Source organism: Streptomyces sp. NBC_01352 (assembly GCF_036237295.1).
Classification (GTDB): Bacteria; Actinomycetota; Actinomycetes; order Streptomycetales; family Streptomycetaceae; genus Streptomyces; species Streptomyces plumbiresistens.
This window is the reverse complement of the sequence record NZ_CP108354.1, coordinates 1,137,577-1,252,919: the sequence shown is the minus strand read 5'-3', so window position 1 is coordinate 1,252,919 and position 115,343 is coordinate 1,137,577. Positions and strand designations below refer to the sequence as shown.

Genomic DNA, 115,343 nt, shown 5'->3' with positions numbered 1-115,343 from the left:
GAGGTCCCGGAGTACGAGGCGGACGCCCAGTGCAACGTCCGCGGCCTCACGGACCTCGGCGAGTACGCCGTGCGCGGCATGATGAAACGCAAGATGATGCTGGAGATCGACCACATGAGCGTCAAGGCCACCGGCCGGGTGCTCGACATCTTCGAGGCCGCCTCGTATCCCGGCGTGCTCTCCTCGCACAGCTGGATGGACCTCAACTGGACCGAGCGGGTCTACGCGCTCGGCGGCTTCGTCGCCCAGTACATGCACGGTTCCGAGGAGTTCAGCGCGGAGGCGAAGCGCACGGACGCGCTGCGTGAGAAGTACGGCGTGGGATACGGCTACGGCACCGACTTCAACGGTATCGGCGACCATCCCGCCCCGCGCGGCGCGGACGCCGCCGACAAGGTCACGTACCCGTTCAAGAGCGTCGACGGCGGCTCCGTCATCGACAAGCAGACCACCGGTCAACGCACCTGGGACCTGAACACCGACGGGGCCGCCCACGTCGGCCTCGTCCCGGACTGGATCGAGGACATCCGCCGCGTCGGCGGCCAGGACGTGGTCGACGACCTCTTCGGCGGGGCGGAGTCCTACCTCGACACCTGGGGAGGGTCCGAGCAGCACCAGGCCGGGGTCAACCTCGCCAAGGGCGCCGCGGCCACGGCCAGTTCGGCGGAGTCGAACCCGGTCACCAGCTACGCGCCCGGCCGGGCCGTGGACGGCGACGACGACACCCGCTGGGCCAGCGACTGGAGCGACGACCAGTGGCTGCGGATCGACCTGGGCGCCACCCACCGCGTCGGACGCGTCACGCTCGACTGGGAACGCGCGTACGGGAAGTCGTACCGCGTCGAACTCTCCACCGACGGTGTGAGCTGGCGGACCGCCTGGTCCACGACCGCCGGTGACGGCGGTCTGGACACGGCCCGGTTCGCCGGCACACCCGCCCGCTACGTCCGTGTCCTGGGCCTCGACCGCGGCACCGACTGGGGATACTCGCTCCACGAGGTGGGCGTCCACAGCAGCTGACGGCCGACCTCGCCCGGCAAGAGCCCGGCAAGAGCACGAGAGCACGAGAGCACGAGGACAGGACGCGCATATGGCTCGGATGCCGTTGGTGGAACGGCGCCGACAGCTCACGGAAGCGGCGATCAGGGCGATGGCCCGGGACGGCGTCGCCAAGACGACGACCCGGTCCATCGCCGCCGAGGCGGACGTGTCCCTGAGCGTCTTCCACTACTGCTTCGACTCCAAGCAGGCCCTGATCGAGTCCGTGATCACCACCATCACCGACCACTACGTGACCCTGGTGAAGGAGGCCCTGCGCCCCAGAGCCACGCTCGAAGAGACCGTCCGGGCCGGCTTCCAGGCGTACTGGGACCACGTCCGCGCCCATCCCGACGAACACATGCTCACCTACGAGCTCACCCAGTACGCCCTGCGCCAACCCGGCTTCGAGCACCTGGCGCGACGCCAGTACGAGCTGTACGCCGACGCCTACACCGAGCTCATCGACCAGCTCCGCCAGGACATGCGCCTCCGACTCCGCGTCCCCGTCCCGGTACTGGCCCGCTACCTGGCCGCCATGACCGACGGCCTGACCCTCAACTACCTGGTACTCGGCGACGCGACCACCTGGACCGACATCCTCGACACGGTCACCGCCCACATCGCCGGACTGGTCGACGCCGACAGCACCTCGACGCCCCGGCCGGACGTCCTTCACTGAGGGGCGCCAGGTCCGTTTCCGGCGCAGGATGGGATGAGGAAACGACCATCTCGGGGGACTCTCCGACGGGAGGCCACCATGACGGCGTCGCAGAGCGGGGAAACCACCCGGGCGGGAGAAGGCAGGCCCCTGTGGGCCGGGATCGCCGGGATCCTGGCCGGCGCACTGATGATCGCCGGCCATGTCCTGACCTGGCGGACGCCGGACACCCAGGACGACGACGCGATCCGGGAGATCGTCACCTTCTACTCCAAGGACAGCAATCAGGCACTGTCCGTGACCTCCGCCCTGCTGCTGCTCGCGGCCGGGCTGGCGTTCCTGTGCTTCCTGCCGGTCCTGGTACGCGCCGCCGGCAGGCGCTCCACCTTCGCGCTCGCCGGCGGGATCGTTTTCGTCGTGCTCCTCATGATCTCGGCGATCGCCGGTAACGCCTACGGAATCACCGCGAGCAACGTCGACGTCTTCCGGGTCGTACCCGAGACGGCCCTGATCGCGATCCTGCTGCTGGAGGTGGCGTACGGGGGTCTCATCGCGGCGATGGTGGGCGCGGCCGTGCTGCTACTCGCCATCTGGCGCACCACCCGCGGCACGGAAGACATCAAGGTGCTGCCCTCGTGGCTGACCTGGGCCGCACTCGTCGTGGGTGTGCTGTGCCTGGCCGGGCCCTTCAGCGCCTGGCTGACGTCCATGCTGCTGGCACTGTGGCTGGTGGCGGCCGGCCTCGTGGTGATGCTGAAGCGAGCGTGAGGCCGGGCGAGGGCCGGTTCAGCGCAGGTCGAGCCGCATCAGGACGCGGGGGTGTCCGGCCAGCACCGACGTGGTGTCGGCGGCGTGGGTGAACCCGGCGCGTTCGAAGTTCTTCCGCAGTCCGGCGTACGCCATCGTCAGGTCGACCCTGGCGTCGCCGTTGTCGAGGGGGTACGCCTCGATCGCCGGTGCGCCGTGGGCGCGGGCGAACTCGACCGCGCCGGCGATCAGGGCGTGGGAGATCCCCTTCTTCCGGTGACCGGGGCGCACGCGGATGCACCACAGCGACCAGACCGGCAGGTCGTCGACGTGCGGGATCTTGCGGTTGCGCGCGAAGGAGGTGTCCGAGCGCGGTGCCACGGCGGCCCAGCCGACCGGCTCGTCGCCGTCGTAGGCGAGCACCCCCGGAGGGGGGCCCGTACGGCACAACTCGGCGACGTACTCACCGCGGGCCGGTCCGCGAAGCTCGTTGTTGAGCCTGGAGGGGATCCGGTAGCTCAGGCACCAGCAGACGTTGGCTCCGGGTGACTTCGGGCCGAGCAGGGTGCGGACGTCTTCGAACACCGAAGCCGGGCGAACGTCGATGGTCATACCACCACGATCTCAGGCCGGCGCGAAGGGGCGCAGTTCGTCCGCGCCTTCCCGCACCACGCCGTAGCTGTGCTCCGGCACCTCGTTCCAGACTCCGGGCAGGTCGCCCAGGGGCTCGGACACGACGAGACGTGTCTCCTCGGACAGCTCCTTGAGGTACGACACGTCGGGGTGCAGGGCACGTATGGAGTCGACGCGGCTGCTGTAGTACAGCGAGCGGGCGTCGCCCTCGCTGGCGTAGCGGAACGCCCAGACACTCTCGCCGTCGGTGGTCGCGATGGTCATCTGCAGCGGGGCGGCTATGCCGTGTGCGTGACCCGTGCGCTCGACCAGCCCGGCCATCCGGGCGACCGCCCCCGGAGGGTCGTCCTCGAGTCCCATGGTGAGCGCCAGGAAGAACATCACCTCGGAATCCGTGGACCCCTCGATGGCGGCGAACAGCGAGGGGTCCACGGCCAGGCAGAGGTCCCTGCGCATGGCGGGGAAGCCGGCGATGGCTCCGTTGTGCATCCACATCCAGCGGCCGTGCCGGAAGGGGTGGCTGTTGGTCTGCTGCACTGCCGTGCCCGTCGACGCGCGGATGTGGGCGAAGAAGAGCGAGGACCTGACGTGCCCGGCGATCTCCCGCAGATTGCGGTTGTTCCACGCCGGTCCGGTCTCGCGGAAGACGGCCGGGCTGCCGAGGTCCGCGTCCTGCGCGTACCAGCCGATACCGAAGCCGTCCCCGTTGGTCGTCTCCACGCCCATCCGGGAGTGCAGGCTTTGGTCGATGAGTGAGTGCGTGGGCTTGTACAGGATGGTTTCGAGGAGTTGCGGAGTCCCTGAGTAGACGAGCCACCGGCACATGGCGATCACCTCCGAGGCAGGTCGAGACGCGAGAGGACCGGGGCGGACACAGGGACCGGGCGCCACGACAGCTCCGGCCGCAGCGCTGCCGACGCCCTCCCGACCGACGTCGCGCCGGGACGGGCCCATGGGTACCACGGTCGCTCCTGAACGCGTTGATCGCATACGGACGCGTGCGAGCACCGTCTCCACCCCTGGGTGTGGGTGGAGACGAGCGTGCGCCGGCTCAGGACGAGCGCAGGGGAATGGTGTCGAGCAGTTCGGCGGCCATCCCGCGGGCGGGCGCCGCGGTCCGGTCGGCGATGCGGTGGAAGGTGTCGTGCGCGGGCTGCGCCGGCCAGTCGGCGGGGAGGTGCCGGGCGGGCAGGCGTGGGTCGGTGCGGATGATGTCGAGCCACTCGCTGATCAGACGCAGCCGGTTGCCGACCGGGTCGCCGGAGCCGGTGTCGAGCCAGGCGGTCCAGTGCTTGTCGAAGTCGGCGTACCGGGCGGCGACGCTGTCCAGGTCCCAGGTGTCGCGGATCATCAGGCCGACGTCGGTCGCGTCGTCGGCCGTGGCGTGGAAGATCTTGACGTGGGCGGCGAGGCCGAGTTCGGCGACGATGCCGGAGACGTCGACGTCACCGGGTGCGATCCACAGGCCGCTGTACAGCGCGCCGAAGCCCGACCAGGTGAGCCGGGAGCGCAGGTCGTGACGCTGGCGCTGCCAGGACTCGGGGAGGGAGAAGCCGAGGAGGGTCCAGGAGCCGTCCCAGTCGTCGTTGACGGCGCCGGTGTCCCACAGGCGCTTGCTTCCGTCCCGGAGGATCTCGGCGGCCTGCGGGGTGAGGCCGAAGTACATGCGACGTCCCTCGCGCTGGCGTTGCAGCAGACCGCGGTTGACCATACGGGAGAGGGTGGAGCGCACGGCCTGCTCGCCGACTCCGGCCCGGGCGAGGACGTCGATGATGCTGCCCGAGTACACGCACAGCGGCCCCTCGTCCAGAACGTGGTTGCCGAAGAAGGCGAGCATGAGCGACTGGGGGCGCAGCTGCGGTCCGCTGGGGGCGTCGACGGCGGTCTGCCGGAGTTCTTCGTGCACGTCGACCAGGGTACGGTCGCCCGCCGGAGCCCCCGCGGGCGACCGGGCGTCAGCCGCGGACGCGGTCGGCGGGGTGGGCGAGGTCATAGGGACGCGGGTAGGACGCGGGGCGGTAGTGCCCGTAGCGGGCGGGCGTGCTGGGGTCGGCCTCGGTGGCGCGGGCGTTGAGGGCGTCGGGGTCGGCGGCCTTCCAACGGCCGCTGGCGATGCGGTCCTCAAGGGTGTGCAGGGCGGCGATCTGCTCGCCGGGGCTGAAGGTGCAGTGGCCCGCGTTCTCGACGTAGGACTGCCGCAGCAGGGGAGCGGCGCCCGCGGCGGCGACCGCCCGGCGCAGGGCGCTTTCGGCCTGGACGGGGATGAGTCCGTCGCCGGTGGTGTGGATGTCCAACTGGGGTTTGGTCAGTCGGCCGGTGAAGGAGCTCGTACGGGCCATCTTCTCGGCCGCTCCCCGGTCGGCCTTGACGCGGGGTGCCTTGTTCAGCGCGGTGAGGTCGTCGCGCAGGGACAGGCCGGCCTTGGAGTAGAGCTCCGTGACCTCCTTGTGGAGCGGGGAGCGGTGGAGCATCGCCGTGTAGTCGACGCCGGTGTTCCACGACATGTTGCCGCCCACGCGGCCTTCCGCCTCCTGCCGCCAGGAGAACGCGGGGTAGAGGATCAGGCCCATGATCCCTTGGTACTGGTTGGCCTCCTGGGTGTCCCAGTCGGTGGGTGCCGGGCGGGGCTGGGCGGGGTTGTTCCAGCCGGGGATGTTGTGGAGCGCGGCGGCCAGTGCGATACGGGCCCGGCCGGTGCTGGTGGACTGTGCGCCGGTCACGGCCGCGGACAGGGTGTTCGCCGCCGCGGCGGCCTCGCTCTGGCTGCCGAGTCCCGTCAGCGGGATGCCGGAGTCGGGCGCGAGCAGGGTCCTCAGGGCGAACACCGGGTCGAGGGTGCTGTTCCAGTTCGCGACGCCGCCCTGCACCAGGCCGCACATGGAGAGGGATCCGTTGATGCGCTGCGGGTGGCGTTCGGCGATGGCGGTGGTGACGAGCCCGCCGTAGGAGGTGCCCCAGGCGATGGTCTCGCGGGCCGGGCCGAACCGGCCGGTGAAGGCGTCGAGGGTGGCGAGCTGGTCGGGCACCGCGTCCGTGACCGCCCAGCCGGTGGTGGCGTACGAGGAGCCGACGAGCGCGTAACCGGCGTTCAGCAGCAGGGACTTGGTGGCGTCGTCCGGGGCGTTCTGGGCGGGGTTGGGCGACCCGGCCGGGCGGTAGCCGTGGCTGTACAGCAGGACGGTGCCGTTCCAGCGCGCGGGTATGTCCATCAGGTAGGCGGCGCCGGACGGCAGCGTGCCCTCGACGTGAGCGGTGGAGTCGGCGGCGCGGGCGGCCGGGGAGATGGGGCCGCACAGGAGCAGAGCGGCCAGGACGACCAGGGTGCGGGTTCTGGTGCGGGTTTTCACGGGCGTGGCTCCCTTTCGGGTGGGCGGGCCGTGGGCGCCATCGGGTGCCCGCTCGGCGGGTTTCCCGGTGGCAGTGGGGAGGGGGCGAAGCTGTCGCAACCTCGCTTGTCCGGAGTGCTGACAGCGCGAAGGTAGGTGTGTAGATTGCCGCCGTCAAGAAAGTGCACAACATTCAGTGCTGAGTCGTGGTCGAGCAGCCGTGGCCCGTTCGCCGTTCAGCTGCCTCACTCATCGTCCGCACACCTCGTGACCAGGGCAGTTCATGCCACTCACGCCATCCACCCGTTTGCCTTCCGTCAGGAGGAGCCCATGCAAAGGCGCATTCTCGGGCTTGCCGCAGTACTGATCACCATCGTCGGCGCAGCCGGCTGCGGGTCCTCGGACTCGGGATCGAGCGGGCCGTCGGCCTCGAGCGGGGACAAGACCGCCACGGTGAAGGTCGGCATCATCCCCATCGTCGACGTGGCGCCGCTCTATCTGGGACAGAAGAAGGGCTTCTTCGACAGCCGCGGCATCAAGCTGGAGATGGTGAGCGCCCAGGGCGGCGCGGCCATCATCCCCGGCGTGGTGAGCGGCCAGTTCCAGTTCGGGTTCAGCAACACCACGTCGCTGATGATCGCCCAGGTCAAGGGAGTTCCGGTCAAGTCCGTGGCCAACGGCGCGGCCTCCAACGGCAAGGTCGGTGGCGACGTCACCGGAGTGGCCGTGAAGCAGGACAGCTCGATCAAGTCGGCCAAGGACCTCGCCGGGCGCACGGTCGCGGTGAACACCCTGCAGAACATCGGGGACACGACGGTGCGCGAGTCGGTCCGTCAGGCCGGCGGCGACCCGTCGAAGGTCAAGTTCGTCGAGATCCCGTTCGACCAGATGCCGGCCGCGCTGGACGGCGGGCGGGTGGACGCCGCCTGGATGGGCGAGCCCGCGATGACCATCGCCAAGGGCCAGGGTGCCCGCGTGGTGGCCTCGCCGTTCGCCGAGACGGACCCCAAGCTCACCGTGGCGACGTACTTCACCTCGACCCAGGTGCAGCAGCAGAACCCCGACCTGGTGAAGAAGTTCACCGAGGCCATGGCCGAGTCGCTGCAGTACGCCTCCGACCACCCGGACGAGGCGCGTCAGATCCTCGCCACCTACACCAAGATCAGCGGCGATGTGCAGCAGAAGCTCACGCTGCCCAGCTGGCCGGCGAGCGTCGACATGGCCTCCCTGCAGAAGCTGGCCTCCCTGAGTGAGAAGGACGGCCTCTTCGGCGACAAGAAGCCCGATCTGGACGCCCTGTTCAAGTGAGCCACCACGACCTCACCCCTGTGATGGCGCCCGCTGCCGGGCCGGCCATCGGTTCCGGCAGCGCCTCCGGCCGGCGCCGCCCGTTTCCCACCGCTGCCCTGCGCGGCCTGGCCGGACTGGCCGGCCTGGTCGCCGTACTCGAGGTACTGCCGCACGTCGGACTGGTGTCCGCCGATTACCTGCCCCCGGCCTCGGAAACCGGTCGTGCCCTGTGGCAGTTGCTCGCCGAGGACCCGTTCTGGACCGCGCTCGGCGACACTCTGACGGGCTGGGCGCTGGGCCTGGCCATCGCGGTCGGGGCGGGCGTGGTGGCCGGGGTGGCCATCGGCTCCGTGCCCCTGCTGCGTGCCGCGACCGCCTCCACCATCGAGTTCCTGCGGCCGATCCCGTCCGTGGCCCTGATCCCCGTCGCGGTGCTCATGTACGGGACGGACCTGCGGTCGAAGCTGCTTCTGGTGGTGTACGCCTCCTTCTGGCAGGTGCTCGTCCAGGTGCTGGCAGGCATGCAGGACGTCGACCCGGTCGCCGACGACACGGCCCGGAGCTACCGGCTGGGCAGGTGGGGGCGGGTACGGCACGTCATGTGGCCGACCGCGCTGCCTTACGTGATGACGGGCGTACGGCTGGCTGCCACGGTGGCTCTCGTCCTCGCCGTCACCGCCGAACTGGTCATCGGCTCCCCGGGGTTGGGGCGCGAGCTCGCCGTCGCGCAGTCCTCCGGCGCCGTACCGCAGGTCTACGCCCTGGTGCTGGTCACGGGGCTGCTCGGGGTCGCCATCAACCTCATCGCACGGGCGGTGGAACGCCGGGCGCTGCACTGGCACCAGTCGAACCGCAGGAGAGGGGCCGAGGGATGACCGTCCACACCGTGATCCGGCGCGCCCTGCTCGCCGGCGGCCTGCCCGGAGCCCTGTTCGCCCTGTGGTGGTTCACCAGCGCCGGCAGCACCGACTTCTATCTCCCGCCGCTCTCCACCACCCTCGGAAAGTTCGGCGAGGTCTGGACACCCGAGCGGCTCCGGTCGGACGTCCTGCCCAGCCTGCTCCGGCTCACCGCCGGCTACCTCCTCGCCGTGGTCGCCGGAGTGGGACTCGGGCTGGTGGTGGGCATGGGCAGGGTCGTACGGGACGTACTGGAGCCGGTCCTGGAACTCTTCCGTGCCATCCCGCCACCCGTACTCGTACCGGTGATCATGCTGTTCGCCGGCATCGGCGACACCATGAAGGTGATCGTCATCGTCAGCGGCTGCATGTGGCCGATCCTGCTCAACACCGTCGAGGGCGTCCGCGCCGTCGACGAGGTGCTCAGCGACACCTGCCGGTCCTACGGCATCACGGGACCGACGCGCCTGTGGCACCTGGTGCTCAGGTCGGCGAGCCCGCAGATCGTCACGGGCATGCGGCAGGCACTGTCGATCGGGATCATCCTGATGGTCATCAGCGAGATGTTCGCCTCCAGCAACGGACTGGGGTTCACCATCGTCCAGTTCCAACGCTCCTTCGCCATCCCCGAGATGTGGAGCGGCGTCCTGCTGCTCGGCCTGCTCGGCTTCCTCCTCTCCCTGCTCTTCCGATTCGCCGAGAACCGCGCCCTGGCCTGGTACCACGGCCTGCGCCGCGCACAGCGCAACCCCTGACAAGGAGACGTCGATGCTCGACGTACAGGACCTGCAGAAGATCTACACCGGCCGCCACCGCAACGTCGAGGCGCTGCGCAACCTCACCTTTCACATAGCCGCGGGCGAACTGGTGTGTCTGGTCGGTCCGTCGGGCTGCGGCAAGACCACCCTGCTCAAGTGCATGGCGGGACTGCTCACTCCCACCAGTGGCGAAGTGCGCCTGGACGGCCGCCCGGTCGACGGGCCGCCGCCCGGTATGGCGGTCGTCTTCCAGGAGTACGGCCGCTCCCTGTTCGCCTGGATGAACGTACGGGACAACGTCGCCCTGCCGCTGCGCCGCAAGAAGCTCGGAAAGGCACGTGAGCGCGAGCTGGTCGACCACGCCTTGGAAGTGGTCGGTCTCGCCGACGCCCACCAGGCGTACCCGTGGCAGCTGTCCGGAGGGATGCAGCAGCGCGTCGCCATCGCCCGCGCCGTCGCGTACGAGCCCAAGGTGCTGCTCATGGACGAGCCCTTCGCGGCGGTCGACGCGCAGACCCGCGCCGACCTGGAGGACCTCATCCGGCGCCTGTGGCGCGAACTGGGCGTCACCGTCCTGTTCGTCACCCACGACATCGACGAGGCGGTCTACCTCGGACAGCGCACCCTCATCCTGTCCACGTCCCCGACCGTCGTGCAGGAGGACCTCACCATCGACCTCCCCGACGAACGCGACCAGTTGCACACCCGCTCCAGCCCCCGCTTCGCCGAACTCCGCGCCCACGTCTACGAACAGATCCAGCGAGCCAAGAGGCACAGCGGCGACGTGAACGGGACGCAGGTCGCGGACCGGATGCCGCAGGCGGCCGAGACGAAGGCGCAGACCGAAGTGGTCGGTTCCGAGTAGGTCGTCGGCGGCTGCCGCTCGCACGGCCGAAATCGGCCGGGTGAGCGGCAGCCGCCGCTCACCCGGCGCGTGGCCTGCCCGGGTTCCGCCGGGCGTGGTGAGGCTGCCGGTCAGCGGCGCAGCTTCACCTTGTTGATCGCGGCGACACCGAAGGCCGCGAGTGCGATCTGGATGATCCACTCGACCCAGTCGACGCCCTCGGTGTCGGCGACGTCGAGGCCGGACGCGATGCCGGTTCCGATGAACGCCGCGATGATGCCGATCCCGATCGTCCAGAGGATGCCTATCCGCTGACGGCCGGGGACGACGAGTCGGCCGAGAACACCGATCACGATACCGATGACAATTGCGCTGATGACGCCTGAGATCTCCATGAGCGGTCCGTCACCCCTCACTCGTTGGTGACGGACGAGTGCCCCATCGGGAAAACATCAGTCCGTGCTGACGTTCCGGCTGTCCCCCGGTCAGGCAGGGGGCTGTTTCCAGGACAGAGCCGGGGGACCGCCGGAGCGAGATACGGCAGCGACGTCCATAGCGTTCCGGTGCATGAGGACTTGCCGCGTCGGCCGTCCGGTGAGGAGCCGCACCCCATCGAGTACCCCGACCTGTTCGCCGCCTCCTACATCGTCGCCGGCCAGTGGGATCTCACGAAGGTCGAGCCGCTGGCCGACGACAAGCTGCGGATCGTCGTGGCCCAGGTCGACGACAACGCCTATCCCGGCGAGAACAAGATCACGTCCGCGCTGGAGAAGGAGGGCGCCGAAGTCAGCCGCGCCGTCTGGGACGGAGGGGCCACCGCCGCGCAGTTCGCCACCGACGTGGCGGCCATGGCCGCCAAGGGCACATCCATCAACTACGCGGCATTGAAGAAGGGCACCGTCGTGCCTGCCGGCGAGACCGACAACTCCATCAGCAACCACCTGAGCACCTGGACGATCGCCTACAACATCGAGGGCATCCGCGAGTGGATCTTCCAGCAGCATAGGTGAGCCGCATGCAAGGCATCTCCACGCATGATCCCGATGCGTGTGTGATCACCGCGCGTCATTGAAATACTCCGGCCGTGGATACGAGTGCGAGGACAGACGGGCTCCGGCCGGTTCGACCGGATCGGGCGGCGCCTGCGATCGGAGCGGGCCGTCCCGTGGAATGGGCGCTGCGGTCGGCGGAACCGGCGGATGTCGAGGCGATCGCGGAGCTCCGGGCGACGGTGATGCGCCCGGACCTGGAGCGATTGGGACGGTTCGACGAGCATCGAGTCCGACAGCGGCTGCGGGACTCCTTCGCCCCGAGGCACACGTCGGTCATCGTGGCCGACGGCGCCTTCGCGGGCTGTGTCGCGGTGCGTCCGGCTGAGGACGGGCGGTGGCTGGAGCACTTCTATCTCGCTCCGGATCTGCAGGGCCGCGGGGTCGGTTCGGCCGTCCTGCGGTACCTGCTGGGCCGGGCCGATGCCGACGGCGCGCTCGTCCGCCTGAACGTCCTGCGGGGCAGCGCCGCCCGGCGACTGTACGAGCGGCACGGGTTCACCGTGGAGGCTCAGGACCCGATCGACGTGTACATGGTGCGACGGCCGGACGAGGGCGCCCTCGGCACGTGAGGCCCTGGGCACGCCCGGATCCTCGAAGTCGTCGGCCGGGTCCCGGACGATGCCGATCCGGCGCATCACTGCCCGGGAACGTCGGTTGCCGACGGTCGTGGCAACCGCCACCCGATGTCCACCCCCGTGAACGGCATGTCCTCGTCCACCTCGTCCAGGCCGACGCGGCCGACGAACTCACCGCTCTCCCGTGCTGCGAGGCCCACCACCCGAACCTCGGCGTTCATCGCCGACCAAGGTCCGAGGCGATCAGGGTGTCGATCGGTGATGTCGAATCCCGCGGTGCTCGCCCATGCCCGCCGCGCCGCGCCGATCTTCTTTCCGGCCCGGGACGGCGTGCGGCTCTGTCGTGGTCAAGGAGTCGCGCAGCAGGTCCCGCAGGGTGAGCGCAGCCGGTAGCGGGGCAGCAGGCAGCGCCACATGTACGGTCCGGCGCAGGGCCGGGTCGGTGAGGCGGCACAGGACGAGTTCGTCGGGGACCGCCCAGGCGGCCAGCGAGGGGACCAGTGCCACCCCGAGTCCGGCAGCCGCGTAGCCGAACTTCGCGGACCACTCCGCGATCCGGATGATCTTCCTGGGGGTGAAGCCCGCCCGCGAGCAGGCGTCGGCGAGCATCGTGGGACGGTCGCCGTACGCGTTCTGGAGCCAGGGCTCGTCGCGCAGTTCCCACAGGTCGACCGTCCTGGCGTCGGCGAGGCGGTGCTCGCGGGGGAGAGCGACGAGGAGCTCGTCCTCGCACAGCATCGTCGTCGTGACACCGTCGGCCGGCGGCAGACCGGACGGGTAGTCGCTGACGACGGCGAGATCCAGCGCTCCGTCCGTGAGGCGCTCCACCAGCGTGTGGGTCGGGCCCTCGACCGCGACGACCTCGACATCCGGCCGGGCGTCCCGGAGGGCCCGCAGTGCGGTGGGCACCAGCGAGATGTTGGCGGTGGCGAACGCGCCCATGTGCAGCAGCCCGCCGTGCCCCGCGTGCAGCACGGCGAGCTCCCGTTCCGCCCGCGACAGCCGGTCGAGCACCTCCATGGCGTGCCGGTGCAGCGTACGGCCGGCGGGGTTCAGCCGTACGCCCCGAGGAAGCCGTTCCAACAGCGGTCCGCCCGCCTGCTGTTCAAGCGTGGCGATCCGTCGGGACACCGCGGACTGCGTGTAGTTGAGCCGGACCGCTGCTTTCGTGAACGATCCGGTCTCGGCAACGGCCACGAGCAGCCGCAGTGCGTCGATCTCGAACACGTTCCTCCCTCCCTCAAGGTCCTCATCCGGCCACCACCATCGTGCCCGACACATTCCTCAAGCGCATAGATCCCATGCAATCCAGTCGCTGGTGGAATGCCTTGCCTCACCCTAACGTCGTTCACGCGGCGGAGCCTCGGAGGGGGAGCGAGCTCCGCCGCACCCAATGGCCGATGAGACCCGAGGGGCCAAGTGTGTTGTTGTGCGGGGGAGTTGGGATGGGGCGGGACCGGTGAACCGGGGGCCTGCGCTCACGTTGCCGGCGATGCTGGCCGATCTGGAGGACCTCGTGCTGTGCGAGTCCTTCTCAGCGGACCATGCGGCGCTGGCGCGGAGCGCCGAGGTGGTCGGTGCCCTCGGGACGAGGCTGTTGGGGGCCCCGCCGGAGACGATCGTGATCGACGGTGTGACCCATCTGCGGTGGAGCTTCGGCACTCCGCGGGTCCTGCTGATGGGGCACCACGACACGGTGTGGCCCATGGGCTCGCTCCAGAAGCACCCTTGGTCGGTTGCCGGCGGGATCGCCCGCGGCCCCGGGGTCCTGGACATGAAGGCCGGCCTGGTGCAGTTGTTCCACGCGCTGGCCTCCCTGCCCTCCCCGGACGGAGTGTGCGTACTGGTCAACGGGGACGAGGAAGTCGGCTCCGCGACCTCCCGGCCGCTGATCGAGGAATCCGTGCGGGGATGCGCGGCCGCCTTCGTGCTGGAGGCGTCCGCGGACGAGGGGGGTGCCCTCAAGACTGCCCGCAAGGGCACTTCGCGATACGAGGTCGTGGTGCACGGCCGAGCCGCGCACGCCGGTCTGGAACCGCACAAGGGAGTCAACGCCGCGGTCGAGGCCGCTCACCAGGTGCTGGCCGTCGTCGGCCTCGGGGACTCGACGGGCGCCGTCGGTGTCGCCCCTTCAGCTCTGGGCTTCGCGACCGTCACGCCCACCCTGCTGTCGGCCGGCAGCGCGCGCAACACGGTGCCCGCGCTGGCGCGGGTGTCGGTGGACGTGCGAGCGCCGACCAAGGCGGCACAGGACCGTATCGACGAGCTCATGCGAGGGCTCACTGCCCGGACGCCCGGAGCCCGGCTGGAAGTGCTGGGCGGCAGGCAACGGCCGCCCATGGAACCGGAGTCCTCCGCCGGACTGTTCGCCCTCGCCTCCCGGCTCGCCGCGGAACTGGACCAGGAACCGCTGCGGGGGAGCGCCGTCGGCGGTGCCTCGGACGGCAACTACACCGCGGCGGCGGGCTGTCCGACGCTGGACGGCCTGGGCGCCGTGGGCGGTGGCGCGCACGCGGACACCGAGTACGTCGAGGTCGCGCAGATGATCCCCCGCACCCGGCTGCTCGCCCACCTCATTGATCACACGACCGGCTGAAGCGGCCTTGACGAGTGCCGCCCCGAAACGAAACCGAGGCTTCTGTATGAGCGTGCCGGCTTCCCCATCCTCTGAAGTCGCCCGACTGGCGTCCCGTAAGGGCTTCGGCCGGCTCGAACACACCTTCACGCCAAGGAGGGAGGTCAACGTGCAGGAGAAGTACCGGGGACTGTTCATCGCCGCGTCTGTGACCGGCATCGCCTGCCTTGCGACCGGAGGCGTCCTGCTGTGGGTCTTCGTGACCTGGGCGCTGGGTACGTACCCCTTGCTCTTCAGCGCACTGGCCATCGGTGCCCTGTTGAACAGCCCGAACTTCCGGAAGAGACTCGGCGACCGACGCCTGCACCTTTTCGAGGAGGGGCTGCTCGTGGAGAGGGGCGGCGGGCGGCTGTTCGCGGTCCGATGGGACCAGGCGATCCATTATCAGGTAACCGTGCAGGAAGTGATCAACTACAAAGGGACGAAGACCCCTTTCAACACCGTGCACAACTCCACCCTGGTGGCGCCCGACGGCACCAAGGTGGAGATCACGAGCTCCTTCGCCGGCTTCGGGACCTGGCTGCCCCTGATCTCCGAGGCCATCGCCCGCGCCCAAGCCCAGAAGGTGTGGGACGCGGTCCGGGAGGGGCGGCGGGTGGACTACGGCCCGTTCGGCCTGGGCGCCACCGGTATCTCCACCGAACGCCAAGGGACCCTGCCCTGGTCGGCCGTCGAGTCGATCGACGTCCGCGAGGGCTTCGTGGTCGTGCGCCGGCACGGTCAGCCCAAAGCCTGGGCGGTTGTCGAGGTCAAGAAGGTGCCGAATCTCCTCCTCTTCCTGACCATCGCCTCGAACCTCTACGGGTGACGCGAGTGCACGTGGCGGCGGGCGCATGCACAGCCGCATGTGCCCCGCACGCGGCCGGGACCGCGTGCGGGGCACCGGGTCAGCTGAACGGGTCCAGTGTGAGGTAGGCCTGCCGGGGGTTGCCGTCGTGGACGAGGGACTCGTGATGGCCGACGTCGTCGAAGGCGAAGGCGTATGCCTTTCCGTCCGCCATCTGCGCATGGATGAGCCGCGCGTAGTGATTGGTGACGGCGTCCTGGTAGAAGGCGGCCGCCGAGGCGTCGGGCTGGTTGGGGTTGGCCAGCAGCGTGGAGCGGTTGAAGCCTGCGCACAGGGTGCGCGAGATCGGCCCGCGCACCGCGTCGTTGGGCGCGTCGAGGAGCCGGTGGCAGCCGAAGATGCTGTTCGCGTCCGGCTTCTGGAAGCTGGTGACGACGGCGCCGGAACCGTTCGTGAAGTTCATGACGTTGCCGGAGACCCGGCCGTAGTACTTGGTGTTCGGCTGGTCGGCGAACGGCGTGACCGTCAGTGTCGTCGACGCGTACTTCTGCCAGACGCGGTTGACGTAGTCGTCCATCACGGAGGCGGACAGGGCCCCGGTCTCCAGCCCGTACCCGGGTGCAAGCGCACGTAGTGGCGTCCCGTCGGACCGGGTCTGGATCAGGTTCCCCCAGCCGCCCGACTGCCCGCGCAGGCCGTTGAGGACCGCGTTGTATCCGCCCGCCTTGAGATGACCGGTGTTGACGGTGCTCCCGTCGGCGCGCTGCACACCGACCGCGTACGGCGCGGAGAACATGTCCACCTGGGTGCTGTTGAGCCACAGCCCGGCGTCGTTGAGCGTGTACTCCGACCAGTTGAACAGGATGTTCCGGTTGGGGTCGCTCGGGTTCTGCACGGCGGGCTGCACCAGGCCGCCGGTGGTCAGCTTGAAGACGAGCTTCTGCCCGTAGGAGAAGTAGATCCGACCGGAGAACTTGGGTATCTGGATCGTCATCGACTGTCCTGCGGCCGGTCCGGGGATGGCTGCGTCCGGTGCCGGTGTGGGCGGGTTGCCGCCGGCGGGCCAGGGGTGGAACGTGCCGCCCGCGTCGGCCCAGCCCTGCTGGCCGGTCGAGAGCAGGGTGCCGAGGTTGTAGATGTAGACCGGTTCGCCACGGCCGGAGCTGTTGGTGATCTTCAGAGGGATCGTGGCGGGCACCGCCTGCGCGGGCGACGGCGCCGCGAAGGCAAGCAGCGCGCCCAGCAGGGCGGCTACCGCGGCCAGGGCTGCGAGTGGGTGTTTTGTGGGTTTGTGGAGCACTCTCGACCTCCGTGCGAGTGGGGGGAATCGAGCAGAAGCGGCTTGGTCCGTACCTATTGAGAGCGCTCTCAGGGTGGCGCTGGGATGAGGACATGTCAATGCGTAGGGCGTGGAGGCGTGTTGCCCCCGTTCAGCCGCGCCCGGTGTCGTCCGGACGGCGGATCCGAGGCGGGGCGGCGCACGGCACAGTGGAACTGTGAACGCAGACGACAGGAACATCCTGGCCCGGGGACGCGTGGCGACCAGGCTTCCAGCCCAGAACCTTGAGCGGGCGCGGCGCTTCTATGCCGAGCAGCTCGGTCTGGAGCCCGTCGACGAACGGCCCGGTGGGCTGCTGTACCGGTGCGGAGGCACGGACTTCGCCTTGTTCAAGTCGGCGGGAGCCTCGCCCGGCACCTTCACCCAGATGGGATGGGAGGTCGACGACATCGAGACCGTCGTGTCCGAACTCAGGGAGCGGGGCGTGGTGTTCGAAGAGGTCGACCTGCCCGGGCTCCGAACGAAGGACGGAATCGCCGACATCGACGGGAACTACCCGAGCAAGGGAGCCCGGGGTGAACGGGCCGCCTGGTTCCGTGACAGCGAGGGCAACATGCTGGGCATCGGTGAACCGGTCGTCTGAGCAGAGCGCTGCGGTGGCGTACAACTCCCGTGTGCCCGGCATCCGCTGGCCGCGTCGGTCGGCACCGGTGTCCGAGGTCAGGTCCCCCAGGTGATGAGCCGGAGACCAGCGCGTGCTCCAGGGTTGCCTGCTCGCAGGTCGTGTCCGGCGGCGCATGTAGGCGGGCATGCGCCGAAGCATGTCCGAGAGCTGCGCCAGCGTTTGCCGGCCGGGTACGGATTCTTGCTGCGGTCGGTGTCGAAGACCTCCCGCAGCACCGGGGTCAGGGGTTCGGCGTCGGCGAATTTTCGTTCAGCGGTGCCCATCCGCACGGTGGCCTCCGGGATGCACGGAGCAGCCACAGGGCGCAGCGATATCGCGGCGCTCCTTGCCTCTACCGCGCCGGAGTGGACCACGGCGGCTGTCCATGTGGACGAATACGATCAGGCCCTGGAAGCCGCGCATCAGGTCGGCTTCCCCCTGTTCTGCAAACCGGCCTCACCACCTGGACCTGATCCGTACCGGACAGCGCCGCCCTCGACTCGCCCGTCGCGGGCGGCTTCCTGCTACTGGGGCAATGCTGCGACTGCCGCGGCACTGCGCCGGGCGGTCAGGAAGAGGCCTGCCGCGACGACGGCCGAGGCCAGGCCGAGCAGGCCGACGGCGGCGGCCAGGGTGCCGAGGGCGGACTCGGCCGCGATCAGCACCAGGGGGCAGATGAACTGGCCGATGAAGAAAGACGCGGTCCACAGGCCGGTGCCACGGCCGCGGTCGGCGAAGTCCAGCCTGGACATGGCGATGGTGAGCAGGGAAGGCAGCAGGAGACCGGTGCCGAGACAGTTGAGTACGGCGCCGACGATCAGCAGCGGCGCGCTGTTGGCGAGCCACATCACCGCGAACCCGGCCGCGCACAGGGCGAAGACGTGTGGCAGCCGGGGCGCCGGTGCCCCGCGCAGCTTGGCGAAGGTGATCGCGCCGGCCACGGTGGCGGCGCTGGCGATGGCTGTGGCCAGCCCGATCGCGCTGGTCGCCGTCACGCCGAGGTCGTCCAGCAGATAGGACATCTCCACCGGGACGGTGTAGAAGACGAGGGCCCCGAACACGGTGAGTCCGCAGATTCCGGCCAGCTGCCGGAAGGGGAACGAGCGCTTCGGGGCGCCCGCGGTGTCCGTGCTCTCCCCGTCCTCGGCGGCGGCACCGGTGGCCGCGGTCGGCCTCGGCAGCCCGATGGCCATGAGCGGGGCGATGAGCAGGCTGACGGCGTAGATCCAGAACGGGGTCCGCCAGCCGGCCGACCCCGCGGCACCGCCGATGACGAAGAACGCGGTCGCGGAGGCGGAGGCGCACATGGTCTGGAGGGCGAGGTAGCGGTCCCGTACCCGACCGCTGTAGTAGTCGCCGATCAGTGTGGTGCAGCAGGTCATGATGGCGGCCTCGGCGACACCGACCAGGGCACGGCTGGCCACGATGGCGCCCAGCGACTCCAGCCACAGCGGGGCGGTTCCGAAGATCGCGTACAGCACGGTCGCGGCGATCAGCAGGCGCTTGCGGCCGAGCCGGTCGACGATGACGCCCGCGAAGGGTGCCAGCAGGCCCAGCGCCAGGGCCGGGACGGTGAGGGCCATCGGGACCAGGGCGCCTGCGCCGGGCACGTCGGCGAAGTGGTCCTGCATCTTGGGCAGCACGGGGGCGATCAGGACGGCCCCGAGGATCGGCAGACAGCTGCCGGCCATGAGGAGAGCGACGCGCAGCCGGTGCGCGGCACCGGACGTCGGAAGGATCGCACCGGACGGCGGCACTGGTTCCGCGTAAGCGGGCGGGGACGATGGCGATGGCGATGGCACGGAAGCGGGCATGCGGGAACTCCATGTGGCGAGGGGAGGGACGACACGCCATCGGGACACGGAGCCCCGGGGAGAGGAGCGTGCGGAGGATCTGGCGTTGACTATGAGTGAGCGGCCAGGCCCTGCCTAGCCTCTGTCCGATCGATCTCCCGGATCGCGATCATCCTTGCCGTGGATGCTCTCGGCGACCCGGGCCGCTGTCTCCCGCAGCCAGATGTGCGCCGCGTCATGCGTGTGCACCGGGTGCCACCACAGGGCTTCCCGGAGCGGCACGGCGTCGTAGGGCGGTTCCACGACCCGGACGGGAACGAGTCCGTCCAGCCGGTCGGCGAGATGCCCCTGGATCAGGGCGACGCGGCGGGTGCCCGCGACCAGGAGGGGCATCAACTGGAAGCTGTCGACGGAGACTTCGACGCGCGGCTCGATACCGAGCATGGCGATCTGACGGGCGGCGGGTGCGTCGTATGTGCGCTGGTACGTCACCCACGGCAGCCGGGCCAGGTCGTCGAGGGTGAGCTGCTCGCCGACCTCGGGGTTGTCGTCGGCGACGAGGTACACCCAGCGGTCCCGGTAGAGCTCCACGGCGGGAAAGTCGCCGATGATGCCGTGCGGCAGCAGCAGCCCGTCGGCGGTGCTCAGCAGCGCCCCGGTGTTCTCGGTGATGTCCGTCGGGGGCTGCTTGAAGCGCAGCCTGATCCCCGGTGCCTCGGTGTGGACGACGCGGGCGAGTTCGGCGCCGAAGACGGCCACCGCGTAGTCGGAGGCGAGCAGGGTGAACTCGTGCTCCTCATGGGCGGGGTCGAACACCGCCTGGCTGGTGAAGACGCGTTCGAGCAGGTCGCAGGCGGTGGCGGTGCGGTCGAGGAGGGCCAGGCCGAGGGCGGTCAGTTCGTAGCGTCCGCCGACCCTGGAGAGCAGGTCGTCGTCGAAGTGGCGGCGTAGCCGGGCCAGGGCGGCGCTCATGGCGGGCTGGCTGAGCCCGATCCGCCGGCCCGCCCTGGTGACGTTGCGCTCCTCCAGGAGGGCACGCAGGGCGACGACGAGGTTGAGGTCCAGGCTGGCCAGGTTCACGCGAGATCCCTGTACGGAGTAGGAGATTGCGCCTGGGTATTCGCCGCCTGGATGTCCGGCATCCAGAGAATCGATTTCCCTGATCGCAGGGTACGGGCCAGATTAGTGGCACCGCAATCGGGAGGACATCTCCGTGAAATCCGCAGCCACGTCGGCGCCCCTCTTCGCCGGCCCCTTCGCCATCGGCACTCTCTCCGCTCCGGGCGGGGCCGCGTTCCCCGGCCTCGTGGTGCCGGACGGCCGCGTGCTCGACCTGCGTACGGCACTGGGCGAACCCGCGCTGACCGCCCTCGCTCTCCTGGAGCGCTGGGACGAGGAACTGCCTCGCCTGCGGCGCCTCGCGGACGAGCCGGCCGATGACTGGCTGCCGCTGGACGACCTCTTCGTGCACGCGCCCGTCCAGCCCCGGCAGATCTTCCAGTCCGGCGCCAACTACCGGCAGCACGTGATCGACCTGGAGGTCGCGCACCGATCCCCGGACGACCCGCGCACCGTCGAGGAGGCCCGCGCCGAGATCGCGGCGATCATGGACAGGCGGGCCGCCGAGGACCTCCCGTACGTCTTCATCGGCCTGCCGACCACGATCACCGGCCCCTACGACGACGTCGTACTGCCCTCCTGGGCCAAGAAGCCCGACTGGGAGCTGGAGCTGGCCGCGGTGATCTCCCGCCCCGCCCACCGGGTCGCGGTGGAGGAGGCCCTGGAGTACGTCGCGGGTTACACCATCGCCAACGACCTCACCGACCGGGCCACCGTCTTCCGCCGGGACATGCCCGCCATCGGCACCGACTGGCTGCGCTGCAAGAACGCTCCTGGCTTCACCCCGCTCGGCCCCTGGATCGTCCCGGCCGGGTCCGTCGCCGACCCGTCCGACCTGCGGGTCACCCTGAAGCTCAACGGCGAGACGATGCAGGACGAGTCCACCAAGGACATGATCTTCGGCGTGGCCCGGATGGTCTCGTACATTTCCCGGACCGCCCAACTCCTGCCCGGCGACCTGGTGTTGACCGGCAGCCCGGCCGGGAACGGCATGCACTGGGGTCGGCTGCTGCGCGACGGCGACGTGATGGACGGATCCGTCACGGGGCTCGGCGCCCAGCGCACCCGCTGCGTCGCGGAGGACGCGTCGTGATCGACCGCACGACTGTGCCTGACGCGAAAGACGCCGAGGGCGCGATCGCCGAGGCCGCCAAGAGGTACTCGAACTGGGGTCGTTGGGGTGAGAACGACGTCCTCGGCACCCTCAACTTCCTGGACGCCGAAAAGCGCCGCGAGGGCGCGGCCCTCGTCCGCGAAGGCGTCAGCTTCTCGCTCTCCCAGCGTTTCGACATGAACGGCCCGCAGAAGGGCTGGCGGCGGCGTACGAATCCGGTACACACCATGCTCGACACCGGCACCGACGCCGCCCTGGGCAACCAGGGTTTCCCGCACGGCCTCGGCGGCGCCGACGACGTGATCGCGATGCCGCTGCAGTGCTCCACCCAGTGGGACGGCCTCGGCCACATCTTCGACCACGGCAAGGCATGGAACGGGCGGGCCGCCGAGAAGGTCGTCACCTCCGACGGCGACCTCGTCACCGGCATCGAGCACATGGCGCCGTACGTGGCCGGGCGGGGCGTCCTCCTCGATGTGGGCCTGGTCGTCGGCCGGAACGGCGAACTGTCCGACGGCTTCGCCATCACCGAGGAGCACCTGACCGCCACCGCCGAGGCGCACGGCGTCACCGTCGGCCGCGGCGACCTCGTCCTCGTCCGCACCGGACGCCTGGCCCGCGCCAAGCGCGACGGCTGGGGCGAGTACGCGGGCGGGCCCTCGCCCGGGCTGAGTTTCACCACCGCCGGCTGGCTGCACGGCAGCGAGATCGCCGGGATCGCCACCGACACCTGGGGTTTCGAGGTTCGGCCCAATGAGTTCGACCACGCCTTCCAGCCGCTGCACCAGGTCGCCATCCCCAACATGGGCCTGCTCATAGGCGAGATGTGGGATCTCGACGCCCTGGCCGAGCACTGCGCGGCCGACGGGCGGTACGAGTTCTGGCTCACCGCCGCTCCGCTGCCCATCACCGGAGCCGTCGGCTCCCCCGTGAACCCGATCGCCGTCAAGTAACGCCCCGGACCGGCCGAGTGGGCCGCCCCGACAGCCACACCCGTCCGGCTCGCACCACCACCCCTGCCGCTCGAAGTCGCGCGGCCGCACCGCAGGGAGACCCCATGACCGACCCCCGCCCCCGCACCGTCCTCGTCATCGGCGGCGGTGCCTCCGGCAACGCCGTGACCGTGCTGCTGCGGCGAGCGGGCATCACCGTGGACCTGATCGAGGCCAAGTCCGACTGGAACGTCCTCGGCTCCGGCATCACCCTCCAGGGCAACGCGCTGCGCGTGCTGCGCGAGCTGGGAGTGTGGGACAAGGTCCAGGAGAGCGGCTACGCCTTCGACTCCGTGGGCCTGGCCACGCCCGAGGGCCACGTGTTCCACGTCCAGCAGGATATCCGTACCGGCGGCGAGGACCTGCCCGCGACCATCGGCATGCAGCGGCCCCGGCTCCAGGAGATCCTGTGCGCGGCGGTCCGGGCGAGCGGTGCGACGGTCCGCCTCGGCACCACCGCCGACGAGCTGGTCCAGGACGAGACGGGCGTCACCGCCCGCTTCGGCGACGGCACCGAGGGCCGCTACGACCTCGTCATCGCGGCCGACGGTCTCAACTCCCTGACCCGCGCGATGATCGGCATCGGCGAGAAGCCCGAGCCGACCGGCATGGCCATCTGGCGCGTCGCGGCACCCCGCCCGGCGGACGTGGAACGCACGGACCTGGCCTTCGGCGGGCCCTGCTACATCGCCGGCTACTGCCCCACCAGCGAGAACACCATCTACGCCTATCTCGTCGAGGCCAACCGCGACCGCGCCTCCATCGACCCGGCCTCGTACGCGGACGAGATGCGGCGCCTGGCAGCCCCGTACGGCGGCGCCTGGCCCGAGATCGCCGCGAGCATCACCGACCCGGCCAAGGTCAACTACACCTGGTTCGACCGGCTGCTCGTCGAGGGTTCCTGGCACCGCGGCCGGGTCGTGCTGGTCGGTGACGCCGCCCATGCCTGCCCGCCCACCCTCGCGCAGGGCGCGGCCATGTCGATCGAGGACGCCTCCGTACTGGCCGAGCTGCTGAGCGCGCAGGAGTCGTGGGATTCCCTCGACTCCCTCGACGACCTGCTGACCCGCTACCACGAGCGCCGCATCGACCGTGTCCGCATGGTCGTCGAGGCCTCGGTGCAGCTCGGCCAGTGGCAGCTGGACGGCGTCCGCGACGCCGACGTGCCCGGCCTGATCGGCCGCACGATGTCCGCCCTGAAGGAGACCCCGTGACGACCCCGGACTCCCTGGACTCCCTGGCCATCCCCACCATCGACGTCCACGCGCACGTCCTGCTTCCGCAGGTCGAGGAGGCCGTCGCCGGACACCCCGGGCTGTCCGCCGCCCGCAGTCTCGACGCCCGCCGCAACGGCCCCGAGGCGCTCGCCGTCAGCGGCCCGATGGTCCGCGACCGCATCCCTCGACTGACCGACGTCAAGGCCCGGCTCACCGCCATGGACGCCTCCGGCGTCGACGTCCAACTGGTCTCGCCGTCCCCGTCGCACTACCACTACTGGGCCGACGAGGACCTGGCCCGCACGGTGTGGGAGCTGGCCAACTCCGGCACCGCCGCGCACGTCGCCCAGGCCCCCGAACGGCTCCTCGGCCTCGGTCTGGTGCCGCTCCAGCATCCGTCGCTGGCCGTGGAGGCACTGGACCACGCCCTCGCGCAGGGGCTGCGGGGCGTGGAGATCTCCTCGCACGCGCCCGGCCTGGAGTTGTCGGACCCGGCTTACGCACCCTTCTGGACGCGCGCCGAGGAGACCGGCGCCGTGCTCTTCCTGCACCCCTTCGGCTGCACGCTCGACGAGCGCCTGGACCGCTGGTACCTGTCCAACACGGTCGGCCAGCCCACCGAGAACGCCGTCGCGCTCTCCCACGTCATCTTCTCCGGCGTCCTGGACCGCCACCCCGGACTGAAGGTGATCGCCGCCCACGGCGGCGGCTACCTGCCCACCCACATCGGCCGCTCCGACCACGCCTGGCGGACCAGACCGGACACGCGGGGCTGCGCGTCCGAGCCGAGCAGCTACCTCAAGCGGCTGTACTTCGACTCGCTCGTCCACGACCCGCACGTCCTGCGCGAGCTGATCCGGGTGGCCGGCCCCGACCGGGTCCTGCTCGGCTCGGACTTCCCCTTCGACATGGGCACCGAGGACCCGGTCGGCGCGCTGCGCGCCGCCACGGACCTGCCCGACCCCCACTTCCACGCCGTACGCGGCGGCAACGCGGCAGCGCTGCTGCGCCTCTCCCGAGGAGCCACGACATGACCAACGACCTGCCCAACCGCCTGCTCACCCACCTGCGCCACGTCGATCTCGCCGTGCCCGACTACGACAAGCAACTCGACTTCTACGCCGGAGTGTGGGGCCTGACCAAGGTCGCCGAGGACTCGGGCGTCTCCTTCCTGGCCGCCGAGGGCAGCCCCGAGCAGTACGTCGTACGGCTCCGCAAGGCCGAGGAGAAGCGGCTCGACCTCGTGTCCTACGGCGCCGCGTCGGCCGCCGACGTGGACACGCTCGCCGGGCAACTCCTCGCGGACGGCGTGCGGTTGATCTCGCAGCCGGGCAAGGTCGACACCCCCGGCGGGGGCTACGGCTTCCGCTTCTTCGACGTCGACGGCCGCACCATCGAGGTCTCGGCGGAGGTCGAGGCCCGGCGGCACCGGCGTATCGAGGAGAAGGAGGCCATCCCGGTCCGCCTCTCGCACGTCGTCCTCAACTCACCCGACCTGGACGCCACCCGCGCCTGGTACGAGCGCCACCTCGGCTTCCGGCTGTCCGACACGCTCAGCTCGCCGCACATGGGCGAGGTCATGCACTTCATGCGGATCAGCAACCAGCACCACTCGATGGCCCTCTCCAAGGGGCCGCACACCTCCCTGCACCACGTCTCGTTCGAGATGCGCGGCCTGGACGAGTACATGCGCGGCTCGGGGCGCGTGATGCGCTCCGGTGCCCGCAAGGTCTGGGGGCCGGGCCGCCACATGGCGGGCGACAACACCTTCACGTACTTCCTCGACCCGCACGGCAACACCGTCGAGTACACAACGGAGTTGGAGGAGCTCGACGAGGACACCTGGCATCCGCACGTCTACGACTTCTCCCGGCCCGAAGTCACCGACCAGTGGGGCACGGCGAACCCGATGAACGAACTGGTCGCCAAGGAGTCCTTCAACGACGTCGACCGCGGTGTCTTCGTCGCCCCGCCGGTCTGATCCCTCTCGGCTCCGGGGGCGCGGAACGGCCCATGCCCTGGCTCCTCCCGCGCCCCCGGTCCACTCCCACCGCAGGCCCCCGGACCTCAGGAATGCCATGCGCTTCGCCACGTACGAACACCACGGCCGCCGCAGCGTCGCCATCGTCGAGGACGACGGTACCCTCCACCCCTTCCCCGGCAGCGCCTCGCTGCTCGACCTGCTCCGGGCGGGCCCCGCGGCGCTGCGCGAGGCGGGCGACGCCGCGTCGGCCGTGCCGGGCGGCCCGCAGGTCTCTCAGGTGTGGCTGCTGCCGCCTCTCCAGCCGCCGTCCATGCGGGACTTCGTCACCTTCGAGGAACACGTCGAGGGCGTACGACGCAGCATCGACAACGAGGCCGGGGTCCCCGACGCCTGGTACGACGCGCCGACCTTCTACTTCACCAATCCGTACGCCGTCATCGGCGCGCACGACGACGTGCCCGTGCCGCCCGGCTCCTCGGTCCTGGACTTCGAACTCGAAGTCGCCGCCGTCATCGGCCGCGAGGGCCGCGACCTGACGCCCGAACGGGCCCGCGACCACATCATCGGCTACACGATCTTCAACGACTGGTCCGCCCGCGACCTTCAATCCGCGGAGATGAAGGTGGGGTTGGGCCCCTGCAAGGGCAAGGACACCGCCGCCACCCTCGGCCCGTACCTGGTCACCGCCGACGAGCTGGAGCCGTACCGGGACACGGACGGTTTCCTGCGGCTGGCGCTGACCGCCTCGGTGAACGGCGAGGTGGTCGGCAAGGACCTGCTGTCCAACATGAGCTGGACCTTCGAGGAGATGGTCGCCTACGCCTCGCGCGGCACATACGTCCGTCCCGGCGATGTGCTCGGCTCCGGCACCTGCGGCAACGGCGGCTGCCTGGCCGAGCTGTGGGGCGTACGCGGCCGCCAGGATCCGCCACCGCTGAAGCCCGGCGACACCGTCACCCTCTCCGTCGAGGGCATCGGCACCGTCTCCAACACCGTCGTGCCCGGCGCCGGACCGGTACCGGTTCCCCGGGCCCGCAGGCGTCCGCGGCTGCGCCCGTGAACGGCGTGGCCGTGAACAGGCTGGACGGCAAGGTCGTGATCGTCACCGGAGCCGCGCGCGGGCAGGGCGCGGCCGAGGCCGAGGCGCTGACCCGGGCGGGGGCGGTGGTCGTCGCCACCGATGTGACTCAGGCTCCGGGCTGTCTGCGCCTGGACGTCACCGACGCGAAGGAGTGGGCGGCGCTCGCCGAAGGGCTGCGCCGCCAGTACGGAGAGGTCCACGGCCTGGTCAACAACGCCGGCATCACCTGGCGCGCGCGGCTCCACGAGGTCACGCCCGAGGACTTCGCCCGCGTCCAGGCGGTCAACGTCACCGGCCCACTCCTCGGCATCCAGCACCTTGCGCCGTTGATGCCGCCGGGCTCGTCGATCGTCAATGTCGGCTCCTCCGCCGGGCTCACCGGGCACTACCCGGTCGCGTACACGGCCAGCAAGTGGGCGCTGCGCGGCCTGTCGAAGGCGGCCTGTGTCGAGCTGGGCCCGCGGGGCATCCGCGTGAACACCGTCCATCCCGGCTTCATCGAGACCGAGATGACCGCCTCGGCCGCGCCCGCCTTCCGCGAGGCGAACATCCGCGAGACGCCGCTGGCCCGCACCGGCACCGTCGACGAGGTCACCCCGCTGGTGGTCTTCCTCCTCTCCGACGACGCCTCCTTCGTCACCGGCGCCGAGATCCCCGTCGACGGCGGCTTCACCGCACACGGCGGCGCCAAGTCCATCTCCGACGCCCTGCGGCCGGCCTCCGACTGATCCTCCGACTGAATCCGACTGAACCTCCGGCTGAACGGACCCATACGTGAACAAGGTCAGCGCGAGCGCCGCCGCGGCGGTTGCCGACATCCCCGACGGGGCCTCGCTGGCAGTCGGCGGCTTCGGCCTGTCCGGCAAGACCGCCCCCGGCGTCACGGCCGAGGCCATCACGGCGGTCACTGCCGCGAAGCTGCACACCGCCACCCGAGTCACGCCGCCTGCTGATCATTAACTCTCGGGTAATGCGCAGGACGACTTTTGTTTCCCTGTAGGTAATCAACAGCGTGCAATGCGCTGAAAAACGTATTCGGAATTCGCTCATCTATTTCCGGAGGCGGCACAACCAGCCGTAAAAACGACCCGTCTAAGTCGGGGGAATCAACGACGCGCGAATGCTCTGGGGGGCCTGCCGCCAATGAATTGCTCGACCGTGCACACGGCCGAATTACACAGTGGCTGTGCCCACTGGAACGCACAGCGACGAGCGGACAGGGGCCGGGTGTGAGACCGACAACCCGTCCGGAGCTCGAGACCTCTGCCGACGGCAGTGGCGGCGACCGGCCTCCCTTACCCGCTCCTCATCTGCCCGATCCGCCGTCCGGCCGGGCGCACGACCGCCCCGGGCTGTTACGTCTGCCTCGCCCGGCCAGACCGAGGCAGGCCGCCGCCCTGCTCGCGGCGCTGGTCACCGTCACCGCGTTCTGCGCCGCCGACGCCATCGCCCGCAGCTACCCCTTCGGCCCCCGCACCAGGAGCGTCAACGACCTCGGCAACCAGTACGTGCCGTTCCACGCACACCTGTGGGATCTGCTCCATGGAAGGGCCGACGGCGGTCTCCTCGTCAACTGGCAGTCCGGATTCGGCGCGAGTTTCCTCCCCGACCTCGGTACGTACCTCACCAGCCCCTTCGCCCTGCTCGTGGCGGTGTTTCCGCGGGACGAGATCGACCTCGCGGTGTATGTGATCACCGTGCTGAAGGTCGCGTCCGCCGGCGCCGCCATGGCCTGGCTGCTGCTGAGCCTGCGGCCCGGCCGCTGGTGGGCGGCGGGACTGCTGGGCGCGTCCTACGCCCTGTGCGGCTGGACCGTGGCGAGCGCCGTGTACAACGTGATGTGGCTCGACGGCCTCATCGCCCTGCCGCTGCTGTGCCTGGTCGGCGAATGGATCCTGAGCGGACGGCGCCCGGTTCTCGGGGTCGTGGTCGTGGCGGCGGTCTGGATCGCCAACTTCTACACGGCGTACATGGCCACCCTCGCCGCCGGCCTCGTCCTGCTCCTGCGGCTGTGGGTCTCAGGACTCCCGCGGCGTCAGAGGCTCGGCGCGGCGGGCCGGGCAGGGCTGACCGTCGCCCTGGGCATGGGCCTGGCCGCACCGCTGGTGGCGGTCGTGTACTTCGGCACCACACACGCCTCCCCCGGCAGATTCAAGGACTTCACGCCGGTGGCGACGGAGGACCTGCTGGCCCGCCTGCTGCCGACCACGTACAGCTTCGGTTCCCCGGCCCTCTACGTGGGCACCACGGCGCTGCTGCTCGCCCTCGCCCTGCCCTTCCACCGGGCAGCTCCCCGGGAGGTGCGCACCGGGTGGACCCTGCTGGTGATCGGGGTGACGCTGTCGATGCAGTGGGGCCCGACCCAACTGCTGTGGCACGCCTTCGCCGCACCGCAGGGCAGTTCGTACCGCCAGGCCTTCGTGCTGTGCGCGCTGCTCGTGATGGCGGCCTGGCACTCGCTGTCGTACGGCCCGCCCGACCGGCGCGCGCTGTGCGCGGCGGGCGCGCTGCTCGCACTGATCGCCGCCCTCGCGAGCCGAAGCGACCTGGTGCGCCCGCTGGCCTGGCCGGTGCTGCTCGTGGCCGCCGTGGGCGCACTCGCCGGGCTGGCCCTGCTCGCCCGCACGGACGGCAGGCGTCCCGCCGGCAACGGGCGCCCGACCGCGCCGGCCGTGTTCGCCGTGGTGCTGCTCCTCGGCACGCAACTCGGCGAGGCCACCGCCACCTCCGCCGTGGCCACCCGGATGCGGCTCGGACACATGGACGACTACGCGCCGTGGGGGGACCGGCGGCAGCAGCAGGCGGAGGCGATCGCGAAGACCGACGGCTGGCCCGAGTACCGTACCGATCCCGGCCGGGAGCAGACCGTCGGCAACGACCCGCTGCTGGTGGGCGGCCAGGGCGCCCAGTACTACAGCAGCCACACCTCCGACGTGCTCTTCCGTACGCTCACCGCTCTCGGAGGCGGCTGGACCTCGGGGGGACGCAGTCTGCAGAGCCTGGACAACGCCGTCACGGACGTGATCTTCTCCGTCGGCGCGCGGGTGCACTCCCCGCCGGACCCGCATCAGAGCTGGTTCCCGCAGGACGGCGGTCAGGTGACCGTGTCCCGGCAAGCCGTACCGCCCCTGGTCACGGTGCGACCGTCCGGGCCCTCCGCACGCACGAACGTTTCTGCCTTCGGGGCGTCGCCGTACCGCAACCAGGAACTGCTGCTGGGCACCCGTGTCTACACCGTCCCTCGTCTCACGGCGCGGACCGGTGCCGGAAAGCGGACGATCACGGCCCAGTGCCCGGCGGACAGCGAGGTGTACCTGTGGGCGCCGCGGTTCGCGGGCACCGCACGGCTCACCGGCGACTCCGCGCGCGGCCTGACCGGGCGGTTCAGGTCCGACCCCGTCGCCAAGCTGGCCGCCATGCAGCGGCTCGGCACGGTCCCGCCGTCCGGCCGCCTGCGCATCGAGCTGTCCCCCGAGCGGACGGGCACCGTCCCGGACGGCGCGGTCGGCTGCCTGGACACCGCACGGCTGCGCACCGCCGTCGGGCGCCTCGAGGCCACCGGCGCCACCGAGGTGACGGTCTCCGGCGGCACGATCCGGGCGGAACTCCCCGCCGGGAGCACGGGAACCGCCGTCGTCGCGGCCCCCCGGACCGCCGGTTGGCGGTGTGCCGCGGGTGACGCGTCGCCCGTACCCGCGGGGGAGTACTACGGACTGATCGCCGTGCCTCTCGACGGCACCTCGACCCACGTCACCTGTACGTTCCGCCCGCCCGGTCTGCGGCTGGGCGCGGTTGTCGGGGGCGTCTCGTTGCTGGCCCTGGTCCTGCTCGGCGTCAGTGCGCGCAGATCATGGGCGGGTTCCAGGAGGCCGCGGGTATCGGCTAGGGCTTGGCCCTGACCAGTCCCGCGTCGTACGCCATGATCACGGCCTGGATACGGTCCCGGGCCCCGATCTTGGCGAGGACCCGGCCGACGTGCTTCTTCACCGTGGACTCGGTGAGCACGAGCCGTTCGGCGATCTCGGCGTTCGTCCAGCCCTGGCCGATGGCGACCAGTACCTCGTGTTCGCGGTCGCTGAGCGTGTGCAGCCGGGGGTCCGGGGACGGGGGAGCGTCGGTCGGGGCGAGTACCTGGTGGGCGTAGGCGTCCAGCAGCCGCCGGGTCAGGCTCGGCGCCACGACGGCGTCGCCGGTGGCCACCGCGTTGATGCCCGCGACGAGTTCCTCCGGGCGGGCGTCCTTGAGCAGGAATCCGCTGGCACCGGCCCGCAGGCCCTCGTACGCGTACTCGTCGAGGTCGAAGGTGGTCACGATGAGCACGCGGGTACGGCCCCCGCCGGCGACGATCCGGCGGGTCGCCTCGATGCCGTCCATGCCGGGCATGCGTACGTCCATCAGGACCACGTCGGGGCGCAGTTCCGCGGCGAGGCGGACGGCTTCGGACCCGTGCTCGGCCTCGCCGACCGGAGTCATGCCGGGGGTGCCCTGCAGCAGCATGCGGAAGCCGAGGCGTTGCAACGGCTGGTCGTCGGCGATCAGCACCGTGGTCATGACAGATGTTCTCCTGATGCCGACGGGGCGGGTGCGGCGGGCACGTCGAGGACCACGTCCACGATCCAGCCGCCCACGGTGTCGCGTGGGCCGATGGTGACGGCACCGCCGTACATGGCGGCCCGCTGGCGGATGCCGACCAGGCCGTGCCCGGGTTCGCCGGTCCCGGTGCTCGGCTCCGTTCGCCCGCCCGCCCCGGGCGGTGCTCCCGTGTCGGCGACCCGGATCCGCACTTCCCGGGTGTCGGCGGCCACGGTGACCTCGGCGGCGGACCCCGTACCGGCGTGCTTGATCGTGTTGGTGAGCGCCTCTTGGATGATGCGGTACACCGTGAGCTGTACGCCGTTGCCCAGAGCGTCGAGATCCCCCATGGTCCGGTAGGTCACCGTCAGTCCGGCCGCGCGGACCCGGCCCAGCAGTGCGTCGAGGTCACGGATGCCCGGCTGGGGGCTGAGCAGCCGTACGTTCTCCTGCTGCTCCGCACGGAGAACGCCCAGCATGCGGCGCAGTTCGCCCATGGCCTGCCGCCCGGTGTCGCCGATGATCCGCAGGGCTTCGGCGGAGTGCTCGTTCCTGTTGGCGGCGAGGGTGGCGGCGCCGTCGGCGAGTCCGACCATGACGGAGAGGTTGTGGCCGACGATGTCGTGCATCTCGCGTGCGACCCGGGAGCGTTCGGCGGCGGCGGTGAGCCGGACGCGTTGGTCGCGCTCGATCTCCAGCCGCGCGGCCCGGTCCTCCAGCGTGGCCAGATACATCCGGCGGATACGGAGTGTGAGTCCGATGGCGACGGCCGCGGTCGCCGTTCCCATCAGGAAGAAGATGCCGGGCAGTGGACGCTCGACGGGCACCAGGAAGCAGACGGCCAGCACCAGTTCGACGAGAGTCACCGCCGCGGCCCAGCCCAGTATCCGCAGCGAACCGTGCAGGGCGAGACTGTACAGGGCGACAAGAATGCTGATGCTGGACTGCTGCCAGATCCCCAGCGACCACTGGGCGAGGGACACCAGCGCGATTGCGAAGAACGTGAAGGCCGGGGCCCTGCGACGCCACCACAGCGGCACGATCGCTGCGGTGGCGAATCCGAGGACGACGGCGATCGGCAGGTCGCTGCGGTTGCCGGTGTCCCCGAAGGGGCCGTCGCCGCGGCCGCCGGAGAACACGTCGGGCAGGCTGACGAGGGCGATGGCCAGCACGACCACGGTGTCGAGCAGCCACGGATGCCGCCGGTCCAGCCGCTGCTGGCGGCTCTGCCCGCGCAGCAGACGGCCCAGGAGCGGGTGCGCCCAGGCGGCGTCGAGCCCAGAGGGCGCAGGGAGTGCGGTTCCCCGGGCCGTGTCCGCGCCGGCTGCCGACGGTTCCGGATTCATGGCACCCATTGTCATCGGTTCGCTGGTCAGGCGTCGGTTCGGACCAGCCGGTATGCCGCTCCGGCGAGCGTCAGTGCCACCCAGCCGGCGAACACCGCGAGCCCGGCTCCTGGCGTAAGGGCGTCCGAGGACTCGTGCAGGGCGTACATGGCGGACCCCGCGTTGCCGGGGAGGTAGGGGGAGATCGTGTCCTCCCACGAGTTGGGCAGCAGGCTGGTCAGGCCGGACAGGATGAGCAGGACGCCGACCAGGATCGCGATGCCGCCCGCGGTGGACCGGACCAGGATTCCCAGGGCCACGCCGAACACGCCGACCAGGCCGAGGTAGAGGCCGGCGCCGACCAGGCTGCGCAGTACTCCGTCGTCGCCCAGGGACAGCGCGATCTTCTCGCCGTCCAGGCCCAGACTGCCCAGCTGGAACGCGGCCAGCGCGCCGATCGTGGCGAGGACGAACGCGGTCGTCCCGAACACGGCGCTCTTCGACCACAGGACCGGCAGCCGTCGTGGCACCGCGGCCAGCGTGGAGCGGATCATGCCGGTGCTGTACTCGCCGGCGGAGATGAGCACGCCGAGCACCCCGATGGCCAGCGACGCGAAGGTCGAACCGGTCAGGGCCACGCTGATCGCGTCACTGGGGCCGCCGGAACCAGGGCCGGGCGGCCCGTCGTTCGTGGCGTCGGGGCTGTAGGTGGCGGAGGCGATCGCCCCGATGGCGATCAGCAGGAGCAGGGCGACGCCCAGGGTGATCCAACTGGAGCGCAGCGACCAGAACTTGGCCCACTCCGAGCGCAGCACCCGGCGGCCGGTCACTGTGCGGACCGACACCGTGGGAAGGGTCGTGACGGTCATCAGGCGGCCTCTCGGGCGGTGGCGGCGGGGGCGCTGTGGTACTCCACGGCGTCGCTGGTGAGTTCCATGAACGCCTTCTCCAAGGAGACGGACTGCGGGGTGAGTTCGTACAGCGGCACCCCGTGCTGAGCGGCGATCGCCCCGATCTCACGGGCGTCACGCCCGGAGACCAGCAGTTCCTCGGCCGAGGAGGAGCTGATCGTGACATCCGGGCCGGCCAGCAGCGAGCGCAGCTTCTGGGCCTCGGTGGTGGCGACCTTCACACCGCCGCCGCCCGCCTCCCGTACGAAGTCGTCGACCGTCGTGTCCGCGAGCAGCCGCCCCCGCCCGATGATCACCAGATGGTCGGCGATCAGCGCGGTCTCGCTCATCAGGTGCGAGGAGAGCATCACCGCGCGGCCCTCGTCGGCCAGCCCGGACAGCAGATGGCGCACCCACAGCACGCCCTCCGGGTCGAGGCCGTTGACCGGTTCGTCGAGCATGACGACCGCGGGGTCGCCGAGCAGGGCCGCCGCGATGCCGAGCCGCTGGCCCATGCCGAGCGAGAAGGCGCCCACCCGCTTGCCGGCCACACTGCCGAGACCGGCCAGCTCGATGACCTCGTCCACCCGGCGGCGGGAGATGCCGTGGGTGTGCGCGAGCGCCATAAGGTGACCGACCGCGGTGCGCCCGGGGTGGACGGACTTGGCCTCCAGCAGGGCGCCGATCTCGTGCAACGGCGCGGCGTGCTGGGCGTAGCGACGCCCGTTGACGGTCACCGAGCCTCCGGTGGGGGAGTCCAGGCCGATGATCATGCGCATGGTCGTGGACTTGCCCGCGCCGTTGGGGCCCAGGAAGCCGGTCACCTCACCGGGCTTGACGGTGAAGCTCAGGTGGTCGACCACCGTCTTGTCCCCGTACCGCTTCGTCAGCTCACGCGCTTCGATCATGGGAGTGGGCCTTCCTCGCCTCGAACTCGGCCACGGGCACACCGCGGCACCTGTGTTCGACGCTATGAGGGCATCCCCTCCCGGCTCTGGGACCACGGGAGACTCTTCGGCGGTCCACTGGTACCGCGGTACCAGTCCGAGGCGCCTAGAGCAGGTCGCGTGGCACCGTCTCGTTCCAGGTGCGGGAGAACACCCGGCGGTCGCCCTCGTAGCCGTCCAGGGTGGCGTCCACGAAGAAGTCCCGCTCGTCGCAGCTGAGCCGGGTGTGCGTGACCACGCGGATGTCCCAGTCCTCGCGGCGGAACCGCATGGTCCAGGTGGACTCGCCGCTGACGGACGTGAAGTCGTCGGCGACGGTCGCGTAGCGCTCGTAGGCGCGACGGCCGGCATCGAGCCCGATGCCGTCGAAGCGGATCAGTCCCTGGTCCTTCACGATCTCCAGTGCGGCGTGGTAGCCGATCAGGTCCCGCTTCACGTCCCACCGCTGCTCGAGGGGTGTCAGCCGGGTCACCGCCAGGGGCGCCGTTCCTTCGGGTTCGTCGAACGGGTTCGGCGGCACCTCGTCGGGTTCGTCGGTCGGGCGGACCGGGAGCGTGAGGGTGCTCGAACTCTCGTGGACGCTGAGCAGGGCCGCTTCGGGGGGCGGCCAGGCGAGCGGCCAGTACGACGTGGACAGGGAGAGGCGGATGCGGTGTCCGGGCGGGAAGGCCTGCGCCACTCCGTTCAGGTGGACGGTCGCGCGGTAGCGCCGGCCCGGCTCCAGGGGCTCGGGGTCCTCGGTGCTGTCCCGCCGGGTGAGGTTGAGCAGACCGTACGTGACACGGGTGGCGGCGCCGTCGGGGCTCACATCGGACAGACGCGCGGCCACCATCGCGACCGGCTCGTCGGCCGAGAGGTCGAGCTCCACGCTCGGCGAGCCCAGGATCTCGAGCCGTTCCGTCAAGGGCTCGGTCTCGAAGACGAGTGAGCCGCCGTCCTCCTCGCGCTGGTCGTAGGGCAGGTCCGGGGGCGCGTTGTAGGAGGCCCACTTGCCCGCGAACTGGCCGACGGACAGCGGCGAGCGCACCGTCATGGCGGCGCCGTCGCCCTCGCCGGCCGCCGTTTCCTCGCTCGGCGGGTCCGGGGAGCCGATCCGGTGCCGCGTCAGCGGATACGTGACCGGGCGGATGTGCGGAGACGGCCAGGCGGGTTCCGCGACCCAGCGGCCCGGACGCTCCTCGTACGAGGTGGACGGAGGGACACTGTCCTGCATCCAGGTGTGCAGCATGGGGCCGTCCATGACGCCGTTGTCGACGCCCTTGAGCCAGTGGTCCCACCACCGCACCACTTCCTGCAGGTAGCCGATGGCCGGGCCGGGTTCCCCGAGGTGGGGGAACTTGTGCGACCAGGGACCGATCAGCCCCTTGCGGGGCACGTCCAGGTTGCCGAGCAGACGGGTCACGGCGTTGGAGTAGCCGTCCGCCCAGCCGCTGGAGGCGAGGACGGGGCAGCGTACGTCCTGGTAGTTCTCGGAGACCGAGGCGTGGCGCCAGTAGTCGTCGCGGCGCTGGTGGCGCAGCCACGGAAGGACCCAGGGGCCGGTGTTCTCCAGTCGTTCGTGCCACATGTCGCGCCAGCGGTCGCCGACCACGGCGGGGTCGGGCGGGCAGGTGGCGTAGGCGAACATGGTGCCCGCCTCGGCGAGGTTGTCCGAGAGCATGGCCCCGCCCATGTAGTGCATGTCGTCGGCGTGCCGGTCGTCGGTGAAGGACGCGATGACGATGGCGCGCAGGCTCGGTGGCTGCCGGGCGGCCACCTGGAGCGCGGCGAAGGCACCCCAGGAGATGCCCATCATGCCGGTGCGGCCGTCGCACCAGGGCTGCTCGGCCAGCCAGGCGAGGACCTCTTCGGCGTCGGCCTGCTCCTGTTCCAGGTACTCGTCCTTCAGCACCCCCTCCGAGTCACCGGTGCCGCGCACGTCGACGCGGACGCAGGCGTAGCCGTGCCCGGCGATGTACGGGTGGTGGACGGAGTCACGTACCGAGGTGAGGTCGCGCTTGCGGTAGGGGATGTACTCCAGCACCGCGGGCACGGGCTCGTCGTCGGAGGAGGTGGGACGCCAGAGGCGTGCCGACAGCTGTACGCCGTCGGACATCGGGATGCGGACGTGCTCCTCTTCCTTGGTGTCGTACGGCAGGTTGGTCACGTAACGCATAAGGCCGACGCGCTCCTTACTCTCGCGGGCTCTCGTCGTACTCTCGCGGGCTCTCGTCGAAGGTGAATCCCAGTGCGGCCACGCAGTGGTCGTACTTCTCCCGCAGGTCGTCCTCGTCGCTGCCGCCGGTGAAGATGTGGGCCAACTCGAAGCTGTAGCTGTCCTGTTGGGGGAGTTCCGACAGCCGCTGCCCCTCCTTGGGTGTGACGTCCACGCGTACGCCGTCGGTCTCGCGCTCGATGCGGGCGAGGTCCTCGGGCGAGGGCACATGGCCCACCACCCCGTCGGTGAACCAGCGGTAGTACCACTTCGCGGCCATGGCGTACGGTCCCTGCCGATGCGGCATGTGCGGGTCGTCGCCGAGGGCGAGGCCGAGCATGCAGTGGTGGTTGGGTACGCCGTCGACGTACTGGAACAGCTCGGCGTGGGACTGGGAGTGCCGGGGGTTGATCTCCAGCAGACGGATCTCGTGGCTCTGCGGGTCGTAGAAGTACTCCACGCTGAAGGTGGCCGAGTCGAAGCCGATCTGACGCATCACCCGCTGTGTGACGTCGTGAAGCTGCCCGATCACCTGCGGCGGCAGGGTCGAGGGGTACTGGTGGCGCAGGAAGCAGGGCGTGTCGGGGTAGTTGATGGAGTCCAGGGCGCCGTAGACGGTCACTTCGCCCTGATGGACGTAGCCTTCGACGGCGACCTGGATCCCCGACATCTCTTCCTCCGCGAGGCAGACCTGCCCGCCGACGCCCTGCATCTCGGGCGGCAGCTCGATGCGGTCGAGGATGTACTCGAAAGGCCGGCCGACCCGGGCGATTCCCTCACGGATCTCGGCGACGGCGGCCCGGAACTCGTCCAAGTCCTTGACACCGAAGGCGAGTTCGGAGGAGTACGAGAGCGCCGGCTTGAGCCACATGGGGAAGCGCACGCCCTCCGGCGGGCGGGGGTCGTCGGCCTCCAGATCGACCTTGCCGAACCGCGGGATCCTGTCGGTGACCTTCTGCTGCTCGAGCCGGCTCCAGTACTTGTGCTCGCACTTGACCACCGACTCCAGGCTGGTGCTGCGGGTTCCGTAGCGCTCGCCGAGGATGGGGACCATGGTGCTGACCGGGAAGTCCCAGTAGCCGACGATCGCGTCGATGCTTCCGTCGAAGGCATCGAGTATCTCCTGGGCCTTGTCGATGAGCTCCGGCACCGACACCTCGCCGCCCTGCAGTTCGTCGGTCGACAGCAAGGGGTGAAAGCGCAGTGCTCTCGCACCCGGTACCGCGTGGAGCGTCGGCAGGTTGGCCTCGTCGAGGCCGAGCACAAAGATGTTCTTCGCATCGTTCACGTTCCTGTCAGGCACGGCACCTTCCCGATTTTCCGCGGCTCACATCGGAAGATCGTCGGAGTACCCGTGAGGTGCGCTGCCAACCTCCTGCCCGCTGACGCCCTCGTCATCGACGGGCGACACCGCTGGTCAACTGGTCACCGAGGGCAGCACATCGACGTGGGCACGCGTCGTTCGTCGCGCGGGCCTTCCCCGGGTCCCCGGCAGCGGAGTCGGCGCGCGGTCCCCGTCCAGTACGGCCTCGATGTTCCGTGCCGCCAGCTCCACCATCGCCGCGCGTGTCTCCTCCGTCGCCGAGCCCACGTGCGGCAGCACCACCAGGTGTGGCTCGGCGAACAGCGGGTCGGCCGGGTCCGTGCGCGGCTCGTTCATCATCACGTCCAGCCCGGCCGAGTGCAGTTGCCCGCCACGCAGCGCGGTGAGCAGGGCCTCCTCGTCGACGACGCCGCCCCGTCCGGTGTTGACGAGCGTCGCCGTCGGTTTCATCAGAGCGAGCTCCGGTGCGCCGATCATTCCGGCCGTCTCGGGCGTCAGCGGGGTGTGCACGGACACCACGTCACTGGTCCGCAGCAGTTCGGCGAAGGTGACCCAGCGGGACAACGCGTCATCCTCGGTGCGGCGGGGATGGTGGTGCTGGACCCGCATCCCGAAGCCGGCCGCCCGGCGCGCGAGGGCCTTGGCGATCTGCCCGTAGCCGATGAGCCCGAGGGTCGCGCCCTGGACGTCGAGCCCCAGGAAGGCGTCCATCCTGAAGGCGCCCCACTCTCCGCGCCGCATCGCGTCCATGCCGGCTCCGAGGCGCCGCCGCGCCATCAGGATCAGTGCCATCGCCACGTCGGCGGTGGTGTCGGCGAGTACGTCGGGGGTGTGGGTGACCACGACACCGCGCGCGGCGGCGGCGTCGACGTCCACGCCGTCGTAGCCCATCGACGCCAGCGCCACGACACGGAGGCCGGGGCCGGCGGCGTCCAGCAGGGCGGCGTCCACCCGGTCACTGCCGAGGACGAGCAGCCCCTCGCAGCCCCGGACCAGCGTGCCCAGCTCGGCGGAGGTGGGCGGCGCCGCCCCTTCCCAGGAGGTGACGTCGTACCGGGAGACGAGCCGCCGGACGGCGGCACCTGGGAGACCGGTGCGGCTGACGGCGACGCGCGGACGGGGTGCGGGGGCGTCGGACATCACGGGGGTGTCGGACATGCTGAACTCCCTTGATCGGAGGGGAGGTTGAGGGAAGAGGAGTCGACCGGTCCGGGCGAGGGCCGGCCCGGCGGGAGAGAGCGTCGGCCCGCGTCGTGTCACGCGGGCCGGCCATGGCCGCCCCTCAGACCGTCGTCGGATCCGCGAAGTCGAGCAGCACCTTGCAGGACCGCGCCGGGTCGGCGGCCAGTTCGAATGCCTCGCCGGTGCGCGTCACGGGGAGTACGGAGGTCACCACCGGGTCGACCGGGAGGCGGCCGTCGGCCAGGGCCCGCAGTACCTCGGCGAGTTCGGTGTCGAAGCGGAAGGAGCCGACCAGCCGCAGCTCCCGCGTGATCACCGCGTTCGCGGCGACCGGGGTGTCCCCGGGCGGGAGCAGGCCGAGGCCCACCACCAGACCGCCCCGGTCCACTCCGTACACACAGGTGCGCAGCCCGGCGGGGTTGCCCGAGGACTCGATGGCGATGTCCGCCGCGAGTTCCTCCAGTGCGTCCTTCTCGGGGGCGGGGCCGCCGATCCGTACGGTCGAGTCGGCGCCCACCTGCTTGGCGACGGCCAGCGGCGCCTCGTGGACGTCGGTCACGGTGATCTCGCCGGCACCGGCGGCGCGCAGGGCCGCGACGACCAGGCAGCCGATCGGTCCGGCGCCGGTGACCAGGACCCGCTTCCCGCGGATGTCACCGGCCCGCCGTACCGCGTGCCAGGCGACCGCCGCCGGTTCGGCGAGCGCGGCGAGCCGCAGATCAAGGCCCGCGGGCAGGGGCAGGACGCGTTCCGCGGGCACCACCAGGACATCGGCGAAGCCACCCTGGACGTGGGGGTCGCGGGCGGCGCTGCCGAGATAGCCGGTGTCCAGACAGGTGTTGCGCCGGCCCGCCGCGCACTGCCGGCAGGCGCCGCAGGAGGCCAACGGGTGTACGGCCACCGGTGTCCCGGGCGGCGGGGCCGGTGTCCCGGGGCCCGCCGCGCGCACCCGGCCGACGATCTCATGACCGAGCACGAGCGGTTCGCGCAGCCGGAAGTCGCCGACCGCGCCGTGCCGCCAGTAGTGCAGGTCGGAGCCGCAGATCCCGCCGTAGCGGATGTCGACCGCCACCTCGCCGGGGCCGGGCTGCGGCACCGGCCGTTCCTCCAGGCGCAGGTCGCCCGCCCCGTGGGCGACGACCGCCCGCATCGTCGTGGAGGTGGCGGAGGTGGCGGAGTTCGTTGCGTTCATGTCCTCGGTCCTTTCTCAGATGACCGCGGTCAGGCCGCCGTCGACGGCGATCACCTGTCCGTTGACGAAGTCCGACGCGGGGGCGGCGAGCCACACCAGCGTGCCGACGAGATCCCCGACCGAGGCCCAGCGTCCGGCCGGAGTACGGCCTCGGATCCAGGAGTCGAAGGCGGGGTCGTCGACGAGGGGGCGGGTGAGTTCGGTGACCACATAGCCGGGTGCCAGGCCGTTGACCGTCAGTCCCGACCCTGCCCACTCCGCGCACATGCCCCGGGTCAGCATCGCGAGGCCGCCCTTGGAGGCCGCGTAGGCGGCGATGCCGGGACGGGCGAGCCAGGTCTGGACGGAACAGATGTTGACGATCTTTCCGTGGCCGCGTCCGACCATGCCCGCGGCCACCGCGCGGCCGACCAGGAAGGCGCTGGTGAGGTTGGTGTGCAGGACCCGTTCGAAGTTCTCGGCGGACACCTGGAGGAGCGGTTCGCGGTGCTGTACGCCGGTGTTGTTGACCAGGATGTCCAGCGGGCCGATCCCGTTCTCGATCTCCCGGACCGCCGCTCCTACGGCCGCCTCGTCGGTGACGTCGAAGGCCACGGCGTGGACCTTGGACCCGGTGCGCTCGGCGAGTTCGGCACGGGCGCGTTCCAGGGCGTCGGGGTCGCGGCCGTTGAGGACGAGTTCGGCGCCGGCCTCGGCCAGTCCCGCCGCGAGGGCGGCTCCGATGCCCTTGCTGGACCCGGTGACCAGGGCCAGCCGCCCGGAGAGGTCGAACAGGGAAGGACCCGTGGCTGAAACCGTCATGACCTGTCTCCCGTCGGACCGGTTCCGGTTCCGACTTCGGTTCCGGTTCCGTAGTAGTGCATGAGTGCGGCGTTGTCGGCGTCGCCGTGGCCCGCTGCGGCCAGCCAGCGGTGGAGTTCCGAGACGGCGGTGGTCACCGGCAACGGGACTCCCGCCGAGCGCGCGTAGTCGCGGGCGGCCTCCAGGTCCTTGACCATGTTGCTGACCCGTCCGGTGGGGGTGAGATCGACCTCGGCGAACTTCACGAAGAACTCCTGGAGCAGCGCCGAGTCGGCCCTGCCCCCGGTGAGCGCCGCCTGTACCCGCCGTGGCGGCAGACCGGCCGCCCGGATCAGCGCGGCGGCCTCGGCGAGGGCGGCGAATCCGCAGCCGACCAGCACCTGGTTGACGGACTTCATCAGTTGCCCCGAGCCGGCCGGGCCGAGGTGGGTGAGCCGGGAGGAGAGCGCGTCGAGCACCGGCAGCGCCCGTTCCACCTGGTCGTCCTCGCCGCCGAGCATCAGGGTCAGTTCGCCGCGTTCCGCGCCCGGCGCGCCGCCCGAGAGCGGGGCGTCGACCCAGCCGGCGCCGAGCTTGGCCGCACGCTCGGCGAAGTCGCGGGTGCGTCCTGGATCGATGCTGGACATGTCGATGACGAGGACGCCCTCGGGCGTGGCGGTGAGCACCCCCTCGGGGCCGAAGGCAACCTTTTCGACGATGTCGGCGGTGTTGAGGGAGAGGATCACCACGGAGGACGAGGCGAGCTGCGCCGCCGAGTCCGCCGGATCCGCCCCGTCCCTGGCGAGCTCCGCCACCGCGTCCTGCCGGACGTCGTAGACCCGCACGGTGCGTTCACGCCGCAACAGTCTGCGGACGATGGCCGACCCCATGACCCCGAGCCCGGCGACCCCCACCTCCGGATGTCCTGACACGCAGACCTACCTCCTGAACCAAATGCTGTCCTCAGGCCAACATACTGAACTCAAGTGGTGAAGAATCGCAACCTTGCGGCAATATCTGCGCCCAACTGTTCAATATATTGGCGCGAGCGTTGCATGCTGTTACGGTCCTGAGGTGGAGACGTCCCCGCCTGTCGGCAGAAACGGAGACGCGGACCGTGATGAAGGACGAGGCCCAGGTGGTGCTCGGGATCGACCTGGGTACCACCGCGACCAAGGTGGTCGCGGTGGACGGTGCGTACCGGGTGGTCTCGACCGTCGAGCGTCCCGCGCCCCTGCACACCGGGCGGGGCGGGGAAGCCGTCCACGACCCGGAGGCGGTGCTGGCCGGGGTCGTCGAAGCGGTCCGGGAGAGCGCCGGGATCTGCGCCGGACGCGGTCTCACGGTGGCCGCCCTGTCCTTCAGCGCGGCCCTGCACACCCTGCTCGCCCTGGACTCCTCCGGCGAACCGCTGACCCCTGCGCTGAGTTGGGCGGACACCCGGGCCGCCGACACCGCCCGGCGTCTGCGGGCGGCCGGGAGCGCCGACGCGCTGCACCGGGCGACCGGTACTCCCGTGCACTCCATGTCTCCGCTCACCAAACTGGCCCGGTTCACGGCACACGAGCCGGAACTCGTTCGGCGCACGGCGACTTGGTGCGGTCTGAAGGACTACGTCCTCGCGTGCTTCACCGGCCGGCTGGTCACCGACCTGTCCTGCGCCTCCGCCACCGGTCTGCTGGACATGCGCACCACCCGATGGCACGGCCCCGCGCTGGACATCGCCGGGGTGAGCGCCGGCCGGCTGCCCGAACTGGTCCCCCCGACCGCCGTGTTCGCGCTGCTCCCCGAAGTCGCCGCCGCGCTGGGCCTGACCGCCGGGCTGCCCGTGGTGGCGGGCGCGGGCGACGGCCCGCTGGCCAGTCTCGCCGTCGGGGCCACCTCGCCGGCCACCGCCGCGCTGTCCCTCGGCACCAGCGGCGCCCTGCGCGTCGTACGCGACCGGCCGGGCGTGGACGAACGCTGCCGGGTGTTCTGCTACTACCTCGCGGACGGACTGTGGGTGCTCGGCGGTGCGGTCAGCAACGCCGGGGTCGTCGCCCAGTGGGCGGCCGACTCCTTCGGCGGCGTCGACGTCGGCGATCTGCTGAAGGAGGCGGCCGAGGTGGAGCCAGGCGCCGAGGGCCTGATCGCCCTCCCGTACCTGCTCGGTGAGCGCGCCCCCTGGTGGGAGCCGGACGCGCGCGGCGCCCTGATCGGGCTGCGTCGCGGACACGGCAGGGGCCACCTGACCCGGGCCATGATCGAGGGTGTCGGGCAGCAACTCGCCCTGGTCCGTGACTCCCTGCTCGCCGCCGGCGCCCCGATCACCTCGGTACGGGCCACCGGGGGTGCCCTGCGCTCCGACCTGTGGGCGCAGATCGTCGCCGCCGCGCTCGACATACCGCTGGAGATCACCGACGACGCCGCGGGCTCCGGCTTCGGCGCCGCGCTGCTCGCCCGGCACGCGCTCGGCGCCCTGCCCTCGCTGACCTCCCCGGTGCCCGCCGACCGCGCCCACCGCACGGTGACTCCCGACCCGGCGGCGGCGCGGCGGCTGGCGGAGACCCGGGCACTCAGCGAGCAGCTGTATCAGCTCCTGCGCGGGATGCCGGAGCCGCCCCGGTGACGACTGCCCCGGCATCCCGCCGCAGCCGTGCCGCCTCCACGACCGTGACCAGGGGAAGCAGCGCGAGCAGCGCGAACGCCACCCGGTAGGGAGCGACGGGTCCGTCGAGTCCCAGGAGGGGCGCGACCGGGCCCGCCGCGCGCAGCGCGAGGGCGCCGAAGGCGACCCCGAGACCGGCGGCGAGCTGCTGCACCGTGCTGGAGAGGGCGTTGGCGCCACTGGTGCGGTCCGGCTCGATGTCGGCGAAGCCGATCGTCGCGTACGCGCTGAGCGAGACGGACCGGCACATGCCGCTGACGAACAGCACGGACACCACCACGGCCATCGGTGTGTGCGGGCCGAGCAGCCCGCACAGCACGAAGGTCCCCGCCGTCGCGACCCCGTTCACCAGCAGCACCGTACGGAAGCCGAAGCGGCGCAACAGGGGAGTGGTGAGCGGTTTGACGGCGACGTTGCCCGCGAACACCGCGATGAGCACCAGGCCGGCGGTGGCCGCGCTCCAGCCGAAGGCGCCCTGGAACATCAGGGGCAGCAGGAACGGCACGGCGGTGATCGCCGCGCGGAACAGCGCGCCACCCGCGTTCGACACCCGGAAGGTGTCCACCTTCAGGGCGCCGAGGTCGAGCAACGGGCTTCGCGTCCCGCGGAAGTGACGTACCGTCAGGAGGCAGAGCGCGACTCCCGCGGCGAACCAGGACGCGCCCGCGCCCCAGGCGGCGGGCGCGGCCCCGAAGCGCTCCAGGCCCAGCACCACCGCCGCCAGCCCGGCCCCACCGAGCCCGAAGCCCACCCAGTCGAGACGGGGCCGCTCCGGTTGCCTCAGATCGGGGACGAGCCGCAGGGCGAACGGCAGCGCCAGCACGCCGAGCGGCACGTTCACCAGGAAGATCCAGTGCCAGGAGGCGTACGTCGTGAACAGGCCGCCCAGCGCCGGTGCCAGGACCGGGGCCAGCAGCCCGGGCCAGGTCAGCCAGGCGACGGCCCGCAGCAGATCGGACTTCCGGGTGGAGCGCAGCACCGCCAGCCGGCCGACGGGCACCATCATCGCCCCGCCGATGCCCTGCACGACGCGCATCACGACCAGTTCGGGCAGCCCGCCCGCCGCCGCGCAGAGCGCCGAGGCGAGCGTGAACACGGCGATCGCCCAGACGAAGACCCGGCGGGCGCCGTAGCGGTCGGCGGCCCAGCCGCTCACCGGGATGAACACGGCCAGCGCGACGAAGTACGCCGTCATGGCGACGCCGATGTCGGCCGGCCGCACTCCGAAGGAGGCGGCCATGTCGGGGGCGGCCGTCGAGATGATCGTGCCGTCCAGGTTCTCCATGAAGAAGGCCCCGGCGACCAGTAGCGCCAGTCCCCGGCGGCCCGCTTCCTCGCCCTTCCGGCCGCCCCCGTCTCTCACGCCTTGCCCGCGGTGACCGCGCCCGCGCCGTGCACCGCGTGGCCGCCGAACTGGCGGCGCATCGCCGCGAGGGCCTTGAGCTGGTCCGCGTCCGGCTTGCGGGAGGCGAAGCGGGCGAAGAGGGCCGCGGTCATGGCGGGGGCGGACACGGACAGGCGTACCGCCTCCTCGACCGTCCAGCGGCCCTCGCCGGAATCGTCGACGCGACCGGAGAGGGTGGCCAGGCCCGGGTCCTCCTCCAGGGCCCGCACCAGGAGGTCGAGCAGCCAGGAGCGGACGACGGTGCCGTGCCGCCAGGAGGCGAGCACCTTGGGCACGTCGGGCACGTACTCGCTGGCCTCCAGCAGCTCGAAGCCCTCGGCGAGCGCCTGCATCATGCCGTACTCGATGCCGTTGTGGACCATCTTGGCGTAGTGACCGGCGCCCACCGGGCCCGCGTGGCACAGCCCGTCCTTGTCCGGGGCGAGCGACTCCAGCAGCGGCCAGACGTGCCGGACGTGCTCGTCCTCGCCGCCGCACATCACGGCGTAGCCGTTCTCGCGGCCCCAGACGCCGCCGCTGACCCCGCAGTCGACGTAGCCGATGCCGTAATCGGCGAGCATCCGGGCGTGCTCGGTGTCGTCGCTGAAGCGGGAGTTGCCGCCTTCGACGATCACGTCGCCGGGGGCCAGCAGTTCCGCGAGCTGCCGCAGGGCGTCCCGGGTGGGGTCGCCCGAGGGGAGCATCAGCCACACCACGCGGGGTCCGGCGAGCTTGCCGACGAGTGCCTCCAGGGAGTCGGCGTCGCGGTCGGGGGAGGTACGGCTGTAGCCGAGCACCTCGTGGCCGCGGTCCCGCCAGCGGGCGGCCATGTTGCCGCCCATGCGTCCCAGGCCGACGATTCCTACCTGCATGTGTCTTCAGTCCTTCGTGAGATGAGGGGAGTCGGGCGAGCTGCCGCGCAGCAGGTCGAGAACGACGCTGTTGTCCAGGTCGCCGAGGCCCTGGGCCTCGACGGCCGCGTACAGGCCGGCGACGGTCGTGGAGAGCGGCAGCGTGACGCCTTCGTCCGCGGCGCTGTCCAGGACGAACCCGAGGTCCTTGTGGAGGTAGCGGGCCGGGCCGGAGGGGGTGAAGTCGCCCTCGGCCAGGTGGTGCCGCTTCTGGGCGAGCACCTCGGAGGAGGCGAGGCCGCCGGCCAGTACGTCGAGCAGCGCGGCGGGTTCCAGGCCGCCGCGTTCGCCGAGCAGGACGGCCTCGGCGAGCGCGACCAGGGTTCCGGCGACGACGAGTTGGTTGCAGGCCTTGGCGAGCGAGCCGGCGCCGGTGTCCCCCAGCCGCCGTACGGTCGAGCCCATCGCCTCCAGACAGGGGCGGATCCGTGCGACCGCCTCCGCCGGGCCCCCGGCCATGATCGACAGGGTGGCGTCGCGGGCGCCGGTCACCCCGCCGCTGACGGGGGCGTCGACGACCGTGATGCCCTGCGGACGCAGCTTCTCGGCGAGGGTGCGCACCGCGACGGGGGAGACGGTGCCCATGACGACCAGGGTGTCCATGACCGGCCGTCCGGAGCGCAGTCCGCCCGGGCCGTCCAGCAGCTCGATGACCTGGGGGAGGTCGGGGAGCATGGTGAGGACGACCGGTGCGGCGGCGGCCACCTGCTCCGGGCTGTCGGCGATGCGACAGCCCGCGGCCGCGGCGGCTTCCAGCGGGCTCCGGCCGCGGTTCCAGGCGAGCACGTCGAAACCGGCCCGGGCCAGGTTCACCGCCATGGGCAGTCCCATCGCGCCGAGCCCGAGGAAGCCGACAGTGCCGGTGTCGGGGGTCATGCGCCGGCTCCCGCCGCGGCATCTCGACGAGTTGTCACCTCGGCGAGCCGGTCCGTGAGCCGAGGGCTGCCGACCACGTCCCGGTTGACGACGAAGCGCGGTACCCGGCCCGCCGCCACCTCCAGCACGGCCCGGACCGCGCTGCCGCCGTTCCCGGCGGACATCTCATCGGTCCACGCTAGGGCGTGCGGGCTGAGCACGACCTGGTCCATGCCCAGCAACGGGTTGTCGGGGGCGGGCGGTTCGCTCTCGAACACGTCCAGTCCGGCACCTCTGATACGCCGTACCCGCAGCGCGTCGATCAGCGCGCCCTCGTCGACGATGGGCCCGCGGGCCACGTTGAGGAGGACGGCCGTGGGCTTCATCAGCGACAGCCGTCGCGCGTCGACCAGGTGACGGGTCTCGTCCGTCAGGGCGCACATCACGATCACGGCGTCGGCCTCCGCCATCACGGTGTCGACGTCCGCGAGCCTGACGCCGAGCACGGCGGCGGTCTCCGGTGGGCAGTACGGGTCGTACGCCACGACGTCGACCTCGAACGGATCGAGCAGCCCGACCAGATCGCGGGCCGTGTTGCCGAGGCCGATCAGCCCGATACGGCGGCCGGTGAGCCCGAGGCCCATCCACTGTTCCTTCTCGGCCCAGCGCCCCTCCCGCACCAGCCGGTCCTTGGCGGTCACGTTGTGCAGCACGGCGAGCAGCAGCGTGAGGGCGGCGGTGGCGACCGGCCGCCGGGCGCCATCGGGGGTGATGGTCACCAGGGCGCCGTTGCGGGTGCACGCGTCGAGGTCGACGGCGTCGTAGCCGACACCGAAGCGGGCGAAGAGGAGCGGGGGGCGGACGGCACCCTCGAAGGTGCGTGCCGTGACGGCGGGGCCGGCGAACAGGACGGCGTCCAGGCCGTCGACGTCCGCCGCGAGGAGTTCCCCGGTGTCACGCGGCAGGTAGTGCCAGTCCACCCCGGCGGCGTCGAGTTCGCCGAGCCGGATGTCGCCCCACACGTTGCGGCCGTCCGCGTCCAGGAAGTCCCGGCTGACGCCGACCGTGAACCCCAGGGCGCCCATCACAGCACCGCGATCGGGTTGACGGGCGAACCCGTGCCGCCGGGGACGTTCAACGGGGCCACCACGAACAGGAACTCGTAACGGCCGGCCTGCGCGCAGGCGACGGAGAGCGCTTCGAGGTCCAGGTTGTCCAGCAGCGGCACACCCATGGCGGTGATCGCCAGGGCGTGCACAGGGGAGTGCAGCCCTTCGACCGGCGAGGGCCGTACGTCGCTGTCGCCGTCGCCGCCGAGCAGCGCGATGCCGCGCTCGGCGAACAGCGGCATGGCGTCCACATGGAAACCGGCGCTGGCGTTGTCCGGGTTCCAGGCGCCGAGTTCGGCGCGGCGCCGGAAGTGGCCGGAGCGCAGCAGTACGGCGTCCCCGTCGCCGATCGTGACGCCGAGGGTCTTCTCGGCCGCGGTGACGTCCTCGGCGTGCACGGCCCGGCCGGGCTCCAGCCAGTCGGAGCCGAGCACGGCCGGCATGTCGATCAGGACGCCCTTGGTGACCAGCGGGCCGAGCGCGGAGACGGAGCCGAAGCGGGCGCCGCCCGCGTCGACGACCTCGCGTGCGGTGTGGCCGCCGTAGAGCTGTCCCCGGTAGGCGATGTGGGAGAGCGCGTCGAGGTGGCTGACGCCCTTGCCGTGGTAGTCGACGGCGATGAAGTCCTTGTGGCAGGACGGTTCGGGGGCTTCGACGTCACCGAGGTCGGACATGTAATGGAGGGCGGGCTTGCCGTTGTCCGGGCCGGGCACGGTGTTCCACGGCAGGGCGGTGGGGACGGCGGTGCCGGTGCGGACCAGTGCGGTGGCGCGCCGCGCGTGTTCGGGGGTGACCCGGTTCCAGGCGCCGCGGTCGGCGTCGGCCGGGGCCCAGCGGCCCCAGGTGCGCAGCTCGTCGAAGAGCGTGTCGAACTCCGCGCGGGACATCGGAGGGCCATTGGGGGGTGGATCGTGCGGGGTGCTGGTCATCTGCTGCTCAGCGCTCCAAGGCTCGCAGGGTGTCGTCGGTCGGCCCGGAGGGCGCGCTACGGTCGAGTGGTCCCGAAGGGATGCGGAGAATCTCGACGGCAAAGCGTGCGCCGACGGCATTGTCGTTCGGGGGCACACGAGAGACAATAACCAATATGCTGAACGACGAACAGAATGATGGGTGGAGTTGCTGGTGAGCGCAAGTGACCCGGGTAGTCTCGTTCCCGCAGTGACGCGGGCCGTGGCCATCCTTGACGCACTCGGCGAGGCGGAGGGCCGCCCGCTGTCGGTGAGTGAGATCGCGCGCGCCCTGGGTCTGCCGAAGTCCTCGACGGGCAATCTGTGCGCCTCCCTGGAGGCGGCGGGGATGATCGCGCGCAACGGCTCGGGCTTCAGTCTGGGACGCAAGCTCGTCGAGCTCGGCGGCCGCTACCTGGCCACCGTCGACCAGCTGCGCGACTTCTACGAGCTGTGCCGGCGCAGCGCCCACATCTCGCGGGAGACCGCGCGGGTGGCCGTACTCGACGGCCTGGACGTGCTCTACCTGGGGCGTTACGACGGCACGCAGCCGCTGCGGCTGACCGCCAACATCGGCGACCGCTTCCCCGCGAACTGCACGGCCACCGGCAAGGCCATCCTGTCCACCCTGGATCCGGCGGTGGCCGAGGACCGGCTGCGCGGCCGCACCCTGACCGCGCTCAGTGAGCGGTCCCTCACCTCGGTGCCGGCCCTGATGGCGGACCTGGCCGAGACCCGGGAGCGCGGCTACGCGATCGACGACGAGGAGACCACGGCGGGCATCCTCTGCCTCGCCGTGCCGGTCAACGGCTTCCGTACCGACTCGGCGCCCTTCGCGATCAGCGTCACCGTGCTCAAGGCCCGGCTCGACGACGAGTTCCGCGAGGCGCTCCTGAAGGACCTGCGGGTCATCGCGGCGGGCCTGGAGAACCCCATGCTCCCGCAGGGAGCGCAGCGGCCCGGCAGCGGCTGAACCCCCGGGGGTCCTGGGCCCTCTTCAGTACCACCCACGGCGGCCGTACGGAGATCTCTCCGTACGGCCGCCGTAACTTTGGTGCAATAAATACCGGCAGAACCATTGACCAACATGCTGGCAGCTATACAGGATTCTGGTCGAGCCGACGGAATGGTCCTCGGCTGGCAGATCCCTTCGGAGAAGCCCGTGTATGACGCTCCCGATGACACAGCTGACACTGCTGACACAGCTCCACACCGCCCCCTGGTGAGCATCCGGGGGCTGCGCAAGCGGTTCGGCGGCACTCTCGCCCTCGCCGACGTCGACCTCGACGTCCACTCGGGCAGCGTTCTGGCCCTATTGGGCCACAATGGTGCCGGTAAGTCGACCCTGATCAAGATCCTCGCCGGGGTCTACCGGGCGGACCAGGGCGAGGTCACCGTCGCGGGCCACCCGCTGGGCACCGAAGCCGCCGCCGCGGAGATGTCCTTCATCCACCAGGACCTCGGTCTCGTCGAATGGATGACGGTCGCCGAGAACATCGCCCTCGGCACCGGCTACCCGCGCCGCGCCGGACTCGTCTCCTGGCGGCAGGTCCGCGAGCGCAGCACCGAGGCGCTGCAGATCGTCGCCGGTCAGCTCGACCCGGACGCCGCGGTCGCCGACCTCACCCGCGCCGAACGCTCCCTCGTCGCCATCGCCCGCGCCCTGGCCACCCGGGCCCGGCTCATCGTCCTCGACGAACCCACCGCGAGCCTGCCCGCCGCGGACTGCGCCCGCCTCTTCGAGGTCCTGCACACCCTGCGCGACCGCGGCCACGGCATCGTCTACGTCAGCCACCGGCTCGACGAGGTCTACCAGGTCGCCGACAGCTTCGCCGTCCTGCGCGACGGCCACCTCATCAGCGAGGGCCGCCTCGCCGACCACGGCCCCGACCGCATCGTGCGCGACATCGTCGGCCACGAAGCGGAGGGCCACCGCCCCGAGCCCGGCCCCAAGGCCCCCACCGGCGAGGCCCCCACCGGCGAGGCCCCCACAGTGCTGCGCCTCACTGGCGTCACCACCGAGGGCGCCGGCCCCGTCGACCTGGAGGTGCGCGCCGGAGAGGTCCTCGGCATGGTCGGCCTCACCGGCGCCGGCCACATGGACCTCGGCCGTGCCCTCGCCGGTTCCCGGCCGATCCAGGACGGTGAGGCACTGCTCGACGGCAGGCCCTACCGGCCGGGCTCGCCCGCCGCGGCCGTCGACGCGGGCATCGGCTTCGTCACCAGCAACCGCCAGGAGGAGGGCTGCGCCCTCGAACTCACCGTCCGGGAGAACTTCCTGGCCAACCCGCGGGCCGACAGCCGCTCCCCGTGGCGCTGGATCAGCCCGTCCCACGAGCGCGCACAAGCGACCGCGCTGGTCGAGAGGTTCGGCGTACGGCCCGCCGACTCCGAGGCACCCATCGCGACCCTCTCCGGCGGCAACCAGCAGAAGGTCATGATCGGCCGCTGGCTGCGCCTGACCAGGCGCGTCGTGATCCTGGAAGAGCCGACCGCGGGAGTCGACGTCGGCGCCAAGGCGGAGATCTACCGCCTGCTCGACGACGCGCTCGCCCAAGGACTCGCGGTCCTCCTCATCTCCACCGACTTCGAGGAGGTCGCCGACGTGTGTCACCGCGCCCTGGTCTTCGTACGGGGCCACGTGACCGCCGAACTCAGCGGCGACTCCCTCACCGTCACCGAACTCACCCACGCCGCGTCGGCCATGCCGGCGCTGACCGGAACGGCGGACAACTGATGGCCACCGAGACCGAATCCGCCCGCCGGCAGGCCGACCACGGCAAAAGCCCACAGGAGGAAGGCGACGGCGCCCGCAAGGGAACGCGCGAACAGCCACCGGGCGGCGCCGACAAGGGCACGGGCCCCGGCTCCATCGCCGCCTGGCTGCGCGGCGGCCACCTCATCGGCACCTACGGGCTCCTCGGCCTGACCGTCCTGCTGTTCGTCGTCTTCGCGCTGGTCCTGCCGGACACCTTCCCGACGATGGACAACGCCTCGTCGATCCTGTCCAACCAGTCGATCCCCGCGATCCTCGCCCTCGGCGCGATGATCCCCATCGTCACCGGCAAGTTCGACCTCTCCGTCGGCTACGGACTCGGCTTCGCCCACGTCCTGGCCATGCAACTCATCGTGAACAGCGGCTGGTCGTGGCCGATCGCCTGCGTCGCCGTCATCCTCGGCGGCGGCATCGTCGGCGTACTCAACGGCCTGCTGGTGGAGTTCGCCAGGATCGACTCCTTCATCGCCACCCTCGGCACCGGCAGCCTCCTGTACGCCTGCACCGGCTGGATCACCGACGGCGCCCGGATCGTACCCGGCCCGCACGGACTGCCCCCGGCCTTCACCGACCTGTACGACTCCACGTTCCTCGGCCTGCCGGTCCCCGCCTTCTACGTCCTCGCGCTCGCCGTGGTGCTCTGGCTGCTGCTGGAACGCCTGCCGCTCGGCCGCTACCTGTACGTCATCGGCTCCAACGCCCGCGCCGCCGACCTCGTCGGCATCCCCACCCGCCGGTACGGCATCTACGCCTTCGCCGGTTCCGGACTCGTCGTCGGTTTCGCGGGCGTCCTGCTCGCCGCGCAGCAGCAGATCGGCAACCCGAGCGTCGGCATGGACTACCTGCTGCCCGCCTTCGTCGGCGCCCTGCTCGGCTCCACCGCCATCAAACCGGGCCGTGCCAACGCCGCCGGAACCGTCGTCGCCGTCACCATCCTCGCCATCGGCCTGGCAGGCATCCAGCAACTCGGCGCCGAGTTCTGGGCGACCTCCCTCTTCAACGGCGGAACGCTGCTCCTCGCGGTCGGTCTGGCCGGCTACTCCGCCCGCCGCCGACTGCGCGCCGGCGCGAGCGCCACCCGCCGTTCACTGTCCGCGCCCGGGGCGGAACCCGGGACCGTATCCACGACGGAGCCGCCGACACCCGCCACCGCCGCGTCCACCGACGACGCGCCGCGCACACCCTGACCGCGGCCGAACCTCCGCGCCCGTTCGCTCGCCTGCCGTATCTCCCAAGGAGCGCCACCGTGTCGTACCACCCCACCCGCAAGGCAACACTCAGAGCGGTGGCCGCCCTGGCCGTGCTCACCGCTTCCCTGGCGGGCTGCACCCGGGGCTCAGAGAGCGCCGGCTCCACCACCGTCGGCGGGTCCTCGAAGGCCGGCTGCCCTGCCGTGCTGGCGAAGGCCAAGAAGGCGGTCGCGGCCGCCGAGGCCGTCGACGCCCCCTGGGGCGGACCGACCACCGGACCCAAGGCGGTCGCGGGCAAGACCATCGTCTACGTCGCCCAGAGCATGACCAACCCCGGAGTCGCGGGCGCCGCCGAAGGCGTCAAGGAGGCCGCCAGGACCATCGGCTGGACGGTGCGGATCATCGACGGCCAGGGCACCCCGGCCGGCATCCAGGCCGCGCTCAGCCAGGCCGTCGCCGTGAAGCCCGCCGGCATCGTCCTGTCCGGCTTCGACCCCAAGTCGACCGCCCAGCAGGTCGCTCAGGCCAACGCGGCCGGTATCCCGCTCATCGGCTGGCACGCCGTCGGCACCCCCGGACCCAGCACCGACCCGAAGCTCTTCAGCAACATCACCACCAAGGTCGAGGACGTCGCGAAGATCAGCGCCGACTGGATCATCAGCCAGTCCAACGGCCGGGCCGGCGTGGTGGTCTTCACCGACGCCTCCATCCCGTTCGCCAAGGGCAAGTCGGACCTGATCGAGAAGGAGCTGGCCACCTGCTCCGACATCAAGGTGCTGTCCACCTCCAACATCCCGATCGCCGACGCCAGCAGCCGCACCCCGCAGGAGGTCTCCGCACTGCTGTCCCGCTTCGGCACCCGGTGGACGAACTCCGTGGCCATCAACGACCTGTACTTCGCCGACGCGGCACCCGCGCTGCGGGCGGGCGGCAAGCAGGGCAACGGTGCCCCCTTCAACATCGGCGCGGGCGACGGCGACCCGTCCGCCTTCCAGCGCATCAACAGCAAGCAGTTCCAGGCGGCCACGGTGCCCGAGCCGCTGTCCGAGCAGGGCTGGCAGATCGTCGACGAGTTCAACCGCGCCTTCGCCCACCAGCCCGCCAGCGGCTACGTCGCCCCGGCGCACATCACCACGGCGGCCAACAGCGGCGGCGGATCCTCCTGGGACCCGAAGGGGTACCGCGAGGCGTACCAAAAGCTCTGGGGCAAGTAGACGACACCGCAGGCCCCGGCATGCTCCCTCCCGCTCCTCCTCAGCGGGAGGGAGCATGCCGTTCGGTGGCATCGATGTAGTCGTGGAGGACCTTGCGGGAGCGGGCGAGCAGTTCGATCTGTTCGTCCAGCCCCTGGAGGCGAGCTCGCAAGGCGGTCAGGAGCTCGGGGCAGGGTTTGAGGTCGGGACCCGTGCCGGTGACGCAGGGCTGAAGGAACCCGATCTCCTGGGTCGACAGTCCGGCTTCGAGCAGGTTCCTGATCTGAGCCACGGTCAGGACGTCGTCGTCGCTGTACTCGCGGTAGCCACTGGCCTTGCGGACGGGTACGAGCAGGCCCTGGGCCTCGTAGTACCGCAGTTGATGGGCGCGGACTCCGGTCCGCCGGCTCAACTCTCCGATCAGCACGGTGATTCCCCCCTTGACCTTCATACCGGTATGAAGGTTGACGATTCTGCCATGACCACCAACTCGGCTCCATCCAAAGAGCACTTGACGCGCAACCCCGGTGCCGGCCCCACCCCCGTGACGGTCCTGGGCCTGGGCCTGATGGGCCAGGCGCTGGCCGGAGCGTTCCTGCGTGCGGGGCACCCCACGACCGTGTGGAACCGCACGGCGGCCAAGGCCGAACACCTTGTCGCCCAGGGCGGGAAACGCGCCGACTCGGTCCGCGACGCCGTCACGGCCGGCCCGCTCGTGGTCGTCTGCGTCTCCGACTACGACGCTGTGCACGCACTTCTCGGTCCGCTGGGCGATGTCCTCGACGGGCGGGTCCTGGTCAACCTGACCTCGGGCACCACGACGCAGGCCCGTGAGACCGCCGCATGGGCGACGCGGCAGGGCAGCACCTACCTCGACGGCGCCATCATGGCCGCCCCCGGGGCCATCGGCACGGCGGACGCCGTCGTCCTCTACAGCGGGCCCCGGTCGGCCTTCGACCTGCACGAGTCGACCCTGACGAGTCTCGCCGCGGGAACGGCGTACATCGGTGACGACCACGGCCTGTCGTCGCTGCACGAGGTGGCCGTGCTGGGCCTGATGTGGGGCATCGGGAACGGCTTCCTGCAGGGTGCCGCCCTGCTCGGCGCGGCGGGGGTGGACGCCGCGGCGTTCGCCCCGCTCGCGAGGAAGGGCATCGGCATGGTGACCGACTGGCTGACCGACTACGCCCAACAGGTCGACGACGGCACGTATCCGGCCCTTGATGCCACCCTTGACACTCACCGGGCCGCGATGGAGCACGCCATCCAGGAGAGTGAGTTCCTCGGTGTCAATGCCGAACTTCCGAGGCTCATCAAGTCCCTGACCGACCGGGCGGTGGCCGACGGGCACGGCGGCAGCGGCTACGCGGCAATGATCGAGCAGTTCCGAAAGCCCTCAGGAGAGCGCCCATGACGGCCACACCCTTTGACCCACGCACGCTGCTCACGGCAAGCCGACTCGGTGTCCTCGCCACGATCAAGTCGGACGGCCGCCCACAACTGTCACCCGTCATGCCCTTCTACGACCCGGAGGCCGATGTCATCTACGTCTCGATGAGCGCCGGATCGGCCAAGACGGCGAATCTGCGACGGGACCCACGAGCCGTGCTGGAGGTCACCAGCCCCGACGGCCGGGAGTGGGCCACCGCCGAAGGCACGGCCACCCTCACCGGTCCGGGAACCGACCCCTACGGTCCCGAGGTCGAGGCGCTGGTGAACTACTACCGCATCGCCGCCGGGGAGCATCCGGACTGGGACGAGTACCGGTCGGTGATGGTGTCCGACCGCCGGGTGCTGATGGCGATGACGGTCGAGCACGTGTACGGCGCCAGGATCCGCTGACACATGAGGAACGGTGTCGGCCGTATCCAGCGCACCGAGCGGCCGGTGCAGGTCTTAGTGTCGACGGCATGACCGAAGAGTCCCTGCGCTCCGTCACCGTCGAGCGAACCAGCACCGGCCACTTCACCGCGACGAACGTCCGTGGCGGCACGATCAGCTTCGGCACCGGCTCCGAGCCGCACGGGGGCGCCGAGTTCACCCCGGTCGAGTTGTTGCTCGCCGCACTCGGAGGCTGCACGGCGGTGGACGTCGACGTCGCCACCAGCCGCCACGCGGAGCCCACCAGGTTCTCCGTCGCGGTGACCGGCAACAAGATCAGCGACGAGCTCGGCAACCGGATGACCGACCTCTTGGTCACCTTCTCCGTCGCCTTCGCGGACGGAGAAGGCGCGGATCGCGCCCGAGCGATCCTCCCGAGGGCGGTCAAGTCCTCCCACGACCGCCTCTGCACGGTCAGCCGCACCGTCGAGACCGGCACCCCCGTCTCCGCGACGGTCGACGACGCCTGACGTCACGCGAGGTCCGTGCAACCCGCTCGCTGTAGCGCACGGCGGCCGGGCCCTCGCACACCCGCACCGTGACGAGGAAAGATGGGACGTCGAGCGACGGAGCAAGCCATGCGGAGGAACGCACATGCAGCATGAACGAGCGGGTCGGCCGGCGGGTCCCGAGGACCTTGTCGACGTCGCCCGGTTGGTGACCGCGTACTACGCGCTGCACCCCGACCCGGCCGACCCGGGGCAACGGGTGGCGTTCGGTACGTCAGGACACCGCGGGTCGTCCCTGAGCACGGCGTTCAACGAGGACCACATCGCCGCGACCAGCCAGGCCATCTGCGAGTACCGCAGCGCGCAGGGCACCGACGGGCCCCTCTTCCTCGGCGCCGACACGCACGCCCTGTCCGAGCCCGCCCGGGTCACCGCACTGGAGGTGTTCGCCGCCAACGACGTGACCGTGCTCATCGATGTCGCCGACGGCTACACCCCCACCCCGGCCGTCTCGCACGCCATCCTCGCCCACAACCGCGGTCGTGCCACCGGCCTCGCGGACGGCGTGGTCGTCACCCCCTCGCACAACCCGCCCGCGGACGGCGGCTTCAAGTACAACCCGCCCAGCGGCGGCCCGGCCGGCTCCGAGGCGACGTCCTGGATCCAGGACCGCGCCAACGAGATCATCACGGCCGGGCTGAAGGACGTACGCCGCATCCCGTACGTCCGGGCCCTCACGGCCCCCGGAACCGGCCGCTACGACTTCCTCGGCACCTACGTCGCCGACCTGCCCGCCGTCCTGGACCTGGACGCGATCCGCGCCGCCGGCGTCCGTATCGGCGCCGATCCGCTCGGCGGGGCCTCCGTCGCCTACTGGGGCCGGATCGCCGAGGAGCACCGGCTCGACCTGACTGTGGTCAATCCGCTCGCGGACCCCACCTGGCGCTTCATGACGCTGGACTGGGACGGCAAGATCCGCATGGACTGCTCGTCGCCGTACGCGATGGCCTCGCTCATCGAGCAGCGTGACCGCTTCCAGATCGCCACGGGCAACGACGCCGACGCCGACCGGCACGGCATCGTCACCCCGGACGCGGGTCTGATGAACCCCAACCACTACCTGGCCGCCGCCATCGCCTACCTGTACGCCCACCGCGAGCAGTGGCCCGACCACACAGGTATCGGCAAGACCCTGGTGTCGTCCTCCATGATCGACCGCGTCGCCGCCGACCTCGGGCGGCGCCTCGTCGAGGTGCCCGTCGGCTTCAAGTGGTTCGTGGACGGCCTGGTCGACGGCTCGCTCGGGTTCGGCGGCGAGGAGTCGGCCGGCGCGTCGTTCCTGCGCCGCGACGGCTCGGTGTGGACCACCGACAAGGACGGCATCATCCTGGCGCTGCTCGCCTCCGAGATCACCGCCGTCACCGGGAAGACCCCGTCGGAGCATTACGCCGCCCTGACGGCCCGCTTCGGCGATCCCTCCTACGCCCGCATCGACGCCCCGGCGACCCGCGAGGAGAAGGCGCTGCTGGCCAAGCTCTCGCCCGCGCAGGTCACGGCGGACACCCTGGCCGGCGAGGCGGTCACCGGCGTCCTCACCGAGGCCCCCGGCAACGGGGCGGCCATCGGCGGCATCAAGGTGACCACCGAGAACGCCTGGTTCGCGGCACGCCCCTCGGGCACCGAGGACGTCTACAAGATCTACGCCGAGTCGTTCCAGGGACCCGACCACCTGCGCCGGGTCCAGGAGGAGGCCAAGGACGTGGTGATGGCGGCCCTCGGCGGCTGACCGCCGGGACCGCCCCTGGAGGCGGGGGTTCAGGCGACGGCGAAACGGAACGCGCCGGCGCCCCCGCCCAGCGTCAGCCACACATGCCGCTCCTCACGCACCAGCCGCAGCGCCACGTGCGCGCAGCCGGGGCAGCGGGCGGTGAGACCGGGCTCGGGGCCGTAGACGTGCAACTCGGCGAGCGGCCCCGAGCGGGCGCACTCCGGGCAGCGCCACCAGGCGGCGGTCGCTTCCACGGAGAGGATCTCCGAGAGCGGTCCGGCAAGGCAGTTGCCGTCGAGATGGGCGGCGGTGTCTGGCACGGGGTCCTCCAACGTCGGGGTCAGCCGAAGCGTTCGGTACGAATGGTCGCCGGATCCCGTCCCAGTCCGGTCAGCAGATCGCCGACCGCCTCGACGAACCCGGTGGGGCCGCAGACGTAGACGGGGCTCGCCGGCAGCAGCCCGGCCGTCGCTTCCGCCAGGTCGTCCGCCGTGACCCGGCCCGGGGCGCGGGCGGTGTCCGGCGGCGCCTTGCGGGTGTGCACGAGGCGGACGTCAAGATCGGGATGTCCGTCGGTGAGGTCCTCGTGGTACCAGGCGTCTTCCGCGCTGCGCACGGAGTACAACAGGTGGAAGGCGCCCCGGGAGAGCGACTGGCGGTGGGCGCGCACCATGGCCGTCAGCGGGACGACCCCCGAGCCGCCCCCCACCAGGAGCACCGGCTCGGTCCGCCCCGGCCGCCACACGAACCAGTTCCCGAGCGGTCCCCGCACCTCCACCTCCGCGCCCACGGGCAGCGCGTCGGCCAGATACGGCGAGACCTCCCCGTCGAGCACCGCCTGCACCCCCAGTTCGACGCGGTTGCCGTCTGCGGGCGCGGCCAGCGAATAGCTGCGCACGGCCTGGTAGCCGTCGTCGGCGGTCAGGCGCACGTCGACATGCTGACCGGGGAGGTGGCCGGGCCAGCCGGGAACGGTGAAGACCAGGGTGCGGGCTGTGGCGTTCTGCGGGACACGCTCCACCAGCCGCGCCCGGCGCCATACGACGGCCACGCTCAGTCGCCCCAGTTGCGCTGCTCGCGCCACGGGTCGCCGTAGTCGTGGTAGCCGACGCTCTCCCAGAACCCGGGTTCGTCCTCGTCGGTGAGCTGGATGCCCTGCACCCACTTGGCCGACTTCCAGAAGTACAGGTGGGGCACGAGCAGCCGGGCCGGGCCGCCGTGCTCCGGCGACAACGGATAGTCGTCGAAGGTGTGGACGAGCCATGCCTGGCCGTCCAGGAGATCCTCCAGCGGCAGATTCGTGGTGTAACCGCCGTAGCTGCTGACCACGACGTAGTCGGCGGCCGTCTCGACGTCCTCGAAGAAGGTGTCCAGCGACACGCCCCGCCACCGTGTGTCGAACTTCGACCAGCGCGTGACGCAGTGGATGTCCTGCACGGTCTCCTGCTGGGGCAGGGCCATCATCTGGTCCCAGGTCCACGCGTGGGTCCGGCCGGTCTCGGTGGTCACGGTGAACTGCCACGACTCGACGGGGACCTTGGGCGTGGGGCCCGCCGACAGGACGGGGAACGACTCGGTCGGGTACTGCCCGGGCGGCAGCTTGTCGGCCACCTGTCGGGCTCGGCCCTGGAAGCCGGGGGAGAAGGAGTTCACGGGGTCATCTCCTGGGTACGTCCGCCGGGGGCGTGCGAGGCTCTGTAGTCAGTGTCGGGGGGAGTGGCCCCGTTCACCATCCAGCCGTGCGGGGCGGGTCCCCGAAGGCCGGCGTCGCACAGGCTAGGACGCCCGCGCGGAGGCGGATAGCCCACGCGTGCACCGAGACCGGTCCACGGGCGCACGGAGCGAGCGGTACGTGTCGATCGATCACCACGTCATGCCTGACTTCGTCATTGACAGTCATGTCGTCGCCCAGCTAGCTTCGACAGACGAAGTCAGCTGGGAGGCACTGGGGTATGGGACGGTCACGCACGTACGAGTGGAGCGACCCCGCGATCACGGCGGCCGCCGTCGGGCGTACTTCCGGCCTGGACCTCCTGCAGGAGATGCTGACGGGCCGGCTGCCGGGCCCGCCCGTCACCGCCACCCTGGACTTCACCCTCGACGAGGTGGCGGAGGGAAGAGCGGTGTTCTCCCTGGTGCCGGGGGAGGAGCACTACAACCCCATCGGCAGCGTGCACGGCGGCGTCTACGCCACCCTCCTGGACTCCGCGGCGGGCTGCGCCGTCCAGTCCACACTCCCGCCCGGCATGGGGTACACCTCGCTCGACCTGACCGTGAAGTTCCTGAAGCGGATCACGGTGGACACGGGCAGGGTGCGTGCCATCGGCACGATCGTCAACCGGGGCCGTCAGACGGCCCTCGCCGAAGCCACGCTGGTCGATGCCCAGGACCGCCTCCTCGCCCACGCCACCAGCAGCTGCCTGCTGTTCCCGGTGCCCGTCTCCGAGGACTGACCGGACGGGCGCCGCCAGGTCGTCCGGCGGGCGCCTTCTCGGAACCGGTCGCGGTCATCCCCGCCCGGGGAGCCGCGCCGTCTCCGGCACCGGACCGGCGACCGCGACCTCCGTACCTGCCCGGACGAACGCGGCGTCGGCGCCGGTGGCCTCTCGCCGTCGGCTATGTCCCGTCGAAGACCGCCGTCAACGCCCTGACCGTCCAGTACGCCAGGGACCTGCGCGCCCCGACGACATCCTCGTCAACGCCGTCTGCCCCGGCTACTGCGCCACCGATCTGAACAACCACTCCGGCCACCGCACCGCCGCCCAGGGGGCCGTGGCCGCCGTCCGGATGGCCACCGTCCCCGACGACGGACCCACCGGCACATTCAGCGACGAGAACCTCCTGCTTCTCCCGTGCATCGCCGGCATCGACGTGGCGGCCCTGTGGATGGTGGCCGGTGAGAGGGGGCGCCCCTGCTTCTCCGTAGGCAGCCCGGCGCCCGCTTCATCGCAGGGGTGGTGAATGCCGCGGCACGGACGCCTTCCGGCGCCGAACGGGAGCCGGTCCGTGGAGGTCAGAGGTCGAGCACCAGCCGGGGGCCGCAGGAACGCGAGACGCAGATCAGCATGGTGTCGCCCGCGGCCCGTTCGTCCTCGTCGAGCAGTGAGTCCCGGTGGTCCGGCGTACCTTCCAGTACCTCCGTCTCACAGGTGCCGCAGGTGCCTTCCCGGCAGGAGAACAGCACCGGGACACCCGCCTCCTCCGCCACTTCGAGCACCGATCGGTCCGGCGGCACGGTGAGCGTGCGCCCCGACCGGGAGAGCACCACCTCGAAGGCGTCGGCCGGCGCGGCCTCGACCGTGGGCTGGACGGGGGCGAACCGCTCGACGCCCAGGGTGCCGGAGGGCCAGCCGGCGCACTGCTCCTGGGCCGCCCGGAGCAGCGGCTCGGGACCGCAGGCGTGCACCAGGGTGCCCTCGCGGGGCGAGCCGATGAAGGCGGCGAGGTCCAACAGGCCGTACTCGTCCTGCGGCCGGATCAGCACCCGGTCCCCGTAGGGCGCGAGGCGGTCCAGGAACGCCATGGAGTCGCGGGTACGGCCGCCGTACAACAGGCGCCAGTCGGCTCCGGCGGCCTCGGCGGCCTCCACCATCGCCAGGATCGGGGTGATACCGACCCCGCCCGCGATGAAGAGGTGGTGCTCGGCCGGGCGCAGCGGGAAGTTGTTCCGCGGTCCGCGCACCCGCACGGCCGAGCCCTGCGCGAGACGGTCGTGGACGTACGAGGAGCCGCCGCGGCCGTCCGGTGCGCGCAGCACCGCGATCTGCCAGGCCGCTCGGTCGGCCGGCTGCCCGCACAGCGAGTACTGACGGATGAGGCCGTTGTCCAGCAGCACGTCGATGTGGGCGCCCGGCGTCCAGGCCGGGAGCGGATCGCCGTCCGGGTGGCGCAGGACGAGGGAGACGACGCCGTCGGCGGCATCGATGCGGGCGTCCACGACGAGAGTCGCCTCGCCGGGGTCCGCCTGGGACTGCGGTGCCTCGGGGCTCCGGAGGACCTGGAGCGGTTGGTTGGTCATGTGCGTCAACCTGAGTCTCGTACGGGTGGGGGACGAAGGCGGGCGGCCGGAAGCCTCAGACGCCCGGTACATGCAGCAGCAGCGCGTCGCCCTGGCCGCCGCCTCCGCAGAGGGCCGCGGCCCCGGTGCCGCCGCCGCGCCGCCGCAGTTCCTGGGCGAGGGTCAGGACGAGCCGGGCGCCGGTCATGCCGACCGGGTGGCCGAGCGCGATCGCGCCACCGTTGACGTTCACCCTGTCCAGGGGGATGTCCAGTTCCCGGACGGAGGCCAGGGCCACCCCGGCGAACGCCTCGTTGATCTCGAACAGGTCGAGGTCGGCGGCCTTGAGCCGGCCGTCCCGGGACAGGGCGTCGCGGATCGCGCCGGCCGGCTGCACGAGCAGCGAGGGGTCGGGGCCCGCGACGGTGCCGTAGGCGCCGATCTCGGCGAGCGGGGTCAGGCCCTCCCGGCGGGCGCGGTCCGCGCTCATCACGACGACGGCCGCTGCTCCGTCGGACAGCTGTGAGGCGTTGCCCGCGGTGATGGTGCCCTCGGAGGAGAAGGCCGGCTTGAGACGCCCGAGGCTCTGAGCGGTGCTCTGCGGCCGGATGCCCTCGTCGGCCTCCACCACCGTCTCGCCCCGGCGCCCGGCCACCGTGACCGGGGCGATCTCCGCGGCGAACGCGCCGGACTCCTGGGCGTGGTGGGCCCGCTCGTGCGACAGCGCGCTGTACTCGTCCTGCTCCTCGCGGGTGAACGCGAAGGGCCGCTGGTAGCGCTCGGTGGCCGCGCCCATGGAGACCCCGTCGAAGGCGCAGGTCAGCGCGTCGCGGTCGAGGGCGTCCTCGACCGTCGTCGCCCCGTACTTCCAGCCGGTCCGGGACCCGCGCAGCAGATGCGGGGCGCCGGACATGGACTCCATGCCGCCCGCCACGACCACCTCGTGGCGCCCCGAGGCGATCATGAGATCGGCCAGGGCGATGGCGTGCAGCCCGGACAGGCACAGCTTGTTGACGGTGCTCGCCGGTACGGCGAACGGGATGCCGGCGGCCACTGCGGCCTGCCGGGCCGTGTTGGGACCGGCCCCGGCCTGGACGACATGGCCCATCACGACGGCCTCCACGGCGGCAGGGTCCAGCAGCGCCGCGGACAGCGCGGCGCGGATGGCGTGGGCGCCGAGGTCGGCGGCGGACAGGCTGCTCAGCCCGCCCATGAGCTTGCCGACGGGCGTTCTCGCTCCGGCGACGATGACGGATCCGGGCATGTCCGGGACCTCCTGTGGATGTGGGCGGATCAGCGGATCAGAGGACGGCGTCTACGGAACGTTCCGCGACCAGGTGGGCGGTCTCGTTCACCGAGTGCAGGACGATCCGGCCCCCGGGCATCCGCCGCACCCTGCTGACGGAGGTGTAGCCGGGGTGGAACCAGAACATCCGGGGGATCTCGAGCACGGTCGCGAGGTACGTGTTGGTGATTCCGCCGTGGCACACGGCCGCGATCCGCTCGCCGGGGTGGGCGTCCAGCATGGTGTTCATGGCCCCCACCGCCCGGGCCCGGAACGCGTCCCAGTCCAGGTCCGGTACGAAGTCCTCGTACCGTCCCTCGGACAGCGCCACCGACCGGGGGTCGTCCGGGAGGATCTGCTCCGGCGGGGTGTAGGGGTGCGAGACGTCGGTGTCCCACTCGCGCAGGTCGTCCAGCACGGTGGCGGTCATGCCCGTCAGCCGTTCGAGCGGCGCCGCGGTCTCACGGGCGCGCTGGTACGGACTGGTGTAGAGGGCGTCGATGCCTTCGTCCGCCAGCCATGGGGCGAGGCGCTCGGCCTGGGCGATGCCCTCTGGCGACAGCTTCGGGTCGAACACGCCCGAGACGGGCAGGCCGTGCCGGACGAGCAGAAGTTCCGTCATGAAGCGTCCTTCGTACGAGGAGTGAGGAGGAGTGAGGGGGGGGAAGGGGCGGTGCTCAACCGGCGATCGTCCGGTCGGAGTCCCAGTAGGGGCGGCGCATCGCCCGCTTGTCGAGCTTGCCCATGGCGTTGCGGAGGAGCTCGGGGACGACCTCGTACGACTTCGGGCACTTGTACGCGGCCAGCCGCTCGCGGCAGAACGCGTCCAGCTCGCCGTCCGCCGGCCCGCTTCCTTCGGTCACGACGACCAGGGCGCGCAGCGACTCGCCGAAGTCCGGGTCGGGCACGCCGATGACCGCCACCTCGGCGACCCCCGGGTGCTCGCGCAGCACCGCCTCGCTCTCCGCCGGGTACAGGTTCACCCCGCCGGACACCACGACGTCCGCGGCCCGGTCGGTGATGAAGATGTAGCCGTCCGGATCGACGTAGCCGATGTCGCCGAGGGTGAAGACGCCGGGAGCGACGTAGGCGGCCTTGGTCTTCTCCTCGTCCGCGTGGTAGCGCACGCCGCGGCCCTCGGGCGCCCGGAAGGCCAGCAGCCCGAGCTCCCCGGCGGGAAGCGGGTGGCCGTCGTCGCCGGTCACCAGGACGTCGAAGGGGGACTGGACGCGCCCGACCGAACCGGGGTGTTCCAGCCACTCGGTGCTGTTGATGCGCGCGACCGTGCCGGCCTCGCTGGCCCCGTACGACTCGGTCAGCACCGGACCGAACCAGTCGATCATGGACCGCTTCACCTCCGGAGGGCACGCGGAGCCGGTGTGCGCGACCTGCATCAGGCTGGAGACGTCGTAGCGGTCGCGCACCTGAGCCGGCAGGGCGAGCAGGCGCGTGAAGTGGGTCGGCACCATCACCGAGGACGTGACCCGCCAGCGCTCCACGCGGTGCAGGAACGACTCGGCGTCGAACCTGCCGAGGATCACCACCGGGCGGCCGGCCGCGAGATGGCGCAGCGAGGTGAGCGGCCCGTTGTGCTGGAGCGGACCGCACACCAGGTGCGGTCCCGGCGGGAAGCCGGGGCGGGCGGCCACCGCCTCCAGGTACGCGGCGCTGTCCGTCACCGGTCCCTGCACCCAGCGCACCTCGGTGCCGCGGGCCCGTCCCGTGGTTCCCGACGTGTAGACCAACGGCGGGCGGGCGGGGCGGCCGACGGGCACCGGCACCGGCTCCGCGTCGGCCAGCCACTGGGTCCAGTCGATGGCGTCGTCCTTGGCGGGCGTTCCGTGCACGACGACCGGGAGGCCGAGTTCCGCGCCCGCCTGCCGGGCGGCCGACTCGCCCGCCGGGCCGCTGATCACCGCCTTCGCACCCGCGTCGGTGAGCAGGTCGACCAGTTCCCGGGAGGTCAGCTGCCGGGAGGCGGCCACCGTGCCGACGCCGGCCCGCAGACCGGCGAGATGGGCCACCAGCGTGGCCACGGCGTTGTCGCCCAGGACGGCGACCCGGTCCTCCGGCTCGGGCGCGACCTCCAGGAAGCGACCGGTCACGCGTGCCACCTGGTCGGCCAGCCGGGACCAGGACAGGCTCTCGGTGTCGTCGGCCAGGGCGGTCGCGTTCGGCAGTTCGCGGGCACGCAGGTCGAGTGGCTGTAGGGACATGGATCCTCCGGCGCTCCTCGGTCCGTCGTCTCTCTCGCTCCACCGGGTGCACCCCGTCTGCCCAGCGGCCGGGCAGGTGGGAGAGGCGACGCCAAGACTGTAGCGTTTATCAAGAAAGTACGGAACACTCTGACCCGAGCCGGAGGCACTCACCCTCGTTGGGCAGGTGTGCTGCTCCGCTACGAGCCGCTGTTACTGAAGCAGCCGTCTGGTAAGTGCAGTCCGGCAAGTGCCGTCCGACCCGTGTGCCGAGGAGGTCACCATGCCCCAACCGAACGTGAACGAGTGGCGGGGCGGGGTCCGGCAGTGGCTTGCCACGACGCTCGAACCCCGGCGGGCAGCCGAGACCACCGCTCACACCGCCGCCGAGCTCGCCGTCTTCCACAACCTCACGGACGAAGAGGAGCGGCGGCTGCTCGACCGCCGCCGCGCCTACGAGCGAGCCCGGCACGACGCCGGCTACCAGGCCCTCACCCTCCCCACGGAGAACGGCGGCCAGGGCCTGACCGCAGCCCACGCGGCCCTGTTCGCGCAGGAGGAGGCGGAGTTCGACGTACCGCCGTCCACCGAGCTGATCAGCGTCACGGTGCGGCTGGTCGCCATGTCCGTCTCCCTGTTCGGGACGCCCGAGCAGCGCGAGACGTACGCCCGCGCCTTCCTCCGTACGGATCTGCTGGCCTGCCAGCTCTTCAGCGAACCCGGCGCCGGCTCCGACCTGGCCGCCCTGCGCACCCGCGCCCGGCGCGAGGGCGCGGAGTGGGTGATCGACGGCCAGAAGGTGTGGACCTCGGGCGCCCAGTTCGCCGAGTACGGCCTGCTGCTCGCCCGTACCGACCCCGACGTCGTCAAACAGGCCGGCATCACCGCCTTCCTGGTCCCCATGGACAGCCCGGGCGTGGAGATCCGCCCCATCCGCCAGATGAGCGGCGGCGCCTCCTTCAACGAGGTGTTCCTCAGCGGCGTACGCGTCCCCGACGGGCTGCGGATCGGACGCCCCGGCCAGGGCTGGGAGGTCGCCAACGCCACCCTCGCCTTCGAGCGCACCGCCTCCGGCTCGGGGAACCGGCGCAAGGGCGGCACCTTCGACGACGTACTCGCCCTCGCCCGCTCGCTGAACCGGACCGGGGACCCGCTGGTGCGCCAGCGCCTCGCCGACCTGTACGTGCGCAGCGCGTTGCGCGCCGCCACCGTGGACCGCGTCGCCCGGGCGAGTGCGGCCGGCGGACGGCCGGGCCCCGAGGCCTCCCTGACCAAGCTCATGGCATCCGACCTGCTCACCCGCACCGGCCAGGCAGCCGCCGAACTGATGGGTGCCCGGATCACCGCCGACACCGGCGAGCCGGGCACCTTCGCCTGGACCGAACACCTGCTCGGCGCCCCCGGCTACCGGCTGGCCGGCGGCACCGACCAGATCCAGCGCAACCTGATCGGCGAGCGGGTGCTGAAGCTGCCGGGCGAGCCGCGGGTCGACAAGGTGCCGTTCTCCGAACTGTCCGGCAACTGAGCCATGGGTGGCATGACCCCCGCAACAACGACACCCGCAACGACTGAGGAGTGACATCGATGGATCTGGGACTGACAGGTGCGAACGCGCTGGTGACCGGAGCGAGCCGGGGCATCGGCCGGGCGATCGCCGGGACGCTGGCCGCCGAGGGCTGTGCCCTCGCACTGTGCGCCCGTGGCGAGGAGGCTCTCGCCAAGGCCGCTGCCGAACTGCGCGGCGAGGGAGCGACCGTCTTCGCCGAGCCGGTCGACGTCACCGACCCGGCCGCGCTCGCGGGCTTCGTGGAGCGGGCGGCCGCTGAACTCGGCGGCCTGGACCTGCTGGTGTCCAACGTCTCGGCGGGCAACGTCAAGGGCCCCGAGTCGTGGGAGGCCAGCCTGCGCGGCGACCTGATCCCGTTCGCGGGACTCGTCGAGGCGGCCCTGCCGTATCTGGAGGCCTCCGACCGGGCCGCCGTCGTGGCGATCGGCACCACCAACGCCTCCGACACCGCCCGTCCGGCCGGAGCCAACTCGTACTCCGCGCTGAAGGCGGCCGTCGTCCAGCACGCCTCCGCCCTCGCCCACGCCCTCGCCCCGAAGGGCATCCGGGTCAACACCGTCTCGCCCGGCCCCATCGACTTCCCCGGCGGCGCCTGGGAGACCATCCGCACCAGCCGCCCGGAGGTGTACGAAGAGGTCCTCGCCAAGCTGCCGATCGGCCGCTACGGCACCGCGGAGGACGTGGCCGCGGCCGTGGCCTTCCTGCTCGGCCGGACCGGCTCCTTCTGCGTCGGTGTCAACCTCGTGGTGGACGGCGGGCTGCTCACCCGCGTCCAGTACTGAGCCGTGGCGGGCCCGGCCGGCCGCCTGGACGCCGTACTGGTCTGCGGCGGGAGGTGGCACGACTTCGACTACGCGCGGCTGCGGCTGCTGGACCTGCTGGGCGATCACTCACGGGTCCGCACGCGGGTGTACGAGGACTACGACTGCGTACCCGCCCTGGAACAGGCCGACCTGTTGGTGACCTACACCTGCGATGTGCGGCCCGGTCCCTCCGAAAGGGCCGCGCTGACACGCTTCGTCGAGCGGGGCGGGCGCTGGCTCGCCCTGCACGGCACCAACTCGGTGATCGAGGCGCCGGCCGACGGTGGGCCGCGGGTGTTCACCACACCGCGGCTCCTCGGGGAGCTGGCCGGGGTGCTCGGCAGCCAGTTCCTGGCCCATCCGCCGATCGCGCCGTACGAGGTACGCGTGACCCGGCCGGATCATCCGCTGGTCGCCGGGATCGAGCCGTTCACGGTGACGGATGAGCTGTACGTGTGCGAGTTGCACGGCGAGCTGGAGGTGCTGCTGCACGCCGAGTACACCGGGCCGTGCCGGGGGTTCGCCGAGGGGGATGCGGCGCTCGACGAAGCGCCCCGACCGGTTCTCTACCTGAAGCGGCACGGCCTCGGCGAGGTCTGCTACTTCACCCTCGGCCACTGCCGGGGACGGTACGACGTGCAGGACCTGGGCGTGGACGACACCGGGCGAGTGGACCTGGGGCCCTGGGAGACGCCGGAGTTCCTGACGGTGCTCGGGCGGTGCGTGGAGCGGATGGTGGCTGCGGGGGTGCCGGTTCGGTAAGTTCTCGCCCCCGCCGCCCCTACCCGTCCCATCCTTCTGGGGCTCCGCCCCAGACCCCGCTCCTCAAACGCCGGAGGGGCTGGTTTTCAGCCCGTCCGGCGTTTGAGGACGAGGCCCTTCGGGCCGAAGGCGGGGGTCTGGGGGCGCAGCCCCCAGGGACGGGACGGGTAGGGGCGGCGGGGGCGAAAAACCACGACCGCGCCCCCCACTCACCCGTGCGGCAGCACCACCGCACGCCCGTTGATCTTCCCGGCATGCAGGCGCTCGTACGCCAGCGGCGCGTCCTCGATCGAGAAGGTCTCGACGTGGGAGGAGACGATCCCCTGCCGCGCGAGCTCGACCACGTCGATGAGCTCACTCCGGCTGCCCCAGTAGGGCGCCGACGCGGACACCTCGAACGGCAGACCGCCGCCGAACCCGACCGCGAGCGTGCCTCCGCCGATGCCGACGACGGTCACATCGCCCGCCGTCGCCACCGACGCGGCGGCGACCGCCAGGGTCGCCCCGGCCCCTACGAAGTCCAGGACCACTTCGGCCCCGACGCCACCGGTCAGCTCCCGCACCCGAGCCGCCGCCTCCCCGTCGGAGAGCAGTGCCTCGTGGGCCCCGACGGTGAGCGCCAGTTCCAGCTTCTCCTTGCTCACATCGAGGGCGACCACCCGGGCCGGGGTGAGGGCACGCAACAGCTGTACGGCGATATGGCCCAGGCCGCCGACACCGATCACCACCGCCGTACTGCCCGGCACGAGCTTGGGCAGGGAGGTGCGGATCGCGTGGTACGGCGTCAGTCCGGCGTCGGTGAGCGGTGCGGCCTGTACCGGGTCCAGCCCGTTCAGCGGCACCAGATGGCGCGGCGAGTCCACCACCATGTACTCCGCGAGCGCGCCCGGGGAGCCGAGCCCGGGCGGCATGATGCCGAGCCCGGCGGCGTGCGGGCAGCAGTTCTCCCTGCCCTCGGCGCACGTGCGGCAGCGGCCACAGCCCCACGGGCCGTACACCGCCACCTCGTCGCCCTCCGCCACCCCGGTGGCCCCGCTGCCCAGGGCCGCGACGGTGCCGACACCCTCGTGACCGAGCGTCATCGGCAACGGATAGGGGAACTGCTCCTCGGGCCAGCTCATGACCGCCAGATCCGAGTGGCACAGGCCGGCGGCCGTCACCTTCAGCAGCACCTGGCCCGGGCCCGGCTCGGGCACCGGAACCTCGACGACCTCCGGCGGGCTGCCGATCGTCCGGTACTGAATCGCCTTCATCATCAGACCTCCTTGTCCGAAGTGGGCACTCCATCGGCCTCGGCGGGGACCGAGGGGTCGGCGAACGACGGCGACCTGCGACGGCGCAGCACAGTCGGCAGAGCGATTCGTCCGCCCGTGAGGACCAGCGCGACGATGAGCACCGAGCCGGTGAACAGGCTCGCGGCCCACTGCGCGCTGGTGGCGAGTCCGAGCCCCGTGATGCCGGTGCCGAGCAGCAGCACCGCGATCACCGTGCCCCAGGCGTTGAAGCGGCCCGCGCGCAGCTGGGTCGCCCCGACGAAGGCCGCCGCGTAGGCGGAGAGCAGGTACGGCGTGCCGGCGGACGGCGAGCCGGATCCCACGGAGGACGCGAAGACGATTCCGGCGAGACCGGAGAGCAGCGCGGACGCCACCAGGGTGAGGAAGCGCAGCCGGTCGGTGCGTACGCCTTGCAGGCGGGCCGCGTCCGCGTTGAAGCCGGTCGCGTACAACCGCCGTCCGGTGGCGGTGTGTTCGAGCAGGAACCAGATTCCGGTCGCGGCCAGGAGCAGGTACAGCACCGGCAGCGTGATGCCACCCAGGTCCAGCTGGGCGATGCTCGCGAACGGCTTGGCCAGCAGCTCGACCCCGGTGATGGAGCTGTCGTTGGTGACCATGGTGATCAGGGACTGGATCAGCGCGCCGGTGGCCAGAGTCGCGATGAACGAGTCGACCCGCAGCACCACCACCACGATTCCGTTGACCACCCCGATCAGCAGGGCGACGGCCATCGACAGGGCGATCGCGGTGCCGGCACCGAGACCCGTGGAGACCATGAAGTAGGCGGTCAGCACACTGGTGAGGGACATGGTGAAGGCGACCGACAGGTCGAAGACGCGCGCGGCCAGCGGAAGGACGACGCTGAGCGCCACCAGCCCGGCGACGGCGTTGCCGTTCAGGACCTGCTTGACCGTGGTGACGGTCGGGAACGTGTCCGGCGCCCATACGGAGAAGAGCACGGCGATCAGCAGCCACACGTAGACGGCGCCGATGTTCCGGAACGACAGGGCGGCCACTGCACGCCGGCCCAGTGCGCCCGGTGTCACCGCGGCGGACACCGCTGGGACGTCCGGTCCGGTCGGCCGGAACTCGGCGGGCCGGGTCGGGGTGGATGTCATGTCACTCGGTTCCTTCCATGGCGTGGACCAGCGCGGGCTCGGTGATGTCCCGGCCGCTGATCTCCCGTACGATCCGGCCGTCCCGTACCACCAGGACGCGGGTGCACAGCGCGAGCAGGTCCTCGGTGTCGGACGAGGACACGATCACGCCCATGCCGTCGTCGGCCTGACGTTCGATCAGGTCGTACAGCTGGAGGCGGGTCGCGATGTCGACGCCCGCCGTGGGTTCGCACAGCACCAGCACCGGCGGCTGCTGGGCCAGGCAGCGGGCCATGACGACCTTCTGCTGGTTGCCGCCGCTCAGCGTGGTGATCCGGGCGCCGCGCCCGGCCGTACGCACCCCCACCCGCTGGATCCACTCCTCGGCGAGCGAGGACTCGCGGCGCCGGTGCAGTCGGCCGGCCCGGGCGCGGAGCCGGTCGAGCAGCGGGAGGGTGAGGTTCTCCCCGACCGAGAAGTCGCCGATGACGCCCTCGCCCGCCCGGTCCGCGGGGACCAGCGGGATGCCCAGCCCCCCGGCGTTCTTCGCGTCGGTCCACCGCCCGGAGCGCTCCGGCAACCGCACCCTGCCGCGCACCGGACCGGTGTACGCCCCGCACACCGCGTACGGCACCACCTCGTGGCCGGAGCCGACGAGGCCGGTGATGCCCAGCCGTTCGCCCCTGGCCAGGCTGAAGCCGATGTCGCGCAACGGGCCCGCCCACAGGTTGCGAACCTCCAGCACAGCGCTGTCGGTAGCGGCCGGCAGCCGCGGCCGGTAGGTGGTCTCCATCTCCTCGCCCGCCAGCAGCTCCGCCAGCGAGCGGGGAGTGAGCTCGGCGACCCGGCGGGTGGCGATCCGGCGTCCGCCGCGGATCACGGTGACCCGGTCGGCGAGCGCGAAGATCTCGTCCATGCGGTGCGAGACGTACAGGACGCTGGCCCCGGAGTCGCGGATCTCCCGCACGATGTCGAAGAGCCGGGCCACCTCGCCGGGCGGCAGCACGGCGGTCGGCTCGTCGAGGACCAGGACGCCGCGGCGGCCCTCCCAGCCCTGCAGGGCGGCGGCGATGGCGACCACCGCGCGCTGAACCGGGGTGGCCGTCGACAGGGGGCGGCGTACGTCGATGGCGAGACCGAACCGTTCGACCAGCGCGGTCGTGCGGCGCTCCATCTCCGGCCAGCGGATGTTGCCCACGGCCGTGCGGGCGAAGCCACGGCTGAGCGCGAGATTGTCCGTGGCGCTCAACTCGCCCACCAGTCCCAGCTCCTGGTGGACGAAGCGCAACCGGTCGTGCCGCGAGCCGGTGACCTGGCCCAGGCCGAACGGCTCGCCGTCGAGTTCGGCGACCGCTCCGGGCTCGGCGTGGTGGTAGCCGGCGAGGATCTTGATGAGGGTGGACTTGCCCGAGCCGTTGGGCCCGATCAGCGCGTGGATCTCGCCGGGCGCGATGTCCAGGTCCACGTCCTTCAGTGCCTGGGTTCCGCCGAATCGCTTCGACAGCCCGGACACCCGCAGCACGGGTCGGTCGCTCTCATCGGTGCCGGCCGACCCCCGCGTGGTCTCCGGTGACGTATCAGCGTGCACTGCTGCTCCCTCCGTCGAAGGGCGCCGCCGCCGGCCTGTTGCCGGCGGCGGGGCCGGGTCGGTCAGCTCAGGCCCCAGAGCGCCTTGAACTGCGCCTGGTAGTCCTCGACGAGCGGGAAGTCCTCCAGAGTGGCGACCAGGTTGTCCTTGGTGATCAGCATGTTGGGCAGCACCGCCTTCTGGTCCACCTCCATCGACTGGCCGGTGAAGTGGCGGGCCAGCGCGTCGACCTGGAGCCAGGCGGTCTCGTGCGAGTTCAGTGCCATCGCGCCGTCGCTCAGGTCGCCGGCGATGTACTGGTAGTTCTGCGCGTCGCCGACGTTCACGGCGATCTTCTTGTCGGTGACGCCGGCGGTCTTCAGCGCGGTCGGGACACCCACGTTGAGCAGACCCAGCGAGAAGACGATGTGGGTCACCTTCGGGTGCGAGCGGACGTACGACACCACGCGGTCGGGCATGTCCTTGCCGATCGAGGTGATCGGCACGTCGACGGTGTCCAGCGCGCAGCCCTCGCACCACTCCTTGTACTTGGCGGCGAAGGTGTCCTTGACCGGCTTGAGGATGGTGTAGGCGGGCAGGTCGAAGTAGACGGTGTTCGCTTCGGCGCCGCTGTCGGACACCACCCACGAGGCGAGCATCTCGCCCTGGACGGCGACGTCCTTCGGCCCGTTCTTCAGCAGCTCGATGCCGTCGCCCACCACGTCGTCGGCGTTCGACTGGATGACCGGGATACCGGCCTCCTTCAGCTGCGCGAGCTGCTTGGCGTACACCGCGCGCGGGAATCCGGAGGCGACGACGGCGTCCGGCTTGTTGCGCAGCACCTTCTCGTAGGCGGACTGGACGGACTCCGGCGTGCCCTGCGTGTGGATCTTCTCGACCTTCCAGCCGAGCTGGTTGGCCCCGGCGGTGAAGAAGTCGGCCAGGTCCTCGCAGGACTGCACGCCGCAGAGAATGAAGTCGATCTTCTTGCCCGTGGGGATCTTCTTGCCCACCGGTTCGGTGACGGGGATCGCGGTGGGACGCTCCGAGTACTTCGCCAGCGCCTTCCGGGCCGCGGTGAGGCCGGGGGAGTCCGCAGCCGTCGCCTTGGCGGAATCGGCGGCCGGAGTCGTGTCGGCGCCGCACGCCGCCAGGGTGAGCAGGGCGGTGACAGGGACGATCGCGGTGAGCGCGCGACGGACCGCGCGTCCGGGTCTGGAACTCATCGTTGAGTACTCCCGTGGTGTGGTGCCTGCGCTGCCGTGGCCCGCGTCGCTCCCGCGTCCGCGGCGGCCGGCTCAGTACAGGCGGATCCTGTGCCGCCCACGCCGGGGCGGCACGCTCAGGTGATCGAGCGGGCTGTGTGGATCGCCGTCGTGGGGTACGGCGCGGGCCGCCGAGCAGGCGGGCGGCGCTATGGCCGAAACGGGGCAGATGCTGCCCCCGGCCGAAGAGAAACTTGTGAGGCTCTACAGCCTCGGGTGCGACGGAGTGTGGCACGCGCTGTCCGGATTGGGGAGGGGTCGGTCGTAACTAATTCACGAGGGGCCATGTCCATCCCCTGGATGCCGGGTTCTGTGGCGCCCCGGCGGGGTCGCGAGTATTGCTCCGGGGCGGGACCAATAACTACACTCACTCTAAAGTTTCTGGCTGAGGAGAGAAGATGGACGAAACGTCGGAGTTGGGCACGGCGCGGTGTCCCGGACCCAGCGTCCAGGACTACCTCGACCGGGACAGCCGGCCGGTTCCGCCCGCCTTGAGGTACGTCAACAACGACTACCTCGGCAGCGAGGACATCGACACGACCCGCTTCACCTCCCGCGAGTGGGCCGAGCGCGAGATGCGGCAGGTGTGGCGCCGCGTGTGGCAGTTCGCCTGCCTGGAGAGCGAGATCCCCGAGGTCGGCGACCACGAGATCTACGAGATCGGCGACGACTCACTGATCATCGTGCGCACGGCGCCGGACGAGATCCGGGCGTACGTCAACGCCTGCCTGCACCGCGGCCGCAAACTGCGCACCTCGAGCGGCAATGTCAGCGAGCTGCGCTGCCCCTTCCACGGCTTCGCCTGGAACCTCGACGGCACGATGCAGACCCCGCCCTGCGCGTGGGACTTCCCCCATGTCACCCCCGAGAAGTTCGCGCTTCCCGAGGCCAAGGTGGCCACCTGGCGCGGCTTCGTGTTCATCAACATGGACCCGTACGCGGAGCCCTTCGAGAGCTACCGCGGCACCTTCGACGAGTACTACATCTGGCCGCTGCAGGACCGCTACAAGTCGCTGCACATCGCCAAGGTGCTGCCCTGCAACTGGAAGATCGCCCAGGACGCGTTCATCGAGTCCTTCCACGTGATCGCCACGCACCCGCAGATGCTGCCCTGGCTCGCCGACGCCAACTCCCAGTACGACGTCATGGCGGACCAGCCCAACTGGAACCGTATGATCAACATCCAGGGCGCCCCCAGCCCGCACGTGGCCGACTCGGTCACGGAGGAGGACGTACTGGAGACGTTCTACGACTCGCGGGCCTTCTACGCGGCGGCCCAGGGCCGTGACCTGGTGATCCAGGAGGGCGACGAGATGCCGGCGATCCCGCCGGGCGGCACGGCCCGTCAGGTCCTCGCCGAACGGATGCGCGCCCAGTTGGCGGCCACCTCGCAGCAGGACTTCACTCAGACCGCCGACACCGAGCTGCTGGACGCCATCAACTACCTGCTGTTCCCCAACTTCAACCCCTGGGGCGGCGCCAAGTCCAACATCATCTACCGGTTCAAGCCGAACGGCCTCGACCCCGACTCCTGCACCGCCGAGATCATCTTCATGTCGGCGCCGAAGCAGCCCGGCGAGATGCCGCCCCCGGTCAAGATCCGCTGGGTGCCGGAGGACATGCTCTTCGCGGACATCCCCGAACTCGGTGTGCTGGGGCCGGTCTTCGACCAGGACTGCGAGAACCTCCCCTACGTCCAGCAGGGCCTGAAGGCCATGCGCAAGCCGGGCATCACCCTGTCCAACTACCAGGAGAGCCGCATCCGCCACTTCAACCAGACGCTCGACCGGTGGATGAACAAGTGACCGTGACGCACCGGGTCGCGGTCCGGCCCTCCGGCGTCGAGCTGGAGGTGCGCGACGGCGAGGACCTGTTCAGCGCCGCCCAGCGGCTCGGCTACCGCTGGCCCACCGTCTGCGGGGGCAAGGCCACCTGCCGCACCTGTTTCGTGGTGGTCGAGGAAGGCGCCGAGAACTGTTCGCCCGTGGGCCCGCTGGAGCGCGAGGGCATCGAGGCCCTGCGCAAACCGGTGGACGGCCTGACCCGGCTCGCCTGCCGGCTCCGGGTCGAGGGCCCGGTGACCGTGACCAAACGCGGCGTACGCCGCAGAGCGCAGGAGTGAGCCGTGAGCGCCAAGCAAGTGACCCATCCGCTGACCGGGCAGGTGTACCGGCTCACCGAGGACGGGCTGGTCGAGGTGACCGACCCCAAGACCGGGGCGCAGGGCATCTTCGACTTCCAGGCCCGCTGGCAGTCCGGCGAACTGCGCCATGCCGACCTCCAGATGGCCGGCTGGGTGGGCCGCCTCGCCCAGCGGCGCGGCGCACAGCCGCCGGAGGCGTGAGCCGGTGCCGCCCCGTACCACCCGGGTGGTCTGCCTGGTGCGCCGACCCGAGGGCGAGCCGGCCCTCGGGGACTTCGCCGTGGAAGAGCGCCCCCTGCCGCCCCTCGGCGAGGGACAACTGCTCGTCCGCAACCTCTACATGAGCGTCGACCCGTCGATGCGCGGACGGCTGGAGAGCACCGAGAAGCACTACACGCACAACTTCACTCCTGGATCGCCGCTGGACGGCCGGGCCCTCGGCGTCGTGGAGGAGAGCCGCTGCCCCTCCGTGCCGCCGGGCACCTTCGTACGCCACCAGCTCGGCTGGCGGGAGTGGGCCGTGCTCGCCCCCGCGGACACCGATGCCGCGGGCCGTATCGATCCGGAACTGGCCCCGCTGCCCACGTGGCTGGGACTCCTGGGACAGACCGGCTTCACCGCCTACGTCGGGCTCGCGCGGATCGCCGAGGTACGGCCCGGCGACACCGTCTTCGTGTCGGCGGCGGCCGGCGCCGTGGGCACCGCCGCCGGACAGTTCGCCCGGCTGCTGGGCGCGGAGTGCGTCGTCGGAACCGCCGGAGGGCCCGACAAGTGCGCCCTGCTGGTCAAGGAGTTCGGCTACGACGCCGCCGCGGACTACCGCGCCGAGCCGGTGCGCGACGCCCTGTCCCGGCTGGCGCCCGACGGCATCGACGTCTACTTCGACAACGTCGGCGGAGAGCAACTCGCCGCCGCCCTGCACGCCTTGCGGACGGGCGGCCGTATCGCCCTGTGCGGCATGATGTCGCAGTTCGGCGGCGAACGGCGCACCACCGACATCAACCAGCTGATCCAGGCGGTCCTCAAACGGCTCACCCTGCGCGGCTTCATCGTCCGCGACCACGAGGACCTGCGGCCGGAGTTCGAGACCCGCGTCGCCGACTGGCTCCGCTCGGGCCGCATCACCGCCCACGAGACGGTGACGGACGGCCTCGACAGCGCGGCCGGCACCCTGCTGTCCCTGCTGGACGGCGGCAACATCGGCAAGATGCTGGTCCGGCTGGCCGAGGATCCGTACAGCCGCTTGCGCGCGTAGCGGGCGTGGGCAGACACAGGATCCCCCGTCACGCACGACGGGTGACCGACGGCTCTCACCTGCCCCAGATCCTCCGGTACGCCTCGCGGTAGCCGGGCGGGTCCCAGGTCGTCGCTCCGCCGCTGTTGGCGGCCGTGGAGATGTGGACCGGGGCGACGTATCCACTGGCGGGCTCGCCGGCGAAGGCGCGGTTGAACTCGTCGACGATCTGCCAGCCCTGTTCGGCGAGCGGTTCCGGGACGGTGGCTGCCTGGAACTGCTTGCTGTTGATGCGCTGGAAGGCCGACGGGTCGCCGTCTCCGGCGCCGATGTTGAAGGGGGGACCGGAGCCCTTCTTGCCGGCCTCGCGCAGGGCGGGCGCCGCGTCGGCGAAGTAGAGGTCGTTGATGGCCACGGAGTACGTCCACCTGCTGCCGAAGCGGGAGATGAGGGAGGAGACCTCCTGGGGGGTGCGGCTGCTCGCGTCCGGGATGGGGATGTTCTCGGACGCCAGGAGACGCACGTCGGCACAGGTCGCCAGGTGTTTCTCGATCAGTTGGGACTTGTTCCTGGCGAAGGGGATCGAGTCGTCGGTGAAGACGACGACCCCCGCCCGGCCGCCTGAGTGCGCGATGACCCAGTCGGCGCTGATCTGTGCCACGTCCTCGACCTGGGTCGTGACGTTGGTGAAGAGCTTGGGCTGCCTGCTCGGTCCGGGGGAGCCGACCGCGTGCCAGCCGATGAGCGGGATGCCCGCCGCGTTGGCCCGCGCGAGCTGGGCCGACGTCGCATTGGGGTCGAATCCGCCGAGGACGATGCCGGAGGGCCTGACGCCGACCGCCTGGCTGAGGGCCGCCTGGATGCCGGCGGGCGTGCCCTGTCCGTCGATGACCCTGACGTTCCAGCCGATCACCTTCGCGGCCTCCCGCAGCCCGCCGGCGACGCCGGCGACTCCGGGGTTGGTCATGGTCTGTGCGACGTAGACGATCGTTTTGTCCGGCACGGCCGCGGGGCCGGTGGTGGGGCCGTTCCAGGAGACGTCCGCCTTCTCGGCCCGCCGGACGGCGGATCTCGCCTCCGCGAGGGCGGCCGGGCAGCCCGCCGTGACCTGCTCGGTGGGGTTTTCCGGGCCGGTGGACGAGCCTCGCTCACACCCGACGACGGTGACGACGACCGTGGTCAGGGCCGCGAGGGCCGGGGCGGTCCTGCGGTACGAGATCACGGGTGCTCCTTGCTGTGGTGACGGCGACGGGCGGAGGCGTCCGCATTTCAGGAAGGGACGCGGAGCGGGCCACGGGCTACGGAACGTCCTGGGCCTCCTGGGAGGTGCCCGCCACCTTGCCGCCCCGACGGTTCGCGGCGCCGGAGCGCAGCCGACGGCGGGCGGAGTACCCGGCGAAGCCGACGGCGAGCAGCAGGGTGGCGCCGTTGAACAGCGGGGTGACCCAGAACTGCGCGCCGAGCTGGCCGATGCCGGCCAGCCCGATGGCGAGGATGGCGACCGCCACGAGGGTGCCCAGGGCGTTGGGGCGCCCGGGTCTGATCGCGGTGGAGCCGAGCAGGGCCCCGACGAAAGCCGGCAGGAGGTAGTCCAGGCCGACACTGGGGTTGCCGATCTGCTGCTGCGCGGCGAGCAGGACGCCGGCGAAGCCGACGATCAGACCGGACAGGGCGAAGGCGTAGACGCTGTAGCGGCGCGTGGGGATGCCGACCAGGTCGGCGGCGCGGGGGTTCGAACCGATGACGTAGAGGTAGCGGCCCAGCGGCAGGCGCTCCAGCAGCAGCCAGAGCACGACGACCAGAGCGAGGACGTAGAACGCGGGCACCGGCAGACCGAGGAACGTGGAGTCGTAGAGGTCGGTGAAGGCCGGCGGCAGTCCGTTCGGCCCGGAGACGATGCGGGTGCCGCCGGTGACCCAGCCGGTGACGGCGTACAGCACGCTGCCGGTGCCGAGGGTGGCGATGAAGGAGTCGATCCGGGCGAACTCGACGACGACGCCGTTGAGGACGCCGACGACCGCTCCGCCGATGATCACCACCGCGCAGGCGAGCGGCCAGGACCAGCCCTCGCTGACGATCAGCTGGAGCACCATGACGTGCGCGAGGCCGAGACCGTAGCCGATGGACAGGTCGAACCGGCCCGTGACGATGGGGACCATCGCGCCGAGCGCGAGGAGCGCGGGGACCGACTGGTTGGACAGGATCGAGGAGATGTTGTCGAGCGTGGGGAAGGTGTCGGGCAGTGCCAGGGAGAAGACGAGGAAGAGCAGGACGGCGAGTGCGAGCAGTCCGTACGCGCCGATGAAGTGTCCGGGGGAGCGCCGCGGCCGTGATCGGGGAGCCGGTGACGTGGACGTCGCCCGGGTCGTCCCGTCGCCCGTCGGTTCCCCGCTCATCCGTCCGTCTCCGTCCCGGTGAGGGGCGGCACGGCGGACGCGGTGCGGGTGAGCCGGGTGACGGTGAGGGCGTCGCCGGTCAGCTCGGCCGCCACGGTCCCGCGGACGAACACCAGGGCGCGGTGGCACACGTTCGCGACCTCCTCGAAATCGGTGGAGATGAGCAGGACGGCGAGCCCGGCGGCCAGCTCCTCGTCCAGCAGGCGGTAGATCTCCGCCTTGGCGCCCACGTCCACGCCGGCCGTCGGCTCCTCGAGGATCAGCAGCCGGCGCTTGCTGTGGAGCCACCGGCCGAGCATGACCTTCTGCTGGTTGCCGCCGGACAGGACGGCGATCGGTGTCTCGCTGTCGTGGGGGTGCACCCGGAAGCGTTCGACGAGAGCCGTGGCCCTGGCGCGCTCGCGCCGGGGGCTGATCCAGCGCGGCCCCGGCAGGCCGTCGGCGCGGGGGTTGGCGAGCAGGTTCTCCCGTACGGTCAGTTCGGCCGCGCACCCCTCCTCCAGCCGGTTGCTGGTCACGAAGCCGACACCGGCACCGACGGCGGCGGCGACCGTACGCGGACGGTAGGGCCGCCCGTCCAGCAGCACGTGCCCGCCCACGAGGGGCCGGACCCCGGCCAGCGCCCTGCCCAGGTCCAGGTGTCCGGCGCCGATGAGGCCCACCATGCCCAGGATCTCGCCGGGGCGCAGTCGGAGGTCGACCGGGCCGGCGTACTCGGTCCGTGCACCGTCGAGGCGCAGGACGGCGGGGGCCTCGGGGCCGGGAGCGGCGGCGGGTGGTCGGCGAGCCAGGTCGCGGCCCACGATGTCCTGCACGAGGCGAGGGGGGCTGTGGCCGGCGAGCCGGCCCTGGCTGATGATCCGGCCGTCGCGCAGGACGGCGAAGGAGTCGGCGACCTGGTACACCTCGTCGAGCCGGTGGCTGACGTAGACGATGCCGTGACCGCGGTCGCACAGCTCACGCAGGACGCGGAAGACACGGGCGCAGTCGGCCGCGGGGAGGCTGGCGGTCGGCTCGTCGAGCACGAGGAGTTCCGCACGGGACGACAGGGCCCGCGCGATGGCGACCAGCGAACGTTCGGCGCGGGTCAGGTCGGCGATGCGGGCCTCGGGCGCGAGATGTCCGGCGACGATCTCCAGGGCCTCCACACAGCGCCTGCGCGCCGTCCGCCAGGAGATCAGCCCCCGGCGGCGCGGGTAGCCGGTGCCCAGGGCGATGTTCTCGGCGACCGTCATCCACTCGACGAGACCGAGGTCCTGGTGGATGAAGGCCATGTGCCGGGAGGCCGCGGCCGTGCCGAGCGGGTGGCCGGCCACGGTCACCTGGCCCTCGTCGGCGCGATGGACACCGGCGAGCACTTTGATGAGGGTGGATTTACCGGCGCCGTTGGGGCCCAGAAGGGCGAGGACGGCACCGCGCCGGACGTCGAGGTCGACCTCGGCCAACGCGCGAGTACCGCCGAACCGCTTGCCGAGACCCCTGATCCGGACCAGAGGGTCCTGGCCGCGGCCCACGGATCGACTTGTCGGGGCGTCGGGAGCGTCGTGCACAGACTCTCTCCGGGGATCGGCTTCCGTGTTCCTTCCCGACTGCACCTGATCGGCTCACCTATTGGATGTCGGGAATATCGTCCCAATCTATCCCGGCGACGGTCGGCATTCCCGTAGGGACATCCAGAGCGCACTCGGCCCAGATGACCTTGCCGCCGTCGGTGTAGCGGGTCCCCCAGGCCTGAGCGAGCTGGGCGACGAGGAACAGGCCGCGACCGCCCTCGTCGGTGGCGGCCGCGTGGCGCAGCCGGGGAGCGGTGCTGCTGGTGTCGGAGACCTCGAAGATCAGGGCGCGGCCGTGGATCACGCGTACCTGCAGGGGGCCGCTGGCGTGGCGGATGGCGTTGGTGACCAGCTCGCTGAGCAACAGCTCGGCGGAGAAGACGGCCTCGTCGAGCCCCCAGTCGGTGAGCCGGCGGGTGACGTCGGCGCGCACGCCGGAGACGCGGGCCGGGTCGGCGGGGAGGTCCCAGGTCGCGATCCGGTCGGGGGCGAGGGTCTGGGTGCCGGCGACGAGCAGCGCGATGTCGTCGGCGGGGTGGTCGGGCACCACGGCGTCCACCACCGCCTGGCAGGTGTCCTCGGGGGAGGGGCCGGACCGGGCGAGGGCGTCCCGCAGCTGGTCGAGGGCCGTGTCGATGTCGCGGTGGCGGTCTTCGATGAGCCCGTCGGTGTAGAGGACGAGCCGGCTGCCTTCGGGGACGTGGATCTCAGCGGTCTCGAAGGGCAGGCCGCCCAGTCCGAGGGGCGGGCCGGCAGGGAGGTCGGGAAACGTCACTGTGCCGTCGGGGTGGACCAGCGCGGGTGGGGGGTGGCCGGCGCGTGCCAGGGTGCACAGCTGCGAGGTGGGGTCGTAGATGGCGTACAGGCAGGTGGCGCCGATGATGCCGGTGCCGTCGGTGCCCGGTTCCTCGCCGCCTTCGTCCCGGTCGAGGCGGGCGACGAGGTTGTCGAGCTGGGTGAGGACCTCGTCCGGTGCCAGGTCCAGCTCGGCGAAATTGCGTGCGGCGATACGCAGCCGGCCCATGGTGACGGCGGCGTGCAGGCCGTGGCCGACGACGTCGCCGACGACAAGGGCGACGCGGGTGCCGGACAGGGGGATGACGTCGAACCAGTCGCCGCCCACTCCGGACTCGGCGGGCAGGTAGCGGTGGGCGACCTCGACGGCGTCCTGCTCGGGCAGGCGCTGCGGAAGCAGACTGCGCTGCAGGGCCAGGACCATGCTGTGTTCGCGGGTGTAGCGGCGGGCGTTGTCGATGCAGACGGCGGCACGGGTGGCGAGTTCCTGGGCCAGCGAACGGTCGTCGTCCCCGAAGGGGGCGCGCTCTCGCGTGCGGTAGAAGCTGACGATGCCCAGGACGACACCGCGGGCGAGCAGCGGGGCGCTGATGAGAGAGCGCAGCCCGTACGCGAGAAGGTTTCCGGTGTGCTCCGGGCCCTGGGAGAACCGGCCGGCGGTGACCCTCAGGTCGGGTTCCAGTACTGCCTGTCCGTCGGCCAGGCAGCGGAGCTGGGGAGTGGCGGGACGTAGGTGGATCCGTTCGCCGAGCGCCTGGAAGGGGCCGTCGTCGCGGATGCCGTGGATCACCCGGCGGTGCAGGTCGGTGCGGGGATCGGCGGACTCCTCGCCTCGCAGTACCGCCTCGGGCAGGTCGATGGTGACGAAGTCGGCCAGGCGCGGCACGGCCATCTCGGCGAGTTCGCGGGCGGTGCGGGGCAGGTCCAGCGTGGTGCCGATGCGGGCGCTGGCCTCGGACAACAGTTCCAGGCGCTGCCGTGCCGCGACGGCGTGCATGCCCACGCCCGGCTCGCCCAGCAGCACCAGCCGTCCGCCGGGCACGCCGTCGGTGCCGCTGTCGATGCTGCCCGGCGGCGCGCCGGTCGGCTCGGCCGCGGGGGCGGCCGTGAGCGGCGCCTGCGCCCCGGTCTGCGCGTGGGTGGTCCCGAAGGGCGTGAGGTCGGCCAGGCGTCCGGCCGGCAGGACGGCGGGTGTGACGGTTTCCCGTGCCGCGGGGCCTTCCTGTGCCGGGTGGCCGAGCTGCGCACCCGGGTGCGTGAGTGCCGCGAGCCGTTGCCCCGGTGCGTCGTCGGTGAGGACCGCCTCGACGGCGACTCCCGCCACACCGGCGGCGCTCGTCACGACATGGCTGAGCAGGACGACCCGCCGGCCGTCCGAGAGGGTCACCTCGACGCCGGCCCGCTGGGCCGAGGCGATCAGCTCGGCGGCCTTCTCCGTGAGGACCGTCTGATCTCGCCGGTTGAGGCCGCTGTGGAGCAGCTCGTCCACCGGGACCAGGTGCCCGGCCCCGCCCGCCGCGCCGGCCCGCACCCGGCGCCTGGCGTCGAGATACGCGCTCAGCAGCCCACGTTCCCGCGCCGAGTTCTCCGCCAGGAGCCGCCGCTCGATGGCGCCTGCCGCATCGCGTATCACGGTGTCCATCGCGGGATCCACGTCGGTGCGCGGACAACCGAGGGAGAGGATGCCCTCGACGCCTCCGCTGAGCAGATCACGCACGGGGATCGCCGAGCAGGCATTCGCCTGTGAGCGCTCCGCGAAGTGCTCGGCGCCGTAGACCTGGCACAGCCGCCGTTCCGCGAGCGCGATGCCGATGCCGTTGGTTCCGGCGACCTCCTCGGCGAACACGAACCCCGGAACGCTCTGGATGGGGGCGAGTTGCCTGGCCATGGACGCCTCACCGAAGCGGCGCTGCAGCACCGTCCCGTCGGCGTCGGCCAGAGCCACGTTCATGCGGCGGCCCGCGAACCTGGACTGCAGCCAGTCGAGCACCGGACCGGCCGCGTGCACGAGCCGGCCGTCCAGATCGACGTCCTCGCGGTAGGGGAGCTCGGTCTGGTCCGGGGAGAGCCCGAGCAGGACGGAGCGCTGCCAGGAACTCAGGATCAGGCCCCGCACGCCTCCCTCGACCAGTCCGCCCTCCAGGAACCGCTCACGGGCACGTGAAGGACCGCTGGAATCCCCCACAAACCCCATGCGGATCACTTCCCTCATCGGACCGTGGTCGGCTGCCGCCCGGTCGCTCGCCGTTCGAGAAGCCGCCCGCTCTCATGTAGATATTAGAACTATGTTCATGAGTAAGCGTGTTTCGCCCATTTGGAGAAGAATTCCAAAGGGCGGCTAGCGCATGGACCGCGCCGCCGCGATGCTGAAGATCTCCATGGAGACCCCCACCCGGGTCAGCCCCGTCGTGGCCGCGCGGAAGTCCTTGATGTGTGCCGTGGTGAAGTGCTCGTCCAGGGCCTGCTGGGACACCCACCGCTCGTACACCCGGATCCGGCGCTCGTCGGACGGGTCCGCTGTCATGGCGTAGTCCAGGCAGCCGGGCTCCGCCTCACGGGTACGCTTCCCGACCTCGACGAGGTGACCCAGCATCGTGTCGCGGTCCGCCGGCTCGTAGTCCATCCAGCCGGCGACGATGATTTCCGTCGCGCTGTCCTCTGCCACGGTGGTCCTTTCCGGTCGTGCCCGTGGGCCCGCCGCCCCTCGGTCAGGAAGGAGCGACGGGCCCGCGGGCCGTTCAGATGGCGAGTGCCGCCGGGACGCTGTCCACGGTGACCGTGCCCTTGGTGCCGTCGACCGTGATCACCATGCCGTCCCGCAGCCGCTGCGTACCGCCTTCGACGGAGATGACGGCCGGGATGCCGAGTTCGCGGCAGACCACGACGGCGTGGCTGTTGAGCGCGCCCACGTCCACGACGGCCGCTCCGGCGACCAGGAACAGCGGGGTCCAGGCGGCGTCCGTGATCGGCGCCACCAGCACCTCGCCCGGCTCCAGCGCCTCGCACGAGGCCGGGTCGGAGACCACCCGTACCCTGCCGGTGTAGGTGCCCTGGCTGCCACCGACGCCCGTCAGCACATCGCTTTCCACGGCGGCCGCGATGTCCTCGTCGCTGCGTCGCGGCCAGGTGTCGATCTCGGTCTGGGCGTCCGCCGCGATGAAGAACGGCGGTTCCAGTTCGCGCAGACCGGCGTACTCCACCAGCCGCTGGGCGATGACCGGGCCGAAACCGGCCGGGTCGGCGACGTAGTCGTCGAGCTCGGTGTCCAGCAGCATCATCACGTCCTCGGGCGCGGCGAGGAGTCCCGCCTCGACCCCACGGCGGCCCAGCTCCCGTACCGCCATCCGGATCTCGTTGATGACGGACACGCAGTTCGCCTTGGTCCGCTCGCGCGCCGGGATCCACACCTGCGAGGCGTGCATTCCGGCGTCGAACATCGGCTGCACGTCCTCGGGGAGCGCGGCCCGGATCTCCGCCGCGATCTCCGTACGGCGCTCCGTGAGCCGGCGGTGCCGCTCGGCGGGGGAGTCGGCGTCGGGGCTGTGCCGGATCCGGTCGACCAGGGCCAGCGCCTGGACGGGCGAGGCCTCCCAGGACAGCGCGTGGATGTCCCACTCGTTGGGGCCGCGGTCGCCGGAGGCCGCCAGGAACTCCTCGAAGGAGTCACGGAACGCCTTCACGTCCCCGCTCGCCCCCTCCAGCGCCCGCTCCACCGCCGCCGGTCCCTGCTCGAACAGCGCGGTCAGCTCGGCCGAGGCCACGACCTGCCGGGACAGTGTCCACAGCCCGGTCGAGGGGGAGGCGGAGTCGACGTCGCCGAGTCCTGCGATGAGGTCCAGCATGGCGCCGGGGCGGTCCAGGCTCGCGCACAGCGGACCGAGGATCGCCGGTCCCACGGAGGCGGGCAGCGACGACTCGACGTGGCGCTGGAAGGTGATCTCCACGTCGTCGAGGAGGGAGCGGGCGTGTGCGACCAGTTCCGCGTCCGACAGCTGTGCCAGGTCGGGCCGCTCACGCCGGACGCGGCGCAGCCGCTCCCGGTCGGCGTTGGCCTCGGGGAAGTTGGTCTGGCCCAGCATCCGCTGGACCGTCGCCCCGGCCTTGGCCGTCAGCTCCCCGTCCTGGTCCTCGGGGTGCGCCACGTACACCGGGGTGTCCGAGCGCTGGCCGACGAAGGCCGTGTCGATCTGGTCGGCGGTCTGCCCCATGCGGATACCGAACAGCCGCATGTGGGAGAGGTTGAGGTAGAAGTAGCCGCCGAACATCCCGACGAAGGGCGGCCGGGGGCCGGTCACCTCCTCCTCGCGGTAGATGCCGAAGCCGACGAAGCCGTTGCGCCAGCCGTGCAGACCGCGCCCCCACACCAGGGACCAGCCCAGCGGGCTGGCCGGCTCGGGCAGGGTCTCGCCCGCGTTGGCGCGGGTGTAGTGGGGCAGCCGCTCGCTGCGCTGCCAGTCAGTGATCCAGCTCTTCATGCCGAGGCTCTCCCGCTCTCCGTGCCGACGTCCGCCACCGGCTACCACTGCGCCGTTCCACCGTCGACGCTGATCAGCGTGCCCGTGATGCCCGCGCCGTTGTCGCTCGCCAGCAGCGAGGCGACCGCGGCGACCTGCTCCACGGTGGTGATCTGCTTGGTGGCGGCGTGCTCGGCGAAGCGGCCCAGCCACACCTCGTACGAGATGCCCTCGGCCTCCGCCGCGGCCGGGCCCGCGGCCCGCATCAGGTCGGTGTCGACCGCGCCGGGACAGATGGCGTTGCAGGTGATGCCCTGGGTGCCGTACTCGAAGGCGGTCGCCTTGGTCAGGCCGTGGATGGCGTGCTTGTTGGTGATGTAGTGGCTGATCGCCGGCTTGTTGGCCTGCTTGCCCTCGACCGAGGAGATGTTGATGATGCGGCCCCAGCCGCCCTCCAGCATCTTCGCCAGCGCGCGGCGCGTGCCGTAGAAGTAGGCGTTGAGGTTCAGGTTGAGGGCGTCGTGCCAGGCCTCGTCGCTGAGTTGGTGGACCGGGGCGAAGCCCGAGGTGCCGCCGACGTTGTTGACCCAGATGTCGAGCCTGCCGAAGCGCTCCGCGGCGAAGTCCGCGAGGGCCTCGATGTCCTCCTGGCTGTTGGCGTCGCAGGGGTGGAAGACCGCCCGGTCCCCGGCGCCGATCTCCTCCAGGGCCTGCTTGCCCTTGAGCTCGGAACGGCCGCTGATGACGACCGTGGCGCCCTGGGCCAGGAAGGCCTCGGCGATGGCCCGTCCGATGCTGCGTGTGCTGCCCGTGATCACCGCGACACGTCCGTCGAGGCTGCCCGTAGCCACCATGTTGTTCTCCTGCGCGTCTGGTTGGTTGGTCACCTGGCGGCTCTTGCTGTGTTGTCCAGGTGTGCGTGAACGGTGCGGTGGAAGTGCTGGAGTCCGGGCTCGTTGCGTCCGAAGACGAAGTCGGTCCCGTTCAGGGCCGCAAGCCCCTGCTGGACTCCGTAGGTGGTCGCGTAGTCCTCGTCGCGGACCACCTCGTAGAACCACTCGCCGAACTTGTCGGCGGCGTGCCGCTCCTCCTCGGTCACCGCCGGATCGCGCAGCAGGATGATCTGCTGGGTGACCGACTCGGTGGCCGTCCGGGGGAGTACCAGGGAGACGGCGATCTTGTTGCGCCAGCCTCCGGCTATGGCGAGTCCGGGGTAGAGCCAGTAGATGGCTCCGACCAACTCTCCGGGGTCGCGCTGGTCCGGGGGCAGGTCGACCGCCTGCGCGATGGGGCGCAGGGCCGCCGACAGGCGCTGGTGGGGGCCCCAGGTGTCGTGGGCCATCATGTTGGAGAGGTTCGTCTCGAACACCGTCTTCGGGTGCAGCGAGGCGAAGTGGTACGTCTCCAGATAGCCGTCGAGCGTGACCTTCCAGTTGGGGCTGGTCAGCTCCTTGGTCCCGTGGTGGTGGCAGTCCGCGAGGCGCATCCCCTCGAGGAGCGGCTGCAGGTCACCGAGCCACTCGTCGAGGTCGGGTTCGGCCGCCGGGTCCAGTGAGACGAAGACGATGCCGGCGCGCTCCCCGGCCGGGAGCCGCACCAGGCTGCGCTCCGCGCGTGACACATCGCCGAAGGTCTTCTCTGCGTACACGCCCCGCAGCTCTCCGGCCAGGTCGTACGACCAGGAGTGGTACGGGCAGGTGAGCCGCTTCGACACACCGCACCCGGGCTCGATGATCTTGGCCCCGCGGTGCCGGCAGGCGTTGATCATCGCGTGCACGACGCCCTGCCGGTCCCGGGTGATCAGGACCGGAATCCCGAGCACGTCGAGTGCCTTGTAGGTGTTCGGCCCGGGAAGCTCGGCCGACATGGCGAGCGGCAGGGGATGCGTGCGGTGCACGGCGTCCATCTCCCGCTGCCAGCGGTCGGCGTCGGAGTAGTTGGCGACGGGTTCCGTCCACTGGCCGTCCGCCTCGTGCGTCGTGTTGGCGCGGTAGTGCTCCATCACGCGCTCGACGAGCTCGGCGGCTTCCCGCCGCATCGCCACGGACGCGGGGTCGGTCGACCGGTCCTGGCTGATCCACGAGGAGTATTCCGGCGCAGGGGGCGGCTGACGCTCGGCGTCGTCCGCCCGGATCTCCGGGGAACTGGTCTGGACCACGATGTCCTCACAATCCTTCCAGCCGCGAGCTCGGAAGGGGTTCTGGTACGGCAGCTGGGCTGTGAGCGACACGACAACAGGGGTAAGTGTTGTCTGTCAATAGAAAGTGCCGAAGTAGCGGCTCGGCGACTCGCAGGTCACATCGTGTTCGCTCAGGACAAAAAGGTCCAGGCGTGAGGCGATCTTTCTATTGACCGGCTCCAGTTGCGGGAGTGAGATGGCCGTATATCGAACGGGGAGGCGGTGTCATGGCCGACGACAGGGGTGATCCGGCGCCCGCGATGCCGGCGCGCATGACCGAGCCGTTCGAGGCAGGTGTCGTCGTACGTGACCTGGAACTGATGGCGCGCTTCTACCGCGAGGCGCTCGGCTGCTCCGAGGTGCACCGCTCCCGCATCCCGGCCTCCATCGGCGTCCCGGCGGGTCTGGGTGATGAGCTGCTCGTCGTCTGGCTTCAGGTGCCCTCCGGCGGGCGCGTCAAGCTGATCCGGCCTCAGGTCGCCCCGGCCCCCGCCTACTCGGTCCTGCCGCTGACCGCCCGCCGGGGGCTGTCGTATCTCACCTTCCACCTGGACGACATGGACCCGGTCGTGACGGCTCTGGCGACCGGGGGAGCCCGGCCGCTGTCGGATCCGGTCGTCGTGTGGGCGCGGGGTCGCCGGATCAGCTTCTGGGCGGATCCGGAGGGCAACGCGCTGGAGCTGGTCGACGGGCGCGGAGACGTTCGGGAGCCGGGTCGGTCCGAGCCGTAGTAATTAGAGAACCTCTTCAGTAAGGTGCCCCTGCTGGTTACTGTAGACCGGCACAACAAAGTCCGATTGCGTGAACACACCTCGCTCGGGGCGAAGGGGCGGACGATGGCTCAAAGGGCATCGAAGAAGTCGGCCGATCCGGTCGCGAACCAGGCATCCGCACAGGTCATCAGGGATCTGCACGAGCGCATGGTGCGCATCCGCCTGTTCGAGACCGAGGCGGGAAAACTCATGGAAGCCGGCAAGCTGCCCGGCTTTCTGCACCTCTACGTCGGTCAGGAAGCCGTCGCCGCGGGCGTGATGGCGGCCCTCCGCGACGACGACCAGATCACCTCCACGCACCGCGGACACGGGCATGCCGTGGCCAAGGGCGTCAGCTTCAAGCACATGTACTCCGAGCTGTACGGCCGCGTCACCGGCGCCTGCCTCGGCCGCGGCGGAAGCATGCACATCAACGACGTCACCCTCGGCATGCTCGGCGCCAACGGCATCGTCGGTGCCGGCATCCCGATCGCCGTCGGCGCCGCCTTCGCCGCCCAGTACCGCGGCGAGGACAACATCGCCGTCACCTTCTTCGGCGACGGCGCCACCAACATCGGCAGCTTCCACGAGGCCGCCAACATGGCCGCGATCCTGCGCCTGCCGGTCCTCTTCGTCTGCGAGAACAACGGCTACGCCGAGTTCACCCCGCAGTCGAAGCACATGCTGATCACCGACGTCGCCGACCGGGCCGCGTCCTACGGCATGCCCAGTGTGATCGTCGACGGCATGGACGCGGCCGCCGTCCACCAGGCCACCGTCGAGGCCGTCGCACGCGCCCGGGCCGGCGAGGGCCCCATGTTCATCGAGGCCAAGACCTACCGCTACTACGACCACCAGGGCGTCAAGGGACTGCGTCACCCCTACCGCTCGGACGCGGAGGTCGACGAGTGGAAGGCCCGTGACGCGATCGACCTGCTCGAAGCCCGGGCGATCGCCGACGGCACCGCCACCCGCGCCGAGCTGGACGACACCTGGCAGCGCACCCGCGACGAGATCGCCGAGGCCATCGCGTACGCCGAGGCCAGCCCGCTGCCCGACACCGCAGACCTCCTCCTCAACGTCTACTCGGGATGACCGCCATGACCACCATCACCGAAGCTCCGGCTCCCGCCCCGGACGGCACGGGCCGCAAGCTCAGCTACGTCAAGGCCTTCAACGAGGGCCTGGCGCAGGTCATGCGGGAGGACGAGGACGTCTTCGTCGCCGGCGAGGACGTCGCCGGGTACGGCGGCGTCTTCCGCATGTTCGACAACCTGCTCGACGAGTTCGGGCCCCGCCGCATGATCGACACCCCGATCTCCGAGGCCGCGCTCGTCGGCCTGGGCGTGGGCGCCGCCGCCCGGGGACTGCGCCCGGTCGTCGACCTGATGTTCATGGACTTCATCGGCGTCTGCCTGGACCAGATCGTCAACCAGGCCGCCAAGATGAAGTACATGTTCGGCGGCTCCGTGTCGGTGCCGCTCACCATCACCACCGCCTCCGGCGCGGGCCTCGGCGCCGCCGCCCAGCACAGCCAGAGCCTTGAGGCCTGGCTCGCGCACGTACCCGGCCTCAAGGTCGTGATGCCGTCCGACGCGTACACCGCCAAGGGCCTGACCGTCTCCGCGATCCGGGACAACAACCCGGTCGTCGTGATGCTCAACAAGGTCCTGCTCGGCAGCAAGAGCGAAGTACCCGAGCAGATCTACGGCATCCCGCTCGGCCAGGCCCACACCGCGCGGCAGGGCTCCGACGTCACCGTCATCGCGCTGGGCCGCATGGTGGGCGAGGCCCTCGCGGCGGCCGAGGAACTGGCCGCCGATGGCATCGAGGTCGAGGTCATCGACCCGCGCACCGTGCAGCCCCTGGACACCGAGACGATGATCGCCTCCGTCCGCCGCACCAACCGGGCCCTCGTCGTGCACGAGGCCGTCACCTTCGGCGGGCTCGGCGCGGAGATCGCCGCCCAGATCCAGGACGCCGCTTTCGACTACCTGGACGCGCCGGTCCTGCGTGTCGGCGCCCCCTTCTCCCCGGTGCCCTTCTCCCCGGTGCTGGAGAAGGCCTATGTGCCCGACCAGGCCCGCATCGTGCAGGGCTGCCGTCGTCTCCTCGAAAGGTCGTGACCGAATGGCGGTCGAGGTTCTGCTGCCGAAGATCGGCCTGACCATGCAGGAAGGCACGATCGACGAGTGGCTCGTGCCGACCGGCGGCGCCGTGGCGGAGGGCGACGCCCTGCTGCGGCTGGCGACCGACAAGGTCGACGTGGATGTCGAGGCGGAGGCCGCGGGACTGTTCCATCCCGCGGTCCAGGCCGGGGCGACCCTTCCGGCAGGGGCGCTCATCGGCTGGCTGCTGGCCGAAGGGGAGCAGCCGCCCGGGGCTGCGCCCACTGGGTCTGCTGTGGCCACCGGCACGGAAGCGGTGCCGACTGCCGGGGACGCTGCCTCCATGGCCCCGGCGCTCAACGGCTCCCCTGCGCTCAACGGCTCGGCGGGTCGGCTCCTGGCTTCCCCCAACGCCCGCCGGGTGGCGGCCGAGACCGACGTCGACATCAGCGCCGTACGCGGCACCGGTCCCGGCGGCCGAATCGTCTCGGAGGACGTGGAGGAGTATCTGCTCGCCTCGGCGGCGCAGCCGCCCGTCGTCCTCGGGGCGGACCCGGTGACCCCCACCTCCCCCCTGGTCCGTCGCCTGGCGAAGGAACGGGGCATCGACCTCGCGGACGTACACCCCACGGGTGCGGGCGGACGGATCAGACGGTCCGACCTCGACGCCGCCACCCCGGTGGCCGCACCGGCACCGACCCCGGTGACGCCCCGCAAGCCCACCGCCTCACCCCAGCCCGGGGACGTCATCCCCCTCACCGGAATGCGCGGCACCATCGCCCGCCGGATGCACGCCAGCCTCCAGGAGATGGCGCAGCTGACGCACGGCTACGAGGTGCGGATGGACGCCGTCGTGGCCCTGCGGGCCCAGTTGAAGCAGGAATGGGCCGACAGCGACCTGCCGGTCCCCAGCCTGGGCGACTTCCTGATGAAGGCCGCCGCACTGGCACTGCGTGAACACCCGCTGCTCAACGCGGGGGTGCTCGAGGACGGCGTCCACCTGTACGAGGGCATCCACCTCGGGTTCGCCGTAGCGGTGCCGAACGGTCTGCTCGTCCCGGTGATCGAGGACGCGGCGGAGCTTTCGCTGCCCGAAATGGCCCGCAGATCAAGGGAGTTGGCGGAGAACGCCCGATCCGGCCGGATCTCCCCGGCACTGCTGGAAGGCGCCACGTTCACCGTCACCTCGCTGGGCGGGTACGGCGTCGACTTCTTCACGCCCGTGATCAACCCCGGCAACGTCGCCATCCTGGGCGTCGGCCGGCTCAGGGACGGCGTGGAGTGGGTGGACGACCAGCCGCGGCGGACCCAGGTACTCACCCTGAGCCTCACCTTCGACCACCGCGCCGTGGACGGGGCGCCGGCGGCCGAGTATCTGCGCACGGTCGGTGAGCTGCTGCGGAAACCTCTGCGGCTCCTGGTCTGACGACGTCTGACGACCTTCCCTGCCCCGCGCCCGCCGACCGTTGCACCCATCCGGTCGGCGGGCGCGGCCGACTGCTGTCCGGCTCGGCTACTCGGCTACTCGGCTGCCGGATCGGCGATCCGCTCGGCGAGCCGGCCGACCTCGCCGAGGAAGGAACGGTGCCCGAGGGAGCGGTAGACGTCGTCCCCCCGGACCTGCGAGACCGCCGCGGTCTCGAGCAGCGCCAGCACCCCCAGACCGATCACCGCCGCCTCCGCGTCCCCGACCGGTTCACGACCCTTGCGGATCAGCCGTACCAGTTCCTCCAGCAACTGCGTCCGGATCTCGTGCCGCAGCGCCTCCGCCTCCTGGCTCATCCCTGCCGAGGACACGAAGAACACGGTCGCGGCGGACCGGTGCTCACCCAGCCAGACCACCAGCGCCGTGACGGTCGGGCCGATGTCCGCGCCGGGCTCGTGCGCCTCCGTGAGCGTCTCCAACTGCTCGCGCAGCGCGGCGGCGAACACCCGCATACCCTCCACCAGGACCTGGTCCTTGGAGGAGAAGTGGTAGTACACCGCGGCCGACGTCATCTCCGCCCGCGCCGCGATGTCCGCCACGGTCACCTCGTCCGGAGGCTGGGTGGCGAAGAGCTCCGTGGCTGCCTCGATCACCCACTGCCTGCGCGAAGGGCGGTGAGCTGCGCGGGTTCCGGATGTAGTCATGGTGTCAAGTATGCCGTGACCTTGCTGCTCCGGAGCCACGCGGGTACCAGGGTTTACGGGCTCGACCTGCGGGAGTAACTGGATAACATGGTCAGTACGCCGGGGCTCGCAGGCACCGGTCGCGGCAACCGGCAGGGAGCATGATGGCCACCACGAACGGCAAGCAGCCCGCTCACCGTCCTTCGCGACGTCAGCACATCATCAGCGCCGCCGTCCGGGTGTTCGGCCGCAACGGCTTCGCGGAGACCAGTGTGCAGGACATCGCGGACGAGGCACAGGTGGTGCCCACGGCCGTCTACTACCACTTCGCGGGCAAGGAAGAACTGCTCGAACTCGCCATGCGGCGGGTCTTCGACCAGCTGAACACCGTCGTGGAGACGGCCCGTCCGGACACCGAGCCGGGCGACGCCGAGGGCCTGATCCGCACCATCGACGCCGTGTGGGACTGGGTGGAGAAGAACCCGGACGAGGCCCGGCTCTACCAGGTCCAGATCGCCTCCGCCAACGGCGCCATCAAGCTGCTGCGCGACGAGTTCGAGCAGCGGCACATCCAGCGTGCGTACGACTATCTGCCCGAGAGCACCGCCCGGAGTCCGCGGGCGGCCAAGGCGCGGCACGCCTCGCAGGCGCTCGCGGTCCGCACCTTCATCAGTACGACGATCCTGGTGACCGCGCTGCGTGCCGAGGGCGGACCGCTGTCCCACATGCCGTCCCGGTCCGTGCAGGAGGCGGTCAGGTCCCTGGCGCTGCGCATCGTCGCCGCCGACCAGAAGGCCGAGTCCGCGGCCACACCGGCCTAGGGCCTGTCCGGCGGATCATGCCGCAGACGCGGGGGCTGGTGCGCCCATCTGCGGCGTTGTCGTCGGTTGCCGACTCCCCCACGCTCGAACAACCTCGCGCGGGGGGACCCCCATCGCGTCGACGCCCTCCTCCGCCTTGCAGCTGGACGCACCAGCCCCCGCTCACCAGCGGTGGTCAGGCGCCGCCGATTTCCTGCGACCTGATCCGCCGGACAGGCCCCAGGACCCGTCCGGGAGGAGCCGGCTCACCAGGGCAGCGGTCTGCGCTCGGCGAACAGTCCGCCCGTCGTTCCGTCGCCCTCCGGAAGAGTCGCCAGCCAGACGGGCGTGTCCGCGCCCTCCTCCGGCCCGCGCGGGGCGGCCGCGCCGCCCATGCCGCTGCGGGTCCAGCCGGGGTCGGCCGCGTTGACCAGGACGCCCGTGCCGGCCAACTCGCCCGCGAGCATCCGGGTCAGCGCGTTGAGCGCGGTCTTGGAGACGCGGTAGGCGGGGTGCCGGCCGGAGTCCATCAGGGCCAGCGAGCCGTACGAACTGGTGAGGTTGACGACGCGTCCGTAGCCAGCTCGCACCATGCCCGGGACGACCGCCTCGGCCACGCGCCAGGCACCCAGGAGATTGACGTCCAGGGTGGCGCGCAGGACCTCCTCGTCGAGGTACGGCGGCCGCAGTTCACCGTCCAGGGACACCCCGGCGTTGTTCACCAGTACGTCGATTCCACCCCCGCCGAGCAGTTCCCCGGCCTCGCGCACCGCCTCGGTGACGCTGAGCGGGGAACTCACGTCCAGCGCGAGCGGCAGCGCCGCCGGGCCGATGCCACGGCACACCTCCTCGGCGGCTTCCCGCTTCCGCGCCCCGACCAGAACCCGCAGCCCCCGGTCCGCGAGCTGCCGGCAGATCTCCGCGCCGATCCCGCGCGCGCCGCCGGTGACCAGGGCGGTTCTGGGCTCGCTCATGACAGCTCTCCTCGGTTGGGCGCGGCCGTGCCGTTCAGACCGTCAGCACCGCGCACGCGCTGATCCCGGGCGCCCCGTACACGTGGGTGAAGCCCACCTGGGGACCGCCCGGCACCTGCACTCCTGGTGCGCGGCCCTGCAACTGCCGTACGACCTCATGGAATTGACGCAGTCCCGAGGCGCCGACGGGTTCGCCGCCCGCCAGGCACCCGCCGTCGGTGTTGACGGGGATCCGGCCGGTGGGGTCGGTGTCTTGCGCGGCCAGGAGCTCCTCCTGCTCGCCGTGCCCGCACAGCCCGGTCTCGGCCAGATGGATCAACTCCGAGCCGCTGTCGGTGTCCTGCAGCTGGGCCACCTGCACATCGGCGGGCCGCAGCCCTGCCCCCCGGAAGACCGCCTCCGCGGCGTCGACGCTCGGGCTGCGGTGCGGTCCCGGCGGCAGCCAGGGCGAGAACACCTCGAACGAGCCGAACCGCCTGGTCCGGAAGGCCAACGAGGCCAGTTTGACGGGCCGTTCGCAGAAGTCGAAGGCGCGGTCGCCGCGCGCGAGCACCAGCGCGGCAGCGCCCTGCCCCGGGGAGCAGAACATGTACTGGGTGAGCGGAGGGCTCACCTCGGCGGAGAGGAGGATCTCCTCCTCCGTGAGCTCCTTGCGCCGCCAGGCCAGGGGGTGTCGGGAGCCGTTGCGGAAGGCGCGCGCGGCCACCATGGCCAGCGCCCGCTCCGGGATTCCGTACTCGTGCAGATAGCGCTGCGTCTTCAGGGCGAAGAACTGGGTCGTCAGCATCATGCCGGTCTCCGCGTACCAGTCAGGGAGACCGTAACGGGCCGCCGACACATGGAACGCGCCCCGCTCGTGCTTGTCGAACCCCACGGCCAGCCCCAGCGACGCCTCACCGGCCCGCAGCGCGTTGGCCACCGCGAGCACCGTCGAGGCGCCGGTCGCGCAGCCGTTCTGCACATTGACGAACGGCACACCGGTCAGCCCCAGCCGGCCCACCAGGGTGTCGGGCTTGCCGGACACGTCGGAGCCGCCCGCCGCGTACCCGATGTCCTCCCAGGCGACACCGGCGTCGGCCAGCGCCTCCCGCACCGCCCGTACCGCCATGTCCATCCCGGTGACGGACTCGTCGCGGCCGAAGGGATGCATCCCGCATCCGACCACGTAGATGTCGTCGTCCCGGCTCATCGCTGTTCTCCCGACCGAACATCCGGACGGAACGCGAAGGTCAGCACGTCGGTCCCGTCCTCGTCCTGGTACGCGGGCACCGTGGTGAGCCGGACCGGAAGCCCGATCCGTACCTCCGGGCGGGACATCTCCAGCCGCGCCTCGACCAGCACGTCACCGAGGTCCACATAGCCCACGTGGTACGGCCGGTACCCATCGGCCGGTGGGCGGTACGGCGGCTTGGGCGGGAACGCCTGCAGCGTCCACGACCACACCCGGCCCCTCACCGGCAGGGGATGCGCGGACATGGTCCCGTCCGAGCACTTGGGGCAGGAGTCCTGCCGGGGAAAGACGACGGTGCCGCAGCCGGAGCAGCGCGCGCCCACGAGGCGCGGGGGGTCCGCGCCGTCGAACAGGCCGTCGTCGATGAGTCTGGTGGTCATGCTCTCGTCCTGTCCTCCTGCCGTCCGACGGGCTACCAGCCCAGCAGTCCGGCGAGCCGTTCCCGGTGGTGCGCGGTACCGCCCAGCAGCACGGCGTCGGACTGCGCGCGCCGGAAGTACAGGTGCGCGTCGTGCTCCCAGGTGAAGCCCATGCCGCCGTGCAGCTGGACACACTCCGCCGCCACGTACGTGAACGCCTCGCCGCACCAGGACTGAGCCACCGCGGCGGCCTCGGCGAGCGCGTTCGGGGACCCGGCCGCGCGGACCGCCCGCAGCACCGCGGACCGCGCGGACTCCACCTGGAGCAGCATGTCCGCGCAGGTGTGCTTGACCGCCTGGAAGCTGCCGAGCGCCCTGCCGAACTGCGTACGGTCCCGCACATGCGCCACGGTCATGTCCAACGCCGCCTGCGCCCCGCCGAGTTGCTCGGCGGCGAGCGCCACCAGGGCGGTGTCCAGGGCGCGGGTGACGACCTCCGTCCCCTCGCCCCCGGCGGTCAGCGCACGAGCCCGGGCACCGGAGAACGTGATCACCGCCTGCCCTCGGCTCAGGTCCAGGGTGGGGACCCGGCGGACGGTCACGCCCGGCTCGCGCGGGTCGGCGAGGAAGAGGTCCACTCCGTCGGGACCGGTGGCCGCGACCACCAGGGTCTCGGCGTCGGCGCCGTCCAGGACGAAGGGCGCGGTGCCGTCAAGGATGGCGACGCCACCTCGCCACGTGACGCCCACCGGCACGGCGTCCGGCCGCCACACGCCGTCGGGTGCGGTCACCGCGAGTGCGTGCACCCGGCTTTCGGCCAGCTCCGCCAGCGGCTTCGCGGCGGTACCGCAGCCGGCCAGCACCTGCCCGGCCAGCACGGTGGAGGACAGCAGCGGCACCGGCGTCAGCGTCCTGCCGAGTTCCTCGCAGACCACGGCGATCTCCGCGAGGCCGCCGATGCCTCCGACGTCCTCCGGCAGGCCGAGGGCCGCGAGGCCCACCTGCCGGCCGAGGGTGTCCCACAGTTCGGCGTGGATGCCGGGGGAGTGTTCGTCGAGCGAGCGCACCGCCGCGATGCCGCCCGCGTCCGCGCACACCGACCGCACGGTCTCGCGCAGATCCTCGAGTTCGGACTCGGACAGTCCGGACTCGGGGGCCTCGGTCACTCCGCCGGCGGGGTCGGTCACAGTGGTCATGTCGCTGTCCTGTTCCGCTCGTTCCCACGCCCGCGCAGCACGCTGTGGGCCGCCGCCATGCGGGCGACCGGCACGCGGTGCGCCGAGCAGGAGACGTAGTCCAGTCCCAGGTCGTCGCAGAACGCGATCGACTCGGGGTCCCCGCCGTGCTCACCGCACACGCCGAGCTTGATGTCCGGCCGTACGCTCCTCGCCCGCTCCACGGCCAGGGCGATCAGCGCGCCGACGCCGTGCGGGTCGAGCCGGGCGAACGGGCTGGCGGTGAGGAACCCGCGCTCCTGGTACGAGGCGAGCACCTGGCGTTCGACGTCGTCCCGGGAGAAGCCGTAGGTGAGCTGGGTGAGGTCGTTCGTGCCGAATGAGAAGAACTCGGCGTGCTCGGCGAGTTCGGCGGCCATCAGCGCGGCCCGCGGAGTCTCGATCATCGTGCCCAGCCGGTACGGCACCTCGATGCCGGTGCGGGCGGCCACCGTCGCGGCGGCGTCGCGCACGAAGCCGGCCGCGGCCTCCAGCTCCTCCGGCATGCTGACCAGCGGGATCATCACCTCCAGCTGGGGCCTGACGCCGGTCGCGGCGACATCGGCCCAGGCGGAGAAGAGCGCCTCGGCCTGCGCCGGGTACAGCCGCTCGTGCAGCAGTGCCAGGCGCACGCCGCGCAGCCCGAGCATGGGGTTGGCCTCGCGCAGTGACGCGGCCCGCTGCTCCGCGGCTGTGTCACCGGCGGCCTCGGCCTCTCCGGGAGCGGGCAGGAACTCGTGCAGCGGCGCGTCCAGCAGGCGCACGGTGACCGGGCGGTCGCCGACCGCGGCAAGGAGCGCCTTGAAGTCCTCGTGCTGGGCGTGTTCCAGGGCGACCAGTGCCTCGTCGCGGGCCGCGGGGTCGGCTGCCAGGATGACGCTGCGGATCAGCGGCAGCCGCTCGCCGAGGAACTGGTGCTCCGTACGGCACAGGCCCACACCCTCCGCGCCGAGGGCGACGGCGGTGTTCACCTCCGCCGCGGTGTCGGCGTTGACCCGTACTCCTAGCCGCCGCGTGTCGTCGGCCCACTCCAGCAGGGTGGACAGCTCCGGCGGCGGTCCGGCGACGCTGATGGTCAGCGTTCCGGCGTAGACGGCGCCGGTGCGGCCGTCGAGCGACATCGGGTCGCCCGCGTGCAGCAGCCGGTCCCCGATCCGTACTGTGCCCGCCGTCCGGTCCACTCGCAGGCCCTCGGCACCGCAGACCGCCGGCTTGCCGGCGCCGCGTGCCACCACGGCCGCGTGCGAGGCGATGCCTCCGCTGCCGGTCAGTACCGCGGCGGCGGACAGCATGCCGGGGACGTCGGCCGGTGTGGTCTCGTGCATCACCAGGACGGCGTGCGTGTCCTCGGCGGCCAGCTCCAGGGCGCGTTCGCTGGACAGCGCGATGACGCCGGTCGCGGCCCCGGGGGACGCGGGCAGCCCACGGACCAGGAGGTCCTCGTCGCCGGTCAGCTTCAGCTGCGGGTGCAGCAGCTCCTGCACCTGCGCGGGACTGATCCGGCGTACCGCGTCCTCCTTCTCCAGTGCCCCGTCCTGGGCCAGGTCCGCGGCGAGGCACACCGAGGCACGCAGCGGCGGACGGCTCTGCACGGAGGCGGCGAGCAGGGAGATCTCGCCGTCGCGCACCTCGAAGTCGACGGACACCGGCGCGTGCAGATGGCGTTCGAGGGTGAGCAGCGAATGCTCGAGGAGGGTCGTGCCCGCCGTCAGCTTCTTCAGCGGTTCGCCGGTGTGCGGTGGCGGTGCGCTGCGGCGCACGCCCCGGAAGAAGGAGCCCTCGGCCGAGAAGCGGCCGGTCTCGGGGTGGCGGCTGACCGCCGTGCCGTAGCCGGAGCGGTCCGAGGGGCCGATGCGCAGCGCCTGTACGTGCAGGGCGATGCCCAGGTCGGCGGCAAGCTTCTGAGCCTTGCGCGACCTTCTGGCGCGCGGCGAGTCCCAGCGGGCCAGGACCGCCCGGGCGGCCAGGGCCAGCTGCTCGGCCGGGTCGACCGGGAAGGGCCGCTCGGTGTGCTGGGCGACCAGGGACAGCAGGGCCTCGACCCGGTCGCGGGGCTCGGGGGCGTCGAGGAGCGCGTCGTCGAGCACCGCTGCCGGGATGTCGAGGGCGTACTCCGCGATCATCCGGACGGTGGCGGCCCACGCCTCGTACAGTCCCTCCGCGCGGCCGATGACGGTGCACAGGTCCTCGGCGTTGTCCGGGGTGGCGCCGAGACAGGCGAGGTCGGGCGGGAGCCCGGCGACCTCGCCGGGCGCGCTGGCGGACAGCCGCAGCAGCAGCGGCCGGGCGGGGTCGCCGACCCGGCGTCCCGAGAGCTGCTCGACGAGGGCGACGGCCGCCTGCGCGGTGCCGGGCTCGCCCAGCGCCCGCGCGGAGCCCGTGGGCACAGTGAGTCCCGGGACCACCGGCAGCCCGAGGGCCACCAGCCGGTCCATCGCGATGCCGTGCGCGCCCAGCTCATCCGCGTCGAGTCCGCGAATTCTTCCCTGGCCGTACGGCACCAGGGCGAGGCCTGTGGCCTCAGGGTGGGCGACGGTGCCCGCCGGTCGGTCGGTGATGCTCACCCCCGGCTCCTTCGGACCAACTGCTCCTCGAGCGCCTCGTCGTCGGCCCGGCTGATCCCCAGGACCAGCAGCAGTTCCTGGTGCAGCCGCATCCACACGGTGTGGTACGAGTCGCAGAGCGGCGAGGCCAGCCACTGGGCGCCGCCGTCGTCGAACTGGTCGAGCGCCTCCTCCAGGCCGGTGAGATACCGGCCGCTGCCCGCGAGCAGCCGTTCCAGCCTGCGCAGCACGGGCTGGATGGCCTCGTGCACGTCCTCGAGCATCTCGCGCACCTCGGCGTCGTAGACGCTGTCGGTGTGGTCGTTGACGCTGCCGTCCGGGCGGCACTGCCAGGCCGTGCAGACCTCGCGCACCTTTCGGTTGACCGGCAGGAACGCCTCGTAGACCGCGTTGATCTGGTCCTGGAGCTCCGAGTCCGCCGGAAGCCGCAGCATCTTCGCCGCGGCGGTCTTGGCGTACTCGGTGGGCAGCACCATCGGGCCCTTCACCATGGCGAGCCCGGCGTCGACCAGGGGGCGGTACTGGTCCTCCGGCACGCCGCGCCACATGCCGCGCAGGACAAGGTCGATGACGGCGTCGGTCAGGGACTTGTCGAGTGTGTCTGTCCGCTCCGCGGCAGCAGAATGCATCTCCACACCTTTTCCTGTGGGGCGCGGGCTGAGGCCGCGCGGCGACGGTTGCCGGGTCGCAGGGACCGCGACGGGTGGTGCGTCGCAGGGGACTGCGATCTGTGTTGCCCGGAGGTTACGCCCGAGCGACCCTGTTAGTGAAGAGGAACTCAAGAAACACTTTGCGGCTTCTCCTGCGCCGAGCGAGCGGAAGGCGCCCTGCCGCGGGACCGGGCCGCGAGGAACGAGTCCATCGCGACCTGGGCCTCCGCGCCGCCCGCCAGAGCGGCGATCGAGCGCGCCTCCTCGGCGAGCTGCTTCTCCAGCGGTGCCTCGGCGCCCGCCCGCAGCAGCTCCTTCGCGGCCCGCAGCGCGGCACCGGAGCCGGCCGCCAGCTCGGCGGCGGTCCGGTACGCCGTGTCGTCCAGGTCGTCGTCCTCCACGAGCCGGGACACCAGCCCCCACCGCTCGGCGTCCTCGCCGGTCAGGACCCTGTTGGTGAGGATCAGGTCCGCCGCGCGCCGGGGACCCAGCAGTCGCTGGAGGATCCATGAGGCGCCGCAGTCCGGGGTGAGCCCGATCGCCGTGTACGCCAGCCGGAAGCGCGCCGACCGGGCCGCCACCACGAGGTCGCCCGCCAGGGCCAGCCCGATTCCGCCGCCCGCCGCCGCGCCGCGCACCGCGGCCACCACGGGCACGGGCAGCTCGTGCAGGGCGCGCACGGCCTCGTGCGCGGCGGAGGCGACCGCGTGCACATAGGAGGCGGTGTCCGCCCCGCGTCCGGCGAAGGCGCGCAGGTCACCGCCCACGCAGAAGTTCCCGCCCGCCGCCCGCAGCAGGACCGCGCCGCCCGGATCCGCGGTGATGTCGGCGGCCGCGTCGCGCAGGGCCTCGGCGGTCGGGAGATCCAGGGCGTTTCCGCGTCCGGGGTCGTCCAGCAGCAGCTCGACGACTCCGTCGGAGTGGCGGACGACCCGGACCGGCTGGGTGCTCATCAGAGGTCTTCTCCCGTCGAGGGACTGCTTGAGAATGGCGCTCACATACTGGGCCCGCTCTACAGTTTCGGCAATGGGCTGCTCCCTGTTCCGGCTGAGTGAGCCATGCCGCACCGCGTTCTCTGCTGAGCGGGTAGGCGAGATACTTGACCCGTTGTACAGTTTCGGCGATGCGACGGGCACTGGCGCCCGTACGCCTGTCGGCCGGAGGAACCATGCCGATCCAGTTCGATGTCGATCCGTCAGTCGCCCGGCTTGCCGAGGCCACGGCCGAGTTCGTCCGCGAGGTGGTGATCCCGGCCGAGCGTGAGTGCGGCGGGTCCGTCCATGACGCGCCACAAGCCCTGCGGGAGACCTTGCAGAAGGGCGCCCGTGAGGCGGGTGTGTTCGCGCCGCACGTCCCGAAGCGGTGGGGCGGGCACGGGCTCGACCTGCGCGGGCAGGCGGTGGTGTTCGAAGCTGCCGGGTACTCCGTGCTCGGCCCGCTGGCGCTGAACTGCGCGTCCCCGGACGAGGGAAACATGCACCTGCTCGAGAAGGTGGCCACCGAGGAGCAGCAGGCCCGCTATCTGCGCCCGCTGGCCGCCGGCGAGTACCGCTCGTGCTTCGCGATGACCGAACCGGCGCCGGGGGCCGGCTCCGATCCCCGCGCGCTGCGGACCACCGCGGTGCGGGTTCCCGGCGGTTGGCGTATCGACGGGCGCAAGTGGTTCATCACCGGGGCCAGCGGTGCCGACTTCGCCATCGTGATGGCCCGCACCGACGGCAGCCCCGGCAGCTCGGGCGGCGCCACCATGTTCCTCGTCGACGCCGGCAACCCGGGCATGCGCATCGTCCGGAACATCGACACGCTGGACGAGAGCCTCTTCGCCGGGCACAGCGAGCTCGTGTTCGAGGAGTGCGTGGTGGGCGAGGACCAGGTGCTCGGCCAGGTGCACCGGGGCTTCGAGAACGCCCAGGTCCGCCTCGGTCCCGCCCGGCTGACGCACTGCATGCGCTGGCTCGGCGCCGCGACCCGCGCCCGGGACGTCGCCCTGGAGCGCGCCGGGACCCGCGAGGCCTTCGGTTCGCTGCTGGGGGATCTCGGCATGGTGCAGCAGATGCTGGCCGACTCCGAGATCGACATCGAGGCGAGTCGCGCGCTGATCTGGCGTACCGCCTGGGAGTTGGACAACGGCACCGCGAGCGCCGCGCAGTTCTCCTCGGTGTCCAAGGTCTTCGTGGCCGAGGCGGTGGGCCGGATCGTCGACCGGGCGGTGCAGATCTGTGGCGCGCTGGGCATCTCGGCCGAGGATGCCCCGCTGGCGCGACTGATCAGGGAGGTACGGCCGTTCCGGATCTATGACGGTCCGTCCGAGACCCATCGCTTCGCCATCGCGCGCCGCGCGGTGAAGCCGTACCGGCAGCCGCGTCAGGCGGGAACCGCGGGCTCCTGACGGAGCGTCGGCAGTCCGCCCCGCCCTAGTTTCTTGTCATTGACTACAGCCAGTCGATGAGGGAAGCTGCCGAAAATACTAGGGCGTCCTAGTAAATTACTAGGACGTCCTAGTAATCTGAGCCCCCCACCCGTCGCCCGTCCCCACGGGCAGGCCGTCCGGAGTACACCGTGAGCGATGGCACCAGCACACCGCAGCTCCACCAAGCGCAGCACCCGGTGCGCCTCGTCACCGCGTCCAGCCTCTTCGACGGCCACGACGCCTCGATCAACATCATGCGGCGCATCCTCCAGGCGCAGGGAGCCGAGGTCGTCCACCTCGGCCACAACCGCTCGGTGGGCGAGGTCGTCGACGCCGCGCTGGAGGAGGACGTCCAAGGGGTGGCCGTCAGCTCCTACCAGGGCGGTCACGTCGAGTACTTCGAATACCTCGCCGAACTGCTCCGCGAACGCGGCGCCGGCCATGTGAAGGTCTTCGGCGGCGGGGGAGGCGTGATCGTCCCCGAGGAGATCCAGCGGCTCTCCGACGCCGGGGTGCGGATCTTCTCCCCCGAGGACGGACAGCGCCTCGGCCTCACCGGCATGATCAACACCATCATCAGGGAGTGCGACACGGCTCCCTGGGAGGACGCTCCCGCCCAGCTCGCCTCCGTACTCGCCGGCGAACGCCCCGCACTCGCCCGGCTGCTCAGCGCCCTGCAGACGGCCACCGTCCCGGACGAGGACCTCGCCGCGCTCCGCCGCGCCGCGGCCGCACGCTCCGTACCCGTCCTCGGCATCACCGGCACCGGCGGCGCGGGCAAGTCCTCCCTCACCGACGAACTCGTACGGCGCCTGCGCCTCGACCAGCAGGACAAGCTGCGGGTGGCCGTGCTCGCCGTCGACCCGACCCGGCGGCGTGGCGGCGGCGCCCTGCTCGGCGACCGGATCCGGATGAACAGCCTGGACGGCGACCGGGTCTTCTTCCGCTCCCTGGCCACTCGCGGCCACCACGAACTCCCCGAAGGCCTCACCGACTCCATCGCCGCGTGCAAGGCCGCCGGATATGACCTGGTGATCGTGGAGACCCCCGGCATCGGCCAGGGCGACGCTGCCATCGCCCCGTACTCCGACGTGTCGCTGTACGTCATGACGCCCGAGTTCGGTGCCGCCTCCCAGCTCGAGAAGATCGACATGCTGGACTTCGCCGACGTCGTCGCCATCAACAAGTTCGAGCGGCGTGGCGCGGCGGACGCGATGCGCGACGTGGGCCGCCAACTGGTGCGCAACCGCGAGGCGTTCGGCTCGCGTCCCGAGGACATGCCGGTCTACGGCACCAGCGCCGCCACCTTCAACGACGACGGCGTCACCGCCCTCTACCAGCACCTGCTCGGCCTGCTCACCGAACGCGGCCTGGCGGCCGGCCCCAGCATCCTCCCGGCGACAGACGTACGCCACTCCAGCGGCGCCGCGCAGATCGTGCCCACCACCCGGGTGCGCTACCTCGCCGAGATCGCCGAGACCGTACGCGGCTACCACGCCGACACCGCCACACAGGCCGACGCCGCCCGACGCGTCCAGCGCCTGAGCGCCGTACGGGACGAACTGGCCGCGATCGAAGCACCCACCGCCGACGTCGAGAAACTGCTGGCCGACGCCGAGGACGGTCTCGACGCGTCAGCGCGGAACCTCCTGGCGGACTGGCCGGAGACGGTGCAGGCATACTCGGGCGAGGAGCTGGTCACCGTCACCCGCGGCCGGGAGCAGCGCACCGCCCTGGTCCGCGAGTCCCTCTCCGGCAACCTCGTCCCCCGCGTCGCCCTGCCCCGCTACACCGACCACGGCGAACTCCTGCGCTTCCTGCGCGCGGAGAACCTGCCCGGCCGCTTCCCCTTCACCGCCGGCGTGTTCCCGTTCAAGCGCGAGGGCGAGGACCCGGCCCGGATGTTCGCCGGCGAGGGCGACCCCCAGCGCACCAACCGCCGCTTCCGCTATCTGTCCAAGGACAGCGAGGCCACCCGGCTGTCCACCGCCTTCGACTCCGTCACCCTCTACGGCCACGACCCGGCCCTGCGCCCCGACATCTACGGCAAGGTCGGCACCTCGGGCGTCTCCGTCGCCACCCTCGACGACATGAAGGCGCTCTACGCGGGCTTCGACCTCACCGCCCCCACCACCTCGGTCTCCATGACCATCAACGGCCCGGCCCCCACCGTCCTGGCCTTCTTCCTCAACACGGCCATCGACCAGCGGCTCGACGCCTTCACCGCCGAACACGGCCGCGAACCGACCGCCGAAGAGACGGCCGAGATCAGGTCCTATGTCCTGCAGAACACCCGGGGCACGGTCCAGGCCGACATCCTCAAGGAGGACCAGGGCCAGAACACCTGCCTGTTCTCCACCGAGTTCAGTCTGCGGATGATGGCCGACATCCAGGAGTGGTTCATCGAGCAGGGGGTGCGCAACTTCTACTCGGTGTCCATCTCCGGCTACCACATCGCCGAGGCCGGGGCGAACCCCATCAGCCAGCTCGCCTTCACCCTCACCAACGGCTTCACCTACGTCGAGGCGTACCTCGCCCGCGGCATGTCCGTCGACGACTTCGCGCCCAACCTGTCCTTCTTCTTCTCCAACGGCATGGACCCCGAGTACACCGTCCTCGGCCGGGTCGCCCGTCGCATCTGGGCGGTCGCCATGCGCGAGAAGTACGGGGCGGGGGAGCGCAGCCAGAAGCTCAAGTACCACGTCCAGACCTCGGGCCGCTCCCTGCACGCCCAGGAGATGGACTTCAACGACATCCGCACCACCCTGCAGGCGCTCATCGCGATCTACGACAACTGCAACAGCCTGCACACCAACGCCTACGACGAGGCCGTCACCACCCCCACCGAGGACTCCGTCCGCCGAGCCCTCGCCATCCAGCTGATCATCAACCGCGAGTGGGGCCTGGCGATGAACGAGAACCCGCTCCAGGGCTCGTACATCATCGACGAACTCACCGACCTCGTAGAGGAAGCAGTACTCACCGAGTTCGAGCGCATCAGTGAGCGCGGTGGCGTCCTCGGCGCCATGGAGACCGGCTACCAGCGCGGCCGCATCCAGGACGAGTCGATGCTCTACGAGCAGCGCAAGCACGACGGCACGCTGCCGATCATCGGCGTCAACACCTTCCGCAAGCCCGGCGGTGAGAGCGAGCACGGGACGGTGGAACTGGCCCGCGCCACCGAGGGGGAGAAGCAGTCCCAGCTCGCCCGCGTCGAGGACTTCCGCAGCCGCCATCGCACCGAGGCGGAGGCCGCCCTCACCGAACTCAAGCGTGCCGCCACCAGCGGCGAGAACGCCTTCGCCGTACTGATGGACGCCGCCCGGGTCTGCTCACTCCAGCAGATCACCGAGGCGTTCTTCGAAGTCGGCGGCGAGTACCGCCGCAACGTCTGAACACGGCCTGAGCACAGGCTTGTCCACTCTCCGCTTCACGCAAAGGGCCACCCGCATGGAAACTGTCTCGCGTCTCGGTGTCGTCGGCTGCGGCCTCATGGGCTCCGGCATCGCCGAAGTCGCCGCGCTCAGCGGCAGCGGCATAGACGTCCTCGTCGCCGAGTCGTCCTCCGACGCAGCCGAGGCCGGCCGCCGACGCGTCGAGGCCTCCCTCGACCGGGGTCTGCGCCGCGGCAAGATCACCGAGGAGGAACGGGACGGCGCGCGCGCCCGCCTGACCTTCACCGACGACCTCAAGGACCTGGCCGACCGCCAGTTCGTGATCGAGGCCGTCGCCGAGAACCGCGAGCTGAAGACCGGCGTCCTGAAGACCCTCGACCAGGTCGTCACCGACCCCGAGGCCATTCTGGCCACCAACACCTCGTCGATCCCCATCGTCGACCTCGCCGTGGTCACCCAGCGCCCCACCCACGTCCTCGGCATCCACTTCTTCAACCCCGTACCCGTGCAGACCCTCGTCGAGATCATCCCGGCCCTCACCACAAGTCCCGACACCCTCGTACGGGCCAGGGCCTTCGCCACCGAAGCCCTGGGCAAGGAGGTCGTCGAGGCGACCGACCGCTCCGGCTTCGTGGTCAACGCACTGCTGGTGCCCTATCTGCTCGCCGCGGTCCGCATGGTGGAGACCGGCTCCGCGACTCCCGAGGACATCGACCGCGGCATGGAACTGGGCTGCGCCCACCCCATGGGCCCCCTGCGCCTGCTCGACCTCATCGGCCTCGACACCGCACAGGCGGTCGCGGAGTCGATGTACGAGGAGTTCAAGGAGCCGCTGTACGCGCCTCCCGCGCTGCTGCGCCGCATGGTCGCCGCCGGCCGCCTGGGCCGCAAGAGCGGGCACGGGTTCTACGACCACACCGCGCGACAGTGAGGGTGAGTCGCGTGGTCGGGACAGCTGACTTCACGCACAGGTGTTGCGCAGACGCTCGGCCACGCCTGCGGTACATGTGATGCGCTCGCCGCACCTCCAGGAGCTGCTCCGAGTTTCGTAGCGCCGCTGTCCCGGCCGGCCCACCGGACGGCGACGCGTTCGCCCTGGTCAGTGTCCCGTCAGGGCCGTGCGTGCGAGTGCACCGGAAGACCGGCCGCGCGCGCCGACCGGCCTCGAGACGGACCACGTCCCGCAGGGAGATGCGTCCCGAGCCCGATGCCCTGCCCAGGACAGCGGGCGGGCGAGTGCGCCGTGTCAGGACAGGGCCGACCGGCAGGTGCGCCTGACCTGCGGGCGGACGCGCCGGTTCGAACAGGAGTCGCTCGCGCAGCCGCGGGTGCCCGCTCGGAGGGTTTGCCCTCCCGGTGCACGGCAACCCAGCCGGTAGAGCAGATGCGTCCGCCGCGGCGGCGACGTGCCCGACCCCGTACTCCGTGTACTCCGTCAGGGACCGGCCGGCCTGTCCCTGACCTTCCGGACCGACGTCCGTACCTGCGACCCGACTCCGACGCGACGGGAGCCCACAGATGACCACTCCGCATGAGCATCTGCACCCGATCAGCGGCATACCGGGCCCACGCATCGGCGTGCTCGGTTCCTACGGCGGCTTCAACATCGGCGACGAATCGATCCTGGCCTGCGTCCTGGGCTGTCTGCGTACCCATCGCCCGGACGCCCGGCTCGTCGTCTTCAGCCGCGACGCCGAGCACACCCGTCTCCACCACCGCGGTGTCGACGAGGTCGTGAACTGGGAGGGTGTCGCGCAGAGCCAGGTGCTGGACGCACTGTCCGGCCTGGACCTGCTGGTGATGGGCGGCGGTGGCATCCTCTACGACGGCGAGGCGCGCCGGTACCTGCGGGTGGTCCGCGCGGCGCAGGCCCGCGGCGTGCGGACCTTCGCGTACGCCGTCGGCGCGGGTCCGCTGCGGGAGGCCGAGGACCGCGAGGCGGTGCGTGACGTGCTGCCGAAGATGGACGACGTCGTGGTGCGCGACGAGGAGTCGCGGCTGGTCCTGGAGGAGGTCGGCGTCGAGCGGGAGGTCACCGTCACCGCCGATCCGGCGCTGCTGCTGACCCCGGAGCCGTTCACGGACCGCATGATGAGGAACGAGGGCATTCCGACCACCGGCCGACTGGTGGGCATGTCGGTACGGGAACCGGGCCGGGCGGCCGAGAAGCTCGACGAGGGCGACTATCACGCGCTGCTCGCCGACGTGGCCGACTTCCTGGTCCGGCGCCTGGACGCCCATGTGGTGTTCCTCCCGATGGAACGCCACGACGTACGGCACGCGCACGCGGTGCTGTCCCACATGACCGCACCGGAGCACGGGCGCATCCTCAACGGCACCTACAGCCCCGGGCAGGTCCTCGGCTTCATGCGCCATCTGGATCTGGCCGTCGGCATGCGCCTGCACTTCCTGATCTTCGCCGCCCTGTCCGGGCTGCCGTTCCTGCCGCTGCCCTACTCGGGCAAGGTCTTCGACTTCGCCCGCCGGATGGGCGCGCCTGCGCTGGTCGGGGTGGCGCGCGAGCAGGCCGGACTGCTGCTGGCGGAAGTGGACCGGCTGTGGGACGAGTACCCCCAGCGGCACCACGAGCTGCGTTCCCGCGTCGGCGAGCTGTGCGGGCTGGCCAGGGAGACCTGCGCCCGCTGCGGCGTCCTGCTCGACACCATCGAGGGCATGGGCGGCGCCGCCGAGGGCATCGACCGCCCGGACGGCCTCAGGACCGTCGAGAGCGCGAGAGCCTGACCGGCCGAGGCCCGCCGGACCCGACCGGCGCGTGCCTCGATGCCCGTACCCGGAAGGACGTCGACGGGAGCACCCGATGCCGATCCTGGAAGAACCCCGAGAACACCGCACGGTCACGCTGCCCCCGCGCTCCGCCCGGTACGCGGGCCGGACCGACGTCCTCGTGGTAGGCGGCGGCCCCGCCGGCTGCGGCGCCGCGCTCGCGGCGTCCGAGGCCGGCGCCGAGGTGGTGCTCGTCGAGCGCTACGGGTTCCTCGGCGGCAACGCGACCGCGGCACTGGTCATGCCGCTGATGTCGTTCCACAACGAGCACAAACAGGCCGTCTTCGGGGACGGGGACGCCACCCGCCTGCTGCCCACCGACCACGGCGAGGGCGAACCGGTCGTCGCCGGTGTGCTGTGGCGGCTGCTCGACCGGCTCTCCGAGCGGGGCGGCTGTGTCCCGCCCTCCGTCGAGACCGGCTACACGGTGCCGTTCGATCCGGAGATCTTCAAACTGGTGCTGCTGGATCTCCTCGACGAGGCCGGGGTGCGGATGCTGTTCCACTCCTTCGCCTCCTCGGCGCTGCCGCTCGAGGACGGCTGGCGGGTGGTGTTCGAGACCAAGTCGGGACCGGTGGCGATCGACGCCGGCGTGGTCGTGGACGGCACCGGCGACGGCGATGTCGCGGCCGCCTGCGGAGCCCCGTACGAGATCGGCCGTGACGAGGACGGACTCGTGCAGCCGATGACGCTCATGTTCCGGGTGGCGGACTTCGTGCGCCCGCGGTTCGCCGAGTACGTCCGGACGCACCCCGACCAGTGGCGCGGCGTGCACGGCCTGTGGGACCTCGTCCAGGAGGCCACCGGGGACGGCGAGCTCACCCTGCCCCGCGAGGACGTGCTGTTCTTCGCCACCCCGCATCCCGGCGAGGTCAGCGTCAACAGCACCCGCGTCACCGGGGCGCTGGGGGTCAGTGTCTGGGACCTGACCCGCGCCGAGTATCTGGCCCGCCGCCAGCTCGCGCAGATCGACCACTTCCTGCGCCGGCACGTCCCCGGCTTCGAGGAGTCGTACGTCGTGCAGAGCGGCTCCCACATCGGCGTCCGGGAGACCCGCCGCATCCTGGGCGACTACACGCTCACCGGCCACGACATCCTGGCCGCACGCCCCTTCCCGGACGCCGTCGCGCACGGCGCCTACCCGATCGACATCCACAATCCCGAGGGCACCGGCACCCTCCTCAAGCGCGTACCCGCCGGCCGCTTCTACGACATCCCGCTGCGCTGTCTGCTGCCGCGGGAGACGGACCGGCTGCTGGTCGCGGGGCGCTGCATCTCGGGCACGCACGTGGCGCACTCCTCCTACCGTGTGATGCCCATCGCCATGGCCACCGGGCAGGCGGCCGGCGTGTGCGCGGCCCTGGCCGCGCGCCAGGGGTGCGCCCCGCGCGAGGTGGCACACCCGCTTGTCCAGGACGAGCTGCTGCGTCAGGGCGCCCGCCCGCGCACGGGGACCGCACCCGCTCCGCGCTGGTAGAGCCGGACGGGCCCAATGATCAAGTGGGTTGTTCTGACGGCGCGTCTACGTGACAGTGAGGACATGACTGCGCGATGCGTACGGCCGGGTGAAGTCGAGGCCGTGGAGAGCTTCCGGCGACGTGTCGGGGTCCCCGGGCTTGTCGACGTACACACGCACTTCATGCCGGAGCGCGTCCTGCGCAAGGTGTGGGAGTACTTCGACGCGGTCGGCCCGGCGACCGGCATCGAGTGGGGCATCACCTATCGGCAGGAGGAGGACGAACGGGTCGCGCTGCTGCGGCAGTTCGGGGTCCGCGCCTTCACCGCGATGCTCTATCCGCACAAGGCCGGCATGGCGCCCTGGCTGAACGAATGGGCCGCCGACTTCGCGGGACGTACGCCCGACTGTCTGCACACGGCCACCCTCTATCCCGAGGAGGGCGTGGAGGAGTATGTGCGCACGGCGGTCGAGGCGGGGGCCCGGGTCTTCAAGTCCCATGTCCAGGTGGGGGCGTACGACCCGACTCACGAGCTGCTCGACCCGGTGTGGGGGATGCTGGCCGAGGCGGGAGTCCCCGTGGTCATGCACTGCGGCTCGGGTCCCGCACCCGGCAAACACACCGGGCCGGAGCCGGTGGGTCGGATCCTCGCCCGGCATCCGCGTCTGCCCCTGATCGTGGCGCACATGGGGATGCCGGAGTACACCGACTTCCTGGACCTGGCCGAGCGCTACGCACAGGTGCGCCTGGACACGACGATGGTGTTCACGGATTTCAGCGAGCGCTTCAGCCCTTTTCCGGCGACCGAACTCGGCCGGCTCGCCGACCTCGGCGATCGGATACTGCTCGGGTCCGACTTCCCCAACATCCCGTATGAGTACGTCCACCAGCTCGAGGTGCTTGAACGGCTCGGGCTGGGGGACGCGTGGTTGCGCGGGGTTTGTTACGAGAACGGGGCGCGGCTCTTCGGGCTGTAGGCACCGCCGCTATGACCTCCTCGCCCGGGAGACGCCCAGGAGACGCCCATGACGTCGAGCTGGGCTCGCACGCCCTCCGGACGCAGCCAGCCGTAGCCTGCGTGCTGGAGGTCGAGGAGGAGATCCTCGACGTCCGTGTCGGTGAGCACCGGGGTGCCGCTGCGGGACGGCAGCCGGCCGGTGCCGTCCGAGGGTCCGGTGTCCGCCAACGGGGTGCGCAGCGCCGCGTGGATCTCGAGCCATGCTCTGGCTCCCTCGTCCCAGTCCGCCGGGTCGCGCGCCTGGAGGTGCCAGTCCAGCTCCCACAGGCGCAGGGTGCGGTCGTGGCCGGCGGACAGCACGAAGCGGGCGTCCGCACCGACGCTGACCGCCGTCAGCGCGGCGGAATGGCCCTTCAGGACCTGGACGCGGCGTCCGGTCTGGACGTCCCACACGCAGATCGTGGCATCCCCGCTCGCGGTCAGGCCGAACCGGCCGTCGAGGGTGAGCGCGACGTTCATGACCACGTGGGTGTGTCCGTCCAGCACCTGCAGGCGCTCACCGGTGTCGACGTCCCACACCATTCCCAGGCCGTCCTGGCCACCCGAGAGGGCCGTACGGCCGTCAGCGCTCAGCGAGACCGCGAGCACGCTGCCGTAGTGGTCGTTCATGGTCCGCACCTGTTGGCCGGTGGTCAGGTCCCACACCCGCACGACGCCGTCGTAGCCCCCCGTCACGGCTCTTCGTCCGTCCGCGCTCATGGCTGCCAGCGTTTTGCCGCCCGGCACCGTCATGGTCGCGAGGCAGCCGCCGTCGGCGAGGTCCCACAGGCGCAACTGGGAGGAGTGGTCGGCGGACAGGGCGAACCGGCCGTCGCGTGTGACGTCGAGGGCCGTGACGGATCCGCCGTGGCCGGTGAGAACGTGTCGGCAGCGGCCGGTGTCGACGTCCCAGACCCGGACGGTGGTGTCCGCGCTGCCCGAGAGGGCCACGGTGCCGTCGGACGTGAGGCAGACCGCGCTCACACCTGAGGTATGTCCCTCCAGCACGTGCCGGCACGTGCCGGTGCCGACGTCCCAGATCCGGACCGTCTCCTCGAACGCGCCGTGCGACACGGCCAGCCGCCCGTCCCCGCTCAGGCCGGCGCCCAGGGCCCAGGAGCTGTGGCCGCGCAGTGTCCGCGCCGGCCTGGCCGCCCGGACGCCGGTGCGGACGCTCGACCGGGTCAGCGCGGCCCAGGCGGCCATCAGACGTGGCGCGCGCTCGTGCCCCGGCAGTGCTCGTGCCCGCGTCAGCAGGGTGTGCGCGTCGACCAGGCGGTCCTCGCCGACGGCCTGCTCCGCGTCGGCGAGCAGCCGCTGTGCCCGAGCCGCCACGGCGTCCAGTTCGGCGGTCGACCGGGGCCGGCACAGCCTCGGGGCGCAGCCGGCGGGATAGCTCGCCGGCAGCTCCCGCAGGCGCATGGTCCCGTCCTGGCTGCCGCTGAGCGCCCACCGGTCGTCGGTGCTCAGCCACACCGACTGCACCGACTTGGTGTGCCCGGCGAACGTCCGCAGGCACCGGCCGTTCTCGGGATCCCAGATCCGCACCGATCCGTCGTCATGGCCGGTCAGTACCCATCGGCTGAACAGGCTGACACGCACCGACTGGACGGTCCCCCCGTCCGTGTGGCGCTCGTGCAGGCACCGGCCGTCCGCCGGGTCCCAGATCCGCAGGGTGCCGTCCTGGCCTCCGGTGAGGAGGAACCGGCCGTCGACGCTCAAGCACACCTCGACGACCACGTCCGTGTGCCCGCGCAGGGTGTGCACACGTGTGCCGTCCCGCAGGTCCCAGACCCGGACGTTGCCGTCGGTGTGGCCGGAGACGGCGACGCGCCCGTCCGCACTGATGACGAGTGACAGCACCGGGCTGTCGTCGCCCTCGAACACGTGGAGACAGTGGACCTCCTCCAGGTCCCAGTACCGGATGACACCCTTCATGTCCCCGGAGAGTGCCGTCCTGCCGTCCGGGCTCAGGCGGACGGCGGTCACCTCGTCGCTGTGGCCCTGGAACCGGCGTAGGGGCTGGTCGAGGAACGCGTCGTAGAGGTGGAGGGTCCCGTCGCGCTCGCCGATGAGCGCGTAGCGCTCATTGCCCAGGTCGATGCTGCGCATGATGCAGTGCAGATAGCGGGCCGCCATGCGCTCGCCCGTCCGCAGGTCCCACAGCGCCAGACTGCTGAAGCTCTGCTCGGCCGACAGGGCGACGCTGCGGTCCGGTGCGGCGCAGACATCGGTCACCAAGCTCCTGGGGCCCAGATTTACGCTGGTGTCGCCGGCGCCGACGACCGGTGCGGTCATCGCGGTCCGCAGTGCGTCGGCGACCTCGGCGTCGCCGCCCGACTGGCGGACCGCGTCGGTCAGCAGGGCTCGCGCGGTCGCGACGTCACCCCGTTCGAGGTGGACGAGTGCCAACAGATGCCCGGCGACCCAGGGTTCGGCGGCGGTGGCCCGCGCGTCCTCCAGGTGGTGGACGAGCACGTCGTCGGTGAGTTCGCCCGCGCGCCACAGCAGCACGCCCCGGTTGTAGGTGGCCTCCAGGTGCTGGGGGTCCATCGACAACGCCTCGTCGAAGGCGGCGCGTGCCTCGGTCGGTCGGCCGAGGTCGAGCAGGGACAGCGCCCGGTTGTTCAACTCGTCGGCTCGCAGTTCGGCGGCGCCGGGCACCGGGCGCGGGTGGGGCTGTCCGGTGTGGCGCCGGTAGGTGTCGCGCAGCTGCGCCGCGATGTCCGCGAGGTCCGCGGGCCGGCGGGCCGGGTCGTCGTCCAGGCACCGGCCGAGCAGGCCGGCCAAGTCCGCTGGGAGCGGGGGAAGATCGGACCTGGCCGGGCCGCGCCGGAGCAGCTCGCGGAGCGCCGCTCGGGCCGCGAAGCCGACCCGCCAGGTGACACCGCCGGTGAACAGCTCCAGCAGCGAAACGGCGAAGCTGAACACATCGCTGCGGCGGCCGACCCGCTGGCCGGTGGCCTGCT

At 71.3% G+C, this 115,343-nt stretch carries 103 protein-coding genes and 1 pseudogene (2 of these 104 only partly in view); 50 read left to right on the top strand and 54 right to left on the bottom strand.

Annotated features, from left to right (window positions below; all coding sequences use genetic code 11):
• From OG252_RS06060 to OG252_RS06050, 3 genes are all read left to right on the top strand, one after another.
• Positions 1–1,020: the end of a galactose-binding domain-containing protein gene (locus OG252_RS06060; RefSeq protein WP_266451452.1), read on the top strand. The gene continues 1,035 nt to the left of window position 1, outside the view; the window shows 1,020 of its 2,055 coding nt (coding positions 1,036–2,055); its start codon lies beyond the left edge, outside the window; the stop codon is at positions 1,018–1,020.
• A gap of 70 nt (positions 1,021–1,090) precedes the next feature.
• Entirely contained in the window at positions 1,091–1,720 is a 630-nt protein-coding gene (locus OG252_RS06055) for a TetR/AcrR family transcriptional regulator (protein WP_266451453.1), read from the top strand.
• A 78-nt stretch (positions 1,721–1,798) separates the two neighbouring features.
• Positions 1,799–2,467, top strand: a complete 669-nt coding sequence (locus OG252_RS06050; protein ID WP_266451454.1) for a hypothetical protein — start codon at positions 1,799–1,801, stop codon at positions 2,465–2,467.
• Positions 2,468–2,485: 18 nt separating this feature from the next.
• Here the strand turns inward: OG252_RS06050 and OG252_RS06045 are convergent, their stop codons facing one another.
• The 4 genes from OG252_RS06045 to OG252_RS06030 all read right to left on the bottom strand — a co-directional run bounded on the left by OG252_RS06045 (position 2,486) and on the right by OG252_RS06030 (position 6,426).
• Entirely contained in the window at positions 2,486–3,058 is a 573-nt protein-coding gene (locus OG252_RS06045; RefSeq protein ID WP_266451456.1) for a GNAT family N-acetyltransferase, read from the bottom strand.
• Positions 3,059–3,070: 12 nt separating this feature from the next.
• Positions 3,071–3,904, bottom strand: a complete 834-nt coding sequence (locus tag OG252_RS06040; protein ID WP_266451457.1) for a class II glutamine amidotransferase — start codon at positions 3,902–3,904, stop codon at positions 3,071–3,073.
• Between the two features lie 226 nt (positions 3,905–4,130).
• Positions 4,131–4,985: a PaaX family transcriptional regulator gene (locus tag OG252_RS06035; protein ID WP_266451458.1), complete on the bottom strand. Its 855-nt coding sequence runs from the start codon at positions 4,983–4,985 to the stop codon at positions 4,131–4,133.
• A 49-nt stretch (positions 4,986–5,034) separates the two neighbouring features.
• Positions 5,035–6,426 (bottom strand): alpha/beta hydrolase family protein, encoded by a 1,392-nt coding sequence (locus tag OG252_RS06030; protein ID WP_329334298.1) that lies wholly within the window; start codon positions 6,424–6,426, stop codon positions 5,035–5,037.
• Positions 6,427–6,735: 309 nt separating this feature from the next.
• Here OG252_RS06030 and OG252_RS06025 point away from each other — a divergent pair, with 309 nt between their 5' ends.
• The 4 genes from OG252_RS06025 to OG252_RS06010 are packed head-to-tail and all read left to right on the top strand — an operon-like array spanning position 6,736 to position 10,217.
• Positions 6,736–7,713, top strand: coding sequence for an ABC transporter substrate-binding protein (locus OG252_RS06025; RefSeq protein ID WP_329334296.1), 978 nt, complete (start codon positions 6,736–6,738; stop codon positions 7,711–7,713).
• Positions 7,714–7,736: 23 nt separating this feature from the next.
• Positions 7,737–8,570, top strand: a complete 834-nt coding sequence (locus OG252_RS06020) for an ABC transporter permease (RefSeq protein WP_406499220.1) — start codon at positions 7,737–7,739, stop codon at positions 8,568–8,570.
• The gene (locus tag OG252_RS06015; RefSeq protein ID WP_266451466.1) at positions 8,567–9,349 is read left to right on the top strand and encodes an ABC transporter permease; all 783 of its coding nucleotides are present in this window, start codon (positions 8,567–8,569) and stop codon (positions 9,347–9,349) included. The genes OG252_RS06020 and OG252_RS06015 overlap by 4 nt, the downstream gene beginning before the upstream one ends.
• A gap of 13 nt (positions 9,350–9,362) precedes the next feature.
• Positions 9,363–10,217 carry an ABC transporter ATP-binding protein gene (locus OG252_RS06010; RefSeq protein ID WP_266451467.1) on the top strand — a complete coding sequence of 285 codons (855 nt, stop codon included), beginning with the start codon at positions 9,363–9,365 and terminating at the stop codon, positions 10,215–10,217.
• Between the two features lie 110 nt (positions 10,218–10,327).
• Here OG252_RS06010 and OG252_RS06005 read toward each other — a convergent pair whose 3' ends face one another.
• The gene (locus tag OG252_RS06005) at positions 10,328–10,591 is read right to left on the bottom strand and encodes a GlsB/YeaQ/YmgE family stress response membrane protein (protein WP_266451468.1); all 264 of its coding nucleotides are present in this window, start codon (positions 10,589–10,591) and stop codon (positions 10,328–10,330) included.
• Between the two features lie 168 nt (positions 10,592–10,759).
• Here OG252_RS06005 and OG252_RS06000 point away from each other — a divergent pair, with 168 nt between their 5' ends.
• Entirely contained in the window at positions 10,760–11,206 is a 447-nt protein-coding gene (locus tag OG252_RS06000; protein ID WP_329334292.1) for a hypothetical protein, read from the top strand.
• A 167-nt stretch (positions 11,207–11,373) separates the two neighbouring features.
• The gene (locus tag OG252_RS05995; RefSeq protein ID WP_266453127.1) at positions 11,374–11,817 is read left to right on the top strand and encodes a GNAT family N-acetyltransferase; all 444 of its coding nucleotides are present in this window, start codon (positions 11,374–11,376) and stop codon (positions 11,815–11,817) included.
• A gap of 65 nt (positions 11,818–11,882) precedes the next feature.
• On the opposite strand, the gene OG252_RS05990 is transcribed toward OG252_RS05995, so the two are convergent.
• Positions 11,883–12,044 carry a hypothetical protein gene (locus OG252_RS05990; RefSeq protein ID WP_406497552.1) on the bottom strand — a complete coding sequence of 54 codons (162 nt, stop codon included), beginning with the start codon at positions 12,042–12,044 and terminating at the stop codon, positions 11,883–11,885.
• 22 nt (positions 12,045–12,066) lie between these two features.
• Positions 12,067–13,050, bottom strand: coding sequence for a LysR family transcriptional regulator (locus tag OG252_RS05985; RefSeq protein ID WP_266451472.1), 984 nt, complete (start codon positions 13,048–13,050; stop codon positions 12,067–12,069).
• A gap of 265 nt (positions 13,051–13,315) precedes the next feature.
• Here OG252_RS05985 and OG252_RS05980 point away from each other — a divergent pair, with 265 nt between their 5' ends.
• Positions 13,316–14,419 (top strand): M20 family metallopeptidase, encoded by a 1,104-nt coding sequence (locus OG252_RS05980; RefSeq protein WP_329334289.1) that lies wholly within the window; start codon positions 13,316–13,318, stop codon positions 14,417–14,419.
• Between the two features lie 148 nt (positions 14,420–14,567).
• Positions 14,568–15,266: a DUF6585 family protein gene (locus tag OG252_RS05975; protein ID WP_266451474.1), complete on the top strand. Its 699-nt coding sequence runs from the start codon at positions 14,568–14,570 to the stop codon at positions 15,264–15,266.
• A gap of 79 nt (positions 15,267–15,345) precedes the next feature.
• Here the strand turns inward: OG252_RS05975 and OG252_RS05970 are convergent, their stop codons facing one another.
• Positions 15,346–16,545 (bottom strand): glycoside hydrolase family 64 protein, encoded by a 1,200-nt coding sequence (locus tag OG252_RS05970; RefSeq protein WP_443068389.1) that lies wholly within the window; start codon positions 16,543–16,545, stop codon positions 15,346–15,348.
• A 196-nt stretch (positions 16,546–16,741) separates the two neighbouring features.
• Here OG252_RS05970 and OG252_RS05965 point away from each other — a divergent pair, with 196 nt between their 5' ends.
• On the top strand, positions 16,742–17,167 hold the full coding sequence (locus OG252_RS05965) for a VOC family protein (protein WP_266451476.1): 426 nt from the start codon (positions 16,742–16,744) through the stop codon (positions 17,165–17,167).
• 545 nt (positions 17,168–17,712) lie between these two features.
• On the opposite strand, the gene OG252_RS05960 is transcribed toward OG252_RS05965, so the two are convergent.
• Entirely contained in the window at positions 17,713–19,002 is a 1,290-nt protein-coding gene (locus tag OG252_RS05960; protein ID WP_329334286.1) for an MFS transporter, read from the bottom strand.
• 114 nt (positions 19,003–19,116) lie between these two features.
• Positions 19,117–20,061, bottom strand: coding sequence for a LysR family transcriptional regulator (locus tag OG252_RS05955; protein ID WP_266451480.1), 945 nt, complete (start codon positions 20,059–20,061; stop codon positions 19,117–19,119).
• Positions 20,062–20,194: 133 nt separating this feature from the next.
• Here OG252_RS05955 and OG252_RS05950 point away from each other — a divergent pair, with 133 nt between their 5' ends.
• From OG252_RS05950 to OG252_RS05910, 9 genes and pseudogenes are all read left to right on the top strand, one after another.
• Positions 20,195–21,193, top strand: coding sequence for a fumarylacetoacetate hydrolase family protein (locus OG252_RS05950; protein WP_443068388.1), 999 nt, complete (start codon positions 20,195–20,197; stop codon positions 21,191–21,193).
• The gene (locus OG252_RS05945; protein WP_329334283.1) at positions 21,190–22,167 is read left to right on the top strand and encodes a cyclase family protein; all 978 of its coding nucleotides are present in this window, start codon (positions 21,190–21,192) and stop codon (positions 22,165–22,167) included. The genes OG252_RS05950 and OG252_RS05945 overlap by 4 nt, the downstream gene beginning before the upstream one ends.
• Positions 22,168–22,271: 104 nt before the next feature.
• Positions 22,272–23,420, top strand: a complete 1,149-nt coding sequence (locus OG252_RS05940; protein ID WP_329334281.1) for an FAD-dependent oxidoreductase — start codon at positions 22,272–22,274, stop codon at positions 23,418–23,420.
• 23 nt (positions 23,421–23,443) lie between these two features.
• Positions 23,444–24,457, top strand: coding sequence for an amidohydrolase family protein (locus OG252_RS05935; protein ID WP_329345087.1), 1,014 nt, complete (start codon positions 23,444–23,446; stop codon positions 24,455–24,457).
• Positions 24,454–25,404, top strand: a complete 951-nt coding sequence (locus OG252_RS05930) for a VOC family protein (RefSeq protein WP_266451485.1) — start codon at positions 24,454–24,456, stop codon at positions 25,402–25,404. Before OG252_RS05935 ends, OG252_RS05930 begins: the two co-directional genes overlap by 4 nt.
• A gap of 97 nt (positions 25,405–25,501) precedes the next feature.
• Positions 25,502–26,467, top strand: coding sequence for a fumarylacetoacetate hydrolase family protein (locus tag OG252_RS05925; protein WP_266451486.1), 966 nt, complete (start codon positions 25,502–25,504; stop codon positions 26,465–26,467).
• Between the two features lie 11 nt (positions 26,468–26,478).
• On the top strand, positions 26,479–27,216 hold the full coding sequence (locus OG252_RS05920) for an SDR family NAD(P)-dependent oxidoreductase (RefSeq protein ID WP_443068484.1): 738 nt from the start codon (positions 26,479–26,481) through the stop codon (positions 27,214–27,216).
• 46 nt (positions 27,217–27,262) lie between these two features.
• Positions 27,263–27,385: pseudogene (locus OG252_RS05915) on the top strand (CoA-transferase); the annotation flags it as partial.
• Positions 27,386–27,717: 332 nt separating this feature from the next.
• Positions 27,718–30,387 (top strand): YfhO family protein, encoded by a 2,670-nt coding sequence (locus OG252_RS05910; protein WP_443068387.1) that lies wholly within the window; start codon positions 27,718–27,720, stop codon positions 30,385–30,387.
• Here the strand turns inward: OG252_RS05910 and OG252_RS05905 are convergent.
• The 10 genes from OG252_RS05905 to OG252_RS05860 form a co-directional block, all read right to left on the bottom strand.
• Positions 30,371–31,039, bottom strand: a complete 669-nt coding sequence (locus OG252_RS05905) for a response regulator (protein ID WP_266451490.1) — start codon at positions 31,037–31,039, stop codon at positions 30,371–30,373. The two genes, OG252_RS05910 and OG252_RS05905, sit on opposite strands and share 17 nt — an antisense overlap.
• A complete protein-coding gene (locus tag OG252_RS05900) occupies positions 31,036–32,406 on the bottom strand; it encodes a sensor histidine kinase (protein ID WP_329334275.1) in 1,371 nt (456 codons plus the stop codon). Before OG252_RS05900 ends, OG252_RS05905 begins: the two co-directional genes overlap by 4 nt.
• A gap of 26 nt (positions 32,407–32,432) precedes the next feature.
• Positions 32,433–33,254 (bottom strand): ABC transporter permease, encoded by an 822-nt coding sequence (locus OG252_RS05895; protein WP_266451494.1) that lies wholly within the window; start codon positions 33,252–33,254, stop codon positions 32,433–32,435.
• Positions 33,254–34,183, bottom strand: coding sequence for an ABC transporter ATP-binding protein (locus OG252_RS05890; protein ID WP_329334272.1), 930 nt, complete (start codon positions 34,181–34,183; stop codon positions 33,254–33,256). The genes OG252_RS05895 and OG252_RS05890 overlap by 1 nt, the downstream gene beginning before the upstream one ends.
• 145 nt (positions 34,184–34,328) lie before the next feature.
• On the bottom strand, positions 34,329–36,377 hold the full coding sequence (locus tag OG252_RS05885) for a CocE/NonD family hydrolase (protein ID WP_329334269.1): 2,049 nt from the start codon (positions 36,375–36,377) through the stop codon (positions 34,329–34,331).
• Between the two features lie 16 nt (positions 36,378–36,393).
• Positions 36,394–37,719 (bottom strand): ATP-grasp domain-containing protein, encoded by a 1,326-nt coding sequence (locus OG252_RS05880; RefSeq protein ID WP_329334267.1) that lies wholly within the window; start codon positions 37,717–37,719, stop codon positions 36,394–36,396.
• Positions 37,720–37,833: 114 nt separating this feature from the next.
• Complete coding sequence (locus OG252_RS05875; RefSeq protein WP_329334265.1) at positions 37,834–38,898, bottom strand: 2-hydroxyacid dehydrogenase; 1,065 nt, start codon at positions 38,896–38,898, stop codon at positions 37,834–37,836.
• 124 nt (positions 38,899–39,022) lie between these two features.
• A complete protein-coding gene (locus OG252_RS05870; RefSeq protein ID WP_266451502.1) occupies positions 39,023–40,114 on the bottom strand; it encodes an L-idonate 5-dehydrogenase in 1,092 nt (363 codons plus the stop codon).
• Between the two features lie 15 nt (positions 40,115–40,129).
• Positions 40,130–40,915: an SDR family NAD(P)-dependent oxidoreductase gene (locus OG252_RS05865; protein ID WP_329334263.1), complete on the bottom strand. Its 786-nt coding sequence runs from the start codon at positions 40,913–40,915 to the stop codon at positions 40,130–40,132.
• Positions 40,912–41,826, bottom strand: coding sequence for an NAD(P)-dependent oxidoreductase (locus OG252_RS05860; protein WP_329334262.1), 915 nt, complete (start codon positions 41,824–41,826; stop codon positions 40,912–40,914). The genes OG252_RS05865 and OG252_RS05860 overlap by 4 nt, the downstream gene beginning before the upstream one ends.
• Before the next feature lie 188 nt (positions 41,827–42,014).
• Here OG252_RS05860 and OG252_RS05855 point away from each other — a divergent pair, with 188 nt between their 5' ends.
• A complete protein-coding gene (locus tag OG252_RS05855) occupies positions 42,015–43,502 on the top strand; it encodes a gluconokinase (protein WP_329345085.1) in 1,488 nt (495 codons plus the stop codon).
• On the opposite strand, the gene OG252_RS05850 is transcribed toward OG252_RS05855, so the two are convergent.
• Genes OG252_RS05850 through OG252_RS05830 form a run of 5 tightly spaced genes read right to left on the bottom strand, consistent with a single transcriptional unit; the run spans position 43,450 to position 48,729 of the window.
• Positions 43,450–44,904 (bottom strand): MDR family MFS transporter, encoded by a 1,455-nt coding sequence (locus OG252_RS05850; RefSeq protein WP_329334261.1) that lies wholly within the window; start codon positions 44,902–44,904, stop codon positions 43,450–43,452. The genes OG252_RS05855 and OG252_RS05850 overlap by 53 nt on opposite strands.
• The gene (gnd, locus tag OG252_RS05845; RefSeq protein WP_329334259.1) at positions 44,901–45,797 is read right to left on the bottom strand and encodes a phosphogluconate dehydrogenase (NAD(+)-dependent, decarboxylating); all 897 of its coding nucleotides are present in this window, start codon (positions 45,795–45,797) and stop codon (positions 44,901–44,903) included. The genes OG252_RS05850 and gnd overlap by 4 nt, the downstream gene beginning before the upstream one ends.
• 6 nt (positions 45,798–45,803) lie before the next feature.
• Complete coding sequence (locus OG252_RS05840; protein WP_329334257.1) at positions 45,804–46,712, bottom strand: NAD(P)-dependent oxidoreductase; 909 nt, start codon at positions 46,710–46,712, stop codon at positions 45,804–45,806.
• Positions 46,709–47,776: an NAD(P)-dependent oxidoreductase gene (locus OG252_RS05835; RefSeq protein WP_329334255.1), complete on the bottom strand. Its 1,068-nt coding sequence runs from the start codon at positions 47,774–47,776 to the stop codon at positions 46,709–46,711. The genes OG252_RS05840 and OG252_RS05835 overlap by 4 nt, the downstream gene beginning before the upstream one ends.
• On the bottom strand, positions 47,776–48,729 hold the full coding sequence (locus tag OG252_RS05830; protein WP_329334253.1) for a cyclase family protein: 954 nt from the start codon (positions 48,727–48,729) through the stop codon (positions 47,776–47,778). The genes OG252_RS05835 and OG252_RS05830 overlap by 1 nt, the downstream gene beginning before the upstream one ends.
• A gap of 181 nt (positions 48,730–48,910) precedes the next feature.
• Here OG252_RS05830 and OG252_RS05825 point away from each other — a divergent pair, with 181 nt between their 5' ends.
• From OG252_RS05825 to OG252_RS05810, 4 genes are all read left to right on the top strand, one after another.
• The gene (locus tag OG252_RS05825; protein WP_329334252.1) at positions 48,911–49,720 is read left to right on the top strand and encodes an IclR family transcriptional regulator; all 810 of its coding nucleotides are present in this window, start codon (positions 48,911–48,913) and stop codon (positions 49,718–49,720) included.
• 153 nt (positions 49,721–49,873) lie between these two features.
• Complete coding sequence (locus OG252_RS05820; RefSeq protein ID WP_329345084.1) at positions 49,874–51,484, top strand: sugar ABC transporter ATP-binding protein; 1,611 nt, start codon at positions 49,874–49,876, stop codon at positions 51,482–51,484.
• Positions 51,484–52,710, top strand: a complete 1,227-nt coding sequence (locus tag OG252_RS05815; RefSeq protein ID WP_329334250.1) for an ABC transporter permease — start codon at positions 51,484–51,486, stop codon at positions 52,708–52,710. Before OG252_RS05820 ends, OG252_RS05815 begins: the two co-directional genes overlap by 1 nt.
• A gap of 98 nt (positions 52,711–52,808) precedes the next feature.
• On the top strand, positions 52,809–53,927 hold the full coding sequence (locus OG252_RS05810) for a substrate-binding domain-containing protein (RefSeq protein ID WP_329345083.1): 1,119 nt from the start codon (positions 52,809–52,811) through the stop codon (positions 53,925–53,927).
• 40 nt (positions 53,928–53,967) lie between these two features.
• Here the strand turns inward: OG252_RS05810 and OG252_RS05805 are convergent, their stop codons facing one another.
• Positions 53,968–54,333, bottom strand: coding sequence for a MerR family transcriptional regulator (locus tag OG252_RS05805; protein WP_329345082.1), 366 nt, complete (start codon positions 54,331–54,333; stop codon positions 53,968–53,970).
• Between the two features lie 51 nt (positions 54,334–54,384).
• Between OG252_RS05805 and OG252_RS05800 the strand changes: the two genes are divergently transcribed.
• From OG252_RS05800 to pgm, 4 genes are all read left to right on the top strand, one after another.
• Positions 54,385–55,320, top strand: coding sequence for an NAD(P)-dependent oxidoreductase (locus OG252_RS05800; RefSeq protein ID WP_329334248.1), 936 nt, complete (start codon positions 54,385–54,387; stop codon positions 55,318–55,320).
• On the top strand, positions 55,317–55,748 hold the full coding sequence (locus OG252_RS05795; protein ID WP_329334246.1) for a PPOX class F420-dependent oxidoreductase: 432 nt from the start codon (positions 55,317–55,319) through the stop codon (positions 55,746–55,748). Before OG252_RS05800 ends, OG252_RS05795 begins: the two co-directional genes overlap by 4 nt.
• 68 nt (positions 55,749–55,816) lie before the next feature.
• A complete protein-coding gene (locus tag OG252_RS05790; RefSeq protein WP_329334244.1) occupies positions 55,817–56,257 on the top strand; it encodes an OsmC family protein in 441 nt (146 codons plus the stop codon).
• A gap of 124 nt (positions 56,258–56,381) precedes the next feature.
• A complete protein-coding gene (gene pgm, locus OG252_RS05785) occupies positions 56,382–58,022 on the top strand; it encodes a phosphoglucomutase (alpha-D-glucose-1,6-bisphosphate-dependent) (RefSeq protein ID WP_266451520.1) in 1,641 nt (546 codons plus the stop codon).
• Between the two features lie 29 nt (positions 58,023–58,051).
• Here the strand turns inward: pgm and OG252_RS05780 are convergent, their stop codons facing one another.
• The 3 genes from OG252_RS05780 to OG252_RS05770 are packed head-to-tail and all read right to left on the bottom strand — an operon-like array spanning position 58,052 to position 59,657.
• Positions 58,052–58,324, bottom strand: a complete 273-nt coding sequence (locus OG252_RS05780) for a DUF6510 family protein (RefSeq protein WP_329334241.1) — start codon at positions 58,322–58,324, stop codon at positions 58,052–58,054.
• Positions 58,325–58,344: 20 nt separating this feature from the next.
• The gene (locus OG252_RS05775; RefSeq protein WP_329334239.1) at positions 58,345–59,055 is read right to left on the bottom strand and encodes a ferredoxin reductase; all 711 of its coding nucleotides are present in this window, start codon (positions 59,053–59,055) and stop codon (positions 58,345–58,347) included.
• A 2-nt stretch (positions 59,056–59,057) separates the two neighbouring features.
• A complete protein-coding gene (locus OG252_RS05770; RefSeq protein ID WP_266451523.1) occupies positions 59,058–59,657 on the bottom strand; it encodes a sulfite oxidase-like oxidoreductase in 600 nt (199 codons plus the stop codon).
• A 299-nt stretch (positions 59,658–59,956) separates the two neighbouring features.
• On the opposite strand from OG252_RS05770, the gene OG252_RS05765 reads away from it, so the two are divergent.
• Positions 59,957–60,457 carry a PaaI family thioesterase gene (locus OG252_RS05765; RefSeq protein ID WP_329334237.1) on the top strand — a complete coding sequence of 167 codons (501 nt, stop codon included), beginning with the start codon at positions 59,957–59,959 and terminating at the stop codon, positions 60,455–60,457.
• Between the two features lie 145 nt (positions 60,458–60,602).
• The gene (locus OG252_RS05760) at positions 60,603–60,965 is read left to right on the top strand and encodes a hypothetical protein (protein WP_329334235.1); all 363 of its coding nucleotides are present in this window, start codon (positions 60,603–60,605) and stop codon (positions 60,963–60,965) included.
• A 52-nt stretch (positions 60,966–61,017) separates the two neighbouring features.
• Here OG252_RS05760 and OG252_RS05755 read toward each other — a convergent pair whose 3' ends face one another.
• Genes OG252_RS05755 through OG252_RS05740 form a run of 4 tightly spaced genes read right to left on the bottom strand, consistent with a single transcriptional unit; the run spans position 61,018 to position 65,502 of the window.
• Entirely contained in the window at positions 61,018–62,022 is a 1,005-nt protein-coding gene (locus OG252_RS05755; RefSeq protein WP_329334233.1) for a PDR/VanB family oxidoreductase, read from the bottom strand.
• A 55-nt stretch (positions 62,023–62,077) separates the two neighbouring features.
• Positions 62,078–63,265, bottom strand: a complete 1,188-nt coding sequence (locus OG252_RS05750) for an acetyl-CoA C-acyltransferase (protein ID WP_266451531.1) — start codon at positions 63,263–63,265, stop codon at positions 62,078–62,080.
• A gap of 37 nt (positions 63,266–63,302) precedes the next feature.
• On the bottom strand, positions 63,303–63,908 hold the full coding sequence (locus OG252_RS05745; RefSeq protein WP_266451533.1) for a histidine phosphatase family protein: 606 nt from the start codon (positions 63,906–63,908) through the stop codon (positions 63,303–63,305).
• A 55-nt stretch (positions 63,909–63,963) separates the two neighbouring features.
• Complete coding sequence (locus tag OG252_RS05740) at positions 63,964–65,502, bottom strand: AMP-binding protein (RefSeq protein WP_329334231.1); 1,539 nt, start codon at positions 65,500–65,502, stop codon at positions 63,964–63,966.
• Between the two features lie 262 nt (positions 65,503–65,764).
• Between OG252_RS05740 and OG252_RS05735 the strand changes: the two genes are divergently transcribed.
• From OG252_RS05735 to OG252_RS05725, 3 genes are read left to right on the top strand one after another with little or no spacing between them, the layout of a single operon-like run.
• Positions 65,765–67,006 carry an acyl-CoA dehydrogenase family protein gene (locus OG252_RS05735; protein ID WP_329334230.1) on the top strand — a complete coding sequence of 414 codons (1,242 nt, stop codon included), beginning with the start codon at positions 65,765–65,767 and terminating at the stop codon, positions 67,004–67,006.
• A gap of 59 nt (positions 67,007–67,065) precedes the next feature.
• A complete protein-coding gene (locus OG252_RS05730; RefSeq protein WP_217238095.1) occupies positions 67,066–67,830 on the top strand; it encodes an SDR family NAD(P)-dependent oxidoreductase in 765 nt (254 codons plus the stop codon).
• 3 nt (positions 67,831–67,833) lie between these two features.
• Positions 67,834–68,613: a ThuA domain-containing protein gene (locus OG252_RS05725; protein WP_266451536.1), complete on the top strand. Its 780-nt coding sequence runs from the start codon at positions 67,834–67,836 to the stop codon at positions 68,611–68,613.
• 209 nt (positions 68,614–68,822) lie between these two features.
• Here OG252_RS05725 and OG252_RS05720 read toward each other — a convergent pair whose 3' ends face one another.
• The 4 genes from OG252_RS05720 to OG252_RS05705 form a co-directional block, all read right to left on the bottom strand.
• Positions 68,823–69,866: an NAD(P)-dependent alcohol dehydrogenase gene (locus OG252_RS05720; protein ID WP_329345081.1), complete on the bottom strand. Its 1,044-nt coding sequence runs from the start codon at positions 69,864–69,866 to the stop codon at positions 68,823–68,825.
• Positions 69,867–69,868: 2 nt separating this feature from the next.
• Entirely contained in the window at positions 69,869–71,005 is a 1,137-nt protein-coding gene (locus OG252_RS05715; RefSeq protein WP_266451538.1) for an ABC transporter permease, read from the bottom strand.
• Position 71,006: 1 nt separating this feature from the next.
• The gene (locus OG252_RS05710; protein ID WP_329334226.1) at positions 71,007–72,572 is read right to left on the bottom strand and encodes a sugar ABC transporter ATP-binding protein; all 1,566 of its coding nucleotides are present in this window, start codon (positions 72,570–72,572) and stop codon (positions 71,007–71,009) included.
• A gap of 62 nt (positions 72,573–72,634) precedes the next feature.
• The gene (locus tag OG252_RS05705; protein ID WP_329334224.1) at positions 72,635–73,777 is read right to left on the bottom strand and encodes a substrate-binding domain-containing protein; all 1,143 of its coding nucleotides are present in this window, start codon (positions 73,775–73,777) and stop codon (positions 72,635–72,637) included.
• A 437-nt stretch (positions 73,778–74,214) separates the two neighbouring features.
• Here OG252_RS05705 and OG252_RS05700 point away from each other — a divergent pair, with 437 nt between their 5' ends.
• From OG252_RS05700 to OG252_RS05685, 4 genes are read left to right on the top strand one after another with little or no spacing between them, the layout of a single operon-like run.
• A complete protein-coding gene (locus OG252_RS05700) occupies positions 74,215–75,621 on the top strand; it encodes an aromatic ring-hydroxylating oxygenase subunit alpha (protein ID WP_266451543.1) in 1,407 nt (468 codons plus the stop codon).
• Complete coding sequence (locus tag OG252_RS05695; RefSeq protein ID WP_329334223.1) at positions 75,618–75,938, top strand: 2Fe-2S iron-sulfur cluster-binding protein; 321 nt, start codon at positions 75,618–75,620, stop codon at positions 75,936–75,938. Before OG252_RS05700 ends, OG252_RS05695 begins: the two co-directional genes overlap by 4 nt.
• A gap of 3 nt (positions 75,939–75,941) precedes the next feature.
• Complete coding sequence (locus OG252_RS05690; RefSeq protein ID WP_266451547.1) at positions 75,942–76,160, top strand: transposase; 219 nt, start codon at positions 75,942–75,944, stop codon at positions 76,158–76,160.
• Between the two features lie 4 nt (positions 76,161–76,164).
• Complete coding sequence (locus OG252_RS05685) at positions 76,165–77,214, top strand: NADP-dependent oxidoreductase (protein WP_329334221.1); 1,050 nt, start codon at positions 76,165–76,167, stop codon at positions 77,212–77,214.
• Positions 77,215–77,269: 55 nt separating this feature from the next.
• On the opposite strand, the gene OG252_RS05680 is transcribed toward OG252_RS05685, so the two are convergent.
• From OG252_RS05680 to OG252_RS05645, 8 genes are all read right to left on the bottom strand, one after another.
• Positions 77,270–78,412, bottom strand: a complete 1,143-nt coding sequence (locus tag OG252_RS05680) for a substrate-binding domain-containing protein (RefSeq protein WP_443068483.1) — start codon at positions 78,410–78,412, stop codon at positions 77,270–77,272.
• Positions 78,413–78,491: 79 nt separating this feature from the next.
• Positions 78,492–79,589, bottom strand: coding sequence for an ABC transporter permease (locus OG252_RS05675; RefSeq protein ID WP_266451553.1), 1,098 nt, complete (start codon positions 79,587–79,589; stop codon positions 78,492–78,494).
• Positions 79,586–81,139, bottom strand: coding sequence for a sugar ABC transporter ATP-binding protein (locus tag OG252_RS05670; protein WP_443068386.1), 1,554 nt, complete (start codon positions 81,137–81,139; stop codon positions 79,586–79,588). Before OG252_RS05670 ends, OG252_RS05675 begins: the two co-directional genes overlap by 4 nt.
• 58 nt (positions 81,140–81,197) lie before the next feature.
• Positions 81,198–84,149 (bottom strand): SpoIIE family protein phosphatase, encoded by a 2,952-nt coding sequence (locus OG252_RS05665; RefSeq protein WP_266451555.1) that lies wholly within the window; start codon positions 84,147–84,149, stop codon positions 81,198–81,200.
• Positions 84,150–84,275: 126 nt separating this feature from the next.
• Positions 84,276–84,602 (bottom strand): putative quinol monooxygenase, encoded by a 327-nt coding sequence (locus OG252_RS05660; RefSeq protein ID WP_266451557.1) that lies wholly within the window; start codon positions 84,600–84,602, stop codon positions 84,276–84,278.
• A 73-nt stretch (positions 84,603–84,675) separates the two neighbouring features.
• Complete coding sequence (locus OG252_RS05655; protein ID WP_329334214.1) at positions 84,676–86,412, bottom strand: PEP-utilizing enzyme; 1,737 nt, start codon at positions 86,410–86,412, stop codon at positions 84,676–84,678.
• A 41-nt stretch (positions 86,413–86,453) separates the two neighbouring features.
• Positions 86,454–87,278 (bottom strand): SDR family NAD(P)-dependent oxidoreductase, encoded by an 825-nt coding sequence (locus OG252_RS05650; protein ID WP_266451561.1) that lies wholly within the window; start codon positions 87,276–87,278, stop codon positions 86,454–86,456.
• Positions 87,275–88,549 carry an aromatic ring-hydroxylating oxygenase subunit alpha gene (locus tag OG252_RS05645; RefSeq protein ID WP_329334211.1) on the bottom strand — a complete coding sequence of 425 codons (1,275 nt, stop codon included), beginning with the start codon at positions 88,547–88,549 and terminating at the stop codon, positions 87,275–87,277. Before OG252_RS05645 ends, OG252_RS05650 begins: the two co-directional genes overlap by 4 nt.
• Before the next feature lie 248 nt (positions 88,550–88,797).
• Here OG252_RS05645 and OG252_RS05640 point away from each other — a divergent pair, with 248 nt between their 5' ends.
• The 4 genes from OG252_RS05640 to OG252_RS05625 all read left to right on the top strand — a co-directional run bounded on the left by OG252_RS05640 (position 88,798) and on the right by OG252_RS05625 (position 92,856).
• Complete coding sequence (locus OG252_RS05640) at positions 88,798–89,301, top strand: VOC family protein (protein WP_329334209.1); 504 nt, start codon at positions 88,798–88,800, stop codon at positions 89,299–89,301.
• Between the two features lie 105 nt (positions 89,302–89,406).
• Complete coding sequence (locus tag OG252_RS05635) at positions 89,407–90,417, top strand: thiamine pyrophosphate-dependent dehydrogenase E1 component subunit alpha (protein WP_266451567.1); 1,011 nt, start codon at positions 89,407–89,409, stop codon at positions 90,415–90,417.
• Between the two features lie 5 nt (positions 90,418–90,422).
• Complete coding sequence (locus OG252_RS05630; RefSeq protein WP_329334207.1) at positions 90,423–91,448, top strand: alpha-ketoacid dehydrogenase subunit beta; 1,026 nt, start codon at positions 90,423–90,425, stop codon at positions 91,446–91,448.
• 4 nt (positions 91,449–91,452) lie between these two features.
• On the top strand, positions 91,453–92,856 hold the full coding sequence (locus OG252_RS05625) for a 2-oxo acid dehydrogenase subunit E2 (RefSeq protein WP_329334205.1): 1,404 nt from the start codon (positions 91,453–91,455) through the stop codon (positions 92,854–92,856).
• Between the two features lie 95 nt (positions 92,857–92,951).
• Here the strand turns inward: OG252_RS05625 and OG252_RS05620 are convergent, their stop codons facing one another.
• Entirely contained in the window at positions 92,952–93,560 is a 609-nt protein-coding gene (locus OG252_RS05620) for a TetR/AcrR family transcriptional regulator (protein ID WP_266451570.1), read from the bottom strand.
• Positions 93,561–93,700: 140 nt separating this feature from the next.
• On the opposite strand from OG252_RS05620, the gene OG252_RS05615 reads away from it, so the two are divergent.
• Positions 93,701–94,360 carry a TetR/AcrR family transcriptional regulator gene (locus OG252_RS05615; RefSeq protein WP_266451571.1) on the top strand — a complete coding sequence of 220 codons (660 nt, stop codon included), beginning with the start codon at positions 93,701–93,703 and terminating at the stop codon, positions 94,358–94,360.
• 245 nt (positions 94,361–94,605) lie between these two features.
• On the opposite strand, the gene OG252_RS05610 is transcribed toward OG252_RS05615, so the two are convergent.
• The 7 genes from OG252_RS05610 to OG252_RS05580 form a co-directional block, all read right to left on the bottom strand.
• Positions 94,606–95,313, bottom strand: coding sequence for an SDR family NAD(P)-dependent oxidoreductase (locus tag OG252_RS05610; RefSeq protein WP_266451572.1), 708 nt, complete (start codon positions 95,311–95,313; stop codon positions 94,606–94,608).
• 34 nt (positions 95,314–95,347) lie between these two features.
• Complete coding sequence (locus tag OG252_RS05605) at positions 95,348–96,502, bottom strand: thiolase family protein (protein WP_329334202.1); 1,155 nt, start codon at positions 96,500–96,502, stop codon at positions 95,348–95,350.
• The gene (locus tag OG252_RS05600; RefSeq protein WP_266451574.1) at positions 96,499–96,924 is read right to left on the bottom strand and encodes a Zn-ribbon domain-containing OB-fold protein; all 426 of its coding nucleotides are present in this window, start codon (positions 96,922–96,924) and stop codon (positions 96,499–96,501) included. Before OG252_RS05600 ends, OG252_RS05605 begins: the two co-directional genes overlap by 4 nt.
• 32 nt (positions 96,925–96,956) lie before the next feature.
• Complete coding sequence (locus tag OG252_RS05595; RefSeq protein WP_329334199.1) at positions 96,957–98,099, bottom strand: acyl-CoA dehydrogenase family protein; 1,143 nt, start codon at positions 98,097–98,099, stop codon at positions 96,957–96,959.
• Positions 98,096–100,681 (bottom strand): putative PEP-binding protein, encoded by a 2,586-nt coding sequence (locus OG252_RS05590; protein ID WP_329334197.1) that lies wholly within the window; start codon positions 100,679–100,681, stop codon positions 98,096–98,098. The genes OG252_RS05595 and OG252_RS05590 overlap by 4 nt, the downstream gene beginning before the upstream one ends.
• Positions 100,678–101,310 (bottom strand): hypothetical protein, encoded by a 633-nt coding sequence (locus tag OG252_RS05585; RefSeq protein WP_266451577.1) that lies wholly within the window; start codon positions 101,308–101,310, stop codon positions 100,678–100,680. Before OG252_RS05585 ends, OG252_RS05590 begins: the two co-directional genes overlap by 4 nt.
• A 149-nt stretch (positions 101,311–101,459) precedes the next feature.
• Entirely contained in the window at positions 101,460–102,284 is an 825-nt protein-coding gene (locus tag OG252_RS05580) for an enoyl-CoA hydratase/isomerase family protein (RefSeq protein WP_329334193.1), read from the bottom strand.
• Between the two features lie 215 nt (positions 102,285–102,499).
• Between OG252_RS05580 and OG252_RS05575 the strand changes: the two genes are divergently transcribed.
• From OG252_RS05575 to OG252_RS05550, 6 genes are all read left to right on the top strand, one after another.
• Positions 102,500–103,720, top strand: a complete 1,221-nt coding sequence (locus tag OG252_RS05575; RefSeq protein WP_329345080.1) for an acyl-CoA dehydrogenase family protein — start codon at positions 102,500–102,502, stop codon at positions 103,718–103,720.
• A gap of 170 nt (positions 103,721–103,890) precedes the next feature.
• Positions 103,891–107,136 carry a fused isobutyryl-CoA mutase/GTPase IcmF gene (gene icmF, locus OG252_RS05570; RefSeq protein ID WP_329334191.1) on the top strand — a complete coding sequence of 1,082 codons (3,246 nt, stop codon included), beginning with the start codon at positions 103,891–103,893 and terminating at the stop codon, positions 107,134–107,136.
• Between the two features lie 55 nt (positions 107,137–107,191).
• The gene (locus OG252_RS05565; protein ID WP_266451580.1) at positions 107,192–108,067 is read left to right on the top strand and encodes a 3-hydroxybutyryl-CoA dehydrogenase; all 876 of its coding nucleotides are present in this window, start codon (positions 107,192–107,194) and stop codon (positions 108,065–108,067) included.
• Positions 108,068–108,654: 587 nt separating this feature from the next.
• A complete protein-coding gene (locus OG252_RS05560; RefSeq protein ID WP_329334188.1) occupies positions 108,655–109,878 on the top strand; it encodes a polysaccharide pyruvyl transferase family protein in 1,224 nt (407 codons plus the stop codon).
• Between the two features lie 76 nt (positions 109,879–109,954).
• A complete protein-coding gene (locus OG252_RS05555) occupies positions 109,955–111,397 on the top strand; it encodes an FAD-dependent oxidoreductase (protein WP_329334185.1) in 1,443 nt (480 codons plus the stop codon).
• Positions 111,398–111,460: 63 nt separating this feature from the next.
• The gene (locus tag OG252_RS05550; RefSeq protein ID WP_329334183.1) at positions 111,461–112,354 is read left to right on the top strand and encodes an amidohydrolase family protein; all 894 of its coding nucleotides are present in this window, start codon (positions 111,461–111,463) and stop codon (positions 112,352–112,354) included.
• Here OG252_RS05550 and OG252_RS05545 read toward each other — a convergent pair.
• Positions 112,321–115,343, bottom strand: the 3' portion of a protein-coding gene (locus OG252_RS05545; protein ID WP_329334181.1) for a protein kinase. The gene runs 610 nt beyond the window's last position; only the last 3,023 of its 3,633 coding nucleotides appear in the window; its start codon lies off the right edge, out of view — the gene reads right to left on this strand; its stop codon occupies positions 112,321–112,323. The two genes, OG252_RS05550 and OG252_RS05545, sit on opposite strands and share 34 nt — an antisense overlap.

Excerpts from the sequence above, each read along its gene's own strand:
- OG252_RS05730 (WP_217238095.1), top strand. The coding sequence starts at position 67,066 with ATGGATCTGGGACTGACAGGTGCGAACGCGCTGGTGACCGGAGCGAGC.
- OG252_RS05600 (WP_266451574.1), bottom strand. The coding sequence starts at position 96,924 with ATGACCACCAGACTCATCGACGACGGCCTGTTCGACGGCGCGGACCCC.
- OG252_RS05870 (WP_266451502.1), bottom strand. The coding sequence starts at position 40,114 with ATGAACGCAACGAACTCCGCCACCTCCGCCACCTCCACGACGATGCGG.
- pgm (WP_266451520.1), top strand. The coding sequence starts at position 56,382 with ATGCAGCATGAACGAGCGGGTCGGCCGGCGGGTCCCGAGGACCTTGTC.
- OG252_RS06050 (WP_266451454.1), top strand. The coding sequence starts at position 1,799 with ATGACGGCGTCGCAGAGCGGGGAAACCACCCGGGCGGGAGAAGGCAGG.
- OG252_RS05605 (WP_329334202.1), bottom strand. The coding sequence starts at position 96,502 with ATGAGCCGGGACGACGACATCTACGTGGTCGGATGCGGGATGCATCCC.
- OG252_RS05890 (WP_329334272.1), bottom strand. The coding sequence starts at position 34,183 with ATGATCGAAGCGCGTGAGCTGACGAAGCGGTACGGGGACAAGACGGTG.
- OG252_RS05630 (WP_329334207.1), top strand. The coding sequence starts at position 90,423 with ATGACCACCATCACCGAAGCTCCGGCTCCCGCCCCGGACGGCACGGGC.
- OG252_RS05620 (WP_266451570.1), bottom strand. The coding sequence starts at position 93,560 with ATGACTACATCCGGAACCCGCGCAGCTCACCGCCCTTCGCGCAGGCAG.
- OG252_RS05885 (WP_329334269.1), bottom strand. The coding sequence starts at position 36,377 with ATGCGTTACGTGACCAACCTGCCGTACGACACCAAGGAAGAGGAGCAC.
- OG252_RS06040 (WP_266451457.1), bottom strand. The coding sequence starts at position 3,904 with ATGTGCCGGTGGCTCGTCTACTCAGGGACTCCGCAACTCCTCGAAACC.
- OG252_RS05820 (WP_329345084.1), top strand. The coding sequence starts at position 49,874 with ATGGTCCTCGGCTGGCAGATCCCTTCGGAGAAGCCCGTGTATGACGCT.
- OG252_RS05840 (WP_329334257.1), bottom strand. The coding sequence starts at position 46,712 with ATGACCCCCGACACCGGCACTGTCGGCTTCCTCGGGCTCGGCGCGATG.
- OG252_RS05740 (WP_329334231.1), bottom strand. The coding sequence starts at position 65,502 with ATGTCCCTACAGCCACTCGACCTGCGTGCCCGCGAACTGCCGAACGCG.
- OG252_RS05610 (WP_266451572.1), bottom strand. The coding sequence starts at position 95,313 with ATGAGCGAGCCCAGAACCGCCCTGGTCACCGGCGGCGCGCGCGGGATC.
- OG252_RS05665 (WP_266451555.1), bottom strand. The coding sequence starts at position 84,149 with ATGAGGGAAGTGATCCGCATGGGGTTTGTGGGGGATTCCAGCGGTCCT.
- OG252_RS05595 (WP_329334199.1), bottom strand. The coding sequence starts at position 98,099 with ATGACCACTGTGACCGACCCCGCCGGCGGAGTGACCGAGGCCCCCGAG.
- OG252_RS05990 (WP_406497552.1), bottom strand. The coding sequence starts at position 12,044 with ATGAACGCCGAGGTTCGGGTGGTGGGCCTCGCAGCACGGGAGAGCGGT.
- OG252_RS05750 (WP_266451531.1), bottom strand. The coding sequence starts at position 63,265 with ATGCCCGGATCCGTCATCGTCGCCGGAGCGAGAACGCCCGTCGGCAAG.
- OG252_RS05835 (WP_329334255.1), bottom strand. The coding sequence starts at position 47,776 with ATGGGCGCCCTGGGGTTCACGGTCGGCGTCAGCCGGGACTTCCTGGAC.
- OG252_RS05930 (WP_266451485.1), top strand. The coding sequence starts at position 24,454 with ATGACCAACGACCTGCCCAACCGCCTGCTCACCCACCTGCGCCACGTC.
- OG252_RS05565 (WP_266451580.1), top strand. The coding sequence starts at position 107,192 with ATGGAAACTGTCTCGCGTCTCGGTGTCGTCGGCTGCGGCCTCATGGGC.
- OG252_RS06055 (WP_266451453.1), top strand. The coding sequence starts at position 1,091 with ATGGCTCGGATGCCGTTGGTGGAACGGCGCCGACAGCTCACGGAAGCG.
- OG252_RS06005 (WP_266451468.1), bottom strand. The coding sequence starts at position 10,591 with ATGGAGATCTCAGGCGTCATCAGCGCAATTGTCATCGGTATCGTGATC.
- OG252_RS05745 (WP_266451533.1), bottom strand. The coding sequence starts at position 63,908 with ATGACGGAACTTCTGCTCGTCCGGCACGGCCTGCCCGTCTCGGGCGTG.
- OG252_RS05715 (WP_266451538.1), bottom strand. The coding sequence starts at position 71,005 with ATGACATCCACCCCGACCCGGCCCGCCGAGTTCCGGCCGACCGGACCG.
- OG252_RS05940 (WP_329334281.1), top strand. The coding sequence starts at position 22,272 with ATGACCGACCCCCGCCCCCGCACCGTCCTCGTCATCGGCGGCGGTGCC.
- OG252_RS05795 (WP_329334246.1), top strand. The coding sequence starts at position 55,317 with ATGACGGCCACACCCTTTGACCCACGCACGCTGCTCACGGCAAGCCGA.
- OG252_RS05895 (WP_266451494.1), bottom strand. The coding sequence starts at position 33,254 with ATGACCGTCACGACCCTTCCCACGGTGTCGGTCCGCACAGTGACCGGC.
- OG252_RS05755 (WP_329334233.1), bottom strand. The coding sequence starts at position 62,022 with ATGACCAACCAACCGCTCCAGGTCCTCCGGAGCCCCGAGGCACCGCAG.
- OG252_RS05700 (WP_266451543.1), top strand. The coding sequence starts at position 74,215 with ATGGACGAAACGTCGGAGTTGGGCACGGCGCGGTGTCCCGGACCCAGC.
- OG252_RS05900 (WP_329334275.1), bottom strand. The coding sequence starts at position 32,406 with ATGAATCCGGAACCGTCGGCAGCCGGCGCGGACACGGCCCGGGGAACC.
- OG252_RS05625 (WP_329334205.1), top strand. The coding sequence starts at position 91,453 with ATGGCGGTCGAGGTTCTGCTGCCGAAGATCGGCCTGACCATGCAGGAA.
- gnd (WP_329334259.1), bottom strand. The coding sequence starts at position 45,797 with ATGCAGGTAGGAATCGTCGGCCTGGGACGCATGGGCGGCAACATGGCC.
- OG252_RS05580 (WP_329334193.1), bottom strand. The coding sequence starts at position 102,284 with ATGAGCACCCAGCCGGTCCGGGTCGTCCGCCACTCCGACGGAGTCGTC.
- OG252_RS05830 (WP_329334253.1), bottom strand. The coding sequence starts at position 48,729 with ATGACCAGCACCCCGCACGATCCACCCCCCAATGGCCCTCCGATGTCC.
- OG252_RS05705 (WP_329334224.1), bottom strand. The coding sequence starts at position 73,777 with ATGAGTTCCAGACCCGGACGCGCGGTCCGTCGCGCGCTCACCGCGATC.
- OG252_RS05765 (WP_329334237.1), top strand. The coding sequence starts at position 59,957 with ATGGGACGGTCACGCACGTACGAGTGGAGCGACCCCGCGATCACGGCG.
- OG252_RS05585 (WP_266451577.1), bottom strand. The coding sequence starts at position 101,310 with ATGCATTCTGCTGCCGCGGAGCGGACAGACACACTCGACAAGTCCCTG.
- OG252_RS06015 (WP_266451466.1), top strand. The coding sequence starts at position 8,567 with ATGACCGTCCACACCGTGATCCGGCGCGCCCTGCTCGCCGGCGGCCTG.
- OG252_RS05720 (WP_329345081.1), bottom strand. The coding sequence starts at position 69,866 with ATGAAGGCGATTCAGTACCGGACGATCGGCAGCCCGCCGGAGGTCGTC.
- OG252_RS05905 (WP_266451490.1), bottom strand. The coding sequence starts at position 31,039 with ATGACCACGGTGCTGATCGCCGACGACCAGCCGTTGCAACGCCTCGGC.
- OG252_RS05655 (WP_329334214.1), bottom strand. The coding sequence starts at position 86,412 with ATGAAGAGCTGGATCACTGACTGGCAGCGCAGCGAGCGGCTGCCCCAC.
- OG252_RS05800 (WP_329334248.1), top strand. The coding sequence starts at position 54,385 with ATGACCACCAACTCGGCTCCATCCAAAGAGCACTTGACGCGCAACCCC.
- OG252_RS05735 (WP_329334230.1), top strand. The coding sequence starts at position 65,765 with ATGCCCCAACCGAACGTGAACGAGTGGCGGGGCGGGGTCCGGCAGTGG.
- OG252_RS05960 (WP_329334286.1), bottom strand. The coding sequence starts at position 19,002 with ATGCCCGCTTCCGTGCCATCGCCATCGCCATCGTCCCCGCCCGCTTAC.
- OG252_RS05560 (WP_329334188.1), top strand. The coding sequence starts at position 108,655 with ATGACCACTCCGCATGAGCATCTGCACCCGATCAGCGGCATACCGGGC.
- OG252_RS05575 (WP_329345080.1), top strand. The coding sequence starts at position 102,500 with ATGCCGATCCAGTTCGATGTCGATCCGTCAGTCGCCCGGCTTGCCGAG.
- OG252_RS05675 (WP_266451553.1), bottom strand. The coding sequence starts at position 79,589 with ATGAGCGGGGAACCGACGGGCGACGGGACGACCCGGGCGACGTCCACG.
- OG252_RS05865 (WP_329334263.1), bottom strand. The coding sequence starts at position 40,915 with ATGACGGTTTCAGCCACGGGTCCTTCCCTGTTCGACCTCTCCGGGCGG.
- OG252_RS06025 (WP_329334296.1), top strand. The coding sequence starts at position 6,736 with ATGCAAAGGCGCATTCTCGGGCTTGCCGCAGTACTGATCACCATCGTC.
- OG252_RS05555 (WP_329334185.1), top strand. The coding sequence starts at position 109,955 with ATGCCGATCCTGGAAGAACCCCGAGAACACCGCACGGTCACGCTGCCC.
- OG252_RS05980 (WP_329334289.1), top strand. The coding sequence starts at position 13,316 with ATGCTGGCCGATCTGGAGGACCTCGTGCTGTGCGAGTCCTTCTCAGCG.
- OG252_RS05635 (WP_266451567.1), top strand. The coding sequence starts at position 89,407 with ATGGCTCAAAGGGCATCGAAGAAGTCGGCCGATCCGGTCGCGAACCAG.
- OG252_RS05640 (WP_329334209.1), top strand. The coding sequence starts at position 88,798 with ATGGCCGACGACAGGGGTGATCCGGCGCCCGCGATGCCGGCGCGCATG.
- OG252_RS05925 (WP_266451486.1), top strand. The coding sequence starts at position 25,502 with ATGCGCTTCGCCACGTACGAACACCACGGCCGCCGCAGCGTCGCCATC.
- OG252_RS05855 (WP_329345085.1), top strand. The coding sequence starts at position 42,015 with ATGAAGGACGAGGCCCAGGTGGTGCTCGGGATCGACCTGGGTACCACC.
- OG252_RS05550 (WP_329334183.1), top strand. The coding sequence starts at position 111,461 with ATGACTGCGCGATGCGTACGGCCGGGTGAAGTCGAGGCCGTGGAGAGC.
- OG252_RS06045 (WP_266451456.1), bottom strand. The coding sequence starts at position 3,058 with ATGACCATCGACGTTCGCCCGGCTTCGGTGTTCGAAGACGTCCGCACC.
- OG252_RS05615 (WP_266451571.1), top strand. The coding sequence starts at position 93,701 with ATGATGGCCACCACGAACGGCAAGCAGCCCGCTCACCGTCCTTCGCGA.
- OG252_RS05815 (WP_329334250.1), top strand. The coding sequence starts at position 51,484 with ATGGCCACCGAGACCGAATCCGCCCGCCGGCAGGCCGACCACGGCAAA.
- OG252_RS05875 (WP_329334265.1), bottom strand. The coding sequence starts at position 38,898 with ATGTCCGACACCCCCGTGATGTCCGACGCCCCCGCACCCCGTCCGCGC.
- OG252_RS06020 (WP_406499220.1), top strand. The coding sequence starts at position 7,737 with ATGGCGCCCGCTGCCGGGCCGGCCATCGGTTCCGGCAGCGCCTCCGGC.
- OG252_RS05790 (WP_329334244.1), top strand. The coding sequence starts at position 55,817 with ATGACCGAAGAGTCCCTGCGCTCCGTCACCGTCGAGCGAACCAGCACC.
- OG252_RS06010 (WP_266451467.1), top strand. The coding sequence starts at position 9,363 with ATGCTCGACGTACAGGACCTGCAGAAGATCTACACCGGCCGCCACCGC.